The organism is Kaistia nematophila, assembly GCF_026343855.1.
Lineage (GTDB): Bacteria > Pseudomonadota > Alphaproteobacteria > Rhizobiales > Kaistiaceae > Kaistia > Kaistia nematophila.
In genome coordinates, this window is the sequence record NZ_JAPKNK010000013.1 from 57361 (window position 1) to 147617 (window position 90257).

Consider the following 90257-nt stretch of genomic DNA (forward strand, 5'->3'; position numbering starts at 1 on the left):
GCCTGCGACAGCGTGCCGGGGTCGCCGCTGGAGAGATAGGGTGCCGGCAGGTTGGCGCGGATGCCTTCGAGGCCTGCGTGGATCAGCATGGCGAGCTGAAGATAGGGGCTGGCCGTGGCGTCGGCGCCGCGGAACTCGATGTTGTAGCGCTTGGCGACATTCACCCCCTCGACTTCCGGGTAGGGGCAGATGCGCAGCAGCGCCTCGCGGTCGCGATCGGCGAGGTTGAGGTAATAGGCCGACCAGGAATGCGGCTTCAGCCGCTCATAGGAGATGGCGCTCGGCGCGGCGATCGCCGAGATCGCGCGGCCATGCTTCAGGATGCCGGCGGCGAAGGATGCGCCGACCGGGCTGAGCTTCCCGGGGCCGGCCGGATCGTACATGACGGGATTGCCGTCCTTGTCGATCAGGCTGAAATGGATGTGGACGCCATTGCCGACAATGCCGCGCGTCACCACCGGCGAGAAGGAGAGGTGGTAGCCGTGCTTCCTGGCGACCGAGCGGCCGATCTCGCGCAGCTTGACCGCCTCGTCCGCCGCCTGGAGCGCCAGCGCCGGGTCGACGGTGATCTCGTACTGGCGCGGGCCGTATTCCGGCAGGAAGGTGTCCGGCTGCAGGCCGTTGGCGCGCAGCGCGCCGACATAATCGCCGATGAAGGGCTCGAGGCCGCGCAGCGTGCTGGCGGCGTAGGAATCGCCCGGCCGTTCCTCGCCGCCGTCGATCCAGAATTCGTGCTCGAAGCTGGCGAGCACGCGCAGCCCGGTCTCGGCCTCCAGCCGGTCGAGCGCGTTCTTCAGGAAGCCGCGCAGGCAGCATTCCCAGCGTTCGCCCGCCATGGTCAGGATGTCGCCGAGCACGATCCGCTCGACCGGCGAGCCGTCGCCATAATCGAGCGTGATGTCGCCCTCCGGGCTCGGCACGAGCATCAGGTCGCCTTCGGCGCCGAACGGCGTCGCCGGAATGCGGCCGAAGCAGTTGATCATGATGTTGGTTGGCGTCCAGCCGACGCCGAAGCGGCGCCGATTTTCGAGTTCGCGGGCCGGAAAGCCCTTGCCACGAACCTGCCCAGCAATGTCGCTGCAGCAGACTGTGACGATCGTTTCACGCTCGATCGCCATTCTTCCCCCGATGTACCACGACTGCGTGCCGGCGCCCGCGTTCCGCGCCTTCGTCCGGCAGGGCTCGACGCTAGCATGCGTGACGAAAATTTTACAAGCCGCCCAAATAGGCAGCGAAGCTGTAATTTATGGCACGCAGTCGGATGTCAGGGGATCAGCTTGGCGCGGACCGTCTCGATCGCCTCGAAGCGCGTGCGGGCGATCGGCCACTGCCGGGCGTCGATGGACAGCGCCAGCGTCTCGACCAGTGCGATCAGGCCGATCAGGCTATCCCAGGGCGAGGGCAGGTCGACCTGGGCGCGGATGACGATGTCCGCCACCTGCGCGACGTCCGACATCCAGCGGTCGGTGAAGAGGGCGACGACCGCGCCGCGCTGCTTGGCGATTTCGGCGGTGCGGATGGTGTCGAGTTGGTAGCGGCGGATATCGAACAGGATGACGACGTCGCGTTTGCGGATGTCGGCAAGCTCGTCGGCGCGGCGCGGCAGCGCCTGCGAGAACAGGCGGACGCGGCTGCGCATCTTGCGCAGGTGGAATTCCAGATGGCGCGCGGCCGGGTCGGTGAAATCGCCGCCGAGCAGGAAGATTTCCCGGCGTTCGTCGATCAGCAGGTCGGTTAGCGCCTCGAGATCCGCCTGACTCACCATGGCGAGCGAGTTCTCGACCGTGGTGACGAGGCTGCGGGTGAAGGCGGAGACCGCGGTCGTGGTGCCGTCGGCATGTGGCCGGGTCAGCGGATATTCCGCCTGCGCCTCCATCTCCTCGCGCAGCGCGCGGCGGAAATCGGCGTAGCCGGTGAAGCCGAGCTTGGCGACGAAGCGCAGGATGGTCGGTGCGCTGACCTTGGCGCGCTCGGCGAAGAGTGCCACAGTCTCCATGCCGGTGGTGGGATAGCGGGCGAGCAGGGCCCGCGCTGCCCGCCGCTCGGCCTCGCTCAACGAGGCCATGCTGGCCGTGACGCGATCGGCGAGGGTCGGCTTGCCGGAGCGGGGGGCGGCTCCTTCGGTCGGCTCAGTCTCGTCGATCATGTCTTCTCCTGTTTTCGAGATTGAATATTTCAATAACATTCTGGCAGCATATTCCCAGAACCGTAATTCTCATTACAGTGTCGGCGCGCATTCAGATGCTTCGCCGGAGATGCCAGATGACCACACTACCGCCAATCGACGCCCCGCATGGCGCCTATCGTGAACGCAATTTCGTGCCGGCGCGCACGGCGCTTCTCAATGTCGACATGCAGAACGGCGAGTTCAACGCCGAACTGCTGGCGCTGGCCCGCGTCGACGGCACGCCGGAATCGAAGAAGCGCGCCTTCTACGAGCGGATCGCCGACACGCTGATCCCCAACCAGGCGCGCCTGCAGGAAGCCGCCCGCGCCGCCGGTATCGAGGTGATCTTCACCGTCATCGAGAGTCTGACGCAGGATGGTCGCGACCGCAGCCTGGACCACAAGATCTCCGGCCTGAACGTGCCGAAGGGCTCCTGGGAAGCGCTGCCGATCGAGGCGGTCGGCCCGCGCGGTGACGAGATCGTCATTCCGAAGACGGCCTCCGGCATCTTCAACTGCACCAACATCGAATATGTGCTGCGCAATCTCGGCATCGAATATCTGGTGATTTACGGCGTCGTCACCGACCAGTGCGTCGAATCGGCGATCCGCGACGCCGCCGACCGCGGCTTCCTGGTCACCCAGGTCGAGGATTGCTGCGCGGCCGACACGCCGGAAAACCACGCCACGTCGATCGAGTCGATGCGCGGCCATTACTGCCGGACCCGCACCACCGACGAGGTGATCGCCGAGATCGCCGCCGCCCGAGCGGTCGCCGCCGCCTGAACCGCTTCGGGCGAGGCGGTCCGCTTTCGTCTCGCCCCCACCCTGGATGCCGGGCTCGACCCGCAGGTTTCGAAAGATCGACATGTCAGAACAGCCGACGCTCTCGCACAATGAACTCCACGCCTGGGACCGGGATCACTTCTTCCATCCCTCGACGCATATGGCCCAGCATGCCCGTGGCGAGACGCCGAACCGCATCATCGCCGGCGGCGAGGGCGTCTACATCACCGATGTCGACGGCAAGCGCAGCCTCGACGCGTTCGCCGGCCTCTATTGCGTCAATGTCGGCTATGGCCGCACCAAGATCAGCGACGCGATCGCCCGGCAGGCATCGCAGCTGCCCTATTACCATGCCTATGTCGGCCACGCCTCGGAGCCGTCGATCCGGCTCGCCAAGATGGTGATCGACCGCGCGCCGGCGCATATGAGCCGTGTCTTCTTCGGCCTGTCCGGCTCCGACGCCAACGAGACCAACATCAAGCTGGTCTGGTACGTCAACAACGTGCTCGGCCGTCCGGAGAAGAAGAAGATCATCTCGCGCTGGCGCGGCTATCACGGCTCCGGCGTCATGACGGGCAGCCTGACCGGCCTCGCCGCGTTCCACAATCTGTTCGACCTGCCGCGTGCGCCGGTGCTGCATACGGAATCGCCGTATTTCTATCGCCGCGAGGACCGCAGCCTGACCGAGGAGCAGTTCTCGCAGTTCTGCGCCGACAAGCTGGAGGAGATGATCCTGGCCGAAGGGCCCGAGACCATCGCCGCCTTCATCGGCGAGCCGGTTCTGGGCACGGGCGGCATCGTGCCGCCGCCGGCCGGCTACTGGCCGAAGATCCAGGCGATCCTCGACAAGTACGACATCATCCTGATCGCCGATGAGGTCGTGACGGCGTTTGGTCGCCTCGGCTCGATGTTCGGTTCCGATCACTACGGCATGAAGCCGGATCTGATCACCATCGCTAAGGGCCTGACCTCGGCCTATGCGCCGCTTTCCGGCGTCATCGTCTCGGAAAAGCTGTGGCGGATCCTGGAGCAGGGTTCCGATACGTTCGGGCCGATCGGCCATGGCTGGACTTACTCGTCCCATCCGCTCTGCACGGCGGCCGGCGTTGCCAATCTCGAAGTCGTCGACGAGCTTGATCTCGTCAACAATGCCCGGGATGTCGGCGCCTATTTCCGCAGGAGCCTTGCAGATGCCGTCGGCGGCCATCGCATCGTTGGCGACGTGCGCGGCGAAGGGCTTCTGGCCTCGGTCGAGTTCGTCAGAGACCGCGACGACCGGATCTTCTTCGACGCGGCTGACAAGGTCGGCCCGCGCATCTCGACGGCGTTGCTGGGGCAGGGCGTCATCGGTCGCGCGATGCCGCAGGGTGACATCCTCGGATTCGCACCGCCGCTCTGCCTGACGCGGGAAGAGGCGGATATCGTCGTCGCCGCCACCGTCAAGGCCGTCGACGAGGTCGCTGCCACGCTGTAGGGGCTCGCGAGCCAGAATGTAAAAAGGGCCGGGTCATGGTGGATGACCCGGCCTTTTTCATCTCTGCGATGCAGTCTGGAATTCGCTACTTGTCGATCCGGGTCAGTTCCGCGCCGCCATCGGCCCGGTGCAGGTACTGCGAGCAGACCAGCCATCCCTTGATCGGCCTCAGTAGCAGCAGGGTCGGCAGCAGCAGCATGGGCAGCGTCGTGAAGAGGTGGACCCAGAGCGGCGCCTCGAACTTGACCTGCAGCCAGAGCGCCAGGATCACGGCCGGGATACAGCCGACGAACTGGGCGAAGAAGGCGGGGCCGTCGGCCGGGTCGGCGAAAGAGAAGTCCAGTCCGCAGACCTCGCAGCGCGGCGCTAGCTTCAGCCAGCCGCTGAAGATGTGACCGGACTGGCAGCGCGGGCAGCGGCCGGCGACGCCGAGCTTGAAGGCGAGGTGGTATCTGGATTCGGTTTCGCTCATGGCGATCCTCTGGTCTGGTTCGCAGCAGGCCGGCGGCCGGGAATGGCAACGGCTTGCCTTCCGAAAGACTTCGCCTGCGCGCGGGAAAGCAGAGTTCCCGGGTCGCCAATGCCTAGCTTTCGATCTTCGTGGTCAAAATCTAGCCGTTCTCCTTGCCGCGAACGAGGTGACGAAATGTAGCCGGCAACTTTTGTCGCAGTCCGGGCCCCCTGTGCCGCTCAAGTGCTTTCCGGAACCAGCGAATCCCGCAGGTTCTGAAGCTCGGTCGCGACGAAGGCCGGCAGCGGCGCCGTCTGCTGCGGCCTGTCGTCGTGCAGGACGGCCCATTCGAGATCGGCCAGCGCGGCGAGGATCGCCCGCTCCCCGCCAGGCCCGAACAGCGTGCGGGTCGTCTCGGCTGTCGCCGCCGGGTCGCTGTTCTCCATCGCCCAGCAGGTCGAGAGCACACGGTAGCAAAGCCGCTGGGTCGTGACCACGGCCGGCCACATCCGCTCGGCTTCGGCGCCGTAGCGGGGCGATGAGCCGGCGCTGCGGTCATAGGCTCCGAGCAGCGTGAGGGCGCGATGCTGCAGGTCGCGCCGCGCTTCGCGCGCTTCCGCCGTCAAAACGTCGCCCTTCGCCATGTGGCGGATCGTTGCGGCGACGGCTTCGAGCGTGCGGGCGAGTTCGGCCGAAATCCGCGCCGTGGCGACGCGCGGATTGGAGAGCGCGAACACGCCGAGGCCGACGACGCAGCCGATGACAGTATCGATGCCGCGCACCCAGAGCAGATGGCCGACATCGGGCACCGGATGGCCGCCCGAGGCGATGGTGAGGGCCGCCGCCGTGATGAAGACGACCGCCAGCGCGTAGTTGCGGATGACGATCATCTCGATGACGAACTGCAGGCACATGAGCGTCACGGCAAGCCAGAGGCCGCCCGGCTGCAGGGCCAGGATCGAACCGGCCAGCAGCAGGCCGACCATGGTCCCGGCCATGCGCTCGACGCCGCGCTGTAGTGTGCGGGCCCAGTCGAGACCCTGGTGCAGGATGAGCATGGCGGCGGCGATGCACCAATAGGCGCGTTCGAGACCGAGCATGGCGCCGAGCGTTCCGGCGACCGCGGTGGCGACGCCGACGCGCGCGGTCACGAGCAGCGCCGGCGACCAGGGCGCAAGGCTTTCACGCAGCGAGTCGACGACGCCATGATGGCCGAGCGGAACATGGCCCGGATCCGTCCGCTCGGCGCCGGGCTGAGGGCTCAGCGCCTCCGTGCCGAGACCTCGCGCCTGGTCGATGGCGGCGGCCGGCAGCGGTCCGGTCGCGCTCATCGCTTCGGCGAAAAGCTGGTTAAGCTCGCGCCCGATCGCCCGCAACCGGCTCAGCGTGCCGTCCGGTCGCGGCCGCGGCGGCTGGAAGCTGACGAGCGTCGTCCAGGATTCCTGCATCGACTGCGCCGCATTGTGGCGGGCCGCGTCCTGAGCCGGGGTTCCGATCGCTTCGATGAACCGGGCCACGGCCTCGGCGGAGGCGGCGACCGCCTTTCGCTCCGGCCCGCGCGGCCAGAAGAAGGCCCCGATCATGTGCGCGATCCAGGCGACGGCGCCGCCGGCCGAGACTAGCAGCGCGGTGTGGCCGACGGTCAGGTGCGGTGCGTGGATCGCGGTGCCCGCGGCGCAGGCGAGCGTGAACATGTAGGCGCCGGGCGGCGACACGCGCAGCGCGTTGCAGAGGAAGGTCGCGACCATCGCCATCAGCGCGACGGCGGGCACCACCATCCAGGGCGTCGCCTGCGCCCAGACGCCGAGACTGACGGCGATCGTGAACGCCAGCGCGATCAGGGCGAGATAATAGGCGCGGTTGAGATAGGGCCGGTCGCTGCCATAGAGGGCGGTGAAGGCGCCGGTCGTCGCCATCAGCCCGGCCGATGTGTCGCCGAGAGCCCAGCCCGCCACCACCGGTATGCCCATGCAGAGCGCGGCGCGCATCGCGAAGGGCCATCGCCGCTTGGCATCGCGCAGCCGGAACATCATGCCGAGGCTCAGCGTGCTGCGCGGCGGCGGCGGCGGTATGGGAAGGACTGATGTGGGCTGCGTCGAGGGCATGTCGCGGGCGTTTCGTGCGTGGTGGGGAGGGCTGGTCCGCAGGGTAGCAGCGGAAGGATGGAAAGGCACCGCCCGACCCTTGGCGTCGGGGCCTATCCCATGTCGGAGGCGTTTTCCCCCCGGCTCCGCCGCCGGCCGATCCAGCCGAGCAGCAGGGCGATCACGACCAGAGGGGCGGCGACCGTCGCGATCTGCGCGCCGAGGATGAGCGTTGAGTTCGGGGCGGCCGCCCCGGCGCGGATGGCCTTGACCTGATCGGCCGTCACCTTGGCGGCCGGATTGCCGAAATTCTCGATCAGGTAGGCGCCGAGCGTGGCCACCTGCTGGTCCGAGAGCGCATCGGCAAAGGCCGGCATCAGCACGTCCGGCTGCCGGCGGAGGCCCTGCAGGATGACCGCCACGACATTGTTGGTGTTCGTCGTGCCGAGAGCCGTGTTGTGCAGTAGCGACGGCAGCCTGCCGTCGAAGCTGCCCTGGCCCTTGTCCTGATGGCAGCTCGCGCAATAGGCGTCATAGATCTGCGCGCCGCTCCACTGGTCGTGATCCCCTGGCAAGGGCACGCCCCGGATTTTGGCGAGATCGTCCGTCGGGTTGCCCCAGAGATAGGTCGGCCTGGTGTCGGCGGGATCGTGGATCGCCGGCACGGATTTCAGGTAGACGGCAATTGCGCGAAGATCCGCGTTGGTCAGGAAGCGCAGGCTGTTCTCCACCGCTTCCGCCATCGGGCCGCCCGCCTGCGCCTTGGCGCTGGCATGACCGTCGCGCATGTAGGCGACGAGTTCGTCGATGCTCCAGCCGCCGATGCCGCTGTTCGCGTCGGAGGTCACGTTGGGAGCGTGCCAGAAGCCGATATCGCCGCCGGCCATCTCACGCGAGGATTGCTCCGCCATCAGCAGGTTGCGCGGAGTATGGCAGGTGCCGCAATGCGCCGGCCCGCGGACCAGATAGGCGCCGCGGTTCCATTCGGCGCTCTGCGACGGGTCCGATGAAAACGGCTTGCCGTCGAGGAACAGGAGATTCCACGCCGCCATCGACAGGCGGATATTGAACGGCAGCGGCAGCTTGGTCTCGGCCGGCTTCTGGTCCACCGGTTCGACGCTGTTCATGAAATAGGCGTAGAGCGCGGCGACGTCCTCGTCCGAGAGCTTCGCATAGGCGGTGTAGGGCATGGCCGGGTAGAGCAGCTGGCCGTCACGTCGCACGCCCCTGCGAAGGGCGGCGCTGAACTGGTCGAGCGTGTAATTGCCGATGCCGGCCGTCTTGGACGGGGTGATGTTGGTGGCGATGATCGCCCCGATCGGGGTTTCGATCGGCAATCCCCCCGCCATCGGCTTGCCGCCGGGAAGGGTGTGGCAGGCCGTGCAATCCGAGGCGATGGCGAGATATTTGCCGCGCGCGATGGTGTCGGCGTCGGCGGCGTGGGCCGGCCCGGGAGCGGCGGCGCCGATCAGGCCCGAAAGCGCCAGCGCCAGCCAGGCAGGCGCGGCCGCGCGGCGACGCGGCCGTCTCACGATGGCACCCGCTCGGCGGCGTCGCGCGGCGGCGGGGTGGAGGCCGCCCCCTGCTGCGCCAGCATGTGCGGCACGGCGCGCAGGGCGACGGCAAGCGCATTCTCGGTCGAGTTGCAGGTCGCCGAGGTCGGCAGGACGCCGGTTCCGGCGAGATACAGGTTCTCGTGGTCATGCGTGCGGCCCCACTCGTCGCAGACCGAGACCTTGGGGTCGCTGCCCATGCTCAGCGTGCCGCAGATATGCTGGTTGTTGGCGAAGTCGCCATCCTTGCTGAAGCGCAGGTTGGTGCCGCCCATCAGCTCGGCGATGCGGCGGAAGTCCTGCTGCGAGCGCTCCGCGCCGCGGCGGGTATAGTCCTCGATCGAGTAGTGCGTTTCCGGCTTGGGGATGCCCATCGCATCCTTTTCCGAACTCAGCATGATCCGGTGATCGGGGTTGGGCAGCACCTCCAGAACGTTCTTGACGCTCATCTCGCGGGCTGCGCTGTGGCGCAGGCGCTTTTCCAGTTCGGGCCCAAAGACGCCCTGCTTGATGAGCGAGGTGGTGGCGCCGTCGACGCGCGAGATATTGGTGAAGTCGAGCCGATAGGGCGCATGCTCGCTGCGGAAGGCGCCGTCGCGCATCGTGTTGATCGAGCTCGGGCTTTGCGGTCCGCGCCCGAGCCAGACATCCTCGTCCGCGTCAAAGGTCAGCGATGTGCTCGGATGGTCCATCAGATGGCGGCCGACCATGTCGAAGCCGTTGGCGAGGCCCTTGGGAAACTTGTCGCTGGTCGATAGCAGCAGCAGCCGCGGGCTCTCGATGCCGTTGGCGGCGACGACGAAGGTCTTGCCGGTGACGCGATGCGAGGCCTTGTCCGGGTCGTAGTAGAGCGCGGCGGCGACCCGGCCGCGCTCGTCATGCTCCAGCTTGTAGACATTGGCGTTTGGGATCAGCTGTACGCCTGCCGCTTCGGCCGCGGCGGCGGCGAGGCCGCCATGATATTGCGCGTCGACCGGACAGATCGGCTGGCAGCTGTTGTTACCAACGCAGGCCGGGCGGTCGTCATAGGGCCGGCTGTTGCGCGCCGTCGTGTTGGAGACCACCGGAAAGTCGGAGGCGAGCCGCTCGCGCAGCCGGCGCATCGCGTAGACTTCGGCGACCGGCTCCATCGGAAAGGGCTTTTGCCGTGGCGAGCCGGTGTTCGGCGCGCCCGAAACTCCCATGATTTCCTCGGCCTCCTGGTAGAAGGGCTCGAGATCCTCGTAGCGGATCGGCCAGTCGACGCCGACGCCGTACAGGCTCTTGATCTGGAAGTCGTTGGGAACGTTGCGCCACGCCTGCGCCGCCCAGTGCCAGGTCGTTCCGCCCACCTGGCGGATATATTCCGCAGGGTAGGGATAGGGACCACCCTGTATCAGATAGCCATTGTCCGTCGGCTGGTAGACGGGATGCGGCGCCCAGTCGACCGGCGGATAGGGGGACATCCAGTCGCTGCGGCGCGGCGAGTTGCGAAAGCGCGCCACGATCTCGCCGCGCGTGACCCGCGGCCCGGCCTCGAGGATGATCACCGAGGCACCGGCCAACGCCAGCTTGCGCGCCACCTGCGAGCCGATGATGCCGGAGCCGATGACGACATAATCCGCGGACAGGGTGTCAGCCATGGTCGGGACCCTCGGCCGGATTGCGGGACCAGCTGCCGTAGCCGCCATAGGCATAGGTCGGCGGCTTCAGGACATCGGCGACGATTTGGGCGTTGAGCGCCGTCTCGAAGGCGATGCAGCGCGCGCGCACACCGCTGCCGACGATGCCGAGATACCAGGCCGTCACGATCTGCCCGGGCAGGTCCTTCAACGGCGAATTCTCGTCATTCAACGTTTGCTGCAACTGCATCGGGTCGATCTTGCGCTGCTCGATCAACTGGAGCAGCTGCCGGGTCCTGTCCGCGAAGCCGGCATCGTTGGCGGCGAGCGCGTCATGCAGGCGCCTGGCCTGTCCCGTATCGAGCGACGTACGTCCGACCAGTAGCGCCGAAAGCGCCATGAACGGCGCCATCGCCGCGTCGGGCACCTCCTGCGCTAGGGCGAAGGGAAGGAGCGAGAGAACATAGGTCGCTCCGAAGCCGACCAGAAGCGCCCGCCGAAGCGGATCGGGCGGGGCATCGATCGCAAGGGGCGGGGAAGTCGGCGGGATGTGGTGTGGTCCCATGTCGAAACTCCAGCCTGCGACGGCTCGACGGCGGAGACGAACTTGTGTCGAGGCTATTCTATCGAAGTCGCCTTGCCGCGCTCATCACGAACCGAAGAGCGAAGGCGAGTGCAGCAGGACGGCGGCGCCATCGCCGAGCAGGAAGAGGATGAAGAGCGTCGCGGTCCAGAAAGCGGGATATTCCCAGCCGCCGTCCGGATTGCTGAACAGCCAGCCCTTCTTGCCGTGGACCGTCACGATGGTGCCGATCATCAGCGGCATCAAAAGCAGCGCCACGATGCGCGGCCAGATGCCGAGGATCAGGCAGGCCGCGCCGCCGAGCTCGACCGTGATCGTGACATAGGCGAACCAGCCGGGCAGGCCGAGCGACCGGAAGAAGGCCATCGTGCCGGGGATCGTATAGACGCGCCACTTCAGCAGGGCATGGGCGATGAAAAGGATGCCGAGGCTGATCCGCAGAAGAAGAATGGCGTAGGGGGCAGTGACGAGATCAATCATGCCGGGCCACCGCGAGGAAGGCGTCGGTGAAACAACGACGGGCCGCGAATACAGGCCTCTGGGTTGACGGAGAAGGGATGATCGCGATCAAGATCGATACGCCTTCACGCTTCCAGTCGATCGATTCAGCGCCTTGGGCGGCAAGGTGTAAAGAGGATAATTCGGCCGCTTGCCGGGCGGCGGTGCATCCGTCGCCTAGCTTCGAGAGGCCCCGAGACGCTAGGGCTCGTCCTCGTCGGTTTCGTCTTCGTCTTCCTCGTCGTCTTCCGGCATGTCGATCGCGTCGCGCATCGGCCGGCCATCCGTATCGATCAGCGCGTCGAGAAAAGCCTGGTTGGCGCGGTCATCGACATCGGGCACCCGGTGAAGGTCCGAGGGGTCGGGCTGCAGCGGATCGGGGATCGGCTTCTTCGGATCCATCGTTTTTCTCCTTATGCGACAGGCAACGCTCCCCGTGCCGCGCAAGGCGGCGACGGGCGGGCAGGGCTCCGGTGTTCGGTCGCGTTCAGCGAACCAGGCAGTGCTAGTCGACGAGCAACTCGTCGTGCACGCGCAATCCACGCGCCAGCAGGCGCAGCGCTTCCTTGGAAATCAGCCAGCCGGATTCACAGCGCATGATTTGCGTCACGGCGACGCCGGTCCGGTCGGCCAGGTCGGTCTGGCTGATGCAGCGCCATTCACGAATGGCTTTCAACGGCTGCTCGCCGGCCGCAATCTTCTCGAGGACATGGTTCGGCAGCCCGGCGGTATCGCGCGGCCCTATATTGGGCTGCTGACGGAAGTGACGAAGCTCCATCTTACCCTCCCAACCGGCGGCACTCCCCCTGCCGCCTCTCAGAAGGAACGCACGAAAATCTGAAATGTTCCAGACCTTCGTGCGCCGGAACGACCCGTTTTGCGAAGTTGATCAGGCGGCGGGCAGCGCCGGCAGCCCGGCCCGTTCACGGAACGAGGCTTCGCGGATGTCGACCTCGAGCCCGGCGAGATCGCCCGCCGCCGAGGTGCAGAGAAAGACGATCGCCTTCGCCGGATCATCGACCGAGGCGAGCGCCTCGCGCGGCAGCTTGCTGACCGGATTGATGCCGGAGGCGCGGATCTCGACCTGCATGCCGGTATCGACGATCCCCGGCGCGAAGCCGAAGGCGCGGATGCCGCGTGCCCCATATTCGAGCGCCAGCGACTTCGTCACCATGGCGAGCCCGGCCTTGGCGGCGCAATAGGCGCTCCAGCCCTCCATCGCGCGGTGCGCCGCACCGGAGGACAGGTTGACGATGGCGCCGCCGCCCCGGTCGAGCATGGCGGGCAGGACCGCCCGCGCCATCGCCGCCGCGCCGATCAGCGTCGCGTTGATGTTGGCGGCCCAGGCGTCGGCGTCGGTCTCGTGCAGCAGGCCGATCGGCTGCACCGTGCCGGCGTTGTTGACGAGGAGGGTCGGCGCGCCGACCAGGGCGGTCGCCTCGCGGACGGCGGCGCGGACCGCTTCCGGGTCCGCCACATCGCAGGCGAGGCCGAGCGCTCGGCCCTCTGCGCATTGCCCTGCGACCGCCTCGGCGTCGGCAAGCCGCCGCGCCGTGACGATGACGCGGGCGCCAGCTTCGGCGAGCGCCTTGGCGGCGGCCGCCCCGATGCCGCCCTTGGCGCCGGTGACGAGGGCGATTTCTCCGTCGAGCATGGTGGGTCCGATCAATCCATGTGCCATTGCAGGGGCAGAAGATAAGCGAAGCCGGTGCGCGGGTCGCCCTCGAGCTTCATGATCGGCGCCATCGCCTCGCCCCAGCGCTTGTTGACCGGATCATCCTTGAGATAGGCGATCGTCTTCTGCAGGTCATCGGTCTCGAAATAGCCGATCAGCTTCAGGCCGAGCCGGAAGATCGAATAGTTGCGGATGCCGGCCGCCTTCAGCGTCTCCAGCATCTCCGGCCAGATCTCGTCATGCGCCTTCTTGTATTCCTCTTCGCATCCCGGACGGACTTCCAGAACCCAGGCGTAGTGACCCATGATTTCCCCTCAGGCGAGATAGTCGTGAACGATGCGGCCGGGCACCAGCGTGAAATCGGCCTTCCAGTGCAGCCCGTCCAGCATGTCGACCACCGGCAGGCGGTGGATCGGCGCCTGCGCGTTGGGCCGCAGCTCGACGGTGCAGGGACCGCCCCAGCATTCATGCACGACGACATTGGCGAGCCGCCGCGCCGTCAGCTGCCGGATGGCCGGGCGCTGGTCGATGTGGTCGATCACCTTCAGATTGATGTTCTCGGCGAAGTCGAAATGCTTGTTGAGGCTGGCGAGCGTGTCGGTGCGCTGCTTGTAGGGCAGCGTCCCGGTCAGGACGTCGATGCCGTTCCGCGCCACCGTGCCGACGACGAGATCGCCGCGCAGCTCCAGTTTCGGCTCGCCATATTTCTTCGGCTGGCCGTGCAACTCGCGGCCATGCACGACGCCCGCGTCGGAGGAGAGGAACAGATAGGGCGAGTAGGACCCTTCGGCGACGCCCGGCAGGCGGCAGCCGAGCGAGACGTTGCTCTCGCCGTAGGGGCCGAGCCACTCCGTGTCGTTCATCTTGTAGATATGCGCCATGACGATGTCGCTGGTCGGCTCCAGCGGCGGCGGCAGCAGCCGCGCGACGGCCGCCTCCGTCGTGCGCCAGACCAGCGTCAGCACGTCGACATTGCGGAAGGTGAACGGATAGGGCGGCACCATCGGCGCGTCCCAGGGGGTCGAGAAACCGGGCTTCAGGATGTCGTCGACCGACAGGCGGTCGAGGCCGCCATTGCGCAGATCCTTGCTCATCAGTCGGCGTCCCTTCCGAAGCGGGCTTCCTTCGGCGGCGCGATGCCGTAGCCGACGAAGCCGCCGGTGACGTTGATCAGTTCGCCGGTGACAAAGGAGGCTTCCGGCGAGACCACGTAGGAGACGGCGGCGGCGACATCGGCCGGTCGGCACCAGCGGCCGACGGGGATCGTCTTCAAGACCTGCGCCTCGAACGCCTCCCAGGAGAGGCCGAGCTTGTCGGCCTTCTCGCGGAACTGTTTCTCCATCCCGGTGCCGGGGCCGACATGGCCGGGCGCGACGCCGTTGACGGTGATGCCGTAGGAGGCGAGCTCGACGGCGAGGCACTGGGTCAGGCCCCAGAGCGCGTTCTTCGACGAGATGTAGGCGCTGGAATAGGGATTGCCGAAGTTGAGCCGGGTGATGATGTTGACGATGCGGCCGCGCTCGGCCCGCATCATCGTCCGCGCCGCGGCGCGGCAGGTCAGGAACGGCCCGCGCGCATTGACGCTCTGGATCCGGTCCCATTCCTCCGGCGTCGTGTCGACGACGAGCTTCTGCAGGTGGATGCCGGCGGCGTTGACGAGGATGTCGAGGCGGCCATGCTGGTCGAGGACCGTCTCGAATGCCTGGTCGACCGAGTTCGCGTCGGTGATGTCGATGCCGACCGCGCTGCCGCCGACACCACTAGCGACCTCGGCCGCCAGCGCCTCGTTGTGATCGGCGGCGACGACGTGGTAGCCGTCCCCAGCCAGCCGGCGCACGATCTCCGCGCCGATGCCGCCCGCGCCGCCCGTCACGAGCGCAATCCCTTTTTCCGTCACGCCAGCCACTCCCTCACGCAGTCGCGCATGTCGATGGTTTCGGTCAGCACGTCGTCGTGCAGCCCGTCCATGTAGTCCTGATGCACATATTCGATCGCCAGATAGCCGTCATAGCCGGCCGCCCTGAGCGTTCCCAGCATCGCCGGGAAATTGAGCGTGCCGAGCGACAGCTTGCATTGCAGCACGCCCATGCGCGCCTGGCGCAGATGCACGTGCGCGGCATGCGGCGCCAGCACGTCGATCTCTTCCTGCCGGTAGCCGAGGCAGACGAAATGCGCGTAGTCGAGCACGAGCTCCAGCCCGGGCACGCGATCGAGCAGGTCGAGCACCAGCGTCGGGCTTTCGAGATAGGAATGGACATGTGGCTCGATGGTGAGCTGGATGCCTTCCGGCGCTGCGATCGCCACCAGCCGGCGCAGGCTCTCCGCCGATTCCACGAGTGCCGCGGCCCGGTCCTGTCCGGGATTGACCACGCCGGGCAGCACGAAGACGCTGCCGAGGCCGGCGCTCCTGGCGAAGTGGACGACCTGGCGGAAATCCGCCTCGTTCTGCGCGCGATGGCGGGGATCGGCCAGGTTCCGGTCCGACAGCGAGCCGCCGAACAGGTGGTAGAGATTGGGCAGCGCGACGCCGAGCTTCAGCACGCGCTCGGCCATGCCGTCGGGATCGGCGATCAGCGCTTCCCTGTCGAGGCCGGGCTTGTAGAAATAGCCGAGGTCGAGCGCGCCGATTCCGAGCACGCGCGAGAACCCGGCCGCCTCGTCCAGCGTCAGGCCGCGCAGCGACCAGGTGGTGAGCGAGAGCTTCATCCGCGTCAGACCTTCTCGACGCGGCCGCTCTCGGCCGAGCGGTAGAGCGCGTCGAGCACTTCGACCGCGCGCATGCCGACGACGCCCGGCGACTCGTTGCGCGGATGCAGGCCGCGGCAGATATCGACCAGCAGGTTGACCGGCTCGATGCAGCTATAGGCGCCGGCGCCGGCGGCGATCGGCACGATCTCGTCCGTGCCGTCGCGGCGGCTCACTTCCAGCCGCTCGCGCTCGATGTCGAGCAGCAGCATGCCTTCCGAGCCGAAGATGCGCAGGTCGATCTGGAAGCCGCGATGCTTCGGCACGGTGGACGAGCCGGAGAGCGAGCCGGTGGCGCCATTGGCGAAGCGGACGACGGCGGCATCGTAGTAGTCGACGCCCGCCGGCGAGCGGCCGACCATGGCGAAGACCTCTTCCGGCTCGATATCGGCGATCTTGAACAGCAGGCCGAGCGCATGGACGAGCTGGCCCCAGCCATAGCCGCCGGCGCGCTTCGGATCCGCCCAGGTCGAGGCCGGCGGGCGGAACATCGCGCCCTCGGTCTCCTTCATCGGCTCGCCGGCCATCAGGTCGCCGAGCGCCGAGGCCATCTGCAGCACGACGTGCTCGACCCGGCCGATCGCGCCCGAGGCGATCAGCTCGGCCGCCCGCGCGCTGAAATGCTTGAAGTTCCAGCCATAGGGCACGACGATCTCGCGACCGCGCTCCGCCGCCGCCGCGACGATCTCGCGCGCGTCGGACGCGGTCGTGGCGAGCGGCTTCTCGACCAGGACATGGCAGCCGGCCTGGATCGCGGCCAGCGCATGTTCGTGATGCAGCACATGCGGCGAGGCGACGATGACGCCGTCGAGCGGCACCTCGCGCAGCATCGCGGCATAGTCCTCATAGCCGTGCTCGATGCCGAAGCGGCTCTGGATCTGCCCGAGCTCCGCCTTGCCGAGCCGGTTGACGGCGACCAGTTCGCAATGCGGGTTGTCCCTGAGCGCCGGAATGTGGTTCTCGACCGCCCACCATCCGGTCCCGATGATGCCAATCCTGGCGCGCTTCATGAGTTTCGTTCCATCAGGGAGTGATATCCATGGCGTTGACCGTCGAGAGGTGCACGTTGGTCATGTGCTGGACCATCGCGGCCTCGGCGGCGTCGGGGTCGCGCGCCGCCAGCGCCGCGACGATGAGCTCGTGATCCCTAAAGGACTGGCCGAGGACGCCCGGCGTCTCGGCGGCGATCCGCCGGTATTCCATGCCGAGGACGTAGAGCGAGGTCGAGACGCGCACGAGGAACGGGTTGCCCGTCGCGTCGGAGAGGACGCGGTGGAACTCGACGTCGGAGACGCGGAAGCCTATGGGATCGTTGATCAATCCGCGCTGGACGATCAGCATGTTTTTCATCCGCGTCAGGTCTTCCGCCGTGATCCGCTCGGCCGCCATGCGCCCGATGCCGCCGTCGATCAGCTTCCGCGACTCGTAGAGCGCATTGACGTTGTGCTCGTTGAGCGTGATCAGCAGTTGCAGCGGCCCGAGCAGGTCGGAGGCTTCGAGCGATGACACATAGATGCCGCCGCCCTGCCGGACCTTGAGCACGCCAAGGATCTGCAGGCCGCGCAGCGCCTCGCGCACGCTCGGCCGGCTCACCTGCATGGCGGCCGCCAGCTCGCGCTCGGGCGGAAGCTGGTCGCCCGGCCGAAGGTTCTTCGTCCGCACCAGGTCGAGGAGCTTCTTGGCAACCTGTTCGGCTACCGAGCTGCGCTCGATCGGTTCGAAGTCGGCCGGGATCATTTCCGCCATCCTATTCCCCCAGCGCGCGGGTTCGGATCTGGTCGAGGCTGACTGCAAGCATCAACACGACGCCGCGCGTCACGTCCTGCCAGAAGCTGGAAACATTGAGCAAAGTCAGGCCGTTATTGAGCGTGCCGAGGATCAGCACGGCCAGCAGCGTACCCCAGACGCTGCCGCGACCGCCGTTGAGGCTGGTGCCGCCGAGGATGATGGCGGCGATGACGGTCAGGAGTTGCGAGCCGGCGGCGGTCGGGCCTGCAGCGCCCAGCATGGCGCCCAGGATGGTGCCGGCGACGGCGCCGGAGATGGCCGAGATCACATAGAGGATGATGACGGTCTTCTCGAGCGGGATGCCGATCAGGCGCGACGCCTCGGCATTGCCGCCGGCGGCGTAGATGTAGCGGCCGAAGCGCATCTTCGTCATGACAATCCAGAGGCCGACGAAGGTGACCATCATGATCACGAACGGGATCGGGATGCCGGCGACGCGGCCCGAACCGACCCAGTTGAAGCCCGGCACCATCAGCGGCCGGGTCAGGCCGCCGGTCAGCACCAGGGCGATGCCGGAGATGATGCTCATCATGCCGAGGGTCACGATCAGCGGGTTCAGGCGCAGACGGGTTGTAAACAGTCCGTTAACCACGCCGATGGCGCCAGCTACAGCAATCGCGAGCAGCACGCCGATCCAGATCGGGAAGCCCATGCCGTGCAGCATCGAGATGACGACGCCGGTCAGGCCGGCGATGGCCGCGACCGAGAGGTCGAGTCCGCCGGCGATGATCAGCGGCGTGCCGGCCGCGGCCATCAGGCCGATATAGGCGACGTTGCCGCCGATCTGCAGCATGTTCCTGAGCGTCAGGAAATAGGGCGACAGGACGGAGAAGACCGCAATCAGGATCAGATAGAAGATCCCGAGCATGGCGACGCCCGACCAAGGCTTGCCGAACAGCGAGAGCATCTGTTCCCTGGCGCCGCCGGCGGAGTGGGTTTCGATGGATTGGGCCATGGAATGGGTCCTTCAGGGTGCCGAAAAGGCAGGATCGTTGCCGGTTGCGGCCATGAGTTCGGCGGGCTTGGCGCCCCGTTCGAAGGTTCCGACGACGCGGCCGCGGTCGAGCACCAGCGAGCGGTCGCTGATCCCCGCGACTTCCTCGACGTCGGAGGAGAGGATCAGCACGGCATAGCCGCGGTTCGCGAGTTCACGCAGCTTGCCGTAGATCTCGCGCCTTGCGCCGACATCGACGCCGCGCGTGGGTTCCTCGAGGATCAGCAGCTTGACGCCCTCGACCAGCCAGCGCGCGATGCAGACCTTCTGCTGGTTGCCGCCGGAAAGGGTGCGGATCTTCTGCTCGGGGCCGCGGGTGCGGATGCCGAGCTCGCCGATCCAGCGGATGGCGTGCTGCGCCTCCTCGGCCTGCGACATGAACAGGCCGCGCTCGAAGCGCTCCTCGAAGGGGAGGGCGATGTTCTCGCGCACGGTCAGGTCGGCGATGATGCCTTCCTTCTTGCGCTCGGCGGCGACGAAGCCGATGCCGGCGAGCTTGCCGTCGCGGGCGCTCATCGGCCGGTAGCTCTGGCCGCCCAGCCGGACCTCGGCCGTCTTGAGGGGACCGAGCGCGCCATATAGCGCGCGGCCGAGCACTTCGACGCCGGAGCCGACCAGGCCGAAAATGCCGAGGATCTCGTTCTGGTGCAGGCTGAAGGCGACGTCTTCGAGCTTGCGCGGGATGGTAAGCTTCTCGACGGCGAGGATCTCGGCGCCGGCGACGCCCGGCGCGCCGACATCGTAGAGATCGTCGACCGTGTTGCCGAGCATGGCGGCGAGGACCTCGCCTCGCTTGGTGTCGGCGGTGTTGAAGGTGCCGGCATTGCGGCCGTCGCGCAGCACGACGATGCGATCGGAGATCTCGAACACTTCCGACAGGTAGTGCGAGATATAGATGACGGAGACGCGGTTTTCCTTCAGGCGGCGGATGATCCTGAAGATCATCTTCGCTTCCTGCTCGGTCAGCGCCGCTGTCGGCTCGTCCATGACGAGGATGCTGGCCTTGCCGGCGAGCGCGCGGGCGATCTCGACGATGCGCTGCTCGGCGACGGAAAGGTGTTTCACCAGCATGTCGGGCAGGATGTTGGCGAAACCGAGCTGGTCGAGCAGTTCGCGCGACCGCGTCCGCATCGTGTCCTTGTCGACCTGCAGGATGCCGAAGCGGCGTTTCAGCGGCATGTCGCCCAAGAAGATGTTCTCGGCCACCGTCATGTCCGGCATGACGGAGATTTCCTGCGGCAGCAGCTTGACGCCCGCGGCGACGGCGGCGGCCGGATCCTTGAAGTCGACCTCGCCGCCATCGATGCGGACTGAGCCGCCGTCGCGAGTGTAGAGGCCAGTCAGGATCTTCATCAGCGTCGATTTACCGGCGCCGTTGGAGCCGAGCAGCGCGACGACTTCGCCGGGGTCGACGGTCAGATCGACATCCGTCAGCACCGGAACGCGTCCGAAGGACTTGCCGATGCCATGCATGCCGAGGCGGGGAACGGTGGTCGCCATGCGGCCCTTCCTGCAGAGGGTGAGATGAAGGCGGGCGCCCGGGGGCGCCCGCCAGCCGATCAGTTGGTCGGGATCAGGTTCTGGTAGTCGGCGAGGTCCGGCAGCGTGCGGATCTCGGCCAGATGCTTCTCGAAGGCTTCCTGCGGGAAGGTGAACTGGATCGGGTCCTTGCCATCGGCGCAGGCGAACTTGTCGTAGAACTTGCAGACATTGTCCTTGGTGACCATGACGTGGTTGACCAGGACGGTGTCCGGCACTTCCTTGCCGGCCAGCTGCATCAGCGCGAGCGGGATCAGGTAGTTGCCATAGCGCTCGGGGAAGTAGCCTACCGACGAGACGAAGGCCGGTTCGTCGATCATGGTCTGGATTTCGTCGGCACCCATGCCGACCACGATCAGGTCCGCCTCGCGGCCGGCCTGCTTGACGGCGCGCAGCATACCGGTCGCCGCCTGGTCGTTGATCGCCGTCACCATGATCGGCGCGCCTTCGGGAATGCGCCCGATGACGTTGTTCATCTGGGTGAAGCTCTCTTCGAGCGTGTTCTTGGTGTCGATCTTGATGACGTGATCGTCCGAGAAGCCTTCGACGGCGGCCTTGAAGCCGGCGACCTGGCCGCCGGTGCGCATGGCCGGGATCGCGCCCGACTGCGGCAGCTCGCCGACGACGAAGAAGCCCTGCTTGACCTTGTCGGCGCCGAACTTGGCGATCGCGGCCTGGCCGAGATAGGCGCCGCCCATGAAGCCCGAACGCGGGTTGTTGGCGCCGAAGAAGGTCGCGCCCGGCATCGGGATGTCGATCGCCACCACCTTGGTGTTGGCCTCGTTCATCTGCTGCATGATGGTGGCGCCGAAATTGGCGTCGGTCTGGAACTCGGTGACGTGGTCGACCTGGCGCTGCAGGAAGCTCTGCGCATTGGCGAGCGCTGTGGCGCCGTCGAGACGGTTGTCGGTGATCTGCAGGTCGACGCCGGCGGCCTTGGCGTTCTCGACCATGCCGTTCTCGACCTTCAGGCAGAACGACACGTCGCGCTGCAGATTGGCGAAGCCGAGGACGAGGTTCTTGCCGTTGTTGGGCTTATGGGCGGCGGTGGCGTCGGCGACCATCGCCTTGAGCTGGTCGGCGCTCAGCATGGCGCCGTCGAATTTCGCCGGGTCGAAGCCGTGGAAATCCTCGGCATAGGCCGCACTGCCGAGCAAAAGCGACATGACCGCGAAGCTGGCGACGCGGCGCATGGCGTGGAACGGAGTCCGAGCGTGCATTGAAAAGTCTCCTCCCTCAAAGAGCGTTTTGAATTGGTAAGGCCAATTTCTTGGCGGCAAAACTGGCACGACATTCCGGATCACGCAAGGGTCACTTTGCAATAATTGGCCTGACCAATTCGATTGACGGCCTCCCGGTTTTGAATTTAGCCTTGCTGCAATCGATCGCGCGGCAAGCGCGACCATGGGAGGAAATCGCATGCGCCTCGGCGGGGCTGAGTGCTTTGTGCTGCGTTGGCCAGAGCCGAACGACTTCAATCACGACCGGATGACCTTGCTGGTCCGCCTCGACACCACGGCCGGGATTTCCGGCTGGGGCGAGGCGATCGCCATGTGGCCGGAAGCCTTGCGGGCCACCGAGACGGTGATCCGCGACGGGCTGCTGCCGTTGCTGGCCGAGCGCGATCTTGCCGACGTCGAGGGCTGCTGGCAGGCCATGAAGGACCATTGCTGGTGGTATGGCGAGGGCGGTATCGCCTCGATGGCGATCTCGGCGCTCGACATGGCGCTCTGGGACATCAAGGCGAAGGAAGCCGGCAAGCCGCTGGTCGATCTCTTCGGCCGCCATCACCAGTCGCTGCCGGTCTGCGCGAGCCTGCACGTCAACCAGGCGACGATCGAGGACAGCGTGCGCGACATCGCCGGCCACATCGCCGGCGGCTTCCGCTCCACCAAGCTCGGCCTTGCCAAGCGCGGCCTGTCGAGGGCCGGGCGCGATCCCGATTATGACGTCGCGCTGGTCGCGGCGCTGCGCGCGGCGATCGGGCCGGAAGCCGGCATCATGGTCGATGCCGGCAACGGCACGAAATGGGACCTCGACACCGCCATCCGAACCGTGAAGCGCCTGGAAGAGTCCGGCATTGCCTGGATCGAGGAGCCGTTCCTGCCGAGCCGGGTCGCCGATCATGTCGCGCTGAAGGCGGCGATCTCGACGCCGGTCGCGGTCGGCGAGCGCGAATTCACGGTCGCCGGCTACCAGCGCTGGCTCGACACGGGCGCCGCGGACGTGCTCGGCCTCGATCCGGCCCGCATCGAGGGCGTCACCGGCTTCCGCAAGGCGGCCGCTGTTATCGAGGCGGCCGGCAAGGTGGTCAACGCCCATGCCTGGAGCACGGCGGTGCTGACCGGCGCCAGCCTGCATCTCTCGCTCGCATCGAAGACGGCGGAACTGTTCGAATTGAAGCCGCTGCCGGGGCCGATGCAGTTCGAGCTGATCGACGAGCCGTTCTGGCATGAGAACGGTCTGATCTCGGCGCCGAACCGTCCCGGCCACGGCGCCGAGCCGCGCGCCGACGTGCTGGCGCGGTATCGGGCGAACTGAGGGCGCGGACGGCGGGTAGACCCTCACCCCAACCCTCTCCCGCGAGCGGGAGAGGGGGCAGGTCGAGCCGGTCTCGCCGCCTCCGCCGCGCCGCCGGAAAAGCCCTCGCCCGCCGGCGGGAGAGGGTGGGGTGAGGGGCTTTCTTAGCTTTCTTCGCCGCCGGAGAGACTGAACGTGGGGCGCCAATGCTCCGTCATCCCTGCGAAAGCAGGGATCCATGCAGCGGAAGCCTCCGACGATAGGGTTCCTGGTTTCCGGCCGTCTGGATCCCTGCTTTCGCAGGGATGACGGCGAGGGTGGGGAGAGGTCGGAGGCAGGGCCCGAGGCACGCATTCAGGCCCGGTTTCGCAGATTTATTGAGTCTCCCTCTTGAGAATTGAAGGTGAGAATTGAGATGGCTGGTGCCGAGGAAACCCCCATGAAAACCGTTCTCGTCTATGGCGATTCCAACAGCTGGGGCGCCGAGCCGCAGCCCGAGCGCGGCGTCGGCGGCCGCTTCGCGCCAGACGTGCGCTGGCCGGGCGTGCTGCAGAAGGCGCTTGGCGACGGCGTGCAGGTGATCGCCGAGGGGCTGAACGGCCGCACCACCTGCGTCGACGACCCCGTCGAGGGGCATCACAAGAACGGCGCCCGCTTCCTGCAGGTGGCGATCGAGACGCACATGCCGCTCGACCTCGTCATCATCAAGCTCGGTACCAACGATTTGAAGGCGCGGCTTTCGATGCAGGCCGGCGACATCGCCGACGGCGCGGGCCGCCTCGCCGATATCGTGCTCGGTTCGGCGACGGGGCCGCAGGGCAGGGCGCCCAGGGTGCTGCTCGTCGTGCCGGCGCCGATCTCGAAACTCGGCTGGCTGAAGGAAATGTTCGATGGCGGCACGGAAAAGTCGCGGAAGCTCGCCGGCGAGTTCGCCCGCGCCGCGGCGGCCCGCGATGTCGCGCTGTTCGACGCCGGCTCGGTGATCACCTCGAGCGAGGTCGACGGCATTCATCTCGATGCGGAAGCGCATCGCATCCTGGGCGAGGCGCTTGCCGACCGCGTCCGGTCCCTGCTGGCGGATTGAGGAAGAAGAAATGGCGCATGACACGCTCAAGGTCGGCCTGTTCGGCATCGGCCTCAACGCCTACTGGCCGCAATTCGCCGGCCTTGAGCCGCGCCTGCGCGGCTATATCGAGCGGGTGGCGGAAAAGCTGGCGCGTCCCGGCGTCGAGATCGTCAATCTCGGCCTGATCGACGACCCGGAAAAGGCGATGGATGCCGGCCACCAGCTGCGGGCCGCCGATGTCGACCTGATCTTCCTGCACGTGACGACCTATGCCGTCTCCTCGACCGTGCTGCCCGTGGTGCAGCGGGCCAAGGTGCCGGTCGTCATCCTGAACCTGCAGCCGGAGGCGGCGATCGACTATGCGACCTTCAACGCGCTCGACGACCGCACCAAGATGACCGGCGAATGGCTCGCTTTCTGCGCGGCCTGCCCGGTGCCGGAGATCGCCAACGTCTTCCGCCGCGCCGGCATCGATTTCCACCAGGTGACCGGCGTGCTCGACGGCGACCCGCATGTCGACCGCGAGATCGAGGCCTGGATCGAGGCGGCGCGCGTCGCCTATGTCATGTCGCACAACCGCCTCGGCCTGATGGGCCGCTACTATAACGGCATGCTCGACATCTATTCCGACACGACGGCGCAGGTCGCGACCTTCGGCGGCCATCTCGAAATCGTCGAGATCGACGAGCTGGCGGCGTTGCGGAAATCGGTGACGGAGCTGGAGGCGGCCGCCCGCGTCGACGCGTTCCGCGCCGAATTCGACATCCAGCCCGATTGCGACCCGGCCGAGCTTCTTCGCGCGGCGCGGACGTCTGTCGCGCTCGACCGGCTGGTGGCGAAGCACAAGCTCGGCTCGCTCGCCTATTACTACGAATCGACGCCCGGCCATGACCACGAGGACGTCATCTCCTCGGTCATCCTCGGCTGCTCCTACCTGACGGCGCGGGGCGTGCCGGTGGCGGGCGAGTATGAGGTGAAGAACGCCCAGGCGATGAAGATCCTCGATACGTTCGGCATCGGCGGTTCGTTCACCGAGTACTACGGCATCGATTTCAACGACGACATCGTGCTGATGGGCCATGACGGCCCCGGCCATACGAGGATCGCCGAGGGCAAGACCAAGGTCCGGCCGCTCAAGGTCTATCACGGCAAGGTCGGCTCGGGCGTCAGCGTCGAGATGTCGGTGAAGCATGGCCCGGTGACGTTGCTTTCGGTCGCCGAGGACGGCGCCGGCGGGCTGAAGCTGGTGGTGGCCGAAGCCGAATCGGTGCCGGGCCCGATCCTCGAGATCGGCAACACCAACAGCCGCTATCGCTTCTCGATCGGCGCACGGAAGTTCGTCGAGACGTGGAACGCCGAATGCCCGGCGCATCACTGCGCGATCGGCGTCGGCCACATCGCCGACCGGATCGAGAAGCTCGGCCAGCTCCTCGGCATCCGCACCGTCAAGGTCTGCTAAAAAGGGACGGGCGACCCGAGACGGAGGGGACGCCCGCCTCAGGGCTCAGGGCGTGATCGCCACCTTCAGCACGCCGTCGCGCTGGTGGCCGAACAGGTCGTAGGCCGCCTCGATGTCGTCGAGCTTGAAGCGGTGGGTGACCAGCGACTTCAGGTCGACGCGGCCGGAGGCGACGACGTTCATCAGCCGGCGCATGCGTTCCTTGCCGCCCGGGCAGAGCGAGGTGATGATCTTGTTGTCGCCGAGACCGGCCGAGAAGGCGCTGAGCGGGATCTTCAGGTCGCTCGAATAGACGCCGAGGCTGGAGAGCGTGCCGCCGGGGCGCAGCACGCGGAGCGCCGATTCGAAGGTGCCCTGGGTGCCGAGGGCCTCGATCGCCACGTCGACGCCACGGCCATCGGTCAGCGCCATGATCTGCTCGACCGGGTCGCCCTTCTTGAAGTCGACGACGATGTCGGCGCCGAGCTTCTTCGCGACGGCGAGCCGCTCCGGCACGGTGTCGACGCCGATGATCGTGGTGGCGCCCATCAGCTTGGCGCCGGCGACGGCGCAGAGGCCGATCGGGCCGAGCGCGAACACGACGACCGTGTCGCCGATCCTGACGCCGCCGCTCTCGGCGCCGGCGAAACCCGTCGACATGATGTCGGGGCACATCAGGATCTCTTCGTCCGAAAGCCCCTCGGCGACCGGGCTCAGATTGGCGGCGGCGTCCGGAACCAGCACGTATTCCGCCTGGCAGCCATCGATGATGTTGCCGAACTTCCAGCCGCCGGTGGTCTTGAAGCCGTGCTTGGTGCCGGGGCCGTCCTGCGAGCCGCAGCCGCAGAGGCACGCATAGCTGTGGCCGCTCGGCGTGATCGCGCCGGCGATGACGCGCTGGCCCTCGGTGTAGCCCTCGACGGCGGAGCCGAGCTTCTCGATCACGCCGACCGGCTCGTGGCCGATGGTCAGGCCCTTGGCGACGGGATATTCGCCCTTCAGGATGTGGATGTCGGTGCCGCAGATCGTCGTCGTGGTGATGCGCATCAGCGCGTCGCGCGGGCCGACGTCGGGAATGGGCTTCTCGTCGAGGACGATGCGCCCCGGTTCGACGAAGATGGCGGCTTTCATGCGTGGCATCTGGACCTCCTGCTACCCGATGGACGGGCCAAGGCTAACGGCAAGCGCCGTCGGTCGGCATTGATGCACGTCAAGATGACGCAGAGTTGAACCCTGCTACCAGGCCGGGTGTCGGCTGTGCCGCGCGCTCAGCCCTTCTCGACCGCCTCGTCGCGGGGCGGCGGCGCGCCGGTGTCGAATTCCGGCATACCCGCCTTGCCCTCGATGCGGTCGCGGTAGATCGCGGCGCGGCCGAGCAGCATCAGCGTCACCGGCGTCGTCACGGTCACGAAGACGGTGATCAGCAGTTCGTGCAGGGCGAGGCGCGACTGCAGCACCGAGAAGAACAGGATCGAGGCGATCAGCACGCCGCCGGCGCCGCAGGTGGTGCCGAGCGTCGGCGCGTGGATGCGCTCGTAGAAGCTCTTGAACTGCACGAGGCCGATGGTGCCGAGCAGCGTCAGCCCGGACCCGAGCAGCAGCAGCAGCGAAACGAGGATCGCCGCCCAGAGCGGGAAATCGTCGAGGCCGGTCATTCGATCACCTCGCCGCGCATCAGGAACTTGGCGAGCGCCGCCGTCGAGACGAAGGCGAGCAGCGCGATCACCAGGGCGGCCTCGAAATAGATCGTGCTGGCGGAACGGATGCCGAGAGTGAGGATCAGCAGCATGGCGGCGACATAGAGCGCGTCGAGGCCGAGCACGCGGTCCTGCGCCCGCGGGCCGCGGATGACGCGGAATGCGGCGCAGCCCATCGCCGCCACCAGCATCCACTGCGACAGCGTCACGGACCAGAGGAGGATCGTCGCGCTCATTCGAAAATCTCCGACAGCATCCGGGCGTAGCGGTTGCGGATCAGGTCGACCCAGGCCTGTTCGTCGACCAGGTCGAGCACATGGATCATCAGTCGGCCGGTGTCGGCGTGGTTTTCGATCCAGGCCGTGCCGGGCGTCGCGGTCAGGATGCAGGAGAGCACCGCCAGCGCGGTCGGGTCGCGCAGTTGCAGCGGAATGGTGAGGAAGCCCGGATTGCGCGGCCGGCGCTTGCCATTGAGGATGATGGTGGCAACCGCGATGTTGGAGCGGAAGATGTCGCCGAGCACCAGGAAGAAGAGGCGAGGGATCAGGTCCCAGCGCCGGATGCGCGGCTTTGAGGGCTGCAGGGCCGTCATCGCCCACGAGGCGCCATAGGCGATTACGGCGCCGAGCAGCAGGTGGCCGAGCGAGAACTTGTTGAGCAGCAGCCACATCAGCAGTAGCGACGCCGTCAGCAGCGGATAGGGCAGGACCTTTCTCATGGCGCGACCTCCGCCGCCGGCGGCAAGACGCGCGGCGCGCGCATCACGCCCTCGATATAGGTCTGCGGCGAATGCAGCGACTGCGCCGTCTGCTCCATGTAGGTCATCACCGGGCCGCCATAGATGGTGAGGCCGGCGCAGAGCGCCAGCAGGAAGGCGACCGGCGCGATTTCCATCAGCAGCACGCGCGGCACGCGGCCCTCGATCGGCGCCCAGAAGGTCTGGATGCCCGAGCGGGTGATCGAGATCATCGCCGCGAGGCCGGAGATCACCAGCAGGCCGGCGAAGACCCAGCTCGCGAGCGAGAGCGTGCTGCCCTGGGTGAGGCCGTTCGGGTTGAACACCGCCGTCAGGATGGCGAACTTGCCGATGAAGCCGGAGAGCGGCGGCAGGCCGGCGAGCAGCAGGCCGCAGCTCGCGAAGCAGATGCCGAGGATGACGAGCGTGGCGGGAATGGCGACGCCGATCTCCTCCTCCGCCTCTTCCTCTTCCATGTCGTCGCCATAGGCGTCCATGGTGACGGCGAGCACGTTGGCGGCCGGATCCTGCACGCGGTCGACCAGCTCGATCAGCAGGAAGAAGGCGCTGACCGAGAGGGTCGAGCTGACGAGATAGTAGAGCGCGCCGGCCGTGGTCGGCGCATTGGCCATGCCGATCGCGGCGAGCAGCGTGCCGGACGAGACCAGGATATAATAGCCCGCGAGCCGCCCCTTCGCCTGCGAGGCCAGCACGCCGATGATGCCGAAGGCCATGGTCACCATGCCGCCGACGAGAAGCCAGTTGTCGCCGACGCCGGTCGAATCGCCGGCGCCGGCTCCGAAGAGCAGTGGCGACAGCCGCATCAGCACATAGATGCCGACCTTGGAGAGGATGGCGAAGATGGCGGCGACCGGCGCTGCGGCGGCGTTGTAGGCGGTCGGCAGCCAGAAGCCGAGCGGCCACATGCCGGCCTTGACCAGGAAGGCGATGCCGAGAATGCCGGCGCCGGCATCGAGCAGCATCCGGTCGGAGGACGGCACGGCGGCGACGCGAAGGGCCAGATCCGCCATGTTGAGCGTGCCGGTGACGCCGTAGATCATGGCAACGCCGATCAGGAACAACGACGAGGCGGCGAGGTTGATGACGATATAGTGCAGGCCCGCCTTGACGCGCGCCTGGCCGGAGCCGTGCAGCATCAACCCATAGGACGAGGCGAGCAGTACCTCGAAGAAGACGAACAGGTTGAACAGGTCGCCGGTCAGGAACGCGCCGTTCAGCCCCATCAGCAGCAATTGGAACAGGGTGTGGAAGTGTGGGCCGCTCTTGTGCCAGCGCGCCAGCGAATAGATCAGCGCCGGCAGCGCCAGCAGCGCGGTCAGCACCAGCATCAGCGCGGAAAGCCGGTCGAGCACCAGCACGATGCCGAACGGCGCCGGCCAGTTGCCGAGCAGGTAGACGCTGGCGGCCGCCTGGTTCGTGGCGGTCGGTGTGTCGGCCATTTCGAGCAGCGTCAGCGCCACCAGCCCGAGGCAGATGGTGGAGACGATGTTGATCGCCGCCTTCACCTGGTGGCGCCGTTCGTCGAACATCAGCAGCAGCGCGCCGGTGAAGAGCGGCAGCAGGATCGGGACGATGACGAGATGATCGAGCCACGTCATCAGTTGGGCTCCCGGCCGTCGACATGGTCGCTGCCCGTCAGGCCGCGCGAAACCAGCAGCACGACGAGGAACAGCGCGGCGGTGGCGAAGCCGATGACGATGGCGGTCAGCACGAGTGCCTGCGGGATGGGGTCGGCATAGTCGGCAGGATTCACGGGCGCTCCCGAGGCGAGCACGGGCGGCGCGGCGACCTTCAGCCGGCCCATCGAGAAGATGAAGAGATTGACGCCATAGGCGATCAGCGACAGCCCGATGATGAGCTGGTAGGTGCGCGGCCGGAACAGCAGCCATACGCCCGAGCCGATCAGGACCCCGATTCCGATGGCGAGAACGAGCTCCATCAGGCGGCCTCCTCGCTGGTGGCCGGGGCCGTCCGCGGCGCGCGCAGGCGGCGGATCGACTGGTGGGCGAGGGCGATCAGCATGAGGGTGGTGGCGCCGAGAACGAGGGAGAACACGCCGAGATCGAAGAACAGGGCGCTGGCGAACGGAACCGCGCCGATCAGCGGCAGATCGACATATTGCGAATGCGAGGTCAGGAACGGATAGCCGAACACCCAGGACCCGCAGCCGACGACGGCAGCGAGGAGGAGGCCGATCGCGATCCAGCGCACCGGCAGCACGCGCAGCCGGTCCTCGACCCACACCGTTCCGGCGGCCATGTATTGCAGGATGAACGCGGCCGCCATCGCGATGCCGGCCGCGAAGCCGCCGCCGGGCAGGTCATGGCCGCGCATGAACAGGTAGGCGGCGAAGACGATGATCACCGGGAACAGCCACTTCATGATGACGGCGGGCACCAGCAGGTAGTCGCTGACGGTGTCGCCGAGCTTGCGGTCGGGCCGCGCGTCGTCATCGGCGTTCTGGATGCGTTGCTGTTCCGGCGATTCGACGCTGTCGGCGGCCGGGCGGAAGCGGCGCAGCAGCGCATAGACGGTGAGCGCCACGACGCCGAGAACCGTCATCTCGCCCATCGTGTCGAAGCCGCGGAAATCGACCAGGATGACATTGACGACGTTGCGGCCGCCGCCTTCCGAATAGGCCTTCTGCAGGAAGAAGTCGGAGATCGTGTCGGGCGCGGCGCGCGTCATGATCGCATAGGAGACGAGCATCATGCCCACGCCGGCGGCGACGGCGACGATGAGGTCACGATAGCGGCGGAGCTTGGCGCCGAGCGTGACGTCGCCGTTGACGATCTCCTGCGAGCGCTTCGGCAGCCAGCGCAGGCCGAGCAGGATCAGCACCGTCGTCACCACCTCGACCAGCAATTGGGTGACCGCGAGATCGGGCGCCGAGAACCACAGGAAGGTCAGGCAGGTGACGAGGCCGGCGCCGCCCATCAGCGTCAGCGCGACGAGGCGATGGAACTTGGCCTGCCATGCCGCGCCGATGGCGCAGACGATGGCGATCGCCCAGAGGCCGACAAAGGCCGGGTCCGCGCCGGCGAGCGTCAGCTTGTCCCGGTTGAAGCCGAGCACGGTGAGGGGCCAGATCGCAGCGAACAGCGCCACCAGCACCAGCCAGCGAAGCTGCGGCTGCAGGCGGCGGGTGCCGAGCCAGCCTTCGAGGAAGCGGGCCCAGCGCCAGGAAACCGTGACCATGGCGCGCTCGAAGATGCGCTGTCCCTTGAGGCGGCGGAAATAGGGCGGGCCTTCCTCCGAGGTCGCGAGGTAGTTCTTCAGCAGCGCGAACAGGACGAGGCCGACGGCGAGCGCGCCGAGGCTCATGATCAGCGGCAGGTTGAAGCCGTGCCAGACGGCGAGGCTGTATACCGGCGTGCGCGCGCCGAGCACCGAGGTGACGGCCGTGTGCAGATATGGACCGATGGTGATGCCCGGAATGACGCCGACGACGAGGCAGGCGAGCACCAGCAGCAGGATCGGGAAGCGCATCCAGAATGGCGGCTCGTGCGGCGTGCGCGGCAGGTCCGTCGGTGGTGGGCCGAAGAAGGTCGAGTGGATGAAGCGGACCGAATAGGCGACCGCGAAGGCGCTGCCGACGAAGGCGGCATAGGGTGCGACGGTATCGAGGATCGAGTTGGCATGTGTCTCGATCGTCTCGGCGAAGAACATTTCCTTCGAGATGAAGCCGTTCAGGAGCGGAACGCCCGCCATCGCCGCGCTCGCCACCATGGCGAGCGTCGCCGTGAATGGCATGAAGCGGAACAGCCCGCTCAGCCGGCGCATGTCACGCGTGCCCGTCTCGTGGTCGATGATGCCGGCGGCCATGAACAACGACGCCTTGAAGGTGGCGTGGTTCATCATGTGGAAGATGGCCGCGACGGCGCCGAGCGGGCTGCCGAGGCTCAGCAGCAGGGTGATCAGGCCGAGATGGCTGATGGTCGAATAGGCGAGCAGGCCTTTGATGTCCTGCTGGAAGATCGCGAAATAGGAGCCGAGCAGGAACGACATCATGCCGGCGAAGCCGACGATCCAGAACCATTCATAGGTTCCGGCGAGCACCGGCCAGAACCGCGCCAGCAGAAAGACGCCGGCCTTCACCATGGTGGCCGAATGCAGGAAGGCCGAAACCGGCGTCGGCGCCGCCATGGCGTTGGGCAGCCAGAAATGGAACGGGAACTGCGCGCTCTTGGTCAGCGCGCCGAGCAGGATCAGGCAGAGCGTCGGCACATAGAGCGGGTGCGAGCGGATCAGGTCGCCGGACGCGAGCACCGTGTCGAGCTGGTAGCTGCCGACGATGTGGCCGATCAGCAGCACGCCGGTGAGCAGGCCGAGGCCGCCTATGCCGGTGATCGTCAGCGCCATGCGCGCGCCGTCACGGGCGCCGGCATTGTGGTGCCAGTAGCCGATCAGCAGGAAGGAGAAGATGCTCGTCAGTTCCCAGAACACGACGAGCAGGATCAGGTTGCCGGAGAGCACGATCCCGAGCATCGAGCCCATGAAGGCAAGGAAGAACGAGAAGAAGCGCGGCACCGGGTCTTCCGGCGACATGTAGTAGCGCGCGTAGATGACCACGAGCAGGCCGATGGCGCTGACGAGCAGCGCGAACATCCAGGCGAAGCCATCCATCCGGAGCGAGAAATTGAGGCCGAGCGCCGGGATCCACTCGATCTCGTTGCGGACCGCGCTGACCGAGGCGACGTGCGGATAGAGCATCAGCACGGAGGCGAGGCAGATCAGCGTGACCAGCCCGGCCAGTCCCGCCGCTGCGGTGCGGGCATGGGTGGGCAGCAGGGCCGCTAGCAAGCTTCCGGCAAATGGCAGGCCGACCATCAAGATGAGCGATGTGTCGTCCGTCATACCTGCCGTGGCCCGCGCCTACACAGGCCCCATTGCCTGATCTCACCCATTATGGTTGACTTGGGGGAGGTTAGGCAAGGCTTTGAAACGATGAATTTGCTTCCGGAGCAATGTCGGGCGGCGCGGGGACTGCTTAACTGGACCCAGGAGCATCTCGCGAATGTCGCGGGTGTGTCGCGCAGCACAATCAAGGACTTCGAGTGCAATCGCCATGCGATTCACCGCGCCACCGAGGCGCTGCTGGTGCGGGCCTTCGAGGGGGGCGGCGTGCGCCTCATTCCCGCCGAAGGGGAGGGCCCCGGCGTCCGCCTCGCCTGCCGTTGCGGCCCGGGATCTGGCCTGGTCAACTGAGCTTTTGCCTCTGACGGCAGCCGGTTTTCTGCGTCCTTCGAGGCCGCCTTGCGGCGGCGCCTCAGGATGATGCGGATCGAGGATGGCAGGGGCGGTCCTAAATGAAAAAAAGGCCGCCACGCGGATGCGCGGCGGCCTCTTGATTCGTGCCTAGCGGCGCTGGCGCGCTTACTTGGCTTCCGCGAGGTACGGGGTCAGGTCGAGCTTGGCGCCCATGTACTTCTCGAAGATGGTCGAGAGCGAACCATCGGCGGCGCCCTTCTTGACCCAGTCCTGCAGCCAGGCCTTCAGCTCCGGCTCGTTCTGGCGCAGGCCGATGCCGAGCGGCTGCTGGACGACGTCCGCCTTCGGCTCCAGCTCCTTGGCCGGGTAGCGCTCGGCGAGCGTCAGGTACATGCCGTAGGGCGCGCACATGGCGTCGACCTGGCCGGACATCAGCGCGGTGATGGTGGTCGCGTCATCGTCGAAGCGGACGAGCTTGGTGTCGGCCGGGGCCTTCTTGGTCAGCTCGGTGTCCTGCAAATTGCCGCGGACGACGCCGACGCGCTTGCCGGAGAGGTCCTCGAGCGACTTGATCTCGACGCCCTTCGGTCCGAACACGATCAGGCGGTTGACCGAGTAGGGGACGAAGTCGACGACCTTGGCGCGCTCGGGGGTGATCGCGAAGGACGAGATGACGATGTCGGTCTTGTTCGTCAGCAGGAACGGCACGCGGTTCGGGCCGGTCACTTCGACGAGCTTCATCTTGACGCCGAGGTCGGCGGCCAGCTTGTTCGCGACTTCGACGTCGGCGCCTGCCGGCTTCAGGTTGGCGTCGGTCATGCCCCATGGCGGCGCGCCGAGGTCGATCGCGATGGCGATCTCGCCCTTGGCCTTGATGTCGGCCAGGAGATCGGCCTTGGCGACGCCGGCAACGCCGAGCGCCATGGTCGCGGCGAGCGCGACGCGGGTCAGGAACTTCATTCTGTTACCTCCAGTTAGAACTCAGAGACCGCTGCTCAGGAATTGCCGCAGTTCCGGTGTCTTCGGATCCGCGAAAATCTCTGCGGGCGGGCCAGCCTCCCAGACCTTGCCCTGGTGCATGAAGACGACGATGTCGGCGACGCGGCGGGCAAAGGCCATTTCGTGGGTGACGAGGACCATGGTCATGCCGTCGCGGGCGAGGTCCTCCATCACCTTCAGCACTTCGCCGGTCAGTTCCGGATCGAGCGCCGAGGTCACTTCGTCGAACAGCAGCACCTTGGGCGAGAGCGCCAGCGAGCGGGCGATGGCGACGCGCTGCGCCTGGCCGCCGGAGAGCTGTTCCGGATAGGCTTCCGCCTTGTCGGCGAGGCCGACCAGGCCGAGCACCTTGTGGGCGATCGCGTCGGCGTCGGCGCGCGACTTCTTCTGCACGACCGTCAGCGCCAGCGTGATGTTCCGCAGCACGGTCAGGTGCGGGAACAGGTTGTAGCTCTGGAACACCATGCCGACTTCGGAGCGCAGGCGCTTGACCGAGGCGCGGTCTTCCATGGCGACGCGGTTGCCGCATACCTGGATGGTGCCGCCATTGATCTCTTCCAGCGCGTTCATGCAGCGCAGGAGCGTGCTCTTGCCCGAGCCGGAGCGGCCGACGATGGCGACCATGGTGCCGCGCTCGATGGTGAGCGAGACGCCATGCAGCACCTGGAGCGGGCCGAAGCTCTTGGAGACGTTGTCGACGACGATGATCGGCTCGGCGACCGGAACGGCTTCGTTCCGGGGACGCGTGCCGGCTGCTTCACTTACCGACATTGAGCTTCCTTTCGAAATGTCTGCTGGCGAGGGAGAGGGGGTAGCACATGGCGAAATAGATGATCGCCACGAAGACGAAGGTGATGAACGGCTCGAACGTCGAGTTGTTGACGATCTGTCCGGCGCGCGCGAGTTCGACGAAGCCGATGATCGAGGTGATCGACGTGTTCTTGATGATCTGCACCATGAAGCCGACGGTCGGCGGGATGGCGATGCGCGAGGCCTGCGGCAGGATCACGTAGCGATATTGCTGCATGCGGTTGAGGCCGATGCAGTTGGAGGCTTCCCACTGCGTCTTCGGCACCGACAGGATGCAGCCGCGCCAGATCTCGCCGAGGAAGGCGGAGGTGTAGAGCGTCAGCGACAGGCCGGCGGCGACGATCGGCGGAATATCGAGACCGAGGATCGACAGGCCGAAATAGGCCAGGAACAGCACCACCAGCAGCGGCGTGCCCTGGATGATCTGGATGTAGGCGGCCGAGATCCAGCGCAGCCACTTCAACTGCGAGACGCGGCCGAGCGCCAGCGCCAGGCCGACGATGCCGCCGCCGATGAAGGCGATCACCGACAGCAGCAGCGTCCAGCGCGCCGCCTCGATGAGGTAGATGAGATGGGTGGTGGAGAACGTGATCATGACTTCACCTCACCTCACGTGCGCAGCTTGCGGCGGCGGACGAAGGCGACTTCGCCGATGGCCCAGAGGACGACGCGGAAGAGGACGGAGAGGGCGAGATAGACGGCCGCGACGATCAGGTAGACCTCGAACGAGCGGAACGTCTCCGACTGGATCATGTTCGCCTCGGCGGTCAGCTCCTGCGCGGAGATCTGCGAGGTGATCGAGGAGGACAGCATCAGCAGCACGAACTGGCTCGACAGCGCCGGATAGACGCGCTCGACGGCCGGGATCAGGATGATGTGCCAGTAGACCTGCAGCTTGTTGAGGCCGAGGCATTCCGCCGCCTCGAGCTGGCCCTTGGCGATCGACTCGATGCCGGCGCGGATGATCTCGCTGCCATAGGCGCCGGTGTTGATCACCAGCGCGATCACGGCGGCGGTCTCGGCCGAAAGCCGCAGCCCGAGGCTGGGCAGGCCGAAATAGACGATGAAGATCTGGACCAGCAGGGGCGTGTTGCGGATCACCTCGACATAGGCGCCGACGAGCGCGGACGCCCACTTGTTCTTGCCGGAACGGATGATGGCGCAGACCAGGGCGACGACGAAGCCGATGGCGATCGACGCTCCCGCGAGCAGGATCGTCTGCCAGGCGCCGCGCAGGAAGGCGGGCCAGGTGTCCAGGAGAAATGAGAAGTCAAACGAGTATGAGATCATCCCGTCGCCTGCTGTTGGTGGGCTCTGTAGGAGGGCGAGATCGCGCGGAGCGGCGGCTGGCTGCTACGGGGCGCGGATCGTCGAGGCGGCGTGGCGCGTCATGGCGAGGCGCGTCATGGCACGGCAGCGGCCGGGTCGGTCGAAGGCGGCATATTCCCCTCCGGCCGCGACCGCAACACCACCTGGCTGTGGCAATCCGACATGGTCGGGTTCGTAAGGGTCCCGATCGATGCCCGGTTCTGGACCGGGCGCTCCGTCGCGAGAGCCATAGGATGTGTGGTGTTCATTCCATCGCCTTGGTCGAAGACCTCCTCCCGGAGGCATGAGTTGGATGCTCCGGCCGGGACCGGTGCGCGCGGGCGTTGAAGAGCCGCCGGATCGGCCGCCGCGAATTTTCGCGCAGCCTGACCTCTGCCATGACCTCCGGACCGCTCGGATCCGGCTGCCAATTGGGCCGCTGTTTGCCTCTTTGTGCGTCTCGGCACTAGTATTCTAGTCCACTGACATTGACAATATGCGGGCACAATCGGCATGCCTCCGCGGCAGGAACGGCGGAAACGTTTGGTTTCATTCTAAGATTCGTCGTATCCAGCCAGGCGGGGACGCGAAAAGCCGAATAAAAAAATTAGGGCGGGACGCAGATGGAATTGGCAAACCAGTCGCTCGGAGCGATTCTCGATGACGCCAGTCTCAGTCGGGAACGGCGGGCATCACTTCAGGTCTATGCACTTTTGCGACGGGCGATCATCTCGCTCGAGCTGAAGCCCAATCGGCCCATATCCGAGCAGGATGTGGCCAACCGGCTCTCGATCAGCCGGACGCCAGTGCGCGAAGCGTTCATCCGCCTGGCGGAGGAGGGGCTGCTGATCAGCTATCCGCAGCTTACCACCGTGATCGCGCCGATCCGGATGGAGGCGCTGCTGGAAGCGCAGTTCCTTCGCGAGGCGATCGAATGCGCCACGGCGGAGCGAGCGGCGCGCATCATCGACGAGGACGGCATCATCCGCCTGCGCGCCGTGCTGGCGCGCCATGCCGCGTCGCTGCAGGCGGAGAAATGGCCGGAATTCCACTTGCTCGACGAGGAGACCCACCGGCTGATCTGCGAGATGGCTGGCCTGCGCGGTCTCGGCCGTCCGGTCGAGCAGGCGCGCGGCCATCTCGACCGCGTGCGCTACCTGACGCTGCCCGAGCTCGACACGTCGCGGCGGGTCGTCGCCCAGCATACGACGGTGGTCGAGGCGATCTGCGAGCATCGCCCGGAGGACGCGCGCGAGGCGATGCGCGTGCATGTTCGCGACCTGCTGCCGCGCCTCGACAGCATACGCGAGCAATATCCCGATTATTTCGAGGAGCGGCCGCCGATCGTCCGGCGCTCGCCCGCCCGCTAGCGTCCCAGCCAGCCCGCGCCTCACAGCCCCAGGAAATCGGCCATCAGCTCGAGCTGCTGGTCGAGCATCGGCTTGCCGAGATGGATCCGGCTGCCGGCCGCCTCGGCCGACTGCAGGAGCGGCGTCATCACCGGCTGCATGATCACTTCGGCGACGATCATGTCCGCGGTCAGCCGTGTCGTGTCGAGCGGCGCGGCATCGTCCGGCCTCATGCCGAGCGAGGTGCCGTTTACGACAAGGTCATGGCCGCTCGGGTCGTCGTCGCCGACGACGATGGTCGCCTGCGGGTGCAGCGTCAGGATGCGCTCGCGCAGCGCCTCGGCCTTGGCGCGGGTGCGGTTGGCGATCGTCAGCCTCGCGACGCCGCCGGCGACGAGTGCGAAAGCGATGGCGTTGGCGGCGCCGCCCGCGCCGGCCAGATAGGCGCGGCGGCCCTCGATCGAAATGCCGGCGACCGCCAGCCCGGCGACGAAGCCGTGGCCGTCGAGCATGTCGCCGACCAGCCGGCCGTCCGGCTCGCGGCGGATCACGTTGATGGCGCCGATGGCGCGCGCGCTCGGGCTGATCGCGTCGCAGAGCGCGGCCATCGGTCCCTTGTGCGGCACGGTGACGATGGCGCCGTCGAAGCTCTTCAGCGTGCGCAGCGCGTCGGCGAAGGCCGCGAGATCGCCGGGGGCGACCTGGAAGGGGACCATGACGGCGTCGCGGCCGCGCGCGCGGGCGATGCGGTTGATGCCGGGCGGCGCCTTCACATGCGCGATCGGGTCGGCAAGGATGCCGAGCACGCGGGTCGTGCCGGTGATCTCTCCGGTCTGGGTCATGGTCGCTGTCTCTGTTTGTCTTGCTGTGGGCAGCCGGCGACGCGGGCGGCCGGCTGCGCTCCGGATCAATGCGGAGGGGCGCTTGCCCCTCCGCATCGCCTCTTTATTCCGGGATGGATTCCGGCAGGTTCTGGTTGAAGTACTTGACGTAGATCTGGTTCAGCTTGCCGTTCTTCAGATTGGCGCCGACCCATTCGTCGATCCAGGCCTTGAGCTCGGGATCGTTCTTGCGCAGGCCGACCGCCATCGGGTAGGCGGCGAGCGTCAGCTTGACCTCGAGGTTCTTGTCGGGGCTCTGCTCGGCGACCGAATTGGCGGTCGAGAGCGCGGCGGCGAGGACGTCCTGCTGGCCGGTGGCGATGGCGGTGTTGGCGGTCGCCTCGTCCTCGTAGCGGACGATGTTGGCGGCGGCGCCGGCTTCCTTGACGGCGCGCGTCAGCTCGATGTCGGCGGTGGTGCCGCGCGCCACGGCGACGTTCTTGCCGGCGAGGTCGGCGGTCGAGGCGAGCGTGGCCGATTTCGGCGCCGAGACGACGACCGGAACCACGCCGTACGGCTTGGAATAATTGACGACCTTCTTGCGCTCCTCGGTGATCGAGAAGGAGGCGATGACGATGTCCGCCTTGTTGGCGAGCAGGAACGGCACGCGGTTGGCGCCCGAGACCGGCACGACTTCGAGCTTCACGCCGAGATCGTCGGCGAGCAACTGCGCCGTCTCGATGTCCGAGCCGATCGCCTTCGCCTGCGGGTCGAGCATGCCGTAGGGCGGATGGCTGATGTCGACGGCGACGCGCAGCGTGCCGCGCGTCTTGATCTGCTCGGGCGTGTCGGCATGGGCCGAGACCGCGCCGGCGCAGAGCGCGAAGGTCAGGGCGACGCCGCCGACGAGACGTTTCATGTTCATAGGTCTTCCTCCACTGGGTAGAAATCGTGCCGGCGCCGGGGCGCCGGTCAGAGACCGTTGCCGACGAACTGGCGCAGCTCCGGCGTTTGCGGATTGGCGAGCATGTCGCCGGTTCCGGTCTCCCAGACCCGGCCCTGGTGCATGAACACCACCTGGTCGGCGACCGAACGGGCGAAGGCCATCTCGTGGGTGACGAGCATCATCGTCATGCCCTCGGAGGCCAACTGCTCGATCACCCTGAGCACCTCGCCGGTCAGCTCCGGGTCGAGGGCGGACGTCACCTCGTCGAACAGGATCAGCTTGGGACGCATGGCGAGCGAGCGGGCGATGGCGACGCGCTGCTGCTGGCCGCCCGAAAGCTGCTCGGGATAGTTCTGCGCCTTGTCGGAGAGGCCGACCTGCGCCAGCACGCGGGCGGCGAGGTCGCGCGCCTCGCCGGCGCCGATCTTGTGCACCTTGCGCGGGGCGAGCGTGACGTTCTGCTCGACGGTCAGGTGCGGGAACAGATTGTAGCTCTGGAATACGATGCCGACGTCCTGACGCAGTTCGCGCAGGTCGACCTTACCGCCATGCAGCTCGCGGCCGCAGACCGTCAGTTCGCCGGCATTGATCCGCTCCAGCCCGTTGACGCAGCGCAGCGCCGTGCTCTTGCCGGAGCCGGAGCGGCCGATCAGCGCCACCACCTCGCCGGGGGCGACTTCCAGGTCGATCCCCTTCAGCACTTCCAGTTCGCCGAAGCTCTTGCGCACGCCGTGGAAGCGCACGAGGGGGACGTTGGATCGGGTCATGCTCGGGATCTCGGTCGCATGTTTCGTCGAAGGGGCGGCGATGTTCATGAGGCTCTCCTCAGCTCCGGTTCAGCCGGCGCTCGAACCGGCGCGCCATGACCGACATCGGGAAGCAGATGGCGAAATAGATCAGCGCGGCGATGGTGAAGACGGTGAACGGCATGAAGGTCGAGTTGTTGATGACCTTGGCCGAGTAGGTGAGGTCGAAGAAGCCGATCACCACCGCGTAGGACGTGTTCTTGACGATCTGGACCAGGAAGCCGACCGTCGGCGGCACGGCGATGCGCATCGCCTGCGGCAGGATCACGTAGACGAAGCGCTGCGTGTTGGTCAGCGCCAGGCACTCGCCCGCTTCCCATTGCGTCTTCGGCACCGCCTGGATGCAGCCGCGCCAGATCTCGCCGAGATAGGCGCTGGAATAGAGCGTCATCGCCGCGCCGGCGGCGATCAGCGCCGGCACGTCATATCCGCCGATCGAGATGCCGAAATAGACGACGAACATGATGACCGGCAGCGGGATGCCCTGCACCAGCTGGACGAAGGCGGCCGAGGCGAGCCTGGGGCCACGGCGGCGCGAGGCGCGCGCCAGCGCCACCGGCAGGCCGACGACCGTGCCGCCGACGAAGCCGAGCAGCGACAGGACGATGGTCCAGCCGGCGCCGCGGAAGAGGAAGGCGATCTGCTCGATGGTCAGTCCGAACATGGGCGGGATCCGTGCGTCGAGGAGGGAGCGGGTTCGGCGGCGCTAGAGCGGCGTGCCGAGGCGCCGGCGGCGCGGGAACGAGACCTGGGCGACGCCGAGCAGCGTCAGCCGCAGCAGGCAGGCCATCACCAGGTAGACGCCGGCGATGACGAGGTAGACCTCGAAGCCGCGGAAGGTGAAGGACTGGATCATGTAGGCGACGCCGGTCAGTTCCTCGGCCGAGATCTGCGACATGATCGAGGTGGCGAGCATCATCAGCACGAACTGGCTGACGAGCGCCGGATAGACCCGCTCGACCGCCTGCGGCAGCTGCACCGACCACAGGCTCTGGCTCGGCTTCAGCGCCAGGCAGGCCGCCGCCTCGATCTGGCCCTTCGGAATGCTCTGGAAGCCGGCGCGCATGATCTCGGCCGTATAGGCGCCGACATTGATGACGAGCGCGATCACGGCGGCCGGGAACGGCCCGACCCGCACCTGCAGCACGGCGAGCCCGAAGAACAGCCAGAACACCTGGATGATCAGCGGCGTGTTGCGGATGCCCTCGACATAGATGGTCACGATCCGCTGCACCCAGGGCGGCCCATAAAGCCGGCCGATGGCGCAGCCGGTGCCGAGCGCGAAGCCGGGAACGATCGAAACGACGGTCATTCCCAGCGTCAGCCAGATTCCATGCCACAGATCCGGCAGATAGTCGTTCAGGAACGAGAAATCGAACTCATATGACAAGGCGCAACCCCGCACATTCCGTAACGATGAGGCATCGAAACGGACCCGTATATCTGGAATTTAAGTTTGGAACTGGTGCGTCCTGGATCGAGATCTACGTGAAGATCCAATCTCTGGCGGCACAGGCGTGCCGACAGTGCTCCCATATCCGGAATATTATTGTTGTTTTTCTGTTGACTAGAGCAGGTCTAACATGATTGATTGATGCACGCAATAACCATTTTAACGGAAATGATCATGTCGCTGCCGACGCCGTCATCCCCTGCGATCCAACTCAATCCGCAAGACAATGTGAGTGTGGCGCGCGCGGTCATTCCCGCCGGCACCGTGCTCGCCGGCAGCAATGTCGTGGCGCGGGACGAGATTCCCTCCGGCCACAAGATCGCCACCCAGCCGATCGAGGCCGGCGACCCGGTGCTGAAATATGGCCAGGTGATCGGCACGGCGAGCGCCGCCATCCAGCCGGGCGACCACGTGCACCTGCACAATCTCGCCATGCAGGACAGCGACGTGACGCATGATTTCGCCGCCGACGCGCGGCCGACGCCGCTGCTGCCGGAAGCGGAGCGGCGGACGTTCGAGGGGTATGTCCGCGCCGACGGCCAGGTCGGCACCCGCAACTATATCGGCATCATCACCTCGGTAAACTGCTCGGCGACGGTGTCGCGCGCCATCGCCGACGCCTTCAATCGCGGCGGCGCGCTCGACGCGTTCGAGAATGTCGACGGCGTCGTCGCGCTGACGCACGGCACGGGCTGCGCCATCTCGACCAAGGCCGAGGGCTACACCTACCTGACCCGCACGCTGAGCGGCTACGCCAAGCACCCGAACTTCGCCGGCATCCTGATGATCGGGCTCGGCTGCGAGACCAACCAGATCGAGCCGATCCTCGAGCGCTTCGGTCTGGAGGAGGGGCCGCTGCTGCGCACCATGACGATCCAGCGCCTCGGCGGCGCGCGCAAGACGGTGGAGATCGCCTCCGAGATCATCCGCGAGATGCTGCCGATCGCCAACGCCGCCAGGCGCACCACCGTGCCGCTTTCGGGGCTGAAGCTGGCGCTGCAATGCGGTGGCTCGGACGGTTATTCCGGCATTTCGGCCAATCCGGCGCTCGGCTACGCGGCCGACCTGATCGTCCGCCACGGCGGCACCGCCGTGCTGAGCGAGACGCCGGAGATCTACGGCGCCGAGCACCTCTTGACCCGCCGCGCCGTCACCCCGGCCGTGGCGCAGAAGCTGATGGACCGGATCGACTGGTGGCGCGACTACACCGAGCGCAACGGCGCCGAACTCAACAACAATCCCTCGCATGGCAACAAGGCGGGCGGCCTGACCACCATCCTGGAAAAGTCGCTCGGCGCCGTCGCCAAGGGCGGCACCATGCCCCTCGAGGCGGTCTATGAATATGCCGAGCCGATCAACCAGAGCGGGTTTGTCTTTATGGATACGCCCGGCTACGATCCCGTCGCGGTAACGGGGCAGGTCGCGGGCGGCTGCAACGTCATCGTCTTCACGACGGGTCGCGGTTCCGTCTCCGGGTTCAAGCCTGCGCCGTGCATCAAGGTTGCCACCAACAGCGAGATGTACGAGCACATGCAGGATGACATGGACGTCAACTGCGGCGGCATCGTCACGGGCGAGGATACGATCGAGGCGGCCGGTCAGCGCATCTTCGAAGCCGTCATCGCCACCGCGTCGGGCCAGTATACCCTCAGCGAAGATTTCGGGTTTGGGGACAATGAGTTCGTGCCATGGCAAATCGGCGCGGTGACCTGAAGGTCGCGCGAAACGGACGGAATGCGGGCGGGGGCGGCGTGGACCGCACCCCCGCCTATGCCTCGATCGCCGAGCGGCTCAGGCTCGGCATCGAGAGCGGCAGCCTGCCGCAAGGGGCGGTGCTGCTCGAAGGGCCGCTCGCGTCGATCTTTGGGTCCAGCCGCTCGCCGGTGAAGCAGGCGCTGGCCCAACTGGAGGAGGAGGGGCTGCTTCGCCGCTTCGACGGTCGCGGCCTGCTGGTCGGCGCGACGGGCGAACCGAAGCGGCTGAAGATCACGGCCGAGATGTTCGATCTCGACGCCGCCGCCATGCCGGCCGCCAAGCATTTCGCCTGGCAGTCGCTCTATTACGATTTCGAGCGCGAGGTGATCCTGCGCTCCGTCTTCGGCCGCTTCCGCGTCAACGAGCTGGCGCTGGCGCGCCATTTCGACGTCGGCCGCACGGTGGCGCGCGACCTGCTGATCCATGCGCAGCAGGTCGGCATCGTCGCCAAGGGCGAGAAATCGCACTGGTGGATCATCCCGCTCGACGAGGCGCGCTTCCAGGACCTCTACGACCTGCGCATCCTGCTCGAACCGGCGGCGCTCGAAACCGCGGTCGGCGCGATCCCGCCTTCGGTGCTTTCGGCGATGGCCGGCCGGCTCGAGGACGGCATCCATCACGCCGGCGACGCCGGCATCGCCGAACTCGACGTGCTGGAGGAGGAGCTGCATATCGGCTGCCTCTCCTATGGCCGCAATCCCGAGATCGTCGAGGCGCTGAAGCGCACCCGCTGCATCCTCGTTTCCGGCAAGCATTTCCAGGTGGCGCTGCAGCGCCAGCCCTTCTTTGATTCGTTCATGGAGGAGCATCTGGAGATCATGCAGGCGATCGGCCGGCGCGATGTCGCCGCCGCCAAACATCTCCTGAAGGCGCATCTGCTGGCCTCGAGCGAGAAGGCGGCCGAGCGTCTCGCTGCCTTCCGCGCCACCCACGTCGTTTCGCCGACTTCCTATTTCGTGTGAACAACCGGCGGCCGGTCATTCCGTCACGGCATGGATTAAATGCCTTACGAAGGAATGATGTTGCACGCGTGGCCAACTCCGACCATTCTGCGCGCGCCGTCGCCCGGGTCGACGATGTGTTTGCGATCCGCCGGTGCGGGACAGTTCCTTCTTTGTGAGCGTCCGTAGCCGGCCAAGCCCGCGCGCCCCTGAAAAGGCGCGCTGTTCCGGTGTTTTCGGGGGGAGATGCCGGATCGGGGGCCGGGGCAGCGTCTGACGCTCGCCCCGCCCTCGGGCGACACCGGCAGGCCTGCGCCGCCTGTTCGACGAGGCTTCCGCATCCGCATCGGCTGTGCAATCGTCAGTGCATCGGGGCAATCGGGGAATCCGGATCATGACGGCCAGGCAGTCGGCGGCGACAGGCGGGGAGATGGCGCTTGCGGAGGGTGCACGCCGTGGCGTTTGATCTCATCCTGGCGAATGGCCGCGTCATCGACCCGTCGCAGGGGATCGACCGCATCACCGACGTCGCCTTCGCCGACGGCAAGGTGGCGGCGATCGGCGACAATCTCGCCGCTGTCGGCGTCGACCGGCGCGATGTCGCCGGCAAGATCGTCACGCCAGGCCTGATCGACCTGCACACCCATGTCTACTGGGGCGGCACCTCGCTCGGCGTCGATGCCGAGGACTACGCGCGGCGGAGCGCGGTGACGACGTCCGTCGACACCGGCAGCGCCGGGCCAGGCAACTTCCCGGGCTTCCGCAAGCATGTGATCGAGCCGAGCGCGGTGCGCATCCTCGCCTACCTGCATGTTTCCTTTGCCGGCATCTATGCCTTCTCCAACCGCATCATGGTCGGCGAGAGCCACGACATGCGCCTGATGGCGGCGCAGGACGCGGTCGAGGTGGCGGACGCCAATCGCGACGTCGTCGTCGGCATCAAGGTGCGAATCGGCCGTCATGCCAGCGGCGACAGCGGCATCGCGCCGCTCGACATCGCGCTGCAGGTCTCCGACGAACTCGGCATGCCGATGATGGTGCATATCGACGAGCCACCGCCTTCCTATGAAGCCGTCGTCGACCGGCTCCGGCCGGGCGACGTGCTGACCCACTGCTTCCGTCCGTTCCCGAACGCGCCGATCACCGGCAGGGGCGCGATCAAGCCGGAAGTGATCGCGGCGCGCGAGCGCGGCGTGATCTTCGACATCGGCCACGGCATGGGCTCGTTCTCGTGGAAGACGGCGCGCGCCATGCTCGACCAGGGCTTCGCGCCGGACACGATTTCCTCCGACGTCCATGCGCTCTGCATCAACGGGCCGGCGTTCGACCAGGTGACGACGCTGTCGAAATTCCTCCATCTCGGCATGCCGCTCGGCGAGGTGATCGCCGCCTCGACCCTCAATGCCGCCAGGGCGCTCGGCCGGCCCGAGCTCGGCACGCTGAAGCCGGGCAGCCCCGGCGACGCCAGCATCCTCTCGATCCGCGAGGGCAGCTTCCCGCTCGAGGATTCGCGCGGCGGGATCATCGCTGCGAAGGAGCGAATCGTGGCCGATGGCGTCGTCGTCGCCGGCCGCTGGTGGCATTCGAACTGAGCGGGCGGACCGCCGGCGCGCCTTCCGGCCGCGCCGGCCGCAGGCGGCTAGATCAACGGCAGACGCTGCCCGGATTTAGTTTTGCTGAACAAATAATTCTCAGCGAGCGCCGGTCTATCGGGCATTTCTCATCGTCTCTGCCAAGAAGAAAGAAATCGCTTGGCAGAAACCGTCCGGGCGACACATGATCGAGAACCAGACGCGGGAGCGGCCTTCGGCGGATGCCTTGGAGGCCCCAGGGACACGTTCTTTCCCGCGCCGGTAAGTGCATGGCCCGGCTCGTCCGGGGGAAGCAGAGGAGGGGTGGGCTACCGCACGGGCCGCATCTTCGGCTCGTCAATCGTCGGCGAAGCGGGACTTCGCCGCGAGGTCATCCCGAGGGGATGACGTTTCATTCTGCAGGGACGGTTGCGCGGGGAACCAAAACAATAGCGCCGGCCAGCCGCTGTGGAATGCAAGGTTACATGAGCCTCTACCTAGTTCGTTCAAGATTCACAACGTGAATACGGCAGGATCAGCTGAATGTACCAAATCAAGAAAAGCAGGGTTCTCGGTCTTCTGGCGGGCGCAGCCGTCATGCTCGGCGCGTCGACTGGCGCGCAGGCAGAGACCATCCGCGTCGTGCTCGGCTATTACAGCGCCGCGACCCAGGAATTGTTCGAAGGCATGGCCAAGGATTTCATGGCCAAGCATCCGGGCGACGAGGTCAAGATCGAGGTCATCCAGTGGGATAACCTCCAGCAGCGCCTGACCACCGACATCGCCGGCGGCACCGAGCCGGACATCTCGATGATCGGCACGCGCTGGCTGGTCGATTACGTCAAGAACGACATCGCCGAGCCGCTCGACGGCTACATGACGCCGGAATTCAAGGGCGGCTTCATCGACGCCTTCCTCTCGCCCTCGACCTTCGACGGCAAGATGTACGGCCTGCCGGTCGCCGCTTCGGCGCGCGCCATGTATTACAACAAGGACCTGCTGGCCAAGGCTGGCGTCAACGAGCCGCCGACCACCTGGGACGGCGTCGTTGACACCGCGAAGAAGATCAAGGCGCTCGGTTCGGACGCTTATGGCTTCGCGCTGCAGGGCAAGGAAATCGAGACCGACGCCTACTGGTACTATTCGCTCTGGAGCCATGGCGGCGACATCATCAAGGACGGCAAGTCCGGCGTCGCCAGCCCCGAGGCGGTGAAGGCGCTGACCCTCTACAAGTCGATGATCGACGAGGGCCTGACCGAGCCCGATCCGAGCGGCTTGAACCGCCAGGACATCGAGCGCCTGTTCAAGCAGGGCCGCATCGGCATGATCCTGACCGGCCCGTGGCTGCGCGGCCAGATCAAGACCGACGCCCCGACGCTGAACTACGGCCTGTCGTCGATCCCCGAGGGCACCACCAAGGCGACCTATGGCGTCACCGACACGCTGATGGTCTTCAAGTCGAGCAAGAACAAGGAACTCGCCATGAAGTTCCTGACGGAAACGGCCTTCAGCCCGAAATGGCGCATCGAGTTCTCGACCAAGGAAGGCTTCCTGCCGGTCATGAAGGAAGAGGCCGCTGCGCCCGTCTTCGCCAATGACCCGCAGCTCAAGGCCTTCACCGACATGCTGCCCTATGCCCGCTTCGCCCCGCCGGTGGCGAACTGGGAGCAGATGGTCGACGCGGTGATCGCTTCGCTGCAGAAGGTCTATATCGGTCAGGCCCAGCCGGAAGCCGCCCTGCAGGAAGCCGCGGCGACGATCGATGGCCTTATCCAGCAGTAACGCCGGCAAGGCACCCGAGGCGGGCGTCGGACGCGCGAAAAGCCGCGTCTCGGCGTCCTCCAACGGCAAGATAGGGCGCGCCAGCGCGCCCTATCTTCTCATCCTCCCTTCCATCCTGTTCGCCTTCTGGATCATCGGTTATCCGATCTACGACATGGCCAACATGTCGGTTCACGCGGTCAATCGGTTCGGCAAGACGGCGGCTTTCAACGATTTCGCCAACTACCAGCGGCTGTTCTCACACCAGCTCTTCATCGGCTGCCTGATCCGCACACTTGTGTGGACGGTGTTCGTCGTCGGCGGCACGGTGCTGCTCTCGGTGCCGATCGCGCTGATCCTGAACGAGAAGTTCTACGGCCGGACCTTGGCGCGCATCATCATCATGCTGCCCTGGGCGGTGTCGCTGACCATGACCGGCATCGTCTGGCGCTGGTCGCTGAACGGCCAGTTCGGCATGGTCAACGCGACGCTGAGCGAGATCGGCGTGTTGAGCGCGCCGGTCGAATGGCTCGCGACCTCGACGACGGCCTTCCCGATCCTGATCGCCATCGGCATCCTCGTCTCGATCCCGTTCACGGTGACGGTCATCCTCGGCGGCCTCGCCTCGCTGCAGGCGGATGTCTTCGAGGCGGCGAAGATCGACGGCGCCAGCGGCTGGCAGCGCTTCCGCTACCTGACGCTGCCGCTGATCCGGCCGTTCCTCAACATCGTGCTGGTGCTGAACTTCATCTACGTCTTCAACTCCTTCCCGCTGATCTGGGTGATGACGCAGGGCGACCCGGCCAACAGCACCGACATCCTGGTGACCTGGCTCTACAAGCTCGCCTTCCGCTATGGCGAGTTGGGCATCGCCTCGGCGCTGTCGATCGTCATGTTCCTGATCCTGCTGGCGCTGACGATCACTTACGCGGCGCTGGCCATGCGCAACGAGCGGAGCACCGTCTGATGGAGAATCCGGTCCGCAAATCCATCCTGATGTGGCTCTGCCTGTCGCCGCTGGTGATCCTGATCCTCTTCCCGTTCGCCGTCATGATCTCGACGGCCGTGAAGCCGAGGGTCGAGGTGCTGATGTATCCGCCGAGTTGGTTCCCGTCGGAGATCCGGCTGCAGAACTTCGTCGACATGTGGCAGGCGACGCGTCTCGGCCCGGCGGTTCTGAACAGCCTGATCGTCAGCATCACCGCCACGGTCCTCTGCCTGCTGGTCGCGATACCGGCCGCCTATGCGGCGGCGCGCATGGAGTTCACGGGACGCAAGCTGTTCCGCCAGTTCCTGCTGGTCACGCAGATGCTGTCGCCGATTGTGCTGGTGCTCGGCATCTTCCGCCTGATGGCGAAGATGGGCTTCGTCGACCAGCTGCCGGCGCTGGTGCTCGCCTATGTCGCCTTCAACCTCGCCTTCTCGGTCTGGATGCTGCAGGCCTATTTCCAGACCATCCCGCGTGAGCTGGAGGAGGCGGCGACCCTCGACGGCGCCTCGGCGATCCAGCGGCTCTGGCGGATATTCCTGCCGCTGGCGATCCCGGCGATCGGCATCACCGCCGTGTTCATCTTCATCTATTGCTGGAACGAGTTCGTGCTGGCGATGACGCTGCTGCGGACGCCGGAGAAGAGCACGCTGACGCTGCAGACTTTCTCGCTGGTCGGCGGGCGCTACCAGGTCGAGTGGGACCATGTCATGGCGGCGACGCTCGTCGCCAGCGTGCCGGTCGCCGTGATCTTCGCGCTGCTGCAACGCTCGCTGGTCAGCGGGCTGACGGTCGGCGCCGTGAAGTAGCCTCCAGACAGACACCTGAAATCGGCGGCGGGCTCCGGCCCGCCGCTTCCGACACGCCAGAAGAAACCGGAGACCGAAATGGGACTGAAGGATTGGTTCGGGCTTGAGGGCAAGCGGGCGCTCGTCACCGGCGCGAGCCGCGGCTTGGGGCGCGAAATGGCGCTGGCGCTGGCGGAAGCGGGCGCCGACATCATCATCACCGGCCGCACGCAGGAAACGCTCGACGCGACGGTAGCCGACATTCGCGCGCTCGGCCGACAGGCCTGGGGCGTCATGGCCGACATGTCGGAGGCCGTGCAATGCGAGGCCGCCTGCAAGGCGATCCTTCGGGAATACGGCCCGGTCGACATCCTGATCAACAATGTCGGCAACCGCATCGCCAGCATGCCGATCGTCGAGGAGACGCTCGAGACCTGGCAGCAGTCGCTCGACATGAACCTGACCAGCTGCTTCCTCGGCACCAGGATCTTTGGCGCCGCCATGCTGGAGCGCGGGCAGGGCGGGCGCATCATCAATATCGCCTCGATGAGCGGCCTGATCGCCAATCGCGGCATCGGCGGGCGCGACTACGAGACCGGCAAGGCGGCGGTGATCCATTTCACCCGCTGCGCCGCCGCCGACTGGGCGCCGCATGGCGTTACCGTCAACGCGATCTGCCCCGGCCTGTTCATGACCGACACCAACCGGAGCTGGAACGAGCGCCGGCCGGACGTGATCGAGGCGATCGTCGCCCATATCCCGATGGGCCGGCCCGGCAATCCGCCGGAGATCGCGCCGCTCGCCGTCTATCTCGCCAGCCCCGCCGCCTCCTATGTCACCGGCGCCGCCTATGTCATAGATGGTGGCTACACCCTCTGGTAGTCTCAATCCCTGAGCCGGCTTACCAGGCGGCAATATCGCGCTTTACGGAGACATCGTGTCGATCCATTTCTTCGGCCGGCTGCCCGACGGCACCGCCATTTCCGAGATCCGGCTTGCGAATGCCAGCGGCGCCACCGCCTCTGTGCTGACCTTCGGCGCGGCGCTGCGCGACCTTGTCGTCCCGGTCGAGGGCGGAGAGCCGCGCCGCGTCGTGCTCGGCTTCGAGACGCTGGACGGCTATCTCGAAAACAACCGCTATCTCGGCGTCACCGCCGGCCGCCACGCCAGCCGCATCGGCGACGGCCACCTCGCGATCGACGGCAGGGAATACCAGCTGTCGCTGAACGAAGGCGGCGTCCACCTGCATGGTGGCGTCACCGGCTTCTCGCGCAAGCCCTGGCGCATCCTCGAATCGGACGAGGAATCGGTGACGCTCGGGCTGATCTCGCCGGATGGCGACGACGGCTATCCGGGCGAGCTCGACGTGCGCTGCACCTATCGCCTGCTGGCGCCGGGCACGATCCACATCACGCTGACGGCCACGACCGACGCGCCGACCGTGGTCAGCCTCGCCAACCACTCCTATTTCTCGCTGCTTCCGGGCACGACCAGCCGCGAGCACAAGCTGCAGTTCGCCGCGTCCGGCTATACGCCGTTCAGCCCGGCGCTGGTGCCGAGCGGCGAGATCGCCGACGTCGCCGGCACGCCTTATGATTTCCGGACGATCCGCCCGATCGCCGATCCGGCCGGCGACGCCGGTTTCGATTATGATTGCTGTCTGGTGGTCGACCGCGACGGCGAGGGGCTTGTCCGCGCCGCGCGGCTGGAGGCGCCGGACGGCAGCCTGGCCATGGAGGTCCACACCACGGAACCCTGCATCGTTTTCTATGACGGCGCCGGCCTGGCGCCGGACTGGCGCGGCCTCGACGGCGTCGGCCACCGGACCCATGCCGGGCTCTGCCTGGAGCCGATGCGCTTCCCCGACAGCCCCAACCAGCCGACCTTCCCCTCCGCCATCCTGCGCCCCGGCGAGATCTACCGGCAGGTGACGGAATACCGCTTCGGGTAAGTTTTCAGCAGCAAATGCGAAAAGGGCGGCCCCGGAAGAGGCCGCCCTTTTTCGTTCTCGGCAACTCGGACCGATCAGGCCTTCGGCTTGGCGATGGCGATGCACTCGACCTCGTAGCGCAACGCCGCGCCGAGGCAGTTGGTGATCGTCGTGCGGGCCGGGAACGGCTCGCTGAAATATTCGCGATAGAGCTTGTTGAAGAGCGGGATGTCGGCCGGATCCTGCACGTAGTTGCGCGTCTGCAGCACGTGCTTGAAGTCGCTGCCGGCCGTCTCCAGCACCTTGCGCATGTTCTCCATCGAGCGGCGCATCTCGCCCTCGAACGTGTCGGAGATGATCTGGCCGGTGGCGTCGACCGAGGCCTGGCCGGACACGAAGATCAAATCGCCGAACTTGGTCGACGGGCTGAAGGGCAGGTGCGAACGCGGGGTATCGGGCTCGCTCGGATATTCGATCATGCGGGTCTCCGTGATCATGGCGGATGTGCTCACCTCTCCCCCGGGGAGAGGTGAGGGAGGCTGGATTTCCCTCCGTGCTCAGCCGAGCGGGAAGACCGGCTTGCGCAGGCGGCGATAGGGCAGCGAGGTCAGCACGCTGGTGCAGGGGCCCGGCGTCGCGACCGTGTAGCTCCGGACCGCGATCGGGTCGTAGGCGCGGCGATGGGCGACGGCCGCCTTGACGCCGATCGCCGTCAGTTCCTCCGGAACGATGCCCTGCGAGCGCAGCTGGCCGAGGTCGAAGGGCGGCGTCTTGCGGCTGTTGACGAGGATCCTGACGCCGTCCGCCTCCAGCACGACCGAGGGGCCCATGCTGATATGGATGCCCTGCATGGCGGCGAGGTGGCTGTTGCGGTCCTCGAGCGTGAATTCGCCGTCGCTGCGGCTGACGAAGGCAGCCTCGATTTCGAGCGGGCCGGCGCCGAGCCGGCTGGCCTTGCCGCCGAGGCGCACGGTGCGCACTTCGCCGGGAACCGCGTCGGCGAACGCCTTCACGGTCTCGGCGTCTGCGATGGCGACGGCGGCATTCCGGATGCCATGGCGCAGGAAGCCGCGCAGGATCGCCGTGTCGTCGCCGGGTGCGCCGCCGCCGATATTGTCGGCCGGCTCGACCACGATGTAGGGCCCGCCTTCCAGCGTCCGGATCTCGGCGAGCGCGGTGTCGAGGTCCCATTCCTTCGGCTGGCCGAGCTCGCGCAGCTCGACCGCCAGCGCCTCCAGCCGGTCGAGCGCGGCCTCCGCCCGTTCGGCGCTGCCGGTGGTGATCAGCGAGAAGGCGACGCCGGCATCCGGCACGTCGGAGAAGGAATAGCCGCCGATGATGTTGACGGCCCAGATCTCGGCGTCCTCGGCCTCGATCTCTCGGGCAAGGGCTTCGAGATCGCGCATCGGCCGGTCGGCGGTGCCGGTGCCGGGCGGCGCCCAGATGATGGCGGCGTTGCGCGCATGCATGACGGGGCTGGCATGCTCGCGAAGCGCGCGCGCCAGCAGCTCGGCCGAGCGGACGGCGGAGTCGCGCGCGTCGGTATGCGGGTTCTCGCGATAGGCGACGAGACCGTTGGCGCCCTTGGCCATGGCGGCGGTGAAGGTCGCATGCAGGTCGAACACGGCATAGAGCGGCAGCGTCGCGGCGCCGGGGATGGCGCGGATGCGGGCGAGCAATTCGCCTTCCGGATCGACGCTCTCCGTCGTCACCATCGCGCCGTGCAACGCCAGCCAGATGCCGTCGAGGCCGCCATTGTCGAGCGCGGCGCGGAGGCCCGCTTCAAGCTCGCGCCAGAACGCTTCGAACACGGCCTGGTCGGTGGTGCCGGAGGGCAGGGCCGAATATTCGACGACCGGCACGACATCCCAGCCCTCGGTCTCCGCCACTTCCAGGAAGCCGTCGACCGTCGAGCCGTCGCCGCGCCGCGCGAGCAGCGCCGCGCCGCGCAGGATCTCGTAATCCGGAAGCCGGGTGATCTCGTCCACGAAGGTATGGGTCTCGTGATAGAGCCCGGCCAGCAGGATGCGAGGGCGCTTGGTGGTCATGGAAGGCTACCTGTTGCGGGACATGTTCGCCGTGATCTCGGCGAGGGTGGCGACGAGAAGCCGGCCGAGCCGCTCGATGGCTTCCGGCTCGAAGCGGGCGGAAGGGCCGGCGATGGAGACGGCGGCGACCGCTTCGCCGCCGGGCGCGAAGATCGGCGCGGCGACGCAGGCGCCGCCGATCTCGTTCTCCTCGAATTCCGTGGTCCAGCCGACGCTGCGGCAGCGTTCGAGCACGGCTTCCAGCGCTTCGGGGTCGGTGATGGTGCGGTCGGTCGCGGCCGGCAGCGAGCCGAGATTGTAGATGATCTTGCGGAACGACAGCGGCTGATAGGCGAGCAGCGCCCGGCCGCAGGCCGTCGAATGGTAGGCGGCGCGGGTGCCGGAATAGGACGAAACGCGCAGCGTGTGGCTGCCCTCGAGGCTCTCGACGATGACGGCGTCGGTGGGGCCGGGCAGGGCGAGGTTGACCGTCTCGCGCGTCTCCGCGCAGAGCTTGACCAGATAGGGCTGGGCGAGCGCGGCGATGTCGAGCCGCCGCTCGACCGCCTTGCCATAGACGAGGTGCTGCAGGCTGAGCCGATAGGCGCCGCCCTTGATGTCGCGCTCGGCCAGGCCGACGTCGACGAGCGCCGTCACCAGGTTGAAGGCCGTGGTCTTGGCGAGCCCGGTGCGGGCGGCGAGTTCACGCAGCGAGACGAAATCGCCGCTCGCCATCGCGTCGAGCAGCGCCTTGGCGCGGGCCACGGATTGGATTCGCGCCGCAACGGCAGCGGCGCCGCTCGGCTCGTACTCAGGCTTCGACATGCTGTTTCCAACCCCGGCAATCGAGACGTCGCAAGGCCTTATGTTCCATATAGTGGAACATTCAGGCGGTCCTCGTCCGTTCATTAAGACATCAAGTCCCGCAGGGGTGCAAGCCGAACGTCCGGTTTTCGCAGCTGAACTTTGGAAACGGTGTTGACAGAAAGGTGGGGCGGCCGCTTAAGTTTCAACCAGGCAACCAAATTTTTGTTCCATGATGTAGAATATTGGGCGCCATGGGGTTCGGTCTTGGCGAGCGGGGGGCGACAATGCGGGTATTTGTGGCGTCTCAGGCGGCCGGGACGAGGGCTTTCTCGTTGAAGCCGTCCGACCAATCCCATGCCGCCCAATCCTACGCCGTCCCCTCACTACTGGACCCCATTCCATGGCTCTGATTCCGCGCCTCGACATCGCGGCGCTCGATGCGCTTGAACTCGATCCTTCGACCAAGGGGCTTCCTTATGACGCGCCGCGCCTGACCGTCGGCGCGGTCGGACGCCAGGGCTGGAGCCTGCTCGACGGCGACCTGCCGCTGCCCGTCGCCGTCATCCGCGAGAAGGCGTTGGCGGCGAACAGCGCCTGGATGAGCGCCTTCACCGCGCAGAACGACGTCGTCATCGCGCCGCATGGCAAGACGACGATGTCGCCGCACCTGTTCGACCTGCAGATCGCCGACGGCGCCTGGGCGATCACCGCAGCGACGCTGCAGCAGGTCGGCGTCTGCCAGCGCTTCGGCGTCAGGCGGGTGCTGCTCGCCAATCAGCCGGTCGGCACCCAGGCGATCGATGCCTGTTTCCGCGCGCTCAAGGGCGACGACGCGATCGAACTCTATTGCCTCGCCGACAATCCGGACGGCGTCGCCATGCTCGCCGAGGGCGCGCGCCGCAACCCGCCGCCGGGAGGCAACCCGCTGCGCATCCTCGTCGAGATGGGCTTCATCGGCGGGCGCACCGGCGTCCGCACCCGCAATGGCGCGCTCGAACTGGCGCGCGCCATCGCCGCCGCGCCGGGGCTGGAGCTTGCCGGCTTCGAATGCTTCGAGGGCATGCTGCCGACGGCGGAGACGGCGGACGGCCTGATCGACGACGTCGCCGCCATGGCGCTGGCCGCGATGCAGGAGGGCCTGTTCCGCTCCGATGCGCCGGTCGTCATCAGCGCCGGCGGTTCGGCCTTCTTCGACCGGGTGGTCGAGCGTTTCGACAGCGTCGCGTTTCCGCTGCCGGTGCTGCGCGTGCTGCGCTCCGGCTGCTACCTGACGCATGACGTCATCGCCTATGCGACGGCGTTCGAGCGCATCGTCCGTGAAACCTCGCTGAAGCTGCCGGAGGGCGGGCTCGAGCCGGCGCTGGAGGTCTGGGCGATGGTGCAGTCACGCCCCGAGGGCGGCCGCACCATGCTGACCATGGGCAAGCGCGACGTCAGTCACGATGCCGGCCTGCCGGTGCCGCTGCGCTGGTATCGCCCGGATGGCAGCATGACGGCGCCGGCGGAAATAGCCGCCGGCCATTCGGTCGTCGCGCTCAACGACCAGCACTGCCACATGATCACGCCGCTCGACAGCCCGCTCAGGACCGGCGATCTCGTCGGCTTCGGCATCAGCCATCCCTGCACCACCTTCGACAAGTGGTCGCTGCTCTATCTGGTCGATGAGGACTATCGGGTCACGCGCGGCCTGAAGACGTTCTTCTGAGCCTCGTCCCGCCGCCGGCAGGTGCGCGGCGGGCCGATCCTGTTTCTGCTGGACTATCCGAGTTGTTCCACCGGGCGAAACCGGACGGCGTTGACATGAAATTTCTCGATTAATAGCCTGCCTGTCGATCGGCTTGCCTTGTCATTTCCGGACGTGGCCCGGATCGGGGCCAGACTTGTAGTGCCTGTCTCGCGGCCGTTTCGTCGCAGGATCTGTGCGCCGAAAATCTATTCGCCCGAGTTCGAAACAAGATCTCATGGAGATTGGCGTTGCGTATCGCCGTCATTCACATTTCGCAGGAAACCAACGACTTCAATCCGGTGCTGACCACGCTGGACGACTATGCCGGCTTCGGCATCTATGAGGGCGCCGAGATCTTCGAGAAGCTGCGCGGCTTCGGCCAGGTCGGCGGTCATCTGCAGGTGGTCGAGGAATCCGGCCTCGAGATCGAGCAGATCCCGATCATCCGTGGCTATGCCTCGGCGGGCGGCCGCCTCTCGGCCGAGACCTTCCAGTTCTTCCAGGACAAGATCCGCGCCGGCCTGCAGGTGGCGGGCAGGATCGACGGGCTGGCGCTGCAGCTGCATGGCGCCTGTTCGGCCGAGGGCGTCGACGACGTCGAGGGCGAGCAGATCGCGCTATGCCGCGAGATCCTCGGCCCCGATGTGCCGATCGTGCTCGGCCTAGATCATCATGCCAATGTCACGCAGAAGATCATCGACAACGCGACCGCAATCGTCGGCCACCGCACCCAGCCGCACGACGTCTACGACACCGGCGTCATCGGCACCAAGCTGCTGCTGCGCATCCTGACCGAGGGGCTGAAGCCGACCACCGCCTGGCGCAAGATCCCGCTCGTCTCGCATCAGGAGCAGTTCCTGACCTCGCAGGGACCGATGAAGGTGTGGTTCGACGCGGCCCGCGCCGCCGAATCCGATCCGCGCGTGCTGCAGGCGTCGAACTACCCGATGCAGCCCTGGCTCGACGTCGCCGAGGGCGGCTGGGCCACCATCGTCGTCACCGACAACGACCAGGCGCTGGCCGAACAGATCGCCGACGAGCTGGCTGATCTCTGCTGGTCGCTGCGCGACGATTTCCAGCTCCGCGAGTCGGTCTCGGTCGACGACGCCGTGCGCCAGGCCGATGCGGCGCCGGGCCTCGTCATGCTGAGCGATACCGGCGACACCGTATTCGGCGGCGCCGCGGGCGACAGCAACCTGCTGCTCGAAGCGATGCTCCGTCTCGGCATCAAGAAGCGGGCGCTGGTGCCGCTGATCTCGCCCAAAGCCGCCGCGAAGCTGGTCGCCGCAGGCGAGGGCGCGACGGTGACGCTGGAGCTTGGCGGCGACGCGGCGACGGAATTCTTCACCCCGCTCACGGTCACCGGCACGGTCCGCACCGTCGGCGGCGGACTCCTGAAGATCGAGGGCTACAACCACCAGAGCGAGGTCGATCTCGGCCCGTCCGTGATCTTCGATGTCGGGCCGGTCACGCTGATGATCACGACGTTGCGCGGCGTCGCCGGCAATGTCCCCGGCGTCTACCGGGCGATGGGCGTCGAGCCGACGGATTACGGCATCGCCGTCCTGAAGACGGCTTCGAACTTCCAGTATTTCGCGCCGATCTCGACCGGCGTGGTGCGCGCCGACACGCGCGGCCCGGGCCAGTCCGATGTCTTCACGCTGCCCTGGAAGCGGATTCCGCGCCCGATCTATCCGATCGAGACCTTCGACGACTGGCGTGCCCATTCTTCGCAGCCGGGCGGCCTCGCCAAGGTTTGAGGTTGGCCGATCGATCCCCTGCGAACGGGAGCGGAGGGGCCTCATGACGTGCCAGTTCTTCCGGGCGCTCAGGGGGCTCGTCTTCCTGGTTCTCGCCGCGGCGGCGTCGGTCGCCGTCGCCGGCGTCAGCCTGGTGGCGCCGGCCCATGCTCAGGAGCCGGCGCTCAGGGGTGGCACGCTGCGCGTCGCCATCCTGACCGACATGACCAATTTCGATCCGCAGCAGTTCTCGGCGGTGAATTTCCACCTGATCAAGAACCTCTATGACAGCCTGATCGAATACACGCCCGAGGGAGAGGCGGTGCCGAGCCTGGCGACCGCCTGGCAGATCGCGCCCGACAACCAGTCCGTGAGGGTGACGTTGCGCGACGACGTCAGCTTCGCGAGCGGCGCCAAGCTCACCTCGGCCGACGTGGCGGCAACGCTCGCCAAGGCCGCCGATCCCGGGCGCGGCAAGAACGTCTATGCCACCATGTCGATTGTCACGAACTGGACGACGCCGGACGACAGGACGATCGTCATCCACTTCAAGGCGCCTGCTCCGCAGCGCCAGATCACCGACCTGCTGCAGTTCACCATGCCGATCGAGGCTGCCGGCATCGCCAGCGTCGAGACGGTCCCCGCCGGCACAGGCGCCTACATGCTGGATAGCCGCGCCGTCGGCCAGGGGCTGAGGCTGAGGGCCAATCCGCATTACTGGCGCCAGGGCCAACCGGTCACCGAGGCGGTCGATTTCACCATTTTCAGCGACGACGTCTCGGCGAGCGCGGCGCTCGAATCCGACGCCGTCGACATCATCTATGGTAGCTCCGCACGCAGCGCCGTTCGCCTGCAGGATGTCGGTTATCAGGTGCTGCGCGGACCGGGGCCGCTGGTCCAGGTCTTCCGCATCAACTCGACCCGCGCGCCCTTCACCAATCCAAGCTTCCGTCAGGCCTTCAACTATCTGATGGACCGCGAGGGCATGCTGCGGGTCGGCTATGCCGGCCTTGGCGAGGTGGCGGCGCTGCCCTGGGCGCCGGCGAGCCCGGCCTTCGACGCAACCTATGCCGACGAATTCGCCTACAATCTCGACAAGGCGAAGGAACTCCTCGCCGCGTCCGGTCTGACGCCGGCCGAACAGAGCGACTGGAAGATGCTGGTCGGGGGCGATGACGAGCCGACCATCGTCGTCAGCCAGATCCTGCAGAGCGCGCTGGCCGAGGTCGGCATCGATATCGAGCTCGATATCCTCCAGGGCGCGGAATATACTGAGGCGCTGCTCGCCGGCGATTTCGACGCCACCTTCGGCGCTGTCGGCAATGTGCAGAAATTCCCGTCCCGCGTCGCCACCAACAGCATCTACCGCGTCGTCAACAATCCGGTGCTGAAGGACCCGCATCCCGATTATGTCGCGGCGATCGAGCGGGTGAACACGACGTCGGACCCGGCCGAGGTGAAGGCGGCTTATGACAATCTGAACCGCGTCCTCGTCACCGATGCCTTCGCCATCCCGACCAATTCCTATGACACCGGCCTGATCGTCGCCTCTCCCAGGGTCGGCGGCCTGGCGCTCGACATCGACAATCTCTTCGTCGCGCGCATGGCGGGTTTCCAGTGATTGGGGCCGGCACTGCGGAGGCTTGAGCGGCTTCCTTCGCCTCTTCCCGCAGGGAGCGGTGAAGGGAAATCAATCCGAGAGGCCGCGCGCCTCGATCGGCCAGATGTCCTCCAGCTTGTCTGCGCGGACGACGTGCAGGAAATCGTGCAGGTTCACGGTCGGGTCGCAATGCGGCACGCTGCATTCGAGGCGTGTGCCGATCGACGGCACCGGCTTGCCGGGCAACGTGTCGAGGCGGCCGAATTCGTCGCCGACGAAAGCGATGGAGCCGAATTCGCGGCCGTCGAGATAGGCGCGCGGCGCCGGTCCGTCGACGGCGAAACTCTTGCTGCCGGCGTCGATGATCGCCTCGCCGCGGATGTTGTGGGCGATGACCGTGACGGTGAGGAAGAGGGCGGTGCCGAACACGTCGGCGCCGGTGCCGTGCAGGTCGACGCGGCGATAGTCCTCATCCATGAACACGTAGGAGCCGGCCTGCACCTCGGTCAGGACCTTGTCCTCGAAATCGAGCAGATGGCTGCCTGTGCCGCCGCCGGTGACGATCGCGGGGGAGAGGCCCGCCGCGTCGAGCGCTTCGACGATGGCGAGCAGGCGCCCCATGGCGAGGCGGTTCTCGGTGCGCCGCGCCTCATGATCGAAGATGTGCTGCACGAAGCCGGCATAGCCCTGCACGCCGACGAAGCGGAGCGAGCTTTCGTCGGCGACCTGGCGCGCGAGCGCGACGACGCCTTCCGGCGTCGCGACGCCCGTGCGGCGCTGGCCGACGTCGCATTCGACGAGCACGTCGAGGCTCACGCCCGCTTCCCGTGCCGAGTCGGCATAGTCGGCGATCAGGTCGGGCCGGTCGACGACGACGGTCAGCACGGCGCCGCGCTGCGCCGCCTCGGTCAGGCGGTCGATCTTCAGTCGGCTGGCGACGGGCGCGGTCAGCATCAGCGGGTTGATGCCGGCCTCGAACAGGGCGAGGAGCTCGCCGACCTTGGCGCAGGCGATGCCGAGCGCGCCGGCGTCGAGCTGGCGGCGGGCGATCTCGGCGCATTTGTGCGATTTCGCATGCGGGCGAAGGCCGAGGCCGGCGGTGCGGGCCATGCCCGTCAGGGCCTGAAGATTGGCCTCGAACGCGTCGGCGTCGAGAATCAGCGCCGGCGTCTCCAGCCGGGGGCGGCCGTTGCGAAGGCCGATCAGGGGCTCGTTCAACCCGGCGACGCCGCGTCTCATTCCGTCTCTCCTGCGCGCGATCCGGCGCGCCGGCGCCGTTGCGGTTTGCGTTTCCCGTCAGCCGACCTTGTGGCCGGGCCAGCCCATCAGCAGCTTGGCGTCCTTCTCGGCGGCGCGGGCCTTTTCCGGATCCTTGAAGATCCGGAGCACGCAATGCGGTTCCCGGCGGTCGATCACGTCGTAGACCATGTGGTAGCCGGTCTTGTCCATGATCGGGCCGATCCAGCCGGCGCAGTGGTCGCAATAGCGGCCCATCGGCTCCGCGTCATTGTCCATCACCTTCGACAGGCTCGGGCAGACATTCATGCGCAGCTCCAGCCGGTCCGCGTCGAGATCGAGGTCCATGTCGCAGTTTTCCTCGATCTTGATGTGCGACCAGTACTCGTGCATGCCGGCGAGGCCCCGGGTCTGGATCAGGTCGAGGATATGCCGCTCCTGGTTCCCGGAGATAGCCAGCCAGTAGGCTTCGAGCGCGTCTTCGCCCTGGCTTTCGAGGAACTTGAACACCTCGTTGTAGAAGCGCGTGAAGTGGTCGCTAGGGATCATGCCAGCCTCCGGATGACCTGCCGGCAGGAACCCTCGCCGGTCAATTCGGTGTCGATGGCGAAGGGCGAGCCCTCGGCCATGGCCTCGTTGGTGCGGCGGGTCTGGTCGCAGAAATGCGGCGAGACGCTGCCGGTCAGCGCCTTCACATGGTGCCAGGCCGGACAGCGGCGGACCGTCAGCACGACCGCGTCTTCGCCGATCGCGACGTCGTAGTCGCCGCCTTCCCGGTCGAAGAAGTGCCGCCAGTGCCGCACAAGCTGGCGCGTGTCGCCGGCGATCAGGTCGGCGCGTATGCTGGCATAGACGTCGCGGCCGACTTTCCGGAAGATCTCGTCCATGGCTTCGACGCCGAAGCGCTCGACGATGAAATCGATCGTCGTGTTGGTGGCGCCATGGAAATCGAGATGGACGTTGCCGTCCTCCTCGTAGCGCATCGTGCCTGTTGCGGTCGCCATTCTCACACGCTCCCGTAAAGCCGCTCGCCGCCGACATAGGTGGCCTTGACCGCCAGCGTCGCCGGGTCGAGCACGACGAAATCCGCGAGCTTGCCCCGTTCGAGGCTGCCGATCTCCTGGTCCATGCCGAGTACGCGAGCCGGAACCAGGCTGGTCGCGTGCGCGGCGCGGACGAGATCCTTGCCCGAGAAGGCGAGATAGTTGCGCATCGCCTCGTCCGGCGCCAGCGACGAGCCGCAGAGCCCGCCATTCGCGTCGCGCACGGCCTTGCCGGGAGCGCTGGTGACGACGTAGCCCGGATAGAACTCGAAGGTCTTGCCCGGCGTGCCGGCATATTTCATCGCGTCGGTCTCGAGGAAGACGCGATCCTCCGGCAGCTGCGCCAGCAGGCGGATCAGCTGCGGGTCGACATGGATGCCGTCGGCGATCAGGCCGAGGGCCAGCGTCGGCTCGGCAATGAGGGCATCGGTCAGCGACACGACGTGCACGCCCATGCCGCCCGGCGGATAGGTCGGCATGACGTTGTACATGTGCGTCACCGCGTCGAGGCCCCAGGAGACATAGCGCGGAATGTGCTCCGGCCGGGCCAGGCTGTGGCCGAGATGGATCGAGACGCCGGCCCGCTTCAGCACGGCGATGAAGGCTTCCGCCCCTTCGCGCTCCGGCGCGACCGTGACGGCCTTGAGCCTGCCATCCGCGGCGGCCAGCATCCGCTCCGCCAGCCCGGCGCTGGGCGCCAGGATGTTTTCGGGATTATGGGCGCCCGGCGAGCCGAAGCAGGGGCCTTCGCTATGCACGCCGAGCGCCCGCGCGCCCCTGGCCTCGCCGCATTGCGCCGCGAGACGGGCGAGCACGCCCTCCATGCCGGCCGGTGGCAGGCAGGGAATCGCCGGCAGGAAGCCGGTGACGCCGTGGCGCAGCATCACCTGGGAATTGGTGGCGACGGCGCCGGCATCGACGTCGCAATAGAGGTGTTCGCCGAAGCCGTGCTGCAACAGGTCGAGGAGGCCGGGGAACAGGATCGCGCCCTTGCCGTCGACCGGCTGCCAGTCCTCGCCCACGACCGTCCCGCGTGGCACGAGGCCCGCGATGCGCCCGCCGTCGATCAGCAGGTCGCTCGCCTGCTGTCCCTCCGGCGTGACGATTGTGACATCAGACCATCTCTGCTTGACGGGCATCGGATTTTCCATCGTTATGATGTTATCATGCTAACAAACTAATCTGGTTCGGCAAGGAGAAAGAGATGACGCAGCCCTGCGTATTGGTGACGGGCTCGACCCACGGCATCGGCTACGGAATCGCCGAGGCGTTCGCCCGCCAGGGCGCGCGGCTGGTGATCAACTCGCACTTGCCCGACAATGGCGCGCTGGCGAAGCTGCAGGCGCTGGCCGAGTGCCATTTCATCCAGGCGGATCTCTCCACCGCCGCCGGCGCCGTCGAGCTGGTCGAGAAGGCGCATGCGACGCTCGGCCGGCTGGATACGCTGGTCAACAATGCCGGCACCTTCCTCGATACGCCCTTCGACGAGCTCACCGAGGAGTTGTTCGACCGAACCTTCAATCTGAACGTGAAGGCCTATGTGTTCGCCTCGCAGGCCTTCGTGCGCAAGCTGGCGCCGGGCCAGGAGGGGGCGAGCATCCTCCTGGTCGGCTCCACCAATTCGGTGATGGCCGAGCGCCACAGCGTCGCCTATGACGCCTCGAAGGGCGCGGTGCTGATGATGGTGCGATCCCTCGCCGTGTCGCTCGCCGGCCGCGGCATCCGCGTCAACGGCATCGGCCCAGGCATCGTCGAGACGCCGCTGACGAAGCGCGGCCTCGACGTGCCGGGCGTGCGCAAGTCGCTGAACGCCCAGATCCCGTTCGGCCGCGTCGGCCAGCCGGAAGATGTCGGCGGCGCGGCGGTCTTCCTTGCGTCGCCAGCGGCAGGCTATATCACCGGCCAGATGCTGTTCGTCGATGGCGGCATCCTCGCCATCCAGAAGACGTGGGAACCGCCGGTTTGAACCTCGAAGCCTCGCCCCGCCATCTCCAGCTCCGCGACATGCTGTTCCGGCGCTGGAAGACGGGCGGGCTCAAGGCCGGCGATCGGATCGAGTCGCAGAACGAGATCGTGCGTTTCTGCGACTTCTCTCTGATCACCGTCGTGAAGACGCTGAAGGATCTCGAGAGCGAAGGCGTCATCCGCCGCCAGGTCGGCAAGGGCTCCTTCCTCGTCGCCACGCCCTGGGCCGAGGCGCACCGGCGCATCGGCTTCTTCTACAATCGCGACATCGTCGGCGGCGGCATCTTCGACAATGCCTTCTACACGCGCCTGGTGATGGCGTTCGAGAAAGGCATCGTCTCGGCCGGGCACGAATTCGTCATGGGCTCGTTCACCGACGCGCGCATGCCGGTCGGCATGTGGGACGCGCTCGACGCCGTCGTGCTGACCGGCTTCACGCGCGAGACCCGGCTGGAGGCGCTCGCCGATACCACGAGCCAGGTCAGCCTGATCGACGCCAGCCTCGACGGCAGCCGGTTTCACACCTACCGGCTGGACTATGGCCCCGCCTTTGCCGCGATGTTCGCTGCCCTCGGTGGCGCGCGGCTCAAGTTCCTCTATCTCGATTCCGAGATCGGCTCGAACGAGCAGGCGGCGCGGCTCGCGGCGTTCCGCGCGGCGGCGGCCGGCGCTCCGGCGCCGCAGGCGATCGAGATCGTCGCCGTCAACCAGGAGATCGATGTCGGCAATACGGGGGCGCTGCGGTCCGCCGTCGAGCGCGTGCGGCCGGACGTCGTCTGCGGCCATGTGCATGAGAGCTGGCGACCCCTGATCCGCGCCATTTCGCCGGCGGCGCGGATCTATCCCTTCCTGCTCGACCAGAAGGGCCCGGGCTTCGTCGTCGACAGCGCGCCATGGATGGCGGAGATCCTGCCGACGATCGAGGCCAACCTCGCCGACCGCCAGCGCCCGCCCGCGACGCACAGTTTTGCCGCAAGGTTTCAGGCGTAGGGCGGAGGTCTCTTCACCTCTCCCTGAGGGAGAGGTGCGGTGCAAGCTGCTGCCCTGGGCCGGAGGACTCCGCCCCACGCTCGCCGTCATCCCGGCCTCCGAGCCGGGATCCATCCCTCCGCGCCTCGCTATCGGGAATGACGCCAAGCGTCCGAGGGCCCGGCCGCATGGATCCCTGCTTCCGCAGGGATGACGGGGCGGTGATCCTATGCGAGCGCGTTGCCCGCCAGGCCCGCCTCGACCGTCAGGATGGCGCCGACGAGGTTTCGCGTCGCTTCCGCCTGCGGGCGCGTGAAGAGGTCGAGCGGCTTGCCGACCTCGACGATCTTGCCGGCCGACATCACCGAGACCCGGCTCGTCGTATAGGCGACGACAGAGAGGTCGTGCGCGATGAAGACGAGGCTGAGGCCGAGCTCGCTGATCAGGTCCTTGAGCAGGTTCAGCACCTGCGCCTGGATCGAGACGTCGAGCGCGGAGACAGGCTCGTCGGCGATCAGCACCTTCGGCGCCGGCATCAGCGCGCGGGCGATGGCGATGCGCTGCAGCTGGCCGCCGGAGAATTCGTGCGGATAGCGCTCCAGCGCCTGCCGGCTCATGCCGACCTGGTCGAGCACCTCGTGCACGCGGGCGACGTGGTCGCCTTCGATCCTGAGCGACCGCAGCGGTTCCAGCAGGGAGAGGCCGATACGCATCCTCGGGTCGAGCGACGAGCGCGGGCTCTGCATCACGACCTGCACCGAGCGGCGGAAATTCCGCCAGCGCTCCGCGTCTCCGGCCCAGATGTCGGCGCCGTTGTAGAAGACGTGCCCCTGCTTCGGCTTTTCCATGCCGGTCAGGATGCGGGTGAGCGTGGTCTTGCCGGAGCCGGATTCGCCGACCAGGCCGACGGCCTCGCCGGGACGGACGTCGAAACTGACCTTGTCGAGCACGGTCAGCGTCGGCCGCGCGCCGATCAGCGATTTCCGGCTCAGCGCATAGGTCTGCGTGACTTGCCGCATTTCGAGCAGCGGCGGCGTCAGATGGGTTTCGTCGACGCGGCGGTTCATGGCGCGCTCACTCCGGCTTGGACGGCGGCCCCGGCCGTTGCGGCGATCGGATGCCAGCAGGCGGCGCGGCGCGTGCCCTTCTCCAGCTGCGGAACCTCGGTCCGGCAGCGCTCGGTCGCGGCGCCGCAGCGCGGATGGAACGCGCAGCCCCTGGGCAGGCTGTGCAGCGGCGGCACCATGCCGGCGATCGAGGCGAGGCGCGAGCTGCCGTCGAGGGCGATGTTGTCCATGGTCGGCTGCGAGTCGAGCAGCCCCTTGGTGTAGGGGTGGCACGGCGAGCGGAACACTTCCGCGACCGGCCCCATCTCGACGATGCGCCCGGCATACATGACGGCGACGGTGTCGCACATCGCCGCGATGATCGGCAGGTCGTGCGTGATCATCATCAGCGCGCAGCCGCGCTCCTGCACCGCCTTGTTGAGGATGCGCAGCACCTGCTTCTGCACGGTCACGTCGAGCGCCGTCGTCGGCTCGTCGGCGATGATCAGCTGCGGATAGCAGGCGAGCGCCATGGCGATCATGACGCGCTGGCGCTGGCCGCCGGAGATCTCGTGCGGATAGGCGCGCATCAGCTGCTCGGGCCGCGGCAGCGACATCTGCCGGAACAGCTCGAGCGTCTGCGCCTCGGCTTCCTGCTTGCTCGCCTTGGTATGGCGGCGGATCACCGACGAGACCTGGAAGCCGATGCGGCGGACCGGGTCGAGCGAGGAGAGCGGGTCCTGGAACACCATCGAGAGGGTGCGGCCGCGGCGGCTGGAGAGCGCCTTGTCGGACTGGGTGACGAGGTCGACGCCGTCGTGCCGGATGCTGCCATTCGCCTGCCAGCCCATCGGCAGCAGACCCATCAGCGACAGCGCGGTCAGCGTCTTGCCGGAGCCGGATTCGCCGACGAGGCCCATGCGGCCGCCGGCGGGAAGCGTGAAGTCGATGCCGCGCACGGCGGTCAGCACCGTGTTGTGCACGACGAGGTCCGTTACCTCGAGCGCGTTCGGGCGCTCCATCGGGGACTTCGTCATGAGGCCCTCCGGGCGAGCTTGGGGTCGAGCACGTCGCGCAGGCCGTCCCCGAGCAGGTTGAGGCCGAGCACCATCAGCACGATGGCGAGGCCGGGCCAGATGGCGAGCGGCGACGACACGCCGACCTGCTGCTGCGCCTCGTTGAGCATCAGCCCCCACGAGATCGATGGCCGGTGCACGCCGACGCCGAGATAGGAGAGGCCGGCCTCGGTCAGGATGCCGGCGGCGAAATAGAGTGTGAACTGGACGATCATCACGCCGGCGATGTTGGGCAGCACGTGGCGGGCGAGGACGAAGACCTTGCCGCGGCCATAGAGCTTGGCGGCGGTGATGAAGTCCTCGTTCAGCACGCCCATCGCGGCGGAGCGGATGACGCGGGTGAAGGACGGCGTGAAGAAGGCCGTCAGCGCCAGGATGGTGGTGAGCGCGCCGGAGCCCATGGTGGCTGCCAGCACCAGCGCCGTGACCATGCCGGGGATCGCCAGCATGATGTCGGCGCCGCGCGAGATCGCTTCGTCGGCGATCTTGCCGGAGGCGGCGGCCGCGAGGCCGGCGATGGTGCCTAGGATCAGGCTCAGCGTGGCGCCGCCGGCGCCGACGAGGATCGAGGTGCGCGCGCCGACCATCAATTGCGCGATGATGTCGCGACCGAGCACGTCGGTGCCGAGCCAGTGGCCGGGCGTGCCGGCCGGCAGGAGGCGGTTGCGGATCACCGGGATGTTCGGGTTCGACGGCAGGTAGAAGAACGAGACAAGCGCGATCGCCAGGAACAGGGCCGTGAGCACGAGGCCGATCAGGAGCGACGCGTTGCGCGGCAGCCTGCGGCGCGGCTTGCGCTGTGGCGGCGAGATCGGCACGCCGGCCGGCGTGGGCATGGGGGAGGGCTGGTTCATGGTCATGTTGGGCTTCTCCCGCTCACCGGCTCGACCGCACGCGCGGGTCGAGGATGCCGTAGAGGAGATCCACGAGGAGGTTCACGGCGATGACGAAGATGATGATCAGCATCACCGTCGACTGCACGACGATCACCTCGCGGGCGGCGACGTTGGCGAGCATCATGCGGCTGAGGCCCGGCAGCGAGAACACCGTCTCGATGATCACCGTGCCGCCGATCAGCTCGGCGATCTGCAGGCCGACGATGGTGACGAGCGGCAGCGATGCGTTGCGCAGGCCGACTTTCAGCAGCGCCTCGGTGCGCGTCATGCCGACGGCGCGCGCCGTGCGCAGATAGTCCTGGTTCATGACGTCGAGCACGGCGGAGCGGACATAGCGGATCAGCACGGCGGCCATGATCAGGCCGAGCGACAGCACCGGCAGCACCAGCGAGCGTATGGCGCCCCAGGGGCTGACCGACCAGTCGGTCCAGCCGCCGGTCGGCAGCCAGCCGAGCCGGACGCCGAACAGGAGCGAGAGCAGGATGCCGGCCCAGAACACCGGCACGGCGACGCCGACCTGGCTCACCAGCGCGAGGATGGCGCCGGACGGCGTGCCGACATTGCGCGCGGCGTAGGTGCCGACGGGAATGGCGATGAGGAGGCCGAGGATCAGGCCCGAAAGCGCCAGCGGGATCGAGACGGAAAGGCGGGCGGTGACGAGGTCGGAGACGCGCTCATTGGTGCGGAAGGAGCGGCCGAGATCGCCGGAAAGCATGTTGCCGATCCAGTCGAAATACTGGACGAAGAGCGGGCGGTCGAGGCCATAGGTGTGGGCGAGCGCGTCGATCGCCTCGGGCGTCGCGCCCTTGCCGAGCACCACGGCGGCGACATTGCCGCCGGCGCCCCGGATCAGCAGGAAGATCGCCACCGAGGCGATGAAGATGGCGCCCAGGAAGAACACCAGTTTGCGCAGGACGTAGATCGCCATCAAGCTTTCCCGGAGAGGATCGTCGGATGCGGCCGCCGCCGGCCCGCAGGCGGGCGACGGCCGGTCTTGGACTGGCTGGCTTACCAGTGCAGCTTGTTGAGCTCGATCGCGACGTTGACGCGCGGCTCTTCAAAACCATTCAGGTCGGGATTGAACAGGCCGACGCCCTTCTTGGCGATCAGCGGGATGATGACGGCATCCTTGCGCAGGATGTCGGCGGCCTGCTTCATCTTCGCGACATAGTCTTCCTGCGTCAGGGCGACGTCAGCATCGGCGAGCGCCTTGGTATATTCGGCCGAGCAATATGTGCTCCAGCCGGCCTTGGACGGATCCGGGCAGGCGAACTGAACCGGGTTGGCGTCGCCCGACATGATGGTGACGTCGAACTGCGGCGGCCGGCCCTGGAAGATCAGCTGCGAATAACGGGCGAGGTCGATCGCGTTGCGGGTGACGTTGAAGCCGGCGGCCTGCATGGCCGGAACCATGATATCGGCCGGCAGCGACAGGTCGGGCACGTCGCTAAGCGAGGCGTATTCGAGCGGCGTGCTCGCGTAGCCCTTCTCGGCGATCGTCGCCATCGCGCCTTCCATGTCATAGGGGAACGGGCAGGTCTCGGCGTTTTCCGGCGAGTACCAGACCTGGTTCGGCAGCGCGAAGGTGCAGGTGTTCTCCGCGCCCCAGGCGGCGCCGAAGGCGTCGTTGTAGGACTGGCGGTCGAGCGTCTTGGCGATGGTCTCGCGCAGGCCCTTGTCGAGCTTCTGGTTCAGCACCGCATAGGTCGGCTCGCCCACCTGCGGATAGGTGACGAGCGTGTACTTCTTGTCGAGCTCGCGCTTGGAGAGCTGCTCCCAGAGGTCGATCGTGATGACGGGGAGCGAATCCACCTCGCCCGCCTCGAGCGCGTTGAGGCCGGCCGTGCCGTCGGTGATGATGCGGACGGTGACGTTCTCGATCGCCGGCTTCTTGCCCCAGTAGGTCGGGTTGGCGGTGAACTCGAAGGCGCTGTTGGTGGTGTAGTTGGCGAGCTTGTACGGGCCGGTGCCGATCGGGTTGGTGGCGATGTTGGCCGCGTTCGCCTCGGGCTGGATCAGGCTGGAGATCGTGCCCATGCCCTGCCAGAAGTTCTGGCTCGGCCGCGAGAGGGTGACCTTGACCGTGTGGTCGTCGAGCTTCTCGATCGACTTCACCGCTTCATAGGCGGCGGCGTAGTCGACGACCGGGCTCTTGCTCATGGTGTTGAGCGAGAAGACGACGTCGTCGGCCGTCACCGGCGCGCCGTTCGAGAACGTCGTGTCGCGGATCTTGAAGGTGTAGGTCAGCTTGTCGTCGCTGATCGTCCAGCTCTCTGCGACGCCGGGCTCGACGCTGCCGTCCTTGTTGAAATAGACGAGCGGCTCGACAACGTTGGCCGGGATCCAGAGCCGCATCGCGGTCAGGTTGCTCTTGACGAAGTCGAGCGTGCCGGGATCCTGCCGGGCGACGAGGATCATCTTGTTTTCGGCCGCGCGCGGCGAGGCGGCCTCTGCCGTCGGGGCCAGGCCCCCGAGGGCGCCGGCGAAGAACGCCGCGGCAGCCGTCAGCAGGCCGAGGCGCTTGGTGATCGAATTCAGTTTTCCCTGCATGTCCCAATTCCCCTTCTGGAAGTACCGGACGTTCGAACGTCTCGTTGTGGCGTGATCTGACGTGTCACTTGCCACACTCGTCTTGGCCCGATGGCCGGCAGCCAGCGCCGGATGACGGGCCGTGTCCGCCACGCTGCGGCGGACGGATCTATTGCGATGTCTCGAAGGCCCGGGCGCCGTGCCCGGATGCGGTATGGATCCGTCGATCCCACCGCAGTACCGTGTCGTTCCGCCTCGCCCCGGTTCTCTTGCTCAAGACTTCGTCCTACAATGTAGAATGAAAAATCATGCTAGTCTGGAGCAGTTTGAATAGGATCCCGCGCAAATGCAATAGGCATGCGGCAGGTGAAGAGCTCTGCAGCATTCCGCTGGATAATACGAAACATCTTCATTCCATATCATGGAATATTATCTTCGCTCGCGGAGCGACGGGCGGGCCGCGCCACTCCACGCGACGCAGCGCCGCCACCCGCGCCGAGGCGCGGAAGCGGGCGCTATCCAACGATTATCGATAGTCGGCCGGAAGGAAGGCATGCGTCATCGCGCCGCCACGGTCGCGCAGGACGCGTCGGCGGTTCGCGGCAAGCCGCTCGCGAAGAAATGCCGGGGAAAGTCGCCGGGTTGCCTGGGGCAGCCGGTGCCGATCGCGCCATGGCAGGCGCGATCGGTTGGAGCCTAGTTGTCGTCCGATCCCGCCACGGCGGAAGCCGGCATCAGGTAGCGCACGGCGATCAGGCAGAGCACGGTCGTGAACAGCAGCACCAGCGCGACGAGCGCATTGATGTCGGGCGTGAAGCCGAGCCGCATCATCGCCCAGAGCCGCACGGGCAGGGTGCTCTGCGTGCCGGTGACGAGCAGCGTGATCATCGTCTCGTCGAAGGAGAGCGCGAAGGCGAGGATCGCGGCGCCGACCATGGCGCTGGAGAGGTTGGGCAGCAGCACCAGGCGAAAGGTCTGCCAGCCGCTGGCGCCGAGATCGTAGGACGCCTCGACCAGGCTGCCGCTCAGCGATTGCAGCCGCGTCAGGATGGTGCGGTAGACCAGCGCCAGCACGAAGACGGTGTGGCCGATGATGATGGTCAGCAGCGAGCGCTCGAATTCGACCTGGCGGAAGAAGATCAGCAGCGCCAGGCCGGTGATGATCGGCGGCATCAGGAAGGGCAGGAAGATGATGAACTGCAGGAACTGGCGGCCGCGAGCGTTGGGTGACGCATAGTAGAGCGCCAGCCCGGTGCCGAGGGCGACCGACAGCACGACGGCGCCGGCGCCGACGATCAGCGTCGTCCAGAGCGCCGACAGCACGCTCTCGTTGCGCGTCAGGTCTGCATAGGCCGAGGTCGTCGGCTGCGACCAGTCCACCATGCCGTGGCTGACGCTGAAGAAGGACGAGACGATTGGCACCAGCAGCGGGCCGTAGAGCAGGATGAAGACGAAGGCGGTGAGGGTGACGAGCAGCGCCGGGGCCGCCCTGTCGGCGAGCCGCATCACTGGATCCTCCCGCGGCTGCTTTCGACCCGGCCGCCGAGGCGGATCGCCAGGATCACGACGGCGGCGAGGATCACCGAGAGCGCCGCGCCGAACGGCCAGTTGAAGGCGGTTCCGAACTGGCTGTAGATGATGCGGCCGAAGGTGAAGCCGGACTGGCCGCCGACCATTTGTGGCGTCAGGAAATCGCCGATCGCCAGCACGAAGACGAAGCTCATCGCCGACAGCGTGCCGGGCAGGCTCAGGGGCACCGTCACGCGCCAGAAGGTCTGGGCGTTGGTGGCGCCGAGATCGGCCGAGGCATGGCGGAGCGCCTTCGGGATCCGCTCCAGCGACAGGAAGATCGGCAGCACCGCGAACGGGATCAGCAGCACGGTGAGCGTCAGCAGGACGGCGTTCAGGTTGAAGACGAACAGCATGGACGGCTTGTCGATGATGCCGGTCGCGAGCAGGGCGCGGTTCAGCACGCCATTGCCGCCGAGGATGCTGCGCACCGCGTAGATCTTGATGACGTAGCTCATCAGCAGCGGCACGAGCAGCAGCACCAGCAGCATGTAGCGGCTGCGCCCGCGCAGCGTCGTCAGGAAATAGGCGACCGGGAAGGCGAACAGCACGCAGAGCAGGGCGACGGCGAGACAGAGCAGGCAGGTGCGCCAGAAGATCGGCAGGAACACCGGGTCGGTGAAGAAGCGGACATAGTTGGCGATCGTCGGCGAGAAGACGATGCTGCCATGGTCGACGCTGAAGAACGAATAGACGAGGAAGAGCGCCATCGGCGCCAGCACGAAACCGAACGGCACCACGAAGGCGGCGAAGGTGGCGAACCAGGGCGTCAGCCGGCTCGGTCTGGCGGAGGCGGCGCTGTCGCTCATGCCGGCACCAGGCGGCAGGCGCTGGTGGGGACGGTGAAGGCGACCGTCTCGCCCTGCGAGAGCGCCGTGCCGTCCGGGCGGCTCTGGAGGCGCGCCTTCAAGACCTGCTGCGGCTGGTCGATGGCGGCGGCGTTCACCATGGTCGAGGCGCCGCCGAACGCGACCTGCGCGATGCGGGCGGCGATCCGGTTGCCGTCGCCGGCGCCATTGCCGATCCCGACCGCTTCCGGCCGGAACACGGCAAGCGCCGGGCTGCCGGCGGGAAGGGCGGCGATCTGCGGCTGGCCGTCGACGGCGCAGACGAGCCGGCCGATGGCGGTGTCGATCGCGCGGGTCGCGCCGTCGACCGGTCCGAGCGTGCCGGGAACGAGATTGTTCTCGCCGAAGAACTTGGCGACGAATTCGGTGCCCGGCCGATAGTAGACCTCGTGCGGCGAGCCGATCTGCTCGATGCGGCCGGCGCTCATCACGCAGATCCTGTCGGCCATGGCGATCGCCTCTTCCTGGTCGTGGGTGACGAACAGGAAGGTGGTGCGGATCTCGGTCTGGATCGACTTCAGGAAGGTTTGCATGTGGCGGCGCAGCTCGACGTCGAGGGCGGCGAGCGGCTCGTCGAGCAGGATCAGGCGCGGCCGGCAGATGATGGCGCGGGCGAGCGCCACGCGCTGGCGCTGGCCGCCGGAAAGCTGGGCCGGGAAGCGCTTGCCGAGATGGCCGAGCTGGACCAGCTCGAGCGCGTCGGCGACGCGCTTCGCCGTCTCGGCGCGCGGCGTGCCGCGCACGGCGAGGCCGTAGCCGACATTCGCCTCCACAGTCAGGTGCGGGAACAGGGCGTAGTCCTGGAACACCGTGTTGAAGGGCCGCTTGTTGATCGGCATGGCGGCGATGTCGCTGCCGTCGAGCAGGATCTGGCCGCCGGAAGGCTGGGTGAAGCCGCCGATCAGGCGCAGGATCGTCGTCTTGCCGGAGCCGGACGGGCCGAGGATGGTGATGAACTCGCCGTCATGCACGTCGAGATCGATCGAGTGCAGGATGGCGGTCGCGCCATAGCTTTTCGAAACCGACCGCAGTTTCAGAAGGATACCGGCTTCGCTCATTACCACCCCGAACCATCGACAAAGGGCCCCGCGCGCGGCGGCGCGGGTCGAGACAGGAAAGGATGGAGCCTTGGCTCCATCCGGTTGTCGAGAGCCGGCGCTACTGCGAGGCCTTGATTTCATTCCAGAGGTCGGAACGCTTCAACGGGTCTTCGACGCTCTCGAGCCAGACCAGCTTGTCCTTGTCGTTGGCGTTCGAGCTGGCGACAGCGGTGTTGCCGAAGCCGGTACGCTCGGAGAGCTCGGCGCCGATCTTCTTGTCGAGCAGGAAGTTGACCCACTTGGCGGCCGCGTCCGGATCCTTGGCGCCGCTGGTCAGGGCCCAGTTGTCGAGCCAGGAGAGGGAGCCCTCCGCCGGCGCGATATAGGCGACATGGGCGCCGACCTTCTGCATCGCCTTCAGCTGCTGCTGGCCGTAATTGGCCCAGATCAGCGCGACGTCGTTGTTCTGGTAGATCTGCAGGGCTTCGTCGGCCGTCGTATAGAAGCTGAGCACGTTCGGCTTCAGCTCCAGCAGCTTGGCCTTGACCGCCGCGAACTGGTCGTCCGAGAGGTGGAACGGGTTCTCGATGCCGAGCGTCAGCGCGGTGAACGAGAAATTATGCTCGCCATTGTCATAGGCCAGCACCTTGCCCTGGTACTGCGGGTCCCAGAGCACGGACATCGAGGTCGGCGCCGGCTTCACCTTGTCGGTGTCATAGATCAGGCCGATCGAATCGAAGCAGAACGGAATGCCATAGGCCTTGCCGTCGCGGGTGACGCCGCTGATCTTGGACAGGTCCTGGAAGCGCGGCAGCACGTCCTTCTGGTTCGGGATCTTGGAAAGATCCCACGGCTTGACCAGGTCGGCGTCGATATAGCGCTGAAGCTGCGCCGTATTGACGGCCATGACGTCGAAGTCCTTGCCTTCGCTGCCCTTGATCTTGGCCCAGATCTCGTCATCGCTGCCGACGAAGACGACGTCGACGTCGATGCCGGTTTCCTTGGTGAAGTCCTTGACCCAGTCCGGGTCGGCATAGCCTTCCCAGGCGAGGACGCGTAGCGTCTCAGCCGAAGCGGCGGAGACCCAGAGTCCGGCCGCCAGCGCGGCGGCTCCCAGCACAGCTTTCAAACTCGTCATCACACTTCTCCTCTGGATGGGTGTTCTGGTGGTGTGGGAGGAGCGCCTTCACCGTGGCTCGGCTGGCGCTCTCTCAGGCTTTCTTGAACCCGTTGGCCGTCGTCCCGCTCAGAGCGGGGTGACCGTGACCAGCTTCTCCTCCGTGCCGGCCACCATGCGGTTGCGCAGCGGCTTGCCGAAGGTCGGCGACACGATCTCGAACTCGTCATTCGCCTCGGTCTTCATGTTCGAGGCGTAGCTCATCGCATCCGCGCCGAAGAAGTAGGCGTGCAGGTCGCCCGGCCGGCGGAACATCGGATAGCGGAAGTGGTAGTGCTCGAGATTGCCGATCGAGTGCGACATGTGGCTCTCGCCGGACAGGAACGACTCGTCCCAGACCACCTTGCCGTCGCGGATGATGCGGACGTTGCCCGTGACTTCCTGCGGCAGCTCGCCGAGCAGCAGTTCCGGGCCGAGCGAGCATTCGCGCAGCTTCGAATGAGCGAGGTAGAGGTAGTTCTTGCCCTCGGTGATGTGGTCGGAGAAGTCGTTGCCGAGCGTGAAGCCGATCCGGCGGGGCTGGCCCGCTGCGTCCACGATGTAGAGGCCGACGATCTCCGCCTCCTCGGCGCCGGCCAGCGCGAAGCCGGGCAGGTCGAGCGGCGCGCCGGGCGGCACGACGCAGGTGCCGACGCCCTTGAAGAACCACTCCGGCTGGATGCCGATCTCGCCCTCGGCCGGCTTGCCACCGTCGAGACCCATCCGGTAGATCTTCATCGAATCGGACTCGATCGCGTCCGGGCCATGGGTGTCCATGTGCATGCGGTTGCGCGCGGTGGCGCTGCCGGTATGCGTCAGGCCGGTTCCGGTGATCAGGAAGCGGGCCGGCTCGGGATGATCGAGCGGCGGCAGCACGCGGCCGGCGGCCAGCACCGCCTCATAGTCGAGCGCGGCCTCGCGCGACGTCGCAGCGACCAGCGCTTCGAGGCCGGTTCCGGTCTCCAGGCTGCGCAACGCCAGTTCGTGCACGGTCGAAAAGCCCTGAAGCGGCAGCAGCGTCTCGCCATCGGCGCCGACGACGGCGACCCTGCGCTCGCCGGCTTCCGACTTGTACTGAACCAGCCTCGTCCGGCTTGTCTCTACGCCGACCATCAAACCCAACCTCCGTCCACGATGAAATGCTGCGACGTGCACATGTGACTGTCGTCGGCAGCGAGAAACAGCGCCATGCGCGCGATGTCGGACGGCTGCACGCGGTCCTGCAGGCACTGGCGTTCGGCGATCTGGCGCTCGCCCTCCGGCGTCAGCCAGAGGCGCATCTGCCGCTCCGTCATGACCCAGCCGGGGATCATGCAGTTCACGCGGATGCGCTCCGGTCCGAACTCGCGCGCCAGCGCCCGGGTGAGGCCGGTAATGGCGGCCTTGGACGTCACATAAGCGGGGCAATCGGCATCGCCGACCATCCAGGTGATCGAGCCGAAATTGACGATCGAGCCGCCGCCAGCGTCGCGCATCATCGGGCGCACGGCCTGCGCCGCGAAGAACTGGTGCCGCTGGTTGACCGCCATGCGGTCGTCCCAATAGGCGACGGTGACGTCCTCGGTGCGGTGGCGGTCGTCATTGCCGGCATTGTTGAGCAGGACGCGGATGGCGCCGTGCTTCTCCTGCGTCGCGCGGATCGCTGCCTGCAGGGCCTCGATGTCGCGCAGGTCGCAGGGAATGAAGTCCGGTGCGCGGTGACCCTCGGACTTGATGCTCTCGACCAGGGCGCGCGAAGCGTCCTCGGCGATGTCGATGAAGGTGACGATCGAGCCTTGCGCGCAGAAATGCCGGACCAGGCTTTCGCCGATGCCGCTGCCGCCGCCGGTGATGAAGACGACGCGGCCGTCCAGGCTCGGATACACCGCGTAGGGGAAATCTTGTTCCATCAGCGCCTCAATGGGAATGGCGGGGGATGCCCGCTTCGCGTTTGCCAAGCAGGAAGTCGAAGTCGCAGCCCTCGTCGGCCTGCAGGACATGCTCGACGAAAAGCTTCTGGTAGCCGTTGACGCCGTCATGCGTGGGCGGGGCCCACTCGGCGCGGCGCGCTTCCAGCTCGGCGTCGGAGACGTCGAGATGCAGCCGCCGTCCGGCAACATCCAGCTCGATCATGTCGCCGTCACGAACGAGCGCGAGCGGACCGCCGGCGGCGGCTTCCGGCGCCGTGTGCAGCACGACGGTGCCATAGGCGGTGCCGCTCATGCGCGCGTCGGAAATGCGCACCATGTCGGTGACGCCCTGCTGCAGCAGCTTGGCGGGAAGCGGCATGTTGCCGACCTCGGCCATGCCGGGATAGCCCTTCGGGCCGCAGTTCTTCAGCACCATGATGCAACTGGCGTCGATGTCGAGATCGGGATCGTCGATCCGCTTGTAATAGTGCTCGATGGTCTCGAAGACGACGGCGCGACCGCGATGCTGCATCAGCGCCTCGGTCGCCGCCGACGGCTTGATGACGGCGCCGCCGGGGGCGAGGTTGCCGCGCAGCACGGCGATGCCGCCCTGCGGCGTCAGCGGCTCCTCGAAGGAGCGGATGACCTCGCCATTATAGTTGGGCGCGTCGGCGACGATCTCGCCAATGGTCGGGCCGGCGACGCTCGGCGCGCTGCCGTGCAGCAGGCCGTGCTCGTCGAGCACGCGCATCACCGCGCGCAGGCCGCCGGCGTAGTAGAAGTCTTCCATCAGGTAGCGGCCGGACGGCATCAGGTCGACGATGGTCGGCACGTCGCGGCCGAACTTGTCCCAGTCGTCGAGCGACAGGTCGAGGCCGAGGCGGCGGGCGACGGCGATCAGGTGGATGACGGCGTTGGTGGAGCCGCCGATGGCGCCGTTGACGCGGATGGCGTTCTCGAAGGCCTCGCGGACGAGGATCTTCGACATCCGGACGTCCTCGCGCACCAGTTGGACGATGCGGCGGCCGGATTCCTGCGCCAGGATGGCGCGACGGGAATCGACGGCGGGAATCGCCGCGTTGTCGGGCATGCCGATGCCGAGCGCCTCGACCATCGACGCCATCGTCGAGGCCGTGCCCATGGTCATGCAGCTGCCGGCCGAGCGGCTCTGGCCCTGTTCGGCGGCGAGGAAGTCGTCGACCGACATGCGGCCGGCCTTCACGTCCTCGTAGAACTTCCAGACATGCGTGCCCGAGCCGATCGCCTTGCCGCGGAAATTGCCGTTCAGCATCGGGCCGCCGGAGACGGCGATGGTCGGCAGGTCGCAGCTCGCGGCACCCATCAGCAGGGCCGGGGTGGTCTTGTCGCAGCCGACCAGCAGGATGACGCCGTCGATCGGGTTGGAGCGGATCGATTCCTCCACATCCATCGAGGCGAGATTGCGGAACAGCATCGCCGTCGGGCGCATGTTGCTCTCGCCGAGGGACATCACCGGGAATTCGAGCGGGAAGCCGCCAGCCTCATAGACGCCGCGCTTCACATGCTCGGCGATGGTGCGCAGATGCGCGTTGCACGGCGTCAGCTCCGACCATGTGTTGCAGATGCCGATCACCGGGCGGCCATCGAAGACATCCGGCGGATGGCCTTCGTTCTTCATCCAGCTGCGGTGCATGAAGGCATTCTTGCCGGCTCCTCCGAACCAGGATGTCGAGCGGTATTTGCGTGGCTCGTCTGCCATGAATGCCCCTGATTTTGTTTTTTATTGAAGAACAATATTTTGTATTACAGGATGCTAGTCCTTTCCTGATACGAGTCAATCCGCTTGTGGAGCCGTTTGGGGCGCCGAGCACAGGCTGTGAATGTGGCTCGCTTCGCGCCGGCCGGGCGCTTCGGAAGGGCGGAAGCGCGGCGCGCCCCGGCTTTGCCGGTGAACCGGTCGCCCGATTGCTGCTGTGATACAAAGTTCTGTATTGTGAAAATATGTTTGTTATTGCTACGCCATGCTGTCGGCTGCGCTGGCCGGCATGGCGATCCAACCAAGGGGCGAACGGACCATGACGGATGAGCGATACAGGGTGCAGAGCCTCGGGCGCGCCCTCGACCTGCTGGATCGGATCGCCGACAGCGGTCAGGCCGGCGCGCGGCTGACCGACCTTGCCCGCGACATCGGCCTGTCGAAGCCGGCCGCCTATGCCATCCTGGCGACGCTCAGGGCGCGCGGCGTGGTCACCGATATCGGCGAGGGCATGACCCGGCGCTACCGGCTCGGCCTGTCGCTGCTGCGGCTCGGCGATCTCGCCGTCGCCAATACCGGCCTCGCCGATGTCGCGCTTCCCGTGCTGCGCGACCTGACGCAGGAGATCGGCATGACCTCGCGCGTCGCCATGATGGATGACGGCTTCGCGGTGGTGATCGGCCGCGTCGATGCGCCGGGGGCGATCCGCTTCGACGCCGCGCTCGGCCGCCGCGAGAAGCCGCATTGCTCCGGCGTCGGCAAGGTCCTGCTCGCCGCCATGCCGCGGCCCGCCGCGCTCTCGCTGCTGGAACGCGTCGGCTATCCGGCGCGGACGCCGAAGTCGCTGACCTCGATCGCCGCGCTCAGCGATGATCTCGATCGCATCGCCGCCCGCCATTATGCGATCGACGACGAAGAGGACCATGAAGGCATCATCTGCGTCGCCGCCGGCGTGTTCGGCCGCGGCGGCCAGACGCTCGGCGCCATCAGCGTCACGACGCTGAAGCAATTGCTGCCGCTGGAGCAGGTCCCCACCATCGCCGAGCCGCTGGTCCGCCATGCCGACCTGATCTCGCGCGCGCTGGGCGGCCCCTCGGCGCAGGAAGCCTGGGCGCTGCGGCCGCTGACGGAAGCGCGGCTGTGACGGCGCCGGGAGACGCTGTCGAACTGGCGACCGAGCGCTTCCGCCTGACGCTGCTGCCGGAACTGGGTGGCCGCATCGCCGCCTGCCAGTGGCGGCATCCGGCCGGGCGCTGGCTGGATCTGATCCGGCCGATGTCGTCGCCCCATGACGGCGACGAGGAGGCCGGCTGCTTCCCGCTGACGCCTTTTTCCAACCGGCTGCGCGATGGACGCTTCACCTTCGAAGGCCGCGACATCCGCATGCCGCGCAACACGCCGGGGCCGCATGTCGAGCATGGCCATGGCTGGCAGCGTCCCTGGAAGGTCGTCGCCAGCGAGCCGGACCGCATCGTGCTCGGCTATGAGCATGCCGGCGATGCGTGGCCGTTTCCCTATGCGGCGATGCAGACCATCGAACTGATGTGCGACCGCCTGCGCATCCGTCTCACCGCCCATAATCGCGGGAGGGAGCCGATGCCCTATGGCTTCGGCCTGCACCCCTTCTTCCCGGCGACGCCCGAGACGACGCTGGAGGCGCGGGTCGAGACCGTATGGCATGTCGACGGCGAGGTGATGCCGGTTCGCCTCGGCCCTGCCGCCGAGCTCTGGGGCGATGCCGCGCGCCTGCCGGTCGGGCAGGTTTCGCTCGATACCGCCTTTGCGGGCTGGGACGGCGTGGCGACGGTTCGCTGGCCGGAGCTTGGCGCGGGATTGGGCATGGTCGCCGACGCGCCGCTGCGCCATCTCGTCGTCTACACGCCGCCCGGCGCCGGCCATTTCTGCGCCGAGCCGGTCAGCAACTGCACCGACGCCTTCAACCTCTCAACCAGCCGCAACGACACGGGAATGATGGTCCTCGCTCCCGGTTCCGCGATCGCGACGGCGATCACGCTTTCTCCCTTCGCTCTGCCGTGAACTCGGTTGGGTGGCCGGTGACGGCTGCCCGCCGAATGCTTGATTTCGAGGCGGTTTGACTGATTTCCGGGCGCTGCGCCCAGAATAGATCGAACCGAAAACTAATGTCCGAAGGCCTTACGCTCGGGGATCCGAGCGTTGACATTCGGTTTCAGCAAACATAGCATTCGATTACAGAACGATGTTCTGCAATACAGAATAAACTGGGTGGGGCGCGCAGGATTTTCTGCGCGAGTACTGCGGCGGCTGGTTGTCTCGACAGGCCGGCGCGCAATGGTTCCTGAGACGGAAGGCGTCCCGTGCTGACGACATTCATCAATCTTTTCAATTTCGAAGGCGTCGGGGACTATTTCCCGGATCTGATGCGCGGTGCCTTGATCAGCCTGCAGCTTACGTTCTGCGTCATGTTGATCGCGCTGCCGCTCGGGCTCTTGCTGGCCCTCGCCAAGATCGGACGATCGCGCATTATTCGCATCGCGGCCTCGTTCTACATCGAGGTCGTGCGTGGAACGCCCTGTCTGCTGCAGCTGTTCTACATCTACTTCGTCCTGCCGGCCTTCGGTATTCGCTTTGATCCCTTCATGGCCGGCGTCATCGGCCTGTCGATCAATTATTCCGCCTATCTCGCCGAGGTCTATCGCGCCGGCATTGCCGCCATCCCGCATGGCCAGGTCGAGGCCGCCAAGGCGCTCGGCATGTCGCGCCGCAAGATGCTGCGCCTGATCATCCTGCCGCAGGCGATCCGCGTCGTCGTTCCGCCGCTTGGCAACTATTGCATCTCGCTGTTCAAGGATACGTCGCTGGTCTCGATCGTAACGGTGCGCGAGCTGATCTTTACCGGACAGATCATCTCGTCGACGAACTTCCAGTATTTCACCGTCTTCACCATCATCGGTGCGATCTATCTGTTCTTCTCCTATCCGGCGGCGCTCTTCGTCCGCTACCTGGAGAAGCGCATGGCGATCGGCGCGCGCCGTCCGGCCGTCGTCCCGACCGAGGTCGTCCCCCTTGCCAATGCTGAAGCGGTCGAAGGGAGCACCAAGTCATGATCCGCCTCGATCGCATCAACAAGCACTACGGCGCCCATCACGTCCTGAAGGACGTGTCGCTGACGGTCGACAAGGCCGAGGTCGTCTGCGTCATCGGCCCGTCCGGCTCCGGCAAGTCGACGATGCTCCGCTGCATCAACAACATGGAGGAGATCGGCAGCGGCACGATCTCGATCGATGGCCAGCCCGTCTATCGCTACGAGCGCGACGGCAAGCTCGTCGTCGACAGCGAGAAGCAGATCGAGGCCATTCGCGCCAAGGTCGGCATGGTGTTCCAGTCGTTCAACCTGTTCCCCCACCTCACGGTGACGGAGAACATCACCGTGGCGCCGATCCATGTGCTCGGCCGTTCGCGCGGCGAAGCGACGGATATCGCGCTGGGGCTGCTGGAAAAGGTCGGCCTCGCCATGAAGGCGCAGTCCTATCCGCACGAGCTTTCCGGCGGCCAGCAGCAGCGCGTCGCCATCGCCCGCGCCCTCGCCATGCGGCCGAAGGCGATCCTGTTCGACGAGGTGACGTCGGCGCTCGATCCCGAGCTGGTCGGCGAGGTGCTCCGCGTCATGCGGGCGCTGGCCGACGAGGGCATGACCATGGTCGTGGTGACGCATGAGATGGGCTTCGCCCGTGAGGTGTCGGACCGCGTCGTGTTCATGGCCGATGGCCGGATCGTCGAGAGCGGCAAGCCGCACGAGCTGTTCTCCGCCCCGCAGCAGGAGCGGACCCGGGACTTCCTGAGATCCGTGCTCGAACGCAACAAGGAAATGAGCGCGGCCGGCCGATAGACGTTTCGAACAAGAAAACGAGGGGAATACCAGTGAAACTGACCAGTCTTGTCTATGCTTCCGTGATTGCGGGCGTGATGTCGGCATCCGCCGCCTGGGCCGGCGACATCGGCGTCGGCAACGCCACCTATGATGGCGGCGACGGCTCCTACAAGCGGGCGCGCGAGGAGGGCATCACGCTCTTGATAGCCGCCGATCCGCCGAACACCTACCAGGACGAGAAGACCAAGGAATATGACGGCACCGACGTCCGCATCTTCCGCGAGATCACCAAGCGCCTCGGCATCGAGAAGGTGACCTGGCAGCTTATCCCGTTTGACGCGATGGTGCCGACGCTGCTGGCCAATCGCGGCGACGTCATCGTCGACAACCTGCATGAGAACGAGAAGCGCCTGAAGGTGCTGGCCTTTACCGGCCCGTCCTACTGGTACGGCTCGGGCGTGACGGTGGCGAAGGGCAACCCGCTCAACATCCACAGCTGGGACGATTTCGCCGGCAAGACGGTCGGCACGCTGCGCGGCTCCGTCAACCATGGCCTGCTCGAGAAGCGGACCGACCTGAAGGAGCTCAAGCTCTACACGAGCAATGAGGCCGAGTTCTCCGACATCATCGCCGGCCGTCTCGACGTCGGCATGGAAGACGACATCAAGGTCGGCCAGTTCCTGAAGAAGCACCCGGACGCCGCCATGGAGCTGGTTGCGGACTACAAGCCGCTGCCGGAAGAATATGGCTATGCCCGCTATGCGCTGCGCAAGGAAGACGTCGACCTGAACAGCGCCATCTCGCGCGCCCTCGCCGAAATCCGCGCTGATGGCACCATGTCCGCCATCATCAAGGAATTCGGCTACACCGACCGCAATCTCTGGTTCTTCCCGGTCGAAAAGTAACGCGTAGCCGACCGGCCGCAGAAGCCGGGCGGCATTTCGAACCGGGCCATGCAGGCCGGCGCAAGCCGGCCTGCTTTTTTGTTTGTTTGCTCCGGTCCGCCGCCGCAATGCATTTGCTTCCGGCGCCAAGTCGCGCAAGGTTAAGGCGTGCGTCGACCGGCCGTCGCGCCGCAGCGGGCGACCTTGTCGCCGCGAGCGCGGAAATCCCCCTGGCCGGTCCCGGACGAACGAATTCGGGAGCAAGCGCGGCAGCGCGCGTACCGGCCGCCCGGCCGGTGAAATGAAAGAACAAGACATGAAGAAGCGGCAGCTGGGGCGCACGGGCGCCCAGATCTCGGAAATCGGCTTCGGCGCCTGGCAGATCGGCGGATCCTGGGGCGATGTCAGCGAGGCGGACGGCAAGAAGGCGCTGAACGCGGCGCTCGACGCCGGCGTGACCTTCATCGACACCGCCGACGTTTATGGTGACGGCCGTTCGGAGAAGATCATCGCCGACGTGCTGAAGAGCCGCGGCGGCGATCGTCCCTTCGTCGCCACCAAGGCGGGCCGCCGGCTGAGCCCGCATGTCGCCGACGGCTACACGGGCGCGAATATCGAGGCCTTTATCGACCGCAGCCTGAAGAACCTCGAGGTCGACACGCTGGACCTGGTGCAGCTGCATTGTCCGCCGACCGACGTCTACTACCGCCCGGAATTCTTCGGCGAGTTGGACGGCCTCGTCGCCAAGGGCAAGATCCGCAATTACGGCGTCTCGGTCGAGCGGGTCGAGGAAGCGCTGAAGGCGATCGAATATCCGGGCGTTGCCACGGTCCAGATCATCTACAACATCTTCCGCCAGCGCCCGCATGACCTCTTCTTCGCCGAGGCGATCAAGAAGAACATCGGCGTGATCGTCCGCGTGCCGCTGGCCTCCGGCCTGCTCTCCGGCAAGATCACCCGCGACACCGCCTTCCGGTCCGACGACCACCGCAACTTCAACCGTCATGGCGAGGCGTTCGACGTCGGCGAGACCTTCGCCGGCGTGCCGTTCGAGGTCGCCTTGCAGGCGGTCGACGAACTGCGTCCGCTGCTGCCGGCCGGCGTCGCCATGTCGACCTTCGCGCTGCGCTGGATCCTGCTGCAGCAGGCGGTTTCCGTGGTCATCCCGGGCGCCCGCAACGAGGAGCAGGCGCGCTCCAACGCCGCCGCCAGCGACCTCGCCGGCATCTCGCCGGAGAACCGCGCCCGCATCGTCGAGATCTATGACCGGCTGGTGAAGCCGCACGTCCACCAGCGCTGGTAGGCATCCTATCCCGGGCCGGCCGTCTGGCTGGCCCGGAAACCGTTCGACGCGCCGTTCAGGCGAGCCGTTGCCCGCCGCGCCAGGCGGCGCGGATGACGGGAACGCCGGCGACCACGCGGACGCGCAGCAGGTCGGCGCGCAGGCCCGGCGCGATGCGGCCGCGATCGGAAAGCCCGAGCATCGCGGCCGGTGTCGCCGTCACGGTGGCGACCGCCTGGGGCAGAGCCATCCCGCCTGCCGACAGCACGAACACCGCCTCCAGAAGGCTGGTCGGGACGTAGTCGGAGGTCAGCGCGTCGAGCAGGCCGCGCGACGCCAGTTCGCCCGCGCCGACATTGCCGGAATGCGAGCGGCCGAGCACGACGTTTGGGCCACCCATCACGATCTTCATGTCGTAGGCGCGGGCCTGCTCGGCGGCCGCCAGCGTGGTCGGGAACTCGGAAATGGTGACGCCCTCGTCGCGGGCGCGGTCGACATCGGCGAGCGTCGTGTCGTCGTGGCTCGCGAGGGGGATCCGCCGTTCGCTCGCCAGCCGGCGGATCGTCTCGCGCTGCGGCGTCGCATAGATCTCGCGATCGGCGCGGCGCTGGTCGATATAGGCGTCGAATTCGGCATCGGTCCAGACGCGGCCGTTCTTCTTGCGCCGGAAAGCGCGGTAGATGGCGAGGTCGCTCCACTGGCCCTGGCCGGGCGTGTGGTCCATCAGGCTGACGACACCGAGGCGCGGATGGCCGGCATGTCGCTCGAAGATCTCCAGCGCGCCGCGATCGGACACCTCGCAGCGGAAATGCAGGAAGTGGTCGGCCCGGAGCAACTCGTGCGCGCGCGCCACGTCGAGGCTTTCGATGCTCTTCTCGATCATGGCGCGGCGCTCGCCGCCATTCTCGTAGTCGCCGAACGAGATGGCGTCATAGACGGTGGTGATGCCGGCGCCGAAGATGTCGCGGTCATGCGCCAGCACGGCGCCGATCGCCGACGGCCAGGCGACGGCCGGGCGCGGCGCGAAATGGCGCTCCAGATTGTCGGTGTGCACGTCGATCAGGCCGGGGATGAGATAGTCGTCCTCGCCGTCGATGGCGCCGGGAAGCCGGCTGGTTCCGGCATCGACCGCTTCGATCTCCCCGCCGGCAAGCACGACGGTGCCGGGCAGGATCTCGTCCGGTGTGACGATCTGGAAATTGGCGAGGACGGTCTGCATGGGAGCCACATGTCGAGAGGGGAGGCGCGTCGCCGTTTTTTGGGGGGCGCCTGCCGGGTTCCGGAAGAGCGGGAGCCTTACGGGCCGGATGTTGCGATATCGTGACATCCGCCGCTCCGCGTCGCCATGGCGGGTCGCGGTCGCGCGAAGGCCGGCCGTGGCATGAACCGCGGCCGGCCTCGATCCGAAGCGGAATGGCTCAGCGCTTGATCGGGTTCAGCTTGCGCCAGGCCTCGTATTCGCCCTGCGCGTCGGGATGCAGCGGATAGTAGCGCTGCAGCGCGCCGCCTTCGAGCAGCTTGATCTTGGAGAACTCCTCCCATTCGTGATGCTCGGAGGCGGTGGCGATCACCTCTTCCGCCAGCGCGGCCGGCAGCACGACGGCGCCGTCGTCATCGGCGACGATGATGTCGCCGGGGATCACCGTCACGCCGCCGCAGGCGATCGGGATGTTGTAGTCCATCGGCATCAGGCCGGTCTGGGTATGGAAGTTCGGCGTCAGGCCGCGGATCCACATCGGCATGTCGAGCTCGATCTGGCCTGGATAGTCGCGGATGCAGCCGTCGATGACGAGGCCGGCGCCGCCGCGGCCCTTGAAATAGGTCATCATCATCTCGCCGAACACGCCGGCGGTCATGTCGCCGCGCGCGTCCACCACCACGACGTCGCCCGGCTGGGTCTTGTAGAGCACGTGCCGGTGCAACTGCTTCTCCGGGTCGGCATATTCGCCCTCGCCGTAGAGATCCTCACGCTTCGGCATGAACTGCAGCGTCAGCGCCGGGCCGACCATCACGCGGCCCTTGTGCCAGCTCACCGGCCCCTGGATGTGCGGGTTGCGGATGCCCATGTGGCCGAGCGTGCCGGCCACCGTCGCGGCGCCGATCTTCTTCAGCGCCTCGATCTGCGCCTTCGGCGGCCGCTTGATGTCCTTGATGTCCTGGTTGGTCGTCATGGTTGTCTCCTCCTCTGGCGGCGCGCGCCGCCGTCAACGCATGTCGGTGTGAGGCGCGCCGCGCCGGGGCGACGCGCGTTTCGATCGTGTCTGTCGCTCAGGCGTAGGGCGTCTCGCCGAAATAGCTGGAGCCCTTCTTGAGATGCGCCTTGGCGACGTCCTCGTTGAGCGTCAGGCCATGGCCGGGCTTGTCGTTGAGCGGGATGAAGCCGTCGACGAGCGGATTGCCGCCCTCGACCAGGTCGCCCCACCATTCGACGTCGTGGGCGTGGTATTCCATGACGAGGAAATTGCTGACGGCGGCGCAGACATGGCCGCAGGCGACGGTGCCGATCGGGCTGGCGACATTATGGGGCGCCATGGCGATGTAGTACATGTCGGCGTGGTCGGCGACTTTCTTGAATTCCGACAGGCCGCCCATCTTCGGGATGTCGGGCGAGATGATGCGGGCCGCCTGCTTCTCGATCAGGTCGCGATAGCCCCACTTGGTGTAGAGGCTTTCGCCGGTCAGGATCGGCGTCTTCGTCGACCGGGTGACCTGCACAAGCGCATCGATGTTGTGCGGCGGCGTCGGGTCCTCGAGCCAGACGAGATCGAGCGGCTCGAGCCGCTGCGCCAGCTTGATCGCGTCGTTGACGCCGAACTTCCAGTGCGCGTCCATCGCCACCATGATCTCGGGCCCGACGGCCTCGCGCACGGCAGTCGCGACGCTGACCATCCAGTCGAGCTCCTGCGAGCCGATGACGCGGTTATAGGGCTCGACCCACTGCCGGCTCGGATAGGTGTCGTCAGTGACGTCGAGCGTGTAGGGGTTCTCGTTGTCGAGGTCGAACTTGATCGCGGTGAAGCCGTCGGCGACCACTTCCTTGGCGCGGCGGGCATATTCGGCCGGGTCGGGCGTGTCGCCCTCGTGGCAATCGGCATAGATGCGGATCTTCTCGCGGAAGCGGCCGCCGAAGAAGGTCGAGATTGGCAGCTGGTGGGCGCGGCCCATCAGGTCCCAGAGCGCGATCTCGATGCCGGACATGGCGGTGACGGTGGTGCCGCCCTGCGCGCCTTCGCCGGAGAGCACGCGCTCGATGATGAACATCAGCTTGCCGATATTGGTCGGGTCCTGGCCGATGATGTAGCGCGCGGCGCGATGCACCAGCTCGGCGACCCCGGCGCCCCAATAGGCCTCGCCAAGGCCGCTGACGCCCTTGTCGGTTTCGATTCGCACCAGAACCCAGGGAAAGTTGCCGTCGATGACGGCGGTGCGCACGCTCGTGATTTTCATTCTGGTAGCTTTCTGGAGGTCGATGGAAACGGGCTTCAGGCGGTGGCGAGCGCCATCTCGGTGGCGCCGTCGAAGAGATGGATTTTGTCCTGGTCGAACTCGATCCAGACCTTCTGGTCGGGATGTACGGTGATGCTCGGATCGAGGCTGACGATCACGATCGCGTCGCCGAGGAAGACCTGGACGAAGGTGATGTCGCCGGTCGGCTCGACCGTGTAGACGACGCCGGGAACCGATCCGGGCGCTTCTTCGCGGTGGAGCTTCACGGTGCTGTGGCGCGCGCCGAGCACGACCTTGTTGGTGCTCGCGCCGAGCGCCTTGCGCGAATTCCGCGGCGAGAGCGGCAGTTCCCAGCCTTCGGGGCTGCGCAGCGCGACCGCGCCGCCATGGCTGACGGCCTCCAGCGGCACCAGGCTCATCGCCGGGCTGCCGACGAAGCTCGCGACGAACATGTTCACCGGATTGTCGAACACGTTCTTGGGCGAGTCGTATTGCTGCAGGAAGCCGCCATGCATCACCGCCATCTTGTCGGCCATGGTGACGGCTTCGAGCTGGTCGTGGGTGACGTAGACGACGGTCGCCTGCAGGTCCTGGTGGAAGCGCTTCAGCTCGGTCCGCATCTGCACCCGCAGCTTGGCGTCGAGGTTGGAGAGCGGCTCGTCCATCAGGAAGACGCGCGGGTCGCGCACCAGGGCGCGGCCGAGCGCCACGCGCTGCTGCTGGCCGCCGGAAAGCTCGCGCGGCTTGCGCTCGAGCAGATGGGTGATGTCGAGAACCCTGGCGGCCGACAGCACCTTCGCCTCGATGTCGGATTTCGACAGCTTGCGCATCTGCAGCGGGAAGGCGAGGTTCTTGAACACCGTCTTGTTCGGGTAGAGCGCGTAGTTCTGGAACACCATGGCGATGTCCCGGTCCTTCGGGTCGAGGTCGTTGACCAGCCGGCCGTCGATATGGATCTCGCCGCCCGAGATCTCGTTCAGCCCGGCGATCAGGCTCAGCGTCGTGGTCTTGCCGCAGCCGGAAGGGCCGACAAGCGCCACGAATTCGCCGTCGGCGACGGTCAGCGATACATGGTTGACCGCGTAGATGTTGCCGTAGGTCTTGACGACTTCGTTGAGAACGACTTCAGCCATCGGGAATTCCTCTTGGTACCGGGGGAGGCGGGTCAGGACTTGACCGCGCCTTCGGTCAGCGCGCGGACGAAATACTTCTGCAGCACCAGGAACAGCACGACGACGGGCACGCTCATGATGAAGGACGCCGCCATCAGGCCAGGCCAGTTGGTGGCGTATTCGGCGAAGAAGCGCTGCAGGCCGACGGGAAGCGTCAGCTTCTCCTTCGCGTTCAGGAAGGTCAGCGCGTAGACATATTCGTTCCACGCCATGATGAAGGCGTAGATCGCCGTGGCGATGATGCCGGGCGAGGACAGCGGCATGACGATGTGGAAGAAGGCCTGGAAACGCGTCGCGCCGTCGATGCGCGCCGCCTGTTCGAGCTGCACGGGGATGTTGTCGTAGAAGCCCTTCAAGAGCCAGATCGACAGCGGCAGGCCGAAGGTCAGGTAGGTCAGGATCAGCGAACCATGCGTGTTCACCAGCCCGAGCCACTTCATCATCAGGAACAGCGGCATCAGGAACACCACCGCCGGGAACATGTTGCGCAGCAGCACCGAGAAGAACAGCGCCTGCCGGCCGGGGAAGCGGAAGCGCGAGAAGGCGTAGGCGGCCGGCACCGCCACGGCGACGCCGAGGATGGTCGACAGGATCGAGACGTAGAGGCTGTTCCAGAAATACTGCAGGAACTCGTGGCCGATGGCGTTGCTCGGCGACAGCAGCTGGACGTAGTTCTCGAAGGTCACTTCCTCCGGCCACCATTGCGGCGGGTATTGCAGGGCGGCGAGCTGCGTCTTCAGCGAGGTGATGACCATCCAGACCATCGGCAGCGCGGTGAACAGGAGCAGGAAGACGAGGATGCCGCGGCCGGCCCAGCGCCAGCCGCCGACGGGCTTTTTCGAGCGGCGGCGAGCCGGGGCGGGGGCGATCGTCACGGTGGACATGCGGGTCGGGGTGCTCATTCGGATTTCGCCTCGTCGCCGCGCGTCAGCGCCTTCACGTAGAAGTAGCCGAGCGCCATCATCACGATGAACAGGATCACGGAGTAGGCGGACGCCATGCCGAAGCGGATCCGGCCGAACGCCATCTGGTAGATCTGGGTGATCCAGATGTCGGTGGCGCCGGCCGGGCCGCCGCCGGTCATGATCCAGGGAATGATGAACGAGTTCAGGTTGGTGACGATCAGGAGCAGGATCGTCACCATCGAGACTCCCTTCAGATGCGGCATCGTCACATGCCAGAAACGCTGCCAGGCATTCGCCCCGTCGACCTGGGCGGCGCGCAGGAGCTGGTCCGGCACGGTCTGCAGGCCGGCGAGCAGCATGATCATCGCGAAGGAGAACTCCTTCCAGATGTTGACGACGATCAGCGACGGCAGCGCGGTGTAGATGTTGTCGAGGAAGTTGATCGGTTCGTCGGTGAAGCCGAACTGGACCGAGAGCGCGCCGATGACGCCGAAATCGGAATGGTAGAGCCATTTCCAGACATAGGAGGCGGCGACGGCGCTGATCACGTAGGGAACCAGCAGCACGGCGCGCAGCACGCCGCGGCCGAGGAATTCGCGGTTCAGCGCCAGCGCCGCGCCGAGGCCGAGCACATAGGCGAAGAAGGTCGAGACGATGGTCCAGATCAGCGTGTTGTAGGTAACGTCGTGAAAGCTCTTCGACGTCAGGATCGCCCAGTAATTGTCGAATCCGACGAAGATCTTCTGGCTCATCGCCAGGTTGGCCGGCGTCTTGAAGAAGCTCAGCTCGACCGTGTAGTAGATCGGATAGCCGATCACCAGCAGCATGACGACGAGCGCGGGCGCGATATAGGCGTAGTCGTTCCAGTGGAGCAGGATGCGCCTCAGCAGATTGGGCCTGCGGCGCAGGGGCGGAGCGGACACGGCTCCGCGTTGATGAGCGACGTCAATCGTCATCCGGCTCTTCCTC

Annotated in this window: 87 protein-coding genes (1 of these 87 running past the window's edge); 26 read left to right on the top strand and 61 right to left on the bottom strand. The window is 66.7% G+C overall.

All coding sequences use genetic code 11. The features are described from left to right. Together OSH07_RS22225 and OSH07_RS22230 are read right to left on the bottom strand one after the other, a co-directional pair. Positions 1–1118 carry the 5' portion of a type I glutamate--ammonia ligase gene (locus OSH07_RS22225; RefSeq protein WP_266340896.1) on the bottom strand. 202 nt of this gene lie to the left of the window's left edge, so the window shows 1118 of its 1320 coding nt (coding positions 1–1118); the start codon lies at positions 1116–1118; its stop codon lies beyond the left edge, outside the window. Positions 1119–1264: 146 nt separating this feature from the next. After that, positions 1265–2146 (bottom strand): MurR/RpiR family transcriptional regulator, encoded by an 882-nt coding sequence (locus OSH07_RS22230; protein ID WP_266340897.1) that lies wholly within the window; start codon positions 2144–2146, stop codon positions 1265–1267. A 116-nt stretch (positions 2147–2262) separates the two neighbouring features. Between OSH07_RS22230 and OSH07_RS22235 the strand changes: the two genes are divergently transcribed. Both OSH07_RS22235 and OSH07_RS22240 read left to right on the top strand, forming a co-directional pair. Then, complete coding sequence (locus OSH07_RS22235; protein ID WP_266340898.1) at positions 2263–2952, top strand: cysteine hydrolase family protein; 690 nt, start codon at positions 2263–2265, stop codon at positions 2950–2952. 82 nt (positions 2953–3034) lie between these two features. Next, complete coding sequence (locus OSH07_RS22240; protein ID WP_266340899.1) at positions 3035–4426, top strand: aspartate aminotransferase family protein; 1392 nt, start codon at positions 3035–3037, stop codon at positions 4424–4426. Between the two features lie 85 nt (positions 4427–4511). On the opposite strand, the gene OSH07_RS22245 is transcribed toward OSH07_RS22240, so the two are convergent. The 18 genes from OSH07_RS22245 to OSH07_RS22330 form a co-directional block, all read right to left on the bottom strand. Next, positions 4512–4898 carry a DUF983 domain-containing protein gene (locus tag OSH07_RS22245; protein WP_266340900.1) on the bottom strand — a complete coding sequence of 129 codons (387 nt, stop codon included), beginning with the start codon at positions 4896–4898 and terminating at the stop codon, positions 4512–4514. Between the two features lie 218 nt (positions 4899–5116). Beyond that, positions 5117–6982 (bottom strand): FUSC family protein, encoded by a 1866-nt coding sequence (locus OSH07_RS22250; RefSeq protein ID WP_266340901.1) that lies wholly within the window; start codon positions 6980–6982, stop codon positions 5117–5119. Positions 6983–7074: 92 nt separating this feature from the next. Then, the gene (locus OSH07_RS22255; protein WP_266340902.1) at positions 7075–8493 is read right to left on the bottom strand and encodes a c-type cytochrome; all 1419 of its coding nucleotides are present in this window, start codon (positions 8491–8493) and stop codon (positions 7075–7077) included. Next, the gene (locus OSH07_RS22260) at positions 8490–10136 is read right to left on the bottom strand and encodes a GMC family oxidoreductase (RefSeq protein ID WP_266340903.1); all 1647 of its coding nucleotides are present in this window, start codon (positions 10134–10136) and stop codon (positions 8490–8492) included. Before OSH07_RS22260 ends, OSH07_RS22255 begins: the two co-directional genes overlap by 4 nt. Beyond that, positions 10129–10680: a sorbitol dehydrogenase family protein gene (locus tag OSH07_RS22265; RefSeq protein WP_266340904.1), complete on the bottom strand. Its 552-nt coding sequence runs from the start codon at positions 10678–10680 to the stop codon at positions 10129–10131. The genes OSH07_RS22260 and OSH07_RS22265 overlap by 8 nt, the downstream gene beginning before the upstream one ends. 84 nt (positions 10681–10764) lie before the next feature. After that, entirely contained in the window at positions 10765–11178 is a 414-nt protein-coding gene (locus OSH07_RS22270; RefSeq protein ID WP_266340905.1) for a DoxX family protein, read from the bottom strand. A gap of 219 nt (positions 11179–11397) precedes the next feature. Next, complete coding sequence (locus OSH07_RS22275) at positions 11398–11598, bottom strand: hypothetical protein (protein ID WP_266340906.1); 201 nt, start codon at positions 11596–11598, stop codon at positions 11398–11400. 103 nt (positions 11599–11701) lie between these two features. Continuing rightward, positions 11702–11974: a helix-turn-helix domain-containing protein gene (locus OSH07_RS22280; protein WP_266340907.1), complete on the bottom strand. Its 273-nt coding sequence runs from the start codon at positions 11972–11974 to the stop codon at positions 11702–11704. Between the two features lie 111 nt (positions 11975–12085). Next, positions 12086–12850 (bottom strand): SDR family NAD(P)-dependent oxidoreductase, encoded by a 765-nt coding sequence (locus tag OSH07_RS22285; protein ID WP_266340908.1) that lies wholly within the window; start codon positions 12848–12850, stop codon positions 12086–12088. An 11-nt stretch (positions 12851–12861) separates the two neighbouring features. After that, positions 12862–13176, bottom strand: coding sequence for an L-rhamnose mutarotase (locus OSH07_RS22290; RefSeq protein WP_266340909.1), 315 nt, complete (start codon positions 13174–13176; stop codon positions 12862–12864). A gap of 9 nt (positions 13177–13185) precedes the next feature. Further along, positions 13186–13965 (bottom strand): acetoacetate decarboxylase family protein, encoded by a 780-nt coding sequence (locus OSH07_RS22295; RefSeq protein ID WP_266340910.1) that lies wholly within the window; start codon positions 13963–13965, stop codon positions 13186–13188. Continuing rightward, positions 13965–14768, bottom strand: a complete 804-nt coding sequence (locus OSH07_RS22300; protein WP_266340911.1) for an SDR family NAD(P)-dependent oxidoreductase — start codon at positions 14766–14768, stop codon at positions 13965–13967. Before OSH07_RS22300 ends, OSH07_RS22295 begins: the two co-directional genes overlap by 1 nt. Continuing rightward, on the bottom strand, positions 14765–15577 hold the full coding sequence (locus tag OSH07_RS22305; RefSeq protein ID WP_266340912.1) for a sugar phosphate isomerase/epimerase family protein: 813 nt from the start codon (positions 15575–15577) through the stop codon (positions 14765–14767). The genes OSH07_RS22300 and OSH07_RS22305 overlap by 4 nt, the downstream gene beginning before the upstream one ends. A gap of 5 nt (positions 15578–15582) precedes the next feature. Beyond that, positions 15583–16626 (bottom strand): Gfo/Idh/MocA family protein, encoded by a 1044-nt coding sequence (locus OSH07_RS22310; RefSeq protein WP_266340913.1) that lies wholly within the window; start codon positions 16624–16626, stop codon positions 15583–15585. Positions 16627–16639: 13 nt separating this feature from the next. Continuing rightward, positions 16640–17353: a FadR/GntR family transcriptional regulator gene (locus OSH07_RS22315; protein ID WP_266340914.1), complete on the bottom strand. Its 714-nt coding sequence runs from the start codon at positions 17351–17353 to the stop codon at positions 16640–16642. 10 nt (positions 17354–17363) lie between these two features. Further along, the gene (locus tag OSH07_RS22320; RefSeq protein ID WP_266340915.1) at positions 17364–18359 is read right to left on the bottom strand and encodes an ABC transporter permease; all 996 of its coding nucleotides are present in this window, start codon (positions 18357–18359) and stop codon (positions 17364–17366) included. 12 nt (positions 18360–18371) lie between these two features. Beyond that, on the bottom strand, positions 18372–19898 hold the full coding sequence (locus OSH07_RS22325) for a sugar ABC transporter ATP-binding protein (RefSeq protein ID WP_266340916.1): 1527 nt from the start codon (positions 19896–19898) through the stop codon (positions 18372–18374). Between the two features lie 59 nt (positions 19899–19957). Further along, complete coding sequence (locus OSH07_RS22330) at positions 19958–21157, bottom strand: sugar ABC transporter substrate-binding protein (protein WP_266340917.1); 1200 nt, start codon at positions 21155–21157, stop codon at positions 19958–19960. A 226-nt stretch (positions 21158–21383) separates the two neighbouring features. Here OSH07_RS22330 and OSH07_RS22335 point away from each other — a divergent pair, with 226 nt between their 5' ends. The 3 genes from OSH07_RS22335 to OSH07_RS22345 all read left to right on the top strand — a co-directional run bounded on the left by OSH07_RS22335 (position 21384) and on the right by OSH07_RS22345 (position 24982). Then, positions 21384–22478 (top strand): mandelate racemase/muconate lactonizing enzyme family protein, encoded by a 1095-nt coding sequence (locus OSH07_RS22335; RefSeq protein WP_266340918.1) that lies wholly within the window; start codon positions 21384–21386, stop codon positions 22476–22478. A gap of 418 nt (positions 22479–22896) precedes the next feature. Then, positions 22897–23541 (top strand): SGNH/GDSL hydrolase family protein, encoded by a 645-nt coding sequence (locus OSH07_RS22340; RefSeq protein ID WP_266340919.1) that lies wholly within the window; start codon positions 22897–22899, stop codon positions 23539–23541. A 10-nt stretch (positions 23542–23551) separates the two neighbouring features. Further along, entirely contained in the window at positions 23552–24982 is a 1431-nt protein-coding gene (locus tag OSH07_RS22345; RefSeq protein ID WP_266340920.1) for an arabinose isomerase, read from the top strand. Between the two features lie 45 nt (positions 24983–25027). On the opposite strand, the gene OSH07_RS22350 is transcribed toward OSH07_RS22345, so the two are convergent. The 7 genes from OSH07_RS22350 to OSH07_RS22380 form a co-directional block, all read right to left on the bottom strand. Continuing rightward, positions 25028–26101: an NAD(P)-dependent alcohol dehydrogenase gene (locus tag OSH07_RS22350; RefSeq protein ID WP_266340921.1), complete on the bottom strand. Its 1074-nt coding sequence runs from the start codon at positions 26099–26101 to the stop codon at positions 25028–25030. Between the two features lie 128 nt (positions 26102–26229). Next, positions 26230–26616, bottom strand: coding sequence for a monovalent cation/H(+) antiporter subunit G (gene mnhG / locus OSH07_RS22355; RefSeq protein WP_266340922.1), 387 nt, complete (start codon positions 26614–26616; stop codon positions 26230–26232). Beyond that, positions 26613–26894, bottom strand: a complete 282-nt coding sequence (locus OSH07_RS22360) for a K+/H+ antiporter subunit F (RefSeq protein WP_266340923.1) — start codon at positions 26892–26894, stop codon at positions 26613–26615. The genes mnhG and OSH07_RS22360 overlap by 4 nt, the downstream gene beginning before the upstream one ends. Next, positions 26891–27376, bottom strand: coding sequence for a Na+/H+ antiporter subunit E (locus OSH07_RS22365; protein ID WP_266340924.1), 486 nt, complete (start codon positions 27374–27376; stop codon positions 26891–26893). Before OSH07_RS22365 ends, OSH07_RS22360 begins: the two co-directional genes overlap by 4 nt. Beyond that, a complete protein-coding gene (locus tag OSH07_RS22370) occupies positions 27373–29013 on the bottom strand; it encodes a monovalent cation/H+ antiporter subunit D (protein WP_266340925.1) in 1641 nt (546 codons plus the stop codon). The genes OSH07_RS22365 and OSH07_RS22370 overlap by 4 nt, the downstream gene beginning before the upstream one ends. After that, on the bottom strand, positions 29013–29354 hold the full coding sequence (locus tag OSH07_RS22375; RefSeq protein WP_266340926.1) for a Na+/H+ antiporter subunit C: 342 nt from the start codon (positions 29352–29354) through the stop codon (positions 29013–29015). Before OSH07_RS22375 ends, OSH07_RS22370 begins: the two co-directional genes overlap by 1 nt. Beyond that, the gene (locus tag OSH07_RS22380) at positions 29354–32272 is read right to left on the bottom strand and encodes a monovalent cation/H+ antiporter subunit A (protein WP_266340927.1); all 2919 of its coding nucleotides are present in this window, start codon (positions 32270–32272) and stop codon (positions 29354–29356) included. Before OSH07_RS22380 ends, OSH07_RS22375 begins: the two co-directional genes overlap by 1 nt. A gap of 90 nt (positions 32273–32362) precedes the next feature. Between OSH07_RS22380 and OSH07_RS22385 the strand changes: the two genes are divergently transcribed. Beyond that, positions 32363–32623: a helix-turn-helix transcriptional regulator gene (locus OSH07_RS22385; protein ID WP_266340928.1), complete on the top strand. Its 261-nt coding sequence runs from the start codon at positions 32363–32365 to the stop codon at positions 32621–32623. Positions 32624–32791: 168 nt separating this feature from the next. On the opposite strand, the gene OSH07_RS22390 is transcribed toward OSH07_RS22385, so the two are convergent. Genes OSH07_RS22390 through OSH07_RS22405 form a run of 4 tightly spaced genes read right to left on the bottom strand, consistent with a single transcriptional unit; the run spans position 32792 to position 35722 of the window. After that, positions 32792–33586, bottom strand: coding sequence for a transporter substrate-binding domain-containing protein (locus OSH07_RS22390; RefSeq protein WP_266340929.1), 795 nt, complete (start codon positions 33584–33586; stop codon positions 32792–32794). 21 nt (positions 33587–33607) lie between these two features. Beyond that, on the bottom strand, positions 33608–34396 hold the full coding sequence (locus tag OSH07_RS22395; protein ID WP_277614375.1) for an amino acid ABC transporter ATP-binding protein: 789 nt from the start codon (positions 34394–34396) through the stop codon (positions 33608–33610). Next, entirely contained in the window at positions 34383–35030 is a 648-nt protein-coding gene (locus tag OSH07_RS22400; protein ID WP_266340930.1) for an amino acid ABC transporter permease, read from the bottom strand. Before OSH07_RS22400 ends, OSH07_RS22395 begins: the two co-directional genes overlap by 14 nt. Before the next feature lie 14 nt (positions 35031–35044). Then, a complete protein-coding gene (locus tag OSH07_RS22405; protein ID WP_266340979.1) occupies positions 35045–35722 on the bottom strand; it encodes an ABC transporter permease subunit in 678 nt (225 codons plus the stop codon). Between the two features lie 644 nt (positions 35723–36366). On the opposite strand from OSH07_RS22405, the gene OSH07_RS22410 reads away from it, so the two are divergent. Beyond that, entirely contained in the window at positions 36367–37113 is a 747-nt protein-coding gene (locus OSH07_RS22410; RefSeq protein ID WP_266340931.1) for a GntR family transcriptional regulator, read from the top strand. Between the two features lie 20 nt (positions 37114–37133). On the opposite strand, the gene OSH07_RS22415 is transcribed toward OSH07_RS22410, so the two are convergent. The 5 genes from OSH07_RS22415 to OSH07_RS22435 form a co-directional block, all read right to left on the bottom strand. After that, entirely contained in the window at positions 37134–37934 is an 801-nt protein-coding gene (locus OSH07_RS22415; RefSeq protein ID WP_266340932.1) for a shikimate dehydrogenase family protein, read from the bottom strand. A gap of 103 nt (positions 37935–38037) precedes the next feature. Next, positions 38038–38838: a transporter substrate-binding domain-containing protein gene (locus OSH07_RS22420; RefSeq protein WP_266340933.1), complete on the bottom strand. Its 801-nt coding sequence runs from the start codon at positions 38836–38838 to the stop codon at positions 38038–38040. 47 nt (positions 38839–38885) lie between these two features. After that, positions 38886–39626 (bottom strand): amino acid ABC transporter ATP-binding protein, encoded by a 741-nt coding sequence (locus tag OSH07_RS22425; RefSeq protein WP_266340980.1) that lies wholly within the window; start codon positions 39624–39626, stop codon positions 38886–38888. A gap of 58 nt (positions 39627–39684) precedes the next feature. Continuing rightward, a complete protein-coding gene (locus OSH07_RS22430) occupies positions 39685–40329 on the bottom strand; it encodes an amino acid ABC transporter permease (protein ID WP_266340934.1) in 645 nt (214 codons plus the stop codon). A gap of 42 nt (positions 40330–40371) precedes the next feature. Beyond that, positions 40372–41055, bottom strand: coding sequence for an amino acid ABC transporter permease (locus OSH07_RS22435; protein ID WP_266340935.1), 684 nt, complete (start codon positions 41053–41055; stop codon positions 40372–40374). Positions 41056–41298: 243 nt separating this feature from the next. Between OSH07_RS22435 and OSH07_RS22440 the strand changes: the two genes are divergently transcribed. The 8 genes from OSH07_RS22440 (at position 41299) to OSH07_RS22475 (ending at position 50873) form a co-directional block, all read left to right on the top strand. Then, positions 41299–42831 carry a UxaA family hydrolase gene (locus OSH07_RS22440; protein ID WP_420909671.1) on the top strand — a complete coding sequence of 511 codons (1533 nt, stop codon included), beginning with the start codon at positions 41299–41301 and terminating at the stop codon, positions 42829–42831. 38 nt (positions 42832–42869) lie between these two features. Then, positions 42870–43835 carry a GntR family transcriptional regulator gene (locus OSH07_RS22445; protein WP_266340937.1) on the top strand — a complete coding sequence of 322 codons (966 nt, stop codon included), beginning with the start codon at positions 42870–42872 and terminating at the stop codon, positions 43833–43835. A gap of 434 nt (positions 43836–44269) precedes the next feature. Further along, positions 44270–45406: an amidohydrolase/deacetylase family metallohydrolase gene (locus OSH07_RS22450; protein ID WP_266340938.1), complete on the top strand. Its 1137-nt coding sequence runs from the start codon at positions 44270–44272 to the stop codon at positions 45404–45406. Between the two features lie 522 nt (positions 45407–45928). Further along, positions 45929–47167, top strand: coding sequence for an ABC transporter substrate-binding protein (locus OSH07_RS22455; protein ID WP_266340939.1), 1239 nt, complete (start codon positions 45929–45931; stop codon positions 47165–47167). Positions 47168–47237: 70 nt separating this feature from the next. Beyond that, positions 47238–48113 (top strand): ABC transporter permease subunit, encoded by an 876-nt coding sequence (locus tag OSH07_RS22460; protein WP_266340981.1) that lies wholly within the window; start codon positions 47238–47240, stop codon positions 48111–48113. After that, positions 48113–48943, top strand: coding sequence for a carbohydrate ABC transporter permease (locus tag OSH07_RS22465; protein WP_266340940.1), 831 nt, complete (start codon positions 48113–48115; stop codon positions 48941–48943). The genes OSH07_RS22460 and OSH07_RS22465 overlap by 1 nt, the downstream gene beginning before the upstream one ends. A gap of 78 nt (positions 48944–49021) precedes the next feature. Continuing rightward, entirely contained in the window at positions 49022–49804 is a 783-nt protein-coding gene (locus OSH07_RS22470) for an SDR family NAD(P)-dependent oxidoreductase (protein WP_266340941.1), read from the top strand. A 55-nt stretch (positions 49805–49859) separates the two neighbouring features. Then, positions 49860–50873, top strand: a complete 1014-nt coding sequence (locus OSH07_RS22475) for an aldose epimerase family protein (protein ID WP_266340942.1) — start codon at positions 49860–49862, stop codon at positions 50871–50873. Between the two features lie 74 nt (positions 50874–50947). On the opposite strand, the gene OSH07_RS22480 is transcribed toward OSH07_RS22475, so the two are convergent. Genes OSH07_RS22480 through OSH07_RS22490 form a run of 3 tightly spaced genes read right to left on the bottom strand, consistent with a single transcriptional unit; the run spans position 50948 to position 53704 of the window. After that, positions 50948–51349 (bottom strand): RidA family protein, encoded by a 402-nt coding sequence (locus tag OSH07_RS22480; protein ID WP_266340943.1) that lies wholly within the window; start codon positions 51347–51349, stop codon positions 50948–50950. A 60-nt stretch (positions 51350–51409) separates the two neighbouring features. Continuing rightward, positions 51410–52900 (bottom strand): M81 family metallopeptidase, encoded by a 1491-nt coding sequence (locus OSH07_RS22485; RefSeq protein WP_266340944.1) that lies wholly within the window; start codon positions 52898–52900, stop codon positions 51410–51412. 6 nt (positions 52901–52906) lie between these two features. After that, positions 52907–53704 (bottom strand): IclR family transcriptional regulator, encoded by a 798-nt coding sequence (locus OSH07_RS22490; RefSeq protein ID WP_266340945.1) that lies wholly within the window; start codon positions 53702–53704, stop codon positions 52907–52909. A gap of 382 nt (positions 53705–54086) precedes the next feature. On the opposite strand from OSH07_RS22490, the gene OSH07_RS22495 reads away from it, so the two are divergent. The 3 genes from OSH07_RS22495 to OSH07_RS22505 all read left to right on the top strand — a co-directional run bounded on the left by OSH07_RS22495 (position 54087) and on the right by OSH07_RS22505 (position 58772). Beyond that, positions 54087–55391 carry a type III PLP-dependent enzyme domain-containing protein gene (locus OSH07_RS22495; RefSeq protein WP_266340946.1) on the top strand — a complete coding sequence of 435 codons (1305 nt, stop codon included), beginning with the start codon at positions 54087–54089 and terminating at the stop codon, positions 55389–55391. 269 nt (positions 55392–55660) lie between these two features. Beyond that, entirely contained in the window at positions 55661–57172 is a 1512-nt protein-coding gene (locus OSH07_RS22500) for a M81 family metallopeptidase (RefSeq protein WP_266340947.1), read from the top strand. 43 nt (positions 57173–57215) lie between these two features. Continuing rightward, entirely contained in the window at positions 57216–58772 is a 1557-nt protein-coding gene (locus OSH07_RS22505) for an ABC transporter substrate-binding protein (RefSeq protein ID WP_266340948.1), read from the top strand. A 69-nt stretch (positions 58773–58841) separates the two neighbouring features. On the opposite strand, the gene OSH07_RS22510 is transcribed toward OSH07_RS22505, so the two are convergent. Genes OSH07_RS22510 through OSH07_RS22525 form a run of 4 tightly spaced genes read right to left on the bottom strand, consistent with a single transcriptional unit; the run spans position 58842 to position 62169 of the window. After that, entirely contained in the window at positions 58842–59990 is a 1149-nt protein-coding gene (locus tag OSH07_RS22510) for a DSD1 family PLP-dependent enzyme (RefSeq protein ID WP_266340949.1), read from the bottom strand. A gap of 57 nt (positions 59991–60047) precedes the next feature. Continuing rightward, on the bottom strand, positions 60048–60536 hold the full coding sequence (locus OSH07_RS22515) for a hypothetical protein (protein WP_266340950.1): 489 nt from the start codon (positions 60534–60536) through the stop codon (positions 60048–60050). Continuing rightward, positions 60533–60991, bottom strand: coding sequence for a helix-turn-helix domain-containing protein (locus tag OSH07_RS22520; RefSeq protein ID WP_266340951.1), 459 nt, complete (start codon positions 60989–60991; stop codon positions 60533–60535). The genes OSH07_RS22515 and OSH07_RS22520 overlap by 4 nt, the downstream gene beginning before the upstream one ends. A gap of 2 nt (positions 60992–60993) precedes the next feature. Continuing rightward, a complete protein-coding gene (locus tag OSH07_RS22525) occupies positions 60994–62169 on the bottom strand; it encodes an N-acetylglucosamine-6-phosphate deacetylase (protein ID WP_266340952.1) in 1176 nt (391 codons plus the stop codon). A 65-nt stretch (positions 62170–62234) separates the two neighbouring features. On the opposite strand from OSH07_RS22525, the gene OSH07_RS22530 reads away from it, so the two are divergent. Next, entirely contained in the window at positions 62235–62996 is a 762-nt protein-coding gene (locus tag OSH07_RS22530) for an SDR family NAD(P)-dependent oxidoreductase (RefSeq protein ID WP_266340953.1), read from the top strand. Further along, positions 62993–63985 (top strand): GntR family transcriptional regulator, encoded by a 993-nt coding sequence (locus OSH07_RS22535; RefSeq protein ID WP_266340954.1) that lies wholly within the window; start codon positions 62993–62995, stop codon positions 63983–63985. Before OSH07_RS22530 ends, OSH07_RS22535 begins: the two co-directional genes overlap by 4 nt. A 206-nt stretch (positions 63986–64191) precedes the next feature. On the opposite strand, the gene OSH07_RS22540 is transcribed toward OSH07_RS22535, so the two are convergent. The 12 genes from OSH07_RS22540 to OSH07_RS22595 all read right to left on the bottom strand — a co-directional run bounded on the left by OSH07_RS22540 (position 64192) and on the right by OSH07_RS22595 (position 77751). Beyond that, complete coding sequence (locus tag OSH07_RS22540) at positions 64192–65031, bottom strand: ATP-binding cassette domain-containing protein (RefSeq protein ID WP_266340955.1); 840 nt, start codon at positions 65029–65031, stop codon at positions 64192–64194. Beyond that, entirely contained in the window at positions 65028–66047 is a 1020-nt protein-coding gene (locus tag OSH07_RS22545) for an ABC transporter ATP-binding protein (RefSeq protein WP_266340956.1), read from the bottom strand. The genes OSH07_RS22540 and OSH07_RS22545 overlap by 4 nt, the downstream gene beginning before the upstream one ends. Beyond that, positions 66044–66946, bottom strand: coding sequence for an ABC transporter permease (locus tag OSH07_RS22550; protein WP_266340957.1), 903 nt, complete (start codon positions 66944–66946; stop codon positions 66044–66046). The genes OSH07_RS22545 and OSH07_RS22550 overlap by 4 nt, the downstream gene beginning before the upstream one ends. 16 nt (positions 66947–66962) lie before the next feature. Further along, positions 66963–67910, bottom strand: a complete 948-nt coding sequence (locus OSH07_RS22555; RefSeq protein WP_266340958.1) for an ABC transporter permease — start codon at positions 67908–67910, stop codon at positions 66963–66965. Positions 67911–67990: 80 nt separating this feature from the next. Further along, on the bottom strand, positions 67991–69532 hold the full coding sequence (locus OSH07_RS22560; RefSeq protein WP_266340959.1) for an ABC transporter substrate-binding protein: 1542 nt from the start codon (positions 69530–69532) through the stop codon (positions 67991–67993). A 675-nt stretch (positions 69533–70207) separates the two neighbouring features. After that, positions 70208–71017 (bottom strand): ABC transporter permease, encoded by an 810-nt coding sequence (locus tag OSH07_RS22565; RefSeq protein WP_266340960.1) that lies wholly within the window; start codon positions 71015–71017, stop codon positions 70208–70210. Beyond that, the gene (locus OSH07_RS22570) at positions 71017–71889 is read right to left on the bottom strand and encodes an ABC transporter permease (RefSeq protein ID WP_266340961.1); all 873 of its coding nucleotides are present in this window, start codon (positions 71887–71889) and stop codon (positions 71017–71019) included. The genes OSH07_RS22565 and OSH07_RS22570 overlap by 1 nt, the downstream gene beginning before the upstream one ends. Then, positions 71886–72986: an ABC transporter ATP-binding protein gene (locus OSH07_RS22575; protein WP_266340962.1), complete on the bottom strand. Its 1101-nt coding sequence runs from the start codon at positions 72984–72986 to the stop codon at positions 71886–71888. The genes OSH07_RS22570 and OSH07_RS22575 overlap by 4 nt, the downstream gene beginning before the upstream one ends. 100 nt (positions 72987–73086) lie before the next feature. After that, positions 73087–74106, bottom strand: coding sequence for an ABC transporter substrate-binding protein (locus OSH07_RS22580; protein ID WP_266340963.1), 1020 nt, complete (start codon positions 74104–74106; stop codon positions 73087–73089). A 108-nt stretch (positions 74107–74214) separates the two neighbouring features. Beyond that, the gene (gene araD1 / locus OSH07_RS22585; protein ID WP_266340982.1) at positions 74215–75237 is read right to left on the bottom strand and encodes an AraD1 family protein; all 1023 of its coding nucleotides are present in this window, start codon (positions 75235–75237) and stop codon (positions 74215–74217) included. Next, positions 75237–76013 (bottom strand): SDR family NAD(P)-dependent oxidoreductase, encoded by a 777-nt coding sequence (locus OSH07_RS22590; protein WP_266340964.1) that lies wholly within the window; start codon positions 76011–76013, stop codon positions 75237–75239. Before OSH07_RS22590 ends, araD1 begins: the two co-directional genes overlap by 1 nt. A gap of 7 nt (positions 76014–76020) precedes the next feature. Continuing rightward, positions 76021–77751 carry an IlvD/Edd family dehydratase gene (locus OSH07_RS22595; RefSeq protein ID WP_266340965.1) on the bottom strand — a complete coding sequence of 577 codons (1731 nt, stop codon included), beginning with the start codon at positions 77749–77751 and terminating at the stop codon, positions 76021–76023. 316 nt (positions 77752–78067) lie between these two features. Here OSH07_RS22595 and OSH07_RS22600 point away from each other — a divergent pair, with 316 nt between their 5' ends. The 6 genes from OSH07_RS22600 to OSH07_RS22625 all read left to right on the top strand — a co-directional run bounded on the left by OSH07_RS22600 (position 78068) and on the right by OSH07_RS22625 (position 83785). Continuing rightward, entirely contained in the window at positions 78068–78892 is an 825-nt protein-coding gene (locus OSH07_RS22600) for an IclR family transcriptional regulator (RefSeq protein WP_266340966.1), read from the top strand. Beyond that, positions 78889–79785: an aldose 1-epimerase gene (locus OSH07_RS22605; RefSeq protein ID WP_266340967.1), complete on the top strand. Its 897-nt coding sequence runs from the start codon at positions 78889–78891 to the stop codon at positions 79783–79785. The genes OSH07_RS22600 and OSH07_RS22605 overlap by 4 nt, the downstream gene beginning before the upstream one ends. A 299-nt stretch (positions 79786–80084) precedes the next feature. Continuing rightward, positions 80085–80834, top strand: a complete 750-nt coding sequence (locus OSH07_RS22610) for an amino acid ABC transporter permease (RefSeq protein WP_266340968.1) — start codon at positions 80085–80087, stop codon at positions 80832–80834. After that, positions 80831–81616 (top strand): ectoine/hydroxyectoine ABC transporter ATP-binding protein EhuA, encoded by a 786-nt coding sequence (gene ehuA, locus OSH07_RS22615; protein ID WP_266340969.1) that lies wholly within the window; start codon positions 80831–80833, stop codon positions 81614–81616. The genes OSH07_RS22610 and ehuA overlap by 4 nt, the downstream gene beginning before the upstream one ends. 32 nt (positions 81617–81648) lie before the next feature. Next, a complete protein-coding gene (locus OSH07_RS22620) occupies positions 81649–82503 on the top strand; it encodes a substrate-binding periplasmic protein (protein WP_266340970.1) in 855 nt (284 codons plus the stop codon). Between the two features lie 295 nt (positions 82504–82798). Next, a complete protein-coding gene (locus OSH07_RS22625) occupies positions 82799–83785 on the top strand; it encodes an aldo/keto reductase (RefSeq protein WP_266340971.1) in 987 nt (328 codons plus the stop codon). Positions 83786–83840: 55 nt separating this feature from the next. Here the strand turns inward: OSH07_RS22625 and OSH07_RS22630 are convergent, their stop codons facing one another. The 6 genes from OSH07_RS22630 to OSH07_RS22655 all read right to left on the bottom strand — a co-directional run bounded on the left by OSH07_RS22630 (position 83841) and on the right by OSH07_RS22655 (position 90244). After that, positions 83841–84983 carry an alpha-D-ribose 1-methylphosphonate 5-triphosphate diphosphatase gene (locus OSH07_RS22630; protein WP_266340972.1) on the bottom strand — a complete coding sequence of 381 codons (1143 nt, stop codon included), beginning with the start codon at positions 84981–84983 and terminating at the stop codon, positions 83841–83843. A gap of 199 nt (positions 84984–85182) precedes the next feature. Beyond that, a complete protein-coding gene (locus OSH07_RS22635; RefSeq protein WP_266340973.1) occupies positions 85183–85935 on the bottom strand; it encodes a ribonuclease activity regulator RraA in 753 nt (250 codons plus the stop codon). Positions 85936–86032: 97 nt separating this feature from the next. Then, positions 86033–87211 (bottom strand): mandelate racemase/muconate lactonizing enzyme family protein, encoded by a 1179-nt coding sequence (locus OSH07_RS22640; protein WP_266340974.1) that lies wholly within the window; start codon positions 87209–87211, stop codon positions 86033–86035. A 35-nt stretch (positions 87212–87246) separates the two neighbouring features. Continuing rightward, positions 87247–88344: an ABC transporter ATP-binding protein gene (locus tag OSH07_RS22645; RefSeq protein WP_266340975.1), complete on the bottom strand. Its 1098-nt coding sequence runs from the start codon at positions 88342–88344 to the stop codon at positions 87247–87249. A 32-nt stretch (positions 88345–88376) separates the two neighbouring features. Next, positions 88377–89267: a carbohydrate ABC transporter permease gene (locus OSH07_RS22650; RefSeq protein WP_266340983.1), complete on the bottom strand. Its 891-nt coding sequence runs from the start codon at positions 89265–89267 to the stop codon at positions 88377–88379. Positions 89268–89281: 14 nt separating this feature from the next. Beyond that, on the bottom strand, positions 89282–90244 hold the full coding sequence (locus OSH07_RS22655) for a carbohydrate ABC transporter permease (RefSeq protein ID WP_420909672.1): 963 nt from the start codon (positions 90242–90244) through the stop codon (positions 89282–89284). Positions 90245–90257 lie beyond the last annotated feature (13 nt).

What these genes read in the sequence shown, in the direction of transcription:
- OSH07_RS22580 (WP_266340963.1), bottom strand. Translation starts at nt 74,106, where the DNA reads ATGACGAGTTTGAAAGCTGTGCTGGGAGCCGCCGCGCTGGCGGCCGGA.
- OSH07_RS22560 (WP_266340959.1), bottom strand. Translation starts at nt 69,532, where the DNA reads ATGCAGGGAAAACTGAATTCGATCACCAAGCGCCTCGGCCTGCTGACG.
- OSH07_RS22415 (WP_266340932.1), bottom strand. Translation starts at nt 37,934, where the DNA reads ATGACCCAGACCGGAGAGATCACCGGCACGACCCGCGTGCTCGGCATC.
- OSH07_RS22555 (WP_266340958.1), bottom strand. Translation starts at nt 67,910, where the DNA reads ATGGCGATCTACGTCCTGCGCAAACTGGTGTTCTTCCTGGGCGCCATC.
- OSH07_RS22525 (WP_266340952.1), bottom strand. Translation starts at nt 62,169, where the DNA reads ATGCCCGTCAAGCAGAGATGGTCTGATGTCACAATCGTCACGCCGGAG.
- OSH07_RS22295 (WP_266340910.1), bottom strand. Translation starts at nt 13,965, where the DNA reads ATGAGCAAGGATCTGCGCAATGGCGGCCTCGACCGCCTGTCGGTCGAC.
- OSH07_RS22505 (WP_266340948.1), top strand. Translation starts at nt 57,216, where the DNA reads ATGACGTGCCAGTTCTTCCGGGCGCTCAGGGGGCTCGTCTTCCTGGTT.
- OSH07_RS22565 (WP_266340960.1), bottom strand. Translation starts at nt 71,017, where the DNA reads ATGCGGCTCGCCGACAGGGCGGCCCCGGCGCTGCTCGTCACCCTCACC.
- OSH07_RS22425 (WP_266340980.1), bottom strand. Translation starts at nt 39,626, where the DNA reads ATGACCCGATCCAACGTCCCCCTCGTGCGCTTCCACGGCGTGCGCAAG.
- OSH07_RS22235 (WP_266340898.1), top strand. Translation starts at nt 2,263, where the DNA reads ATGACCACACTACCGCCAATCGACGCCCCGCATGGCGCCTATCGTGAA.
- OSH07_RS22350 (WP_266340921.1), bottom strand. Translation starts at nt 26,101, where the DNA reads ATGCCACGCATGAAAGCCGCCATCTTCGTCGAACCGGGGCGCATCGTC.
- OSH07_RS22510 (WP_266340949.1), bottom strand. Translation starts at nt 59,990, where the DNA reads ATGAGACGCGGCGTCGCCGGGTTGAACGAGCCCCTGATCGGCCTTCGC.
- ehuA (WP_266340969.1), top strand. Translation starts at nt 80,831, where the DNA reads ATGATCCGCCTCGATCGCATCAACAAGCACTACGGCGCCCATCACGTC.
- OSH07_RS22485 (WP_266340944.1), bottom strand. Translation starts at nt 52,900, where the DNA reads ATGACCACCAAGCGCCCTCGCATCCTGCTGGCCGGGCTCTATCACGAG.
- OSH07_RS22260 (WP_266340903.1), bottom strand. Translation starts at nt 10,136, where the DNA reads ATGGCTGACACCCTGTCCGCGGATTATGTCGTCATCGGCTCCGGCATC.
- OSH07_RS22245 (WP_266340900.1), bottom strand. Translation starts at nt 4,898, where the DNA reads ATGAGCGAAACCGAATCCAGATACCACCTCGCCTTCAAGCTCGGCGTC.
- OSH07_RS22645 (WP_266340975.1), bottom strand. Translation starts at nt 88,344, where the DNA reads ATGGCTGAAGTCGTTCTCAACGAAGTCGTCAAGACCTACGGCAACATC.
- OSH07_RS22595 (WP_266340965.1), bottom strand. Translation starts at nt 77,751, where the DNA reads ATGGCAGACGAGCCACGCAAATACCGCTCGACATCCTGGTTCGGAGGA.
- OSH07_RS22285 (WP_266340908.1), bottom strand. Translation starts at nt 12,850, where the DNA reads ATGCTCGACGGAGAAATCGCCCTCGTCACCGGCGCCAAGGGCGGCATC.
- OSH07_RS22320 (WP_266340915.1), bottom strand. Translation starts at nt 18,359, where the DNA reads ATGGCCCAATCCATCGAAACCCACTCCGCCGGCGGCGCCAGGGAACAG.
- OSH07_RS22340 (WP_266340919.1), top strand. Translation starts at nt 22,897, where the DNA reads ATGAAAACCGTTCTCGTCTATGGCGATTCCAACAGCTGGGGCGCCGAG.
- OSH07_RS22515 (WP_266340950.1), bottom strand. Translation starts at nt 60,536, where the DNA reads ATGATCCCTAGCGACCACTTCACGCGCTTCTACAACGAGGTGTTCAAG.
- OSH07_RS22325 (WP_266340916.1), bottom strand. Translation starts at nt 19,898, where the DNA reads ATGGCGACCACCGTTCCCCGCCTCGGCATGCATGGCATCGGCAAGTCC.
- OSH07_RS22470 (WP_266340941.1), top strand. Translation starts at nt 49,022, where the DNA reads ATGGGACTGAAGGATTGGTTCGGGCTTGAGGGCAAGCGGGCGCTCGTC.
- OSH07_RS22480 (WP_266340943.1), bottom strand. Translation starts at nt 51,349, where the DNA reads ATGATCACGGAGACCCGCATGATCGAATATCCGAGCGAGCCCGATACC.
- OSH07_RS22380 (WP_266340927.1), bottom strand. Translation starts at nt 32,272, where the DNA reads ATGACGGACGACACATCGCTCATCTTGATGGTCGGCCTGCCATTTGCC.
- OSH07_RS22495 (WP_266340946.1), top strand. Translation starts at nt 54,087, where the DNA reads ATGGCTCTGATTCCGCGCCTCGACATCGCGGCGCTCGATGCGCTTGAA.
- OSH07_RS22360 (WP_266340923.1), bottom strand. Translation starts at nt 26,894, where the DNA reads ATGAGCGCGACGATCCTCCTCTGGTCCGTGACGCTGTCGCAGTGGATG.
- OSH07_RS22630 (WP_266340972.1), bottom strand. Translation starts at nt 84,983, where the DNA reads ATGCAGACCGTCCTCGCCAATTTCCAGATCGTCACACCGGACGAGATC.
- OSH07_RS22280 (WP_266340907.1), bottom strand. Translation starts at nt 11,974, where the DNA reads ATGGAGCTTCGTCACTTCCGTCAGCAGCCCAATATAGGGCCGCGCGAT.
- OSH07_RS22250 (WP_266340901.1), bottom strand. Translation starts at nt 6,982, where the DNA reads ATGCCCTCGACGCAGCCCACATCAGTCCTTCCCATACCGCCGCCGCCG.
- OSH07_RS22655 (WP_420909672.1), bottom strand. Translation starts at nt 90,244, where the DNA reads ATGACGATTGACGTCGCTCATCAACGCGGAGCCGTGTCCGCTCCGCCC.
- OSH07_RS22275 (WP_266340906.1), bottom strand. Translation starts at nt 11,598, where the DNA reads ATGGATCCGAAGAAGCCGATCCCCGATCCGCTGCAGCCCGACCCCTCG.
- OSH07_RS22570 (WP_266340961.1), bottom strand. Translation starts at nt 71,889, where the DNA reads ATGAGCGACAGCGCCGCCTCCGCCAGACCGAGCCGGCTGACGCCCTGG.
- OSH07_RS22305 (WP_266340912.1), bottom strand. Translation starts at nt 15,577, where the DNA reads ATGAAGCTCTCGCTCACCACCTGGTCGCTGCGCGGCCTGACGCTGGAC.
- OSH07_RS22625 (WP_266340971.1), top strand. Translation starts at nt 82,799, where the DNA reads ATGAAGAAGCGGCAGCTGGGGCGCACGGGCGCCCAGATCTCGGAAATC.
- OSH07_RS22345 (WP_266340920.1), top strand. Translation starts at nt 23,552, where the DNA reads ATGGCGCATGACACGCTCAAGGTCGGCCTGTTCGGCATCGGCCTCAAC.
- OSH07_RS22575 (WP_266340962.1), bottom strand. Translation starts at nt 72,986, where the DNA reads ATGAGCGAAGCCGGTATCCTTCTGAAACTGCGGTCGGTTTCGAAAAGC.
- OSH07_RS22290 (WP_266340909.1), bottom strand. Translation starts at nt 13,176, where the DNA reads ATGGGTCACTACGCCTGGGTTCTGGAAGTCCGTCCGGGATGCGAAGAG.
- OSH07_RS22240 (WP_266340899.1), top strand. Translation starts at nt 3,035, where the DNA reads ATGTCAGAACAGCCGACGCTCTCGCACAATGAACTCCACGCCTGGGAC.
- mnhG (WP_266340922.1), bottom strand. Translation starts at nt 26,616, where the DNA reads ATGACCGGCCTCGACGATTTCCCGCTCTGGGCGGCGATCCTCGTTTCG.
- OSH07_RS22270 (WP_266340905.1), bottom strand. Translation starts at nt 11,178, where the DNA reads ATGATTGATCTCGTCACTGCCCCCTACGCCATTCTTCTTCTGCGGATC.
- OSH07_RS22520 (WP_266340951.1), bottom strand. Translation starts at nt 60,991, where the DNA reads ATGGCGACCGCAACAGGCACGATGCGCTACGAGGAGGACGGCAACGTC.
- OSH07_RS22650 (WP_266340983.1), bottom strand. Translation starts at nt 89,267, where the DNA reads ATGTCCACCGTGACGATCGCCCCCGCCCCGGCTCGCCGCCGCTCGAAA.
- OSH07_RS22390 (WP_266340929.1), bottom strand. Translation starts at nt 33,586, where the DNA reads ATGAAGTTCCTGACCCGCGTCGCGCTCGCCGCGACCATGGCGCTCGGC.
- OSH07_RS22420 (WP_266340933.1), bottom strand. Translation starts at nt 38,838, where the DNA reads ATGAACATGAAACGTCTCGTCGGCGGCGTCGCCCTGACCTTCGCGCTC.
- OSH07_RS22365 (WP_266340924.1), bottom strand. Translation starts at nt 27,376, where the DNA reads ATGAGAAAGGTCCTGCCCTATCCGCTGCTGACGGCGTCGCTACTGCTG.
- OSH07_RS22550 (WP_266340957.1), bottom strand. Translation starts at nt 66,946, where the DNA reads ATGACCATGAACCAGCCCTCCCCCATGCCCACGCCGGCCGGCGTGCCG.
- OSH07_RS22430 (WP_266340934.1), bottom strand. Translation starts at nt 40,329, where the DNA reads ATGTTCGGACTGACCATCGAGCAGATCGCCTTCCTCTTCCGCGGCGCC.
- OSH07_RS22395 (WP_277614375.1), bottom strand. Translation starts at nt 34,396, where the DNA reads ATGTCGGTAAGTGAAGCAGCCGGCACGCGTCCCCGGAACGAAGCCGTT.
- araD1 (WP_266340982.1), bottom strand. Translation starts at nt 75,237, where the DNA reads ATGGTCGGCGTAGAGACAAGCCGGACGAGGCTGGTTCAGTACAAGTCG.
- OSH07_RS22385 (WP_266340928.1), top strand. Translation starts at nt 32,363, where the DNA reads ATGAATTTGCTTCCGGAGCAATGTCGGGCGGCGCGGGGACTGCTTAAC.
- OSH07_RS22640 (WP_266340974.1), bottom strand. Translation starts at nt 87,211, where the DNA reads ATGAAAATCACGAGCGTGCGCACCGCCGTCATCGACGGCAACTTTCCC.
- OSH07_RS22590 (WP_266340964.1), bottom strand. Translation starts at nt 76,013, where the DNA reads ATGGAACAAGATTTCCCCTACGCGGTGTATCCGAGCCTGGACGGCCGC.
- OSH07_RS22315 (WP_266340914.1), bottom strand. Translation starts at nt 17,353, where the DNA reads ATGATCCCGGCCGACTTCGAACCGATCGAGCGCAGCTCGGTAGCCGAA.
- OSH07_RS22370 (WP_266340925.1), bottom strand. Translation starts at nt 29,013, where the DNA reads ATGACGTGGCTCGATCATCTCGTCATCGTCCCGATCCTGCTGCCGCTC.
- OSH07_RS22265 (WP_266340904.1), bottom strand. Translation starts at nt 10,680, where the DNA reads ATGGGACCACACCACATCCCGCCGACTTCCCCGCCCCTTGCGATCGAT.
- OSH07_RS22230 (WP_266340897.1), bottom strand. Translation starts at nt 2,146, where the DNA reads ATGATCGACGAGACTGAGCCGACCGAAGGAGCCGCCCCCCGCTCCGGC.
- OSH07_RS22465 (WP_266340940.1), top strand. Translation starts at nt 48,113, where the DNA reads ATGGAGAATCCGGTCCGCAAATCCATCCTGATGTGGCTCTGCCTGTCG.
- OSH07_RS22490 (WP_266340945.1), bottom strand. Translation starts at nt 53,704, where the DNA reads ATGTCGAAGCCTGAGTACGAGCCGAGCGGCGCCGCTGCCGTTGCGGCG.
- OSH07_RS22600 (WP_266340966.1), top strand. Translation starts at nt 78,068, where the DNA reads ATGACGGATGAGCGATACAGGGTGCAGAGCCTCGGGCGCGCCCTCGAC.
- OSH07_RS22410 (WP_266340931.1), top strand. Translation starts at nt 36,367, where the DNA reads ATGGAATTGGCAAACCAGTCGCTCGGAGCGATTCTCGATGACGCCAGT.
- OSH07_RS22635 (WP_266340973.1), bottom strand. Translation starts at nt 85,935, where the DNA reads ATGACGACCAACCAGGACATCAAGGACATCAAGCGGCCGCCGAAGGCG.
- OSH07_RS22540 (WP_266340955.1), bottom strand. Translation starts at nt 65,031, where the DNA reads ATGAACCGCCGCGTCGACGAAACCCATCTGACGCCGCCGCTGCTCGAA.
- OSH07_RS22375 (WP_266340926.1), bottom strand. Translation starts at nt 29,354, where the DNA reads ATGGAGCTCGTTCTCGCCATCGGAATCGGGGTCCTGATCGGCTCGGGC.
- OSH07_RS22530 (WP_266340953.1), top strand. Translation starts at nt 62,235, where the DNA reads ATGACGCAGCCCTGCGTATTGGTGACGGGCTCGACCCACGGCATCGGC.
- OSH07_RS22310 (WP_266340913.1), bottom strand. Translation starts at nt 16,626, where the DNA reads ATGAAGCGCGCCAGGATTGGCATCATCGGGACCGGATGGTGGGCGGTC.
- OSH07_RS22400 (WP_266340930.1), bottom strand. Translation starts at nt 35,030, where the DNA reads ATGATCACGTTCTCCACCACCCATCTCATCTACCTCATCGAGGCGGCG.
- OSH07_RS22330 (WP_266340917.1), bottom strand. Translation starts at nt 21,157, where the DNA reads ATGCACGCTCGGACTCCGTTCCACGCCATGCGCCGCGTCGCCAGCTTC.
- OSH07_RS22545 (WP_266340956.1), bottom strand. Translation starts at nt 66,047, where the DNA reads ATGACGAAGTCCCCGATGGAGCGCCCGAACGCGCTCGAGGTAACGGAC.
- OSH07_RS22455 (WP_266340939.1), top strand. Translation starts at nt 45,929, where the DNA reads ATGTACCAAATCAAGAAAAGCAGGGTTCTCGGTCTTCTGGCGGGCGCA.